We start from the raw sequence: 83202 nt of genomic DNA, 5'->3' as shown, positions 1-83202 counted from the left end.
GGGGGGGNNTTTTTACTTNGGGGCTGGGCCATTGACAGTGGCCCCCCTGCTCGAGCATCAGACCATTTTGTCCTTCAGCACGCCCAACAGACGCTGCGCCGTGGCACTATTGTCACGTTGGCCGCTGGCGTTGAGCACCGTCACCTGCGTCTGACCACCGACTTCGGTCAGATGGATGCGGTATTGCGCCGCCTGGGTTTGTTTGTCACCCGAGAACATCCGGCTGAAGAAACCCGGCTCGCTTTGCTGGGCGCCCGTATCCGTATCCACATAGCGCACGAAATACTCGCCAGCGGAACGATCACGATCATCCACCGCAAAGCCACCCGAATCCAGCGCTACGCCAACACGACGCCATGCGCGGTCAAAGGACTCGTCGACCACCAGCATGGCGCCATCGGCGCGCACGTCCTGCTGGACCTTCGGCGACTGCGGCGAAGCCTCGGCCTGAGCAACCAGCTTGCGAGCGCTGTCGACGTCCGTGCCTAGATACACCATCAGGCGCGCCAGCATGGCGGCGTTCAGACCGGGGTCTTCTTTGCCGTGTTCCCATTGCACTTGAGAGTCATCGGAGCCCACGCGCTTTTCGAACATCTGCTGGTGCGAGATATAGATCTCGGTACGCCCATTGACGCGCTCGACACGCGTACGGAATTTCTCGCGCTCGCCGCTATCCCACACCGAATCCAGAACGGAACCCAACGCCTGGCGCAGCCAGCTCTCGGGGATCTTGGCACGGTTCTCGGCCCAGTTCGTGTCGATCAAACCGGCCTTGGGATTGTTGTTCGCAATCGTAAAGCCAGTATCTGTCCAGAAATCGACCACTTTGGGAAAGACTTGCTCAGGAGGCAAATCGACCACCAGCCAACGCAAATCGCCATCACGCTCGACACGCATGTCGCTACGCTCGGGCAGCACATTACTGGTCTGTGCTGTCGTAGAAGCGACTTGCTGGCCCTGCTCTTGATATTGCGAGAACGTGGTGCTGCCCGATGCAGGAGCACGATAACGTGGATCGTTCGATGCCTGAGTCAGATCCGGAGGGATGCTCAGCGGTTCGCCACGTTTTGTGCTTTTGTAATCGATCGACTCTTCGCCGCCCAGAAATTCATTCACATCGCTGCAACCCGCCAGCAATGCCAGAGCCATCAATGCCGACGCAGCGGCATGACGTTGGTTCATACGCATCCTCACTTAAATTAGAGCAGACCCGTTTCCTGGAGTGTGCGACGGACCGTATCGTGATGCTGCGCGCCGAGCTCAACCAGCGGTAACCGGTAACCCAACGACGTACGGCCCATCTGGGCAAGCGCCCATTTCACAGGAATGGGATTAGCCTCGACAAACAAGGCCTTGTTAAGACGAGCCAGTCGCGAGTTTAGTTCACGCACTTTTGGAACGTCACCGGCCAAGGCCGCAGCACAAAGCTCACGCATGAGCCGTGGTGCGACATTGGCTGTCACCGAAATATTGCCTCGAGCACCCAACAGAATAAGTGCGGCTGCGGTAGGATCATCGCCGCTGAACACCTGAAAATCTGCGGGGGCTTCGCGCAACAACAACGCCCCGCGGCCGATATCGCCGGTCGCGTCCTTGATACCGATGATGCCCGGGACTTGGGCCAGACGCAGCACGGTTTCGTTGCTCATGTCAGCGACCGTACGGCCCGGCACGTTGTACAAGACCGTCGGCAAATCCACCGCCTCAGCAACGGCGCGGAAATGCTGATAGAGGCCTTCCTGGGAAGGTTTATTGTAGTAAGGCACCACGGACAGGCCAGCCTGCGCGCCCACGCGCTTGGCGTGACGCGTCAGATGGATCGCCTCGTCGGTCGAGTTGGCGCCGACGCCCGCGATCACAGGAATACGCCCCGCCGCGTGCTCTACCGCCACGCGGATGAGCTCGGCATGCTCGTCCATGGACACCGTGGGAGACTCGCCCGTTGTACCGACCACCACCAGGGCGTCGGTGCCTTCGGCGACGTGCCAGTCGATCAAAGATCGATAAGCCGGATAATCCAGGCTGCCATCAGGCTGCATGGGCGTTACCAACGCCACCATGCTGCCCTGAAAAGTAATCGTTGCGGAATCGGGGGATGCCATGAAAATGGGCTCCGAACCCGGCGCAACATGCACCGGGCGAGAAACAGGTCAGTCGAACCGTCGAGTTTACCGGAATATTGGCAATTACAAGAACCACGTAACGATGGTTGAGCCCAATTCCATAAAGGGCCGCATCAAGGTCCACAATACATCGGTCGCCAGCAATACCAGCACGATCAGCAAGCCATAGGGCTCGATCCGGGAATATTGCCAGGCCAGCCGATTAGGCAACAGGCTGAATACGACGCGACCACCGTCCAGAGGCAGAATAGGCAGCAAATTGAGCGCCATTAGGACCAAATTGACGTTAATACCCGCCATACCAACCTGGTACCAATAGCCCTCTTCGATACCGGCAGCCAGGAACAGGCGCATCGAGATGACCCACAGAATGGCCATGACGAGATTGGCGGCTGGCCCTGCCAAGGCCACCCACAACATGTCCTGCTTCGGGCGGCGCAGACGTCCGAAGTCCACCGGAACGGGTTTGGCCCAACCGAACAGCATGCCCGGCCCGCCCATCAATTTGGACATCAGCAAGATCGCCACGGGAACCAGTATGGTGCCGACGGGATCGATGTGGCGCACAGGGTTGAGCGTGATGCGCCCCGCCTGCTCGGCAGTGGGGTCCCCGAACATGCGAGCCACATAACCGTGGGCCGCCTCGTGCAGAGTGATCGCGAAAATAACGGGGATCGCGTAGATCGCGATGGCTTGAATAATGTCGGACATGAGGCGCCGGAGTTATCTTTTTAATATCAGACCAAACCCAACGTGGCGGGATCACCCCGGCCACGTCGCAGCACGGCCGGCTCGTCGCCGGTCAAATCAATAACGGTAGTGGGAGATTGCGGGCAAGCACCGGCATCGATGATAGCCGCCAGATCGTGGGCATAGCGATCGCGGATATCCTCGGCGTCGTTGAGCGCCTCGTCTTCATCCTTGGGGATCAGCGTCGTTGACAGCAACGGCGCCCCCACCTGTTCGAGCAGCGCCAATGTCACCGCGTGCTGAGGCACCCGGATCCCGATGGTCTTGCGAGACGGGTGAGATACCCGGCGCGGTACCTCGCGGGTCGCCTCGAGAATAAAGGTCCAGGGCCCCGGCGTCGCGGCCTTCAGCAAACGGTATTGGCGATTATCGACCCGCGCGAATTGGCCGATCTCGGCCAGATCGCGACACAAGAGTGTCAAATGGTGACGTTCGTCCAATCCGCGCAACCGGCGCAACGCATCAGCGGCCGCCTTGTCGTCAAGATGGGCCACCACGGCATAACTGGAGTCGGTAGGCACCGCCACCAAGCCGCCATCGCTCAGCCATTGCGCGGCCTGTTTGAGCAAACGCGGTTGCGGATTGTCAGGATGAATGGAGAAAAAGAGAGCCATGGGTTTATCCTAGCATCCTTAGCGCTTGCTCAGGAGAAACAAGATGCGCATGGATGACTCGCGGGAAAGTCAAAATATCGAAGATCGACGCTCAAGCGGCCCGCGGTTCGGCGGACGCCGGGGGTCGATCGGTATAGGCACCATCGTACTGGCTTTAGTGGCGATCTATTTCGGCGTGGACCCCTCGGTCGTGCTGCAAATGGCCGATGGCACTGCGCCGGTACAACAACAGCAAACCTCGACCCAGCCGCCGGCCGACGATCCGCAGACGCGCTTCGTGTCCAAAGTCCTGGGCGAGACCGAAGACGTCTGGAGCACGATTTTCCAGGAAAACCTCAATCGGCAGTATGTCCCGCCCAAGATGGTCCTGTTCCGCGGCGCTACGCCGACCGCCTGCGGTACCGGGCAATCCGCCATGGGGCCGTTTTATTGCCCCGCGGACAGCAAGGTCTATATCGATCTGAGTTTCTTTGACGAAATGGAGCGCCAACTGAACGCGCCGGGGGATTTTGCCCAGGCCTACGTCATCGCTCACGAAGTCGGCCACCATGTCCAGCACTTGCTCGGCATTTCCGATCAGGTCGATCAGTTGCGCCAGCGTAACCCCGGCCAGGCCAACGCCCTGTCGATCCGCATGGAACTGCAGGCAGACTGCTTCGCCGGTCTGTGGGCGCGCCGTGCCGACCAGGCTCGCAATATCCTGGAAAGCGGCGACATCGAAGAAGGTCTGAACGCGGCCACCGCTATTGGCGACGATACGCTGCAGAAGAAAAGCCAGGGCTACGTCGTCCCTGATGCCTTTACGCATGGATCTTCCGCCCAGCGTGTGCAATGGTTCAAGCGCGGCCTGGACAGCGGTGACCTGCGCCAATGCGACACGTTCTCCGCGAAAAGCCTTTGATCGCCCTGCATTGAATATCCGGGCAAATCCGCACAGCGGATAGATCGCCCAGGCTGTCTACCATGCCGGCTCGCCAAATGGTAGACAGCACCGCATGACGGCCTGTCAAACGGTTGCGGCCTGCCGACAACGCCATGATCTTGTAATATTACGGCCCTTTCGGGTGCCCACTGGCGCACCCGCTGAACGACAACAGCCCCGAACGGCGCATGGCCACTACGCAAGCCCCTCTCATTACCCCGGCAGAAGTCCGCGAAATCCTGGCAGAGCCCAAGGAAACCGCCAAAGCGGTGACCTGGGTTCCCCGCCCTGCGCCCGGACAAGCCCAATGGGTAGAATTCGTCTCGTCCTGCCGTCTGCGCGGCGAGACACGCGACGACATCATTTTTCGTACGCTCTATCGCCCGGCGCGCACTGCCGTGCACGGGCAAGCCATCATTACCTTGGCAGAAGCCTGTTCGGCCAGCCTGTTCATCGGACCGCATCGCGTGCTGGGTATTGATACCAACGATGCGTACCACACAAATCTGGCTGGCACGGACCTGCCGCTCTATAGACACGTGCTCGATCAGCGTACCCACCAGCATCTCTGGCATCACGAGGGAGAAGGCTATGCCGAGCCCGTCATCCCTGCGCTGAACGACATTGCCACCCTGATCCCTTATTTTCTGCAACGCGCCAATCTGACGCTGGCGGGCGGCTTTGCCCACCCGCTCAAAGGCCGTCAGATCGAACTGCTCATCTGAATATGACCGCATTTCTGCCCCCGGCCGGCTGGACGGTCGTGCCCGCCGGAGAACGCGCTGTACGCGCCATCACGCCCGTCGCCATGGGCCTGGACGGCCAGCATGCCACGTTCTACATCGCCCATCCCGACGACGATTCGTTCTTCTTGACCGACGCGGGCGAAGCCGCCATGCATGCCGCCACCTATGGCGTCGAGCTCACACCCAAACGGCTGGACCAGTTGAATCAAACCCCTGGCCTCAGCCTGGCGCATTTCGACCATAGCGGCGCCATCACGGCCGCGGGCCCGCAATCCCAATTGCAGGACGCGCTGTGGGATGCAATCAAATTGACGACCGCCCTGACCTTTCAGTGCAGTCAATGGATGCCCAAATTCAGCCGCTTGCGTTTTCGCGCCGAAGTCGGCCGCACGCTGGCCGAGGCCGTGGGCGCCGAACGGTTGGTCCAAAGCGCAAAAGCGCGCGCCAGCAGCGGCCATACGGCCGAATTCGCCTATGCTGTGCGCAGCAGCGCTGGCGCCTCGCTTACCTACATCGAGCCGATTGCCCTCAAAGCTGGCAAAAAAATCGATTGGACACAGGTCTATCAGACGCACGGCAAAATGTCGGACGTCAAAATGGCCGATGCGGATAACAGCCGCCTGGTCATCCTCGAGGATGGCGCAGCCGCCGAGGAATTCAACAAAGCGGTATCGATTCTGGAACAGTCCGCGATTGTCAGACCACTGGGCAAAGCTCGCAGTTGGTCGGAGATCTTCGCTAATTGACGCGACAGGATGGGCCGGGCGCGCCTATCCCGTCACCCCTGTCAGGGCATCGACAATCGCGCACCCATGGCTGATCGCCTGGTGCACGGCTTCGCGCGGACTAAATACAAAATTCCCTTCGGCAAAGCTGGGGACTTCATATTCGTCACCCGACTCCTGTACGGAGTCAGCCTGAACCACGAATACCGAAGCGGTAAAGACGGGTGACCCCGACGCGTTTGCCTTGCTGTCTTGGACACCCCGGGTGACTTTCGCCGTCAACCGATATCCTTTGTAAACAAAATTATTTGGATGCACTCGTAGGCCCTCTCTAAAGGGCAGCATACCTCGCATATCATGACAAGCCTGATAAGTTTTGTAACGGACTGAGGAATCGTCCACATCCTAGTGATGCGTAGCGCATCCAACAGTCCAACGTGCCGTGCGGGTTCCCCGCCTTATCGACCGCACGACGCCTGAACCACCCGCATTTGCGCTGTCGATTTTTTCTATGCTATAGTTCGGCCTCTTCGCAGTACTCAGCGGTGGCTGTAGCTCAGTTGGTAGAGTCCTGGATTGTGATTCCAGTTGTCGTGGGTTCGAGCCCCATCAGCCACCCCATCGCACTTGCAGAGATATTCAAGCCCTTGATTTCCATTGGAACGAGGGCTTTTTTCATGTTCGAGCTGCCGACAAAAACGAAAAGGCTCATTTGCAAACGCGGCGTCGAAGTCCACTTGTTGCTCCCCCACGACGAAATGCGAGCTAACGGCTACAACTTGGTATCCTGACGCACCTGCCGTATATCAGGCATGACCCTCCCGCGAGAGTTATTCAGAGCTGCATATGGATCGCTTCGACGACCTTTTACATGAATACTGGCCCCATTTAGTATTCGGCATCAGCGTAGTGGCCGGCACGGGTGCGGCCGTCCATGCCGCCATGACCAAACAGGATGTCCGGGCGGCAATTGGGTGGGTCGGGGTGGCCCTGTTTTCTCCTCTGTTTGGTGCTCTGTTTTATTTTGTCGCCGGGGTAAACCGCATCCGTCACACGCGCGTTTCACAGCAGCGTGACGAAACGCCATTGCCCTACGCCAGCTACGAGCAGACCCCCATCGACGATGTGGTGCCCTACTCGGCCAGCCAATTTGCGTCGCTCAGGACACTCGGTGACCAGATCAGCCATTTCCCGGTCGTAGGCAACAATTCCGTCACGCCGCTCTCCGGAGGCGACGAAGCTTACCCTGCCATGATGCAGGCCATCCGCCAGGCGCGTCATTGCATCGCCATGCAGAGCTATATTTTTGACAGCGACGCGATCGGCCGGGAAATGGCGCAAGCGCTGATCGAGGCGCACGAGCGCGGTGTGCAGGTCCGCGTCCTGATCGACGCGATCGGCAGCAAGTATTCCCGTCCGCCCATCGTGCGCATGCTGCACCGCGCGGGCGTGCGCGCCGCGCTGTTCATGACCAACCCGCTGGGCGTGCTGCGCATGCCGTATGCCAATCTGCGCAGCCACCGCAAAATTCTGGTTGTCGACGGCAACCTGGGCTTTACCGGCGGCATGAATGTGCGCGCGGCATTTGTCACCGCCTTATCCGGTGATCAAACCAACAAAGACGTCCACTTTCAATTGGCGGGTCCGGTCGTCACGCAACTCATGTCGGTGTTTGCACACGACTGGACTTTCACTACCCAGGAGATGCTTGAAGGTGAGCCGTGGTTTCCTGCCCCGGCCTCGACGCCGGCCGGCACGGTACCGCTGCGCTGTGTTCCTTCCGGCCCCGATCGCGCCGTCGTCAGCACGCGCAATATGCTGTTGGGCGCCCTCGCCGTCGCACAGCACCACATCCGCATTCAATCGCCTTATTTCCTGCCTGATCAACCGCTGATCCTGGCGCTGGCAACCGCGGCACGGCGCGGCATTACCGTAGATGTCGTGATTCCGGGGCGCAACAACCTGCGCTTGGTCAACTATGCCATGACAGCCCAGCTGGACCAGATCATCCGCACGGGATGCCGTGTATGGCGCTCATCGGGCTCGTTCGATCATTCCAAGCTGATGACAGTCGACGGCGCCTGGTCGTATATCGGTTCGTCGAACATGGACCCGCGCAGCCTGCGGCTGAATTTCGAACTCGACACGGAAGTCTACGATCACAACCTGGCACAGTGGATCGGCAATCGCGTGGACGCGTACATCGCAGGTGCCCGGCAAGTCACTCTCGACGACCTCTATGGACAGCCATTTATCAAGCGGCTGCGCAACAAGATTATCTGGCTGGCTTCGCCGTATTTGTAATACGTACGGTATTTTTTAAAGCGTCTGTATACGCTGCCGCGCCACATACAGTACGACACACAGCGTTTTTCCTGAGTCGATATAACCGACACGTAACCGTTCAGGAGCAACGCGATGAAACGACCGTATCCCGCCAGCCATCCCACCGGCCGCTTACCCCGTCTGAGCATAAAACGATTATTGGCGGTACTACTTTTGCTCATGGGCGGATTGAGTGTCGAGGCCGTCAAACCAGTGCAGTGTTCATTGATCGCCAATAGCCGAAATTATCGTCCTCGCGCCCCCTCATCAAAGTAGCCCCCATCGAAGGGGCACACGAACCATTGAGGCCCGGACGACGGATTTACGGACCATCGCGGCGCGTAACCTGACTTACTCTGCTTGAGGGCCATTATGCCCCTGCGAACTATAGGTCGAAGCCCCCTATTCAGCAGATCCATGATATGAATACGGAAAGCAAGAAACCGTATCCATAAAAAGGGAGGCATTTGATGCAGTCAGACCCCATCTCATCGCCGCAGCGAATCGGCGTACCCCGCGAGATATTTCCTGGCGAAAAGCGCGTCGCCACGGTACCCGAGGTGGTAGAAAAGCTCGTCAAACTGGGTTTCCAGGTGGCAGTCGAGGCGGGCGCCGGCGAAGCGGCCAACTTCAGCGATGAGTCCTATTCGGCTGCCGGTGCAGAAATCGTCCAGGGCGCTGCGGCACTCTGGGCAGAATCCGACATCGTCCTCAAAACACGTCCGCCCAGCACCGAAGAAGTCTCCCTGATGCGCGAAGGCGGGATCCTGATTGGTTTCATCTGGCCCGCCCAAAACCCGGACCTGATGCAGCAACTCGCCGCGAAAAAAGCCACCGTGCTGGCCATCGACTGCCTGCCGCGCACGCTGTCGCGCGCCCAGAAAATGGATGCCCTCACGTCCACGGCCGGCGTCAGTGGCTATCGGGCCGTCATCGAGGCGGCCAATGCATTCGGGCGCTATTTCAACGGACAGATCACCGCGGCAGGCAAAGTACCGCCCGCCAAAGTCTTCATCGCGGGCGCCGGCGTGGCAGGCCTGGCGGCCATCGGGACGGCGGCCAGCCTGGGCGCCATCGTACGCGCCAACGATACCCGCGCCGAAGTCGCCGATCAGGTCAAATCCCTGGGCGGCGAATTCGTCAAGGTCGATTACGAAGAAGAAGGCAGCGGCGGTGGCGGCTATGCCAAGGTCATGAGCGAAGGCTTTCAGGCCGCACAGCGCCAGATGTACGCGCAGCAAGCAAAAGACGCGGACATCATCATCACCACGGCCCTGATCCCCGGCAAGCCGGCACCCAAGCTCATCACCGCCGAAATGGTGCAATCGATGAAGCCGGGCAGCGTCATCGTCGACATGGCTGCAGAGCAAGGCGGCAATTGCGAGCTGACCGTACCCGGCGAAGCCGTCGTGCGCCATGGCGTCACGATCATCGGCTACACCGACCTGGCCTCGCGCCTGGCCAAACAGTCGTCCACGCTGTACGCCACCAACCTGCTGCGCCTGACCGAGGAACTGTGCAAGGCCAAGGACGGGCATGCCGTGATCAATATGGAGGACGATGCGATCCGGGGCCTGACGGTCATCAAGGACGGCGCCATTACCTGGCCCGCTCCGCCGCTCAAGCCTGCGACGCCTCCTGCCGCCGCTGCAAAACCGGCAGCCCCTGTTGCCGAAAAGAAAAGTGCCCATGGCCATGGGAGCAGCGGTCCATTGCCAGCCAAAACACTGGCGATCATTTTTGCCGTCGCCGCAGTGGCCTTCTGGTTCATCGGCGCCTATGCGCCGGCAGCCTTCCTGGGGCACTTTACGGTATTCGTACTGGCGTGCTTCATCGGATACATGGTGGTGTGGAATGTGACCCCGGCACTGCACACACCGCTGATGAGCGTGACCAACGCCATTTCCAGCATCATTGCCATCGGCGCGCTAGTGCAGATTGCGCCGCCGACGGCGGGCCTGAACGATAGGCCCGACGCGCTGATTCACTGGCTGGCCTTTGCTGCGCTCGTGCTCACGGCGGTCAATATGTTTGGCGGCTTTGCCGTCACCCGTCGCATGCTCGCCATGTTCCGTAAATAAGAAAAATAAATAAAGGAAAGACATCATCATGTCCCAAAGTCTCGCCACGGTGGCCTATCTCGGTGCCGCCATTCTCTTTATCTTGAGTTTGAGTGGCCTTTCGAATCCTGAAACTTCACGTCGCGGCAATCTGTTCGGCATGATAGGCATGGCGCTGGCCGTATTGGCGACCGTGTTCGGCCCCAGCGTCAGTTCTTCGGGCATCGCATGGATTGTCATTGCGCTGGTCGTCGGCGGCGGCATCGGTCTTTATGCCGCCAAGGTCGTCAAAATGACCCAGATGCCTGAGCTGGTGGCGCTCATGCATAGTCTGGTGGGTCTGGCGGCCTGCATTGTCGGATTTGCCAGCTATATCGACCCCACCATGAAATACGAAGGTGCGGAGAAAATCATCCACGAGGTGGAAATCTACATCGGTATTCTGATCGGTGCGGTCACGTTCTCGGGCTCGCTGATCGCGTTTGGCAAACTGGCAGGCCGCATCGGTGGCAAGCCACTGCTGCTGCCTGCGCGCCACTGGCTCAACCTGATTGCCCTGCTGGTCGTGATCTGGTTCGGCCGCGAGTTTCTGGCGGCGCCTGACGTCAATGCCGGCATGCTGCCGTTGATCGTGATGACGGTGATTGCCCTGCTGTTCGGCATACATATGGTCATGGCGATCGGTGGCGCGGATATGCCCGTCGTCGTCTCCATGCTCAACAGCTACTCCGGCTGGGCGGCGGCCGCCACCGGATTCATGCTGAGCAACGATCTGCTGATCGTAACGGGCGCATTGGTTGGATCCTCAGGCGCAATTCTGTCGTACATCATGTGCACGGCCATGAACCGCAACTTCATCAGCGTCATTGCGGGCGGTTTTGGCTCGGGCAGCGGTACGCCCGCCAAGAAAAGCGATACAGCAGAACCGCAAGGCGAAGTCGTGCCCGTCAGCGCCGCCGAGACCTCCGAGATGCTGCGCGATGCCAAAAGCGTCATCATTGTGCCGGGTTACGGTATGGCGGTGGCCCAGGCTCAGCACACGGTGTACGAGATCACCAAGACGCTGCGCGAAAAAGGCGTGGACGTCCGCTTTGCGATTCACCCGGTGGCAGGCCGTATGCCAGGCCACATGAATGTGCTGCTGGCCGAGGCGAAGGTGCCCTATGACATCGTGATGGAGATGGATGAAATCAACGAAGATTTCCCCGATACGGACGTCGCCATCGTCATCGGCGCCAACGACATCGTCAACCCCAGCGCCGCCGAAGACCCCACCAGCCCCATTGCCGGCATGCCGGTGCTCGAGGTCTGGAAAGCCAAGACCTCGATCGTGATGAAACGGTCGATGGCATCGGGATATGCGGGTGTGGACAATCCGTTGTTCTACAAAGAAAACAACCGCATGTTGTTTGGCGATGCCAAAAAAATGCTGGATGAAGTGCTGGTCTCGCTGAAGGGCTGATCCCGAACTCGCACTGCAGGCTCCCGAGCCGCTATCATCGAGACTGATGATAGCGGCTCGTTTTTTCATGGCACCATCCGTACGTATTGAACGCCTTCGCGGCCATGCCTCTGCGCTATTCGAGAAGCATTGCCGGGTGATGAAAGCGTTGCAAGAACGGCGAGACCACTTCGAACAGCTTAACTACGAATAAACGCCAGCAGATCCGCATTGAATTTATCTTTGTGCGTATCAGTCAACCCGTGAGGCGCGCCCGGATACTCAATCAATTTGGCATTCTTGATCAGTTTCGCAGATGCCCTGCCCGCGGCGTCGATCGGTACGATTTGATCATCGTCGCCGTGAATGACCAATGTCGGTACGTCGAATTTCTTGAGGTCTTCCCTCATGTCGGTCTCTGAGAACGCCTTGATCGAGTCATAGGTGTTCTTGTGTCCACCCAGCATGCCTTGCATCCACCACAGATCGACCAGCGCTTGCGAGACCTTCGCCCCCGGGCGATTGAATCCATAGAACTGCACCGGAAAGTCACGATACAGTTGTGACCGGTTGGCGAGTTGAGCAGCACGAACGCCGTCAAAGACCTCGATAGGCGTTCCACTCGGATTGCTGGGCGTTTTCAGCATAAAAGGCGTCACAGCCGATACCAGGACGACCTTTGCAACACGCTTGGTGCCATGACGGCCGATATAACGGGCGACCTCGCCGCCACCGGTAGAAAATCCGACCAGGATGGCGTTTTTCAGATCCAGGGTTTCGATGACCGTCGCGAGATCATCGGCATAGGTATTCATGTCGTTGCCATTCCACGGCTGACTGGAACGGCCATGCCCGCGCCGGTCGTGCGCGACGGTGCGGTATCCCAGCTCAGACAGGAACAGCATCTGCGATTCCCAGCTATCGGAATTCAGCGGCCATCCGTGGCTGAAAACGATAGGCTGGCCGTCGCCCCAATCCTTGTAGTAGAGCTGGGTGCCGTCCTTGGTCACGATGGTCGAGCTGGATACGGCCGCGCGGCCCTGCGCCGCCCCAGGTGCGGAACTCGTCTTGGCCACGGCAGACTGGGACATACCCGCCGCCAATAAGGTCCCCATGGCGGTCGCACCGCCGATCAGAATATTGCGGCGGGATGAGGGTTCTTTGCTTTCGGTGTTGTGAGACATGAGATCGATCCTCGTCATTTTCAATGGGATGTGATCGACGAGGAGGCCCTGGCCCAATCCACCGATCACGTACGTTGATACTGCGAGGAGATCGTAGGGCGGGCGCTATTGAGGCGGTAGCCATGCGAAAGGACGCATGGTGTTGCCTGGTGCGCAGCAATGCTGTCGGCGGATATGTCAGGCCAGATGAATCTGGCCCGCCCTACACGATTCGAACGTGTGACCGCTCGCTTAGAAGGCGAGTGCTCTATCCAACTGAGCTAAGGGCGGGTATCGAGGCAGTGCGTATGATAACGCGCGGCAATTGTACCGTCTCGCGGCGACCGGCCTGAGTCCGCAGAATGTAAAACTCATCGGAATCGGTGAAAATATCCCGCGATCTGCGCCTGATACCCTTAGACATACGACACAATCATTAAATTTTACATGCCGTTGCAGTAGCATCCTGGCGCCGAAACGTGACGATGCTACATTGCCTCGTCGTCTTATCTCTGCCTGATTATGCTTTCGGATACGGTTTCCTCGTTTTCTGGCGCGTTGCGCCCCCTGGTTTTAACCGCGATGCTCGCCACGGCGATGCCTGCGGTAGCCGGGATTACATACCAACTGGAGCGGCCATCGGCGGCGCCGGGCGAAACGGTACAGATTCAAGCTGTCCTCTTCAATGACGGTACAGCGGCGACGCACTGGCGTCCCCCCACCCAACTGGTCGTACAGTGGCGGGGAACGGACGGCAATATCGTGCGCAGCATAGCAACACTGGCCAGCCCGCAGGCGGCAATGAACATCCCGGTCAACAATTTTGCACGCATGTCGTGGACGACGGTGGTGCCGCAACAGTCTCGAGGCCTGCAGGCGCTGTCCATCGAGGGCGAACCCGCCATGATGGCGTTGGACGTCTCGGGCCGGGAATCGGGTACGCTGGCCAGCACGCCGGCAAACAGCCCGGTGGTCGATGCAGGCACGGGCCAGCCGGTACCAGCAGCTGCCGTCTCGGCTGCTGGCGCACAACCCGATGCGGGCCCGGCACCTGACCAGGCTGCACTGGCGCGAGTGGAGAACAAACCATCCGCATTCGATGCGTTCCGTGGCGCGCTCTCGGAGTACGAGCCGATTTATTTCGATGTCGGTACCCGTGGCGGGACGACGGCGCGCTTTCAGATCAGTGCCAAATATCGCCTGTTCAATCCGCCCAGCGGCCGCGCGCCGACGTTCGGAGAGAACTTCTACATCGGCTATACGCAACGCTCGCTATGGGATCTGGAAGGCGATTCCATGCCCTTCATCGACACCACGTTCAATCCCAGCGTGTTCTGGCTGAACGACAATATGTGGAACTCCAGCAACCAGAATTGGCGCCTGGGCCTGAATACTGGTGTCGAACACATGTCCAACGGCAAGGACGGCGAAGACTCGCGCTCGTTGAACGATTTCTATGTCCAACCGGCGATCAACTACCGTTTCGACAGCGGCAGCACGCTGACTTTCGCGCCCAGGATCAAGGCCTATTTTGCGGTAGAGGACGAGAACGCCGACTATAGCGACTATGCGGGACACGTAGACTGGAATCTGCGTTGGGCGCAAGACAACGGCGCAGTGATATCCGCGATGTATCGCCAGGGCGCGAGCCGTCACCGCACGACCCAGCTGGATTTTGCCTGGCCGCTGAAACGGACGTGGCTGAATATGAACGGCTATCTGCACCTGCAATACTTCAACGGCTACGGCGAAACCTTGTTGGGCTATAACCAGCGCAACGAATCCCAGTTCCGTATCGGTCTGTCGCTGGTGCCATAATGAGGTGAATACCGTATCGCTGACGAGGCCCGCATCATTTACGGGTCTTGCACGCGGTACGTCCCGCCAACACCTACGAAGCCAGACCATGTATTTCGATATCTCTGCACTGAAAGGAAATAACGCCTACAAACTGATGACGGCGACGATCGTGCCGCGTCCGATCGCATGGATCGTGAGCCAGGATGAGCAAGGGCGCAATAACGCGGCCCCGTTCTCATTTTTTGGCGCCATGTCGGGCGAGCCGCCTGTGGTGTGTATCGGCATAGGCACACGGCCGGAAGGCACGCACAAGGACACCGTCACTAATCTGCACATCGGCGCCGGGTTCGTGATCAATATGGTGTCGTCGGAGCTGATGGCGCAGATGAACGTCACGGCAATCGATTTCGCGCCTGGCGTGGACGAACTGCAAGCAGCCGGCCTGGAAATCGCCGCCTCGAGCAAGGTGGCGCCCCCTCGCATTGCGGCCAGTCCGGTCGCCATGGAATGCCGCGTGCAGCAGCATCTGGACGTCTCTGCCCATCGGCGCATCATTGTGGCTGATATTCTGGCCATGCATATTCGTGATGATGCCGTGCTGGACGCAGAGCGCTGCCATATCGACACGCCCCGCCTGGATCTGGTGGGCAGAATGCACGGCGGCGGCTGGTACAGCATTCAGAACAAACTGGTGGAACTGCCTCGCATGACCGAAGCCCAATGGCGCGATCTCACGCCCCCTGAAGAATAAAGCCTGGGCTTGCCGGACAGCCGGCAGCGCATTCACGCAAAGTTCGATAGCCGTACAGCGCCAAGCGCATTTTCCCAAAATGTCCGACAATTCCCGTCCAGGGCGCCCGATCTAGAGGCAGCCCGCAACAGGATACGGAGAAGGCAGTGGCTGGGACACGGAGTGGCAACTGGTACTTTGGGTGGAACATTGTGGCGGCGGCCACCCTGCTGACCTTGCTGACGGTGGGCATGCGCATGGGCGTAGGCCCTTTTTTTCTGCCTATCGCCCGCGACCTGGGGTTCAGCCGCAGCCTTTTATCGGGCATCGTCGCCATCGGCATGTTGTGCTATGGGTTAGCCATGCCGGTGGCTGGCTTGCTGGTCGCCCGGCATGGCACGCGCTTTGTTCTGTTGCTGGGCACGGCAATTGTGGTCATCTCGAGTATCTGGTCCGTCAACGCCCACAGCGCAGCCAGTTTCTTTTTATCCTTTGGCGTGCTGTTGTCAATCGGATTGGGCTTTACGAGTCCCGTCGCGCTGACGCCTGTACTGACACGCTGGTTTACCCGTCGGCGCGGCATGGCGTTGTTCTTTTTGTCTACCGGATCCATGGCCGGGATCGCGATCATGACGCCCGTGCTGACTTTCGCTATTGAGTCTACCCATTGGCAGACCACGCTGCTGGGCTTTGCAGTGGTGTTCACAGCCATCACCGTTCCGCTGGCCCTGTTCGTCATTCGCGATCAGGCGCCCGAACACACAGATCTGACGCCCGAGCAGATCGCCCGTAAATCAAGCAGCCGCCGCACCAGCATCCCTGAAAGCCTGAGCTTTCGCGAAGCAACGCGCACGCAACCGTTCTGGCAGATCACACTGGGACTCTTTGCCTGTGGCTTCAGCATGAACCTGCTGGGCACCCACGGCATGCCTATGCTGATGGATCATGGTTTTGACGCCATGACGAGCTCGCTGGGGATCGGATTGATTGGACTGGTGGCGATATTCAGCACGCTGGTGCTGGGCCGGATATCGGATAGCTTGCCGCGACGCCATATTCTGGCGACGATTTATTTGATACGCGGCCTGGGTTTCTTTGCCCTCATGGTGGTAGGTACACACTGGGAACTCTATCTGGCAGCAGCCATCGGTGGCATTGTCTGGGCTGGCAGCATTGCGATGTCGTCGGCGATTCTGGCCGATATCTATGGCGTTCGTATTGTGGGGGTCCTGTACGGCTGCGCCTATCTGGGCCATCAGGTCGGTGCGATGATCAGTTCGTGGCTGGGCGGTTGGGGCTACGAGACCTTTGGCACACATTGGGTGGCCTTTGGCAGCGCGGGTGCCATTCTGCTGCTGGCCTCGTTGATCTCGATACGTCTACCCGCACAGGGGTTCACGTTGATGGCCGCGCCCAAAATGGCGCACTGATTGGTATCGACAGGACATCTGGCGATTTCAACGCGTGAGCGTCAATCCTCATTCATCCAGCGCCACAAGGTAGAACGGCTGATGCCCAGGCGGCGTGCGGCTTGTNGGCGCCGGCCGCCGCACGCCTCGAGCGCCTGCACGGCACGCGCTCGCAAAGACCCGTGGCCCGCGTCATTCGCCAAGGTCTGGGTACCCTCAAAGAGTTCTGGGCAATCATGCCGCAAGGCATCGTAATCAATGTCCTCAGGGCCGTCGTATTGCGAGAGGAATACGGCCATACGCTCGCTCATGTTTTCCAGTTCCCGGACGTTGCCAGGCCAGGGATATTGCCTTAACCGCGGCAACCATGGTGCAACGAGTTCAACAATGTCGCCCGTTGGCATTGCGCCCAGTCGGGACAGGCACCGAGCAACCAAGGTGTGCAGCAACGGTCCAATATCATCGGGGCGCTCGCGTAGCGCCGGCACTTCGAGACGCAGAGTATTGATGCGGTAATACAGGTCTTGCCGGAAACGCCTCTGTTCGATCATGTCGCGCAACGGCTGATGCGTGGCGACGATGATGCGTACATCGACGGGAATAGCAGCCGTCGCACCGACGCGGGTAATTTCGCGCTCTTGCAGCACGCGTAATAGGCGACTTTGCAGAGGCAGCGGCATATCGCCGATCTCGTCCAGGAAAATTGTCCCTGTGTGCGCAGCCTCGAACAAACCACGTTTACCGCCACGCCTCGATCCGGTAAAGGCGCCCTCCTCGTATCCGAAGAGTTCGCTTTCCAGCAATGACTCGGCAAACGACGCGCAGTTCACCGCGATGAAAGGCCGATCGGCGCGGCGGCTGTCGTTGTGTATGGCCTGGGCGAATAGCTCTTTGCCGACGCCGCTCTCGCCTGCGATCAAGACGGTCAGGTCGGTTTGCGCATAACGGCGAGCCGCCTGTACCGCACGCAGAAAGCCAGGGCTTTGGCCGATCAGCTCGTCGAATCGGTATTTCGCCGTATTTTGCCGGCGGCGTTGCTGCACGCGCAGGCTCGTGTCTGCCTCGTGGATGCGGCCCGCGTCGTAGAGCGTCAGCGCCGCGCCGACAATCGCGCCACGTTCGCGGATGGCCGTGCGATTGACGATCCAATCACGACCGCCAAAGCGTTGCAGGCCCGCGCTCTCTTGCTGACCTGTGTCCAATGTCGTGCGCAGGGTCAGTTCGGGCCGCAACTGGTCTAGCGGCTGCCCCGTCACGTCCTCGTCGTTGACTGCCAACAAGCGTTGCATCGGCGGGTTGACAGCAATGATGCGATGGTCCCGATCGACCGCCAGCACAGCATCCTGCAGGCTGTGCAGTACGCCGTTGAGCTGTTCGTAACGCCCCGCCTCCAGGCGCGCGACGCGTGCCAACTCGATGGCGTCTTCGAAGCCCTTGCGCACGCTGGCAAGGGAATATGCCAGCAGCCCATGCAGCCCCGCCTGCTCGGCCAGTTCGACGACCAGGCTGGACCCCACGATGACCTGAAAATTATCACGCCTCAGTTGTTCGAAACGTTGGCGGGCATCATCAGGCGTCTGATAAGCGTGCTGCACGATTTCGATGTTCAACAGGTCTTTGACTGCATCCAATTCGGGAATGGTGCGCCCGTACATCACAACACCAACTCTGTTGGCAATGCGCCTGGCCTTGATCAAGGCCTGCAGAATATCGAAGCCTCCTAGTTGGATCGTAGCGACGGGGGCCTGCAAACCGGCACGCAGGATACTGGCATTGGAACCCGCGCTCACGAAGGCATCGACCAGCCCGCGGCTCAGCCGGTCGCGCGCAATGTCCAGCGCACCGCCAAAGGTGCCGTCTACGACTTCGATATGGGCACGGCCGGTGTACTCGGCCACAACCGGCATGGCGAATTCCCGGATTTGCCGGTAGCTCAGAAAACACAGGCGAGGCAGGTCGGCACGTGTCGTCAGGTCTGCGTAGCTCATAGAGGCGCGCTTGTTTCAGCGGGACATTTTGATGTCTCAATTATGTCTCATAGAACACACAAACTGAATCAATAAAAATAATTCACATAAAAATCAATGAGTTATGAAAACAATAAAACTGGCACAGGCTTTGCGTAAAGCATGGTTCTCACGAAACGCCTATGGACAGGAGGCTCGCTTTGGCGCTTGAACACATTACCGTGCTGGATTTGACTCATATGCTGTCGGGGCCCTACGGCACGATGCTGCTCGCCGACCTGGGTGCGCGCACCATCAAGGTCGAACCCCCGGGCAGTGGTGAAGGCACCCGCCGTTTGCTGGAACATGATCCCGATTACTCGCGTGACGGCATGGGCGCGTATTTCCTCACGCTGAACCGCAACAAACAAAGCGTGTGCATCGACCTGAAAAGCGAAACCGGTCTCGCGGTATTCAAAGACCTGGTACGCAGCGCGGACGTGGTGTTCGACAATTTCAGCGTTGGCGTGACGAAACGACTGGGTATCGACTACGCCTCACTATCGGGGGTCAACCCGCGCATCATCACCTGCTCGGTGACGGGTTTTGGCAGTACGGGGCCCGACACGCAGCGCCCGGCTTTTGACCAGGTCGTACAAGCCATGGGTGGAGGCATGTCCATTACCGGCACGCCTGAACAAGGGCCTACGCGCAGCGGCATTCCGATAGGCGACTTGGGAGGAGGCGTGTTCGGTGCCATGGGCGTATTGGCCGCCTTGGCCGAACGCGAACGCACCGGCCGTGGCCAACATGTCGATGTGTCCATGCTCGACGCACAGATTTCGTTGCTGAACTATATGGCGACCATGCATCTGATGTCCGGCATCGTGCCCGCAGGCATAGGCAATAGCCATTTTGTGCATGTGCCCTATAACAGCTATCCCACTGCGGACGGCTACATCATCGTTGCGTGCATCGGTGATGCCTTTTGGAAACGGTTTCTGGAATGCATCGATCTGCCTGCGTTGCGTAAACCGGCATACGATCTGCAGCCAGGCCGGTTTGCTGCCAAAACGCAGATCGACGCTATCGTCGGCGACGAACTGCGTGAACACCCGACCGCGTATTGGTTGGAAAAACTGTCGGCAGCGCGCATTCCATGCGGCCCGGTGAACAATTTCCAGCAGGCATTGAACGACGCGCAGGTGCGGGCACGGGATATGGTTGTCGAGGTGCCACTGAAGTCCGGAGAGATGCTATCCATGCCCGGCAATCCCATCAAACTGTCGGCAGCAAACGATCGTCAATATGGCACCCCGCCTGATGTAGGAGAACACACGGACGCAGTGTTGGGTACGCTGCCCGGCTATGACCGCGCGCGCCTGGCCATACTGCGCGATAACGGCGCCATTGCCTGATCAGGAGCCGGCCATGTCTATGAACACCCTGACCATTACGGATGTTGCGCCGCGCGATGGGCTGCAGAACCAGCAGGTTCCAGTTTCCACCTCAGCCAAATTTCAGCTGGTCCAGCTATTACACGAAGCAGGCGTGACGAGTATCGAGGCGACGAGCTTCGTATCGCCAAAGGCTGTGCCGCAAATGGCAGATGCGGCGGACTTGATGGCGGAAATCAACCGGCATCTGCCGCATCTGCGGGCATCGGCGCTCATTCCCAACCGGAAAGGATTGGAACGCGCTCATGCCGCAGGTGCGCGAGAAGTCGCCGTCGTACTGTCCGCGACGCAGACGATGAACCAGAAAAATATCAACATGGACCTCATCACGGCGACGAACGTCTGCGAAGACACATTGCGCGCCGCGCAGGCACTCGGTTTGCGCACCCGCGCCTATGTCGCGGTGGCCTTCGACTGCCCGTTCGAAGGTCCGACGAATCTGGACACCGTTGTAGCGTTGGCCGAGCGCATGCATCAAGCAGGCGCAGAGGAAATTGTCATCGCTGACACCATAGGCTCGGCTTCGCCAGGTATGGTCAAGAACCATTTTGAAAGGCTGGCCAGTGTGCTGCCGATCGAGAAACTTGCGGCACACTTTCATGACACGCGCGGCATGGCTACGGCTAACGCCTGGGCTGCAATACAGGCCGGTGTGCGGCGTTTCGACGCCAGTGTGGGAGGTATCGGCGGTTGTCCGTTTGCACCGGGTGCAGCCGGCAACGCTGCAACCGAAGACCTGGTGTTGATGGCCGAACGCAGTGGCTATACGACAAACATCTCGCTCCCGGGTTTGCTCAAAGCCATCGACTGCGCCGAAGCGCAACTGGGCCGGACCTTAGGCGGGCGCAGCATTGCCTGGCTAAAGCGGCAATACACAACCGATAGAGCCGCGTCATGATCGGCACATGACACGCGTCATCAACAACGCATAACAACACTCACGCATAACAACACCAAGGAGACATACATGCCCATCCATCATTTCATCCAACGGCGCCGTCAACTATTGAATGGCGCACTCACCTCGATCTGTGTCGCGATTACCGCATTCGGCGGTCCGCTGGTGCATGCCAATGAAACAGCAAAACAGTATCCCTCCCGACCCATACGTCTCATTGTCCCGTTCGCACCAGGCGGAGTATCAGATACGGGCGCGCGACTGGTCGCAGACAAACTCGGCCAACGCTTGGGGCAGCAAATCATTGTCGACAACAAGCCCGGTGCGTCGGGCAACATCGGCACGCACATGGCCGCACAAGCCACACCTGACGGCTACACCCTGCTGTTGGGCTTCGATGGCACGCTGGTCATCAACCCGTACGTGCACAAGGACATCCCGTTCGATACGCTGAAAGACCTGGCCCCCGTGAGCAAGATCGGGGATGCGGCGTTGATCATCGTCGCGAACCCCAAAGTCCCGGCCAATACGCTGCAGGAGCTGATCGCCTATTCCAAGACACAGCCCAAGGGCATTTCCTATGGCAGCGCCGGCGTAGGCAGCACGCCGCATCTAGCGGGTGAACTGTTGCGTCAACGTACGGGGATAAAGCTGGAACACATTCCTTATAAAGGCGGCGGCCAAGCCATGGCGGATGTCGTAGGAGGCACACTGCCGCTGTTATATACCGCAGTCGCGGGCGCCTATCCCTATGTTGAACGCAAGCAACTCAAGGCCATCGCCGTCAGTACAGAAAAGCGCTTGCCGTCGCTGCCCGATGTTCCCACCGTATCAGAGTCCGGTGTGGACGGATTTGTATCGAACTCATGGATAGGTATTCTGGCCCCGGCCAAAACCCCGGCGGATATCGTCTCGAAGCTGCAACAGGCGATTCATGATGTAGTCCATACGCCCGAAACCGAAGAGCGCCTGGCAGGCCTGGGGATCACCGCGTCCGGGAACACCCCGCAGGAGTTTCGACAACAGATAGAGACTGACCTCAAGACCTACAAAGCCGTTGTTAAAAGCGCCAATATCCAGGCTCAGTGAACCGGCATACCTACGCTGAAAAGTCGGTGGACAGCAGACGCAGCCCGTGAGGCGTACGGATATGGGCAACCAGGTACGGCGATGCGCCAGTGGGCAGCGCCCGCACCTGTACCTTGCTATTGAGCAGGTTCAAGGCATCCAATGCATCACGTACGCGCTCAGGCGCGGAATGACACAGCTCCAAGGCCTGCAGTGTGCATCCCCTGTCATCCAGCATGCTTGCAGGATGTGACGGCACATCCCACTGGATCAAGGTGGGAGCCACGCCGCTCTCGGGCAGGCTCCCGTCCTCAGGAATCGTGATGCGCCAGGCCAACGCGCCCCGGGTCATGCTCTCAATCGGGCCCGTCTCCCACGAGCAGGCAGCCTGAGCAGCAACGATATCGTCGGTACGTATCACCCAGGTTCCCAGCCTGGGTGTGGACGCGGGCGTCATCCTGTCCAGTTCAAACCATCGGGCGCGTTGCGGTGCCGGGGCGTCAGGATCGGCTGCGATGACTTCCAGATAAACATCGTCGCCCAGCCTCAGCAATTTATTATGCGTGCCCATGCGCGGATGCTGTCCCCCTGCTTGCAGGGACACACCCAAAGCCTGTTCGACAAAACGTGTGCCACTGGCCAGGTCTGGCGCCACCACGGCAATGTGATCTAGGAAGGACTGCATCAGGGCTCCTGGAGGTCCACGGGGCAAGCGAAGCTGGCTTCGCATCAACCGTCAAAGGACAGATAGTCTACCTCGCCCGCCCGATACTGCCCTGTTGCATGCATCAACATCCACAGCCAAACAACAGGCCGCGTATGATGTGCCGGCCTGCGAGCCTCCTAGCCTACCTTGCGCTCATGGCCTTCCCAATACGCATCACGCAACGGTTTACGTGCCAGTTTCCCGTTCGCGTTCTTTGGCAACTCGGCCACAATATCGATGCTGCGCGGCTTCTTGAAATCGGCCAGATGCGCGCGGCAATGCTCCATGAGTTCGGCCTGCCCTGTCTGCGCGCCGGGTTTCAGTACGAGCACCGCCTTGATCGATTCACCCCACTTATCGTCAGGGATACCGAATACGCATGCTTCGTACACGTCGGGGTGTTGATACAACGCCTGCTCGACCTCGGTGGGATAGACGTTGAATCCGCCAGTGATGATCATGTCCTTCTTGCGGTCGACAATATAGACGAACCCCTCTTCGTCCATGCGCGCCAAATCGCCAGTATGCAAACGCCCGTCGCGCAGCGCCTGCGCCGACAATTCCGGCTCGCCCCAATAACCTGCAAATACGTCGGGGCCGCGTACGGTGATCTCGCCCACCTCGCCTTGCGGCACTGGCTGTCCGTCATCACCGAGCAAGGAGAGTTCGCCTTCGCCAAACAATCGCCCGCAGGATGACAGACGCTCTGGACGCGAAGCCAACGCATGCGCATGGTCGGCCGTGCTCAACAAGGCCAGTCCGCCGGTGGTTTCGCCAGTACCGTACCCTTGGCTCAACTTCGGCCCCAGCGCCTCCCATGCCTCGCGGACACGGGCGGGCGCCATCGGCGCACCGCCATAAGAGATCTGACGCAGCGCGCTCAAATCGTGGCGATGCAAGCTGGGCTCGGCAATCAACATATTGATCATCGTCGGCACCATGAAACTGAATGCCGCACGATGCTTTGCCGCCGAGGCGAGAAAGGCCTCGGGATCGAAACGATCATGCAGCAGGATGGTGCCTCCCTGGAACAAAAAGGGCTGCATGAACATACCGCTGGCATGCGTGATCGGGCCTGCCAGCGCCAGCACCTCGCCTGGATTGGCGCGCATGCGGCCCATGACGACCTTGCGTAGCGACGCCATACGATTACCCACCGTTTGCATCGCCGCCTTCAATTTTCCGGTGGAGCCTGATGTGAAATGCAACACCGCCAGATCGCTTTCCGCCATTTCGATATCGGGATTCCGGTCCGCAGCTGCCGCGATAAAAGACTCGTATGTGCGCCAACCCTCGATCGCGTCGCTGCCCGTCACGATCATATGGCGCACACTGCTCAACTCGCCCAAGATCGACGCCACGCCTTCGCTATGCGCAGGGTCGACGATGAATACCGTCGCCTGGGCGTTATTGACCGTATCGACAACCTCTCGGCTGGACAGGCGCGCGTTCAACGCGACCTTGACCAGGCCGGCTTTGTACAGCGCACATTCGAGTTCGATGATTTCAGGACAATTCCAGGCCTGGACGGCGACGCGGTCGCCTTTGACCAACCCCAATCCCAGCAAGGCATTGGCCAAGCGATTCGAACGCGTTTCCAACTGTCCAAAACTGATTGTCTTTTCACCATAGATGATGGCTGGCCGATCACGCCAATAGGTTGCGTTGCGGGTGGTATATCGTCCTTGATTCATCGGATGCTCCATCGTTTTGTGCATGGCAGGATGGTGCAGCCCGAGTCATGCTCGGCAAATAACAGGGAAGAGTTTTTCAATGCCGCAGGGTTATCAAGCGAATATCATGCCGTAAAGTTATCGAGATACGCGCATCGGGCATCGCTTGAGGGGCCCACCCAGGTTAAATCTGGCCACGACAGGCGCATTCGACAGCCTGCTTGCGATTCCTAGGAGACACTCGTGCAAATACGCGTTCATCGCCCCTGGCAAACTCTGGCCGCATTGGTGCTGGGTTTGGCGGCCCTGATTCCGGCTACCGCCCGAGCCGGCACGTATCCGGATCGGCCCATACGTTTGGTGGTGCCCTTTACCGCCGGCGGCCAATTCGATTACATCGCCCGTCTGGTCGCCGACCCTCTGGGGCGCGAACTAGGCCAGAACATCATTGTGGAAAATGTGGGGGGTGGCGGCGGCAGCATCGGCGGTGCGAAAGTCGTGAACTCCCCTGCGGACGGCTATACGCTGCTGGAATATGGCGGCAACTTTGCCATTGCCAAACATCTGACGCCGAATCTGTCCTTCGACCCTATAGCCGACCTGATACCCGTTTCCGGAATCAGCCTGTCACCTCATGTCATTCTGGTCAACAGCCGTCTGCCCATCCATAATCTGGCCGAGTTGACCGCCTATGCAAAAGCCAATCCCGGCAAGCTGAGCTACGGCAGCCCTGGCGTGGGCTCATCCATGCATTTGACATTCGAGGCAGTCAAGCAACACTTCGGCATCGATGCCGTGCATGTGCCCTATCGCGGCGGCAGCAACATGATCAACGACCTGGCCGGCGGCCAAGTGGGCGTGGGCATCATCGCCGTGGCACCCGCCATGCCATTCATCGAGAGTGGCCGCGTGCGCCCCATTGCCGTGACCGGCCGCGACCGCGCTGGTTCATTGCCTGATGTACCGACGGTAGCAGAGGCCGGCTATAAGGACTTTGAAAGCGGCAGTTGGGGCGGCATCGCAGTGCCCAAAGGCACGCCTGCGGATATCGTCGAGCGCCTGAATCAAGCCATGATCAAGGTCGTGAATCAACCCGACGTCAGGAAAGCACTGCAATCGCAGTCGTTCACGCCCATCGCCGGCACGCAAGCAGAGTTTCAGGCGCTGATCCAGGCCGAATCGGACCGCTATGGGCCTCTGATCAAGCAACTCGGATTGCGCAACGAATAAAGGTTGACTCGCCGCCGCCGACAACCGTATAGGTCTATGCCAGTACCCTGGCCGTCAACGCCCTCGAGCCCGCTCACGCAGAATTTCGATCAGGCGTTCGGCCAGTGGCGACTGATAGCTGCCATGACGCGTCATGATGCCGATCTCGCGATGCCAGGTGACATCGTCGAGCGGCACCGCGGCCAAACCCTGCCCCGCCTCGGATCGCAGCGTGATTTCGCTGATCACGGTCAACAAATCCGTACTCTGCAAAATGCTCACCAGGCTGGATACCGACGAGTTGGACTCCACCATGATATTGGGCGGCGGGGCCCCATGCTGTTCAAATCTGGTCTCCAGCCAGCGGCGTGACGCGACCTGCAAACCAGGCAGCATCCAGCTATAACCCTGCAAATGTTCAAAGCGGATCCGCGCATGGCCAAAAATCGGATGCCCACGGCGAGCGGCGACAAAGAGGCTGTCACGACACAGCGGAATGCGATCAAACTCCGCAGGCGCAGCCGAATCATGTAGCGAGCTGATCGAAAAATCCAGGTCGCCCTGACGCAACGCCGGAATCAACGCATCATTGAGAGCAACCACAACATTGATTTTTGCCGCGGGTCTCTGCGCCATCAACTCGACACAAGCCTGGTTAAACACCGGCTCAACCAACAAGGGTGTCACCCCTACACGCACCAGGCCCACACTGCCTCGATGTAAATCGCCAGCCTCGCGCAATGCCTCGTCCAGCTCGCGGCGGGCTTGCAGGCTGCGTTGGTAAAACGCCTTTCCGGGCATGGTCAGCTCCATCCCCTTTGGTGTGCGCACGAACAATTGCAGCTTCAGCTCGTCCTCGAGACGCCGAATCCCCTTGGTCAGCGCGGGTTGGCTGATACCCATGCCATCAGCCGCGCGGCCGACATGCCCGACACGCGCCACGGCCAGAAAGTAGTCCAGATCTTCGAGTCGCATGATTCCGCCTGGTTATTGAACTCAAAGAAAAGATAATCACCAAGCGTGCAGGCGCTGTCAAGCTAGCACTTATTCCAGGAGACATCATGGCCCAAGACAGCCCCACCCTCGCCGAGTTGCGCGAACGCCTGCACCGTTATCTGCATGACGAACTGATTCCCATGGAGCGCGCACGCGGCTTGGGGTATGAGGACGAGTTTCCACGCGAGCTGGTCAAATCGATTTGGCAACGCTCGCGCGCCCTGGGCTTATACGGCCTGCAACTGCCCAAGGAAATCGGTGGGCAGGCCTTGCTGTACCGCGATCTATGTATTTTGAAAGACGACGCCGCCGCATCGGGCGCCATTCTTTTCCCCCATGTTCTGGGCGATTGGGGCGGACCTTCGCGGATCGGCAATCTCGTCCGTTACGCCACGCCGTATCAGTTGGAACGCTACATCATGCCAGTCGTACACGCCGAGCGTGGCGCCTGCTTTGCCATGACAGAGCCGCAGTCGGGCTCGGACGCCACCAGCCTGCGCACACTCGCAGTCGAAGACGGCGACGACTACATCATCACAGGGGTCAAACACTACATCACGGCATCGATGTTTGCCGACTTTGCGATCACGATGTGCGTCACGGACCCAGAAAAAGGCATGGACGGAATCTCGGCCATCCTGATCGATCTGGATCTGCCTGGGGTGCGGCTGGAGCATGATTGCGTACCGATGACGGGGCAGTATGTCGATGCAGACATCGTACTGGATCATGTACGCGTGCCGAAAAAGAACCTGATCGGCAAACCGGGAGAAGGCTTTCGCATCGCGATGAATCGCGTCAGCGTCAATCGCCTGTTGCACTGTCCGACGATGATAGGGTTGGCGCGGCAGGCTTTTCGCATGGCCGTCGATTATGCAAAAACGCGTCAACAGTTCGGTGGCCCGATCAGCCGCTTTCAAGCGATCCAGCACATGCTGGCCGATATGGCGACCTCGCTCTATGCCTGCGAACAAATGGTGTTGGGCGCCGCACAGCGGGCAGATGCGGGCAACGACGTGCGCGAACTCGCGGCCATGTGCAAGCTCTTCGTATCCGAGCGGTGTTTTGAAATCGCCGACAAAGCCATGCAGATACACGGCAATGTCGGCGTGACCAAGAATCATCCGGTGGAATTCATCTTTCGCCGATTGCGGTTATATCGCATTGTGACTGGCACCAGCGAGATACAGCGCAACACGATCGCGAAAGGGATTTTGACCTAGTCACTCGCGGCATACGTGCGCATCGTGATTTCGACGAGGTATGAGTTCTATTGGACGTCGAAGCGTGGCAGTGACCGTGTCGTAACACCCAGAGATTTGCTATGCATCCGTCACCCGCGCGCCGGGCCGGCTTTGTGAAGCCCTCACGGCCCGATTGCCTCGGCTCGACGTCCAATAAGCCCCCCACCCTCTGCCCAACTAAATATGCAACGCCTGCCCCAACGCACGTAAAGCAGCCTCTTGAACAGCCTCCCCCAACGTAGGATGCGCATGAATGGTTCCAGCCACATCTTCCAACACGGCCCCCATCTCCAGCGATTGCGAAAACGCCGCGGCCAGCTCGGATACCCCGCGCCCAACCGCCTGCCACCCGACGATCAGATGGTTATCGCGGCGCGCGACGACACGCACAAAGCCGTCTGTCGACTCCAGCGTCATGGCGCGCCCATTGGCGGCGAACGGGAATAGGCCTACCAGACAATCCAACCCGGCATCCTGAGCCTGCTGCGGTGCCAGACCCGCCGTGACGATTTCCGGATCGGTAAAACACACCGCCGGAATGGCCGCTGGCGTAAAGCGACGCTTGTGACCAGCCACCAATTCGGCAACCATCTCGCCCTGCGCCATCGCACGATGCGCCAGCATCGGCTCACCCGCGATATCGCCGATCGCCCAGACATTTCGCATCGACGTCCGGCATTGATCATCAATACGCAATGCATTGCCCGATCGGCTCAACTGCAGGTTTTCCAGCCCCCATCCCTGGGTACGTGGCCGCCGCCCGATAGCCAGCAGAACCTGATCCGCCGGCAACACCGTCTCAGCCCCCGATGCATCCTGTATGCGCACTGCATCGCCGGCCGCATTCATACCCATGACCTTGCGCCCGAGGTAGAGTGTGATCCCCATCTTCGCCAGCGCCGCCGCGACCGGCTTGGTCAGATCGGCATCGTAGGTCGGCAAAATACGATCCTGCGCCTCGACCACCGCGACCTCGGCGCCGAGTTTGCGATACACCGTACCCAGCTCCAATCCAATATAGCCACCGCCGACCACCACCAGTCGTTCGGGGATAGATGACGGCGACAGCGCTTCGGTAGACGAAATCACTCGGCCTGCGAAAGGCATGGACGGCAACGGCATCGGCTCGGATCCCGCCGCCAGCAGCAAGTGCTCGCACTGAATCCGTTGGATACCTTGTCCGGTATCGACCTCGACCGTCTTGCCATCCAGCACCTGTGCCCAGCCGCGCATCAGTTGCACACCGTTTTTCTTGAGCAAGGCGGCTACGCCCCCGGTCAACCGGCTCACGATGCCGTCTTTCCAGGCGACAGTCTTGGTGATGTCTATCGACGGCGTCTGCACTGAAATACCCAAGGGTGCAGTCTCGGCGTACTCGCGAGCACGTTCAAACTCGCCCGCCGCATGAATCAGCGCCTTTGACGGAATGCAGCCTATATTCAAGCAGGTGCCACCCGGCTGCTGTCCCTCGACGACGATCGTGGGCACACCCAATTGACCGGCGCGGATCGCGGCGACGTAACCGCCCGGCCCGCCGCCGATCACCAACAATGTTGTGTTCAGCGTCTCGCTCATCACGCCTCCACGAAAAGTAAGGCCGGCTGTTCAAGCAATGCGCGTACTGCCTGGATGAACTGCGCTGCATCCATGCCGTCGACCACACGATGATCAAAGGACGAAGACAAGTTCATCAGCTTGCGGGCAACGACTGCGCCTTGCTGGAACATCGGCCGCTCGACAATGCGATTCACACCCACGATACCGACCTCGGGATGATTGATGACGGGCGTACTGACAATACCGCCCAATGCCCCCAAACTCGTGAGTGTGATCGTGGACCCGCTTAACGCATCACGTTCGGCCTTGCCGCTGCGCACAGCTTGGGCCAACCGTGCGATCTCTTGCGCAATCCCCCAGATATCGAGCGACTCGGCATGGCGCACAACAGGCACGATCAAACCGGCATCGGTCTGCGTCGCCACACCGAGATGCACTGCGCCGAAACGGGTCACCACACCCGCCTCGTCGTCGTAACGCGCATTGATTTGCGGAAAATCCCGCAATGCGATCACCATGGCGCGCGCCAGCAAGGGCAACAGCGTGAGCTTGCCTCGCGATTCGCCATACTTGCGATTCAGTTGCGCGCGCAGCCCCTCGATCTCAGTCACGTCGATTTCCTCGACATAACTGAAATGAGGAATACGCCGCTTGGATTCCTGCATTTTCTGCGCGATCTTACGACGCAGGCCCACGACGGGTACCTGTTCCTCGTCATGGCGCTCGCGATATCCGGATAGTGCTGCCGATGCCGTTGCGCCCTGCCCTTGTACATAGGCATCGAGGTCTTCGTGCATGATACGGCCCGCCGGGCCAGATCCATGCACATAACGCAGCTCGATGCCGAGATCCCAGGCACGCTTGCGCACGGCGGGCGAGGCCAAGGGACGTTCGCCAGGCTGACGAGACGGCGCGGCGTGCTGCACAGCGGATGTTGCTGCGGTGGATTTCCGGGCAGTCCCAGACGAAGACAGTGTCTCGGCTTGACCTGCGGCATCTCGAGGCACGCTCGGCTCACCCGCTGGTTTGTCGGCCACGGCGGTTGGCGTCTGATCTGCTTGCGCAGCCGTCGCATCGCCCTTGAAATTACCCGCGCCCTCGACCTCCAAACGAATCAACTCACCGCCCACGGCCATCGTGTCACCCACGTTGCCGCCCAGTGCGATCACCTTGCCCACTACAGGCGATGGAATTTCCACCGTCGCCTTGTCCGTCATCACGTCGGCCAGAGGTTGATCCTCGGTCACGGTATCGCCAACCTTTACATGCCACGCAACCAGCTCGACCTCGGCAATCCCTTCGCCGATATCCGGCATCTTGATGATGTGAATCCCCATGTCATGCCTCCATCACGCGTTGGAATGCCGCGCCCACGCGAGCCGGCCCGGGAAAATATGCCCATTCCTGAGCATGCGGATAGGGAGTATCCCAACCCGTGACACGCTCAATAGGAGCCTCCAGGTGATGAAAGCAATGCTCTTGAATCAAAGACACCAACTCGGCGCCAAAACCGCAAGTCCGTGTCGCCTCATGCACCACGACGCAACGTCCGGTCTTGCGTACCGAGTTCACGATCGTGTCGAGATCCAGCGGCCATAGCGTACGCAGATCGATCACCTCGGCATCGAGACCTGTTTCCTCGGCTGCAGCCAGAGATACATGCACCGTCGTACCATAAGTCAGTACCGTCAACGCTTCGCCCGGCCGCACAACAGCGGCGCTGCCCAGGGGCACGGTGTAATAGCCCGTGGGGACCTGGCTGGCAGGATGTTTGCTCCACGGCGTCACGGGGCGATCATGATGTCCATCGAACGGGCCGTTGTAGAGACGTTTCGGCTCGAGAAAAATCACCGGATCATTATTCTCGATCGCTGCGATCAACAGGCCTTTCGCATCGTACGGGTTGGAGGGCAGCACGGTACGCAAGCCGCACACCTGCGTGAACATGGCCTCGGGACTCTGGCTATGCGTCTGCCCGCCATAGATACCGCCACCGCAGGGCATGCGAATCGTCATCGGTGCGATGAACTCATTCACCGAGCGATAACGCAGCCGCGCTGCTTCGGACACAATCTGATCCGACGCAGGATAAAAATAATCGGCGAACTGGATTTCGCACACAGGCCGCAGCCCATATGCCCCCATGCCCACCGCGACACCGACGATACCGCCCTCTGAAATAGGCGCATCAAATACACGCGATGAACCGTACTTGGCTTGCAAGCCTTCGGTGCAGCGAAACACGCCCCCGAAATACCCCACGTCCTGACCGAACACCACCACATTGTCATCACGTTCCAGCATGACGTCCATGGCCGAACGCAATGCCTGGATCATGGTCATCGACGTCGTCGCCGGACCCGTATTCTTGTCGTTTGCCATGATCAGACTCCCAGCTCTTGGCGCTGCCGGCGCAGATGGTCCGGCATCTCTTCGTAGACATCCTCGAAAATACTGGCCGCACTGGGCACGTGCCCATCGACCAGCGTGCCAAAACTCTCGGCCTCTTTTTGCGCCGCCAGAATCTCGGCCTCGAGCTCTGCCTTCAAGGCGTCGTGCTGCTCATCCGACCAAATGCCCAGACTGATCAAATGCTTTTTGAATCGGGCGATCGGGTCTCCCAACGGGAAATGGCTCCAGTCGTCGCCCGGCCGATACTTCGTCGGATCATCCGACGTGGAATGCGGCCCCGCCCGATACGTGACCCACTCGATCAAGGTTGGCCCCAGATTGCGGCGCGCGCGCTCGGCGGCCCAGTGCGAGGCGGCATATACCGCCAGGAAATCATTGCCGTCCACGCGCAGCGAGGCAATCCCGCAGCCTACGCCTCGCCCGGCAAACGTCGCACCCTCCCCACCCGCTATCGCCTGAAAGGTCGAAATAGCCCATTGATTGTTGACCACATTCAAGATCACAGGCGCGCGGTAGACGTGAGCGAACGTCAATGCAGTATGAAAATCCGCCTCGGCAGTCGCGCCGTCGCCGATCCAGGCGGAGGCGATACGCGTATCGCCCTTGATCGCCGACGCCATCGCCCAACCGACCGCTTGAATGAACTGCGTAGCAAGGTTGCCCGAAACCGAGAAGAACCCGGCGTCACGCTTGGAGTACATGACAGGCAGTTGGCGTCCCTTTAGCGGATCCCGCTCGTTGGACATCAACTGGCACATCATCTCGACCAGCGACACATTGCGCGTGAGCAGAATGCTCTGTTGGCGATAGGTCGGGAAACACATGTCGCCCTGCTCCAGGGCCAGCGCATGCGCCGAGCCGATGGCTTCCTCGCCCAGGCTCTGCATATAGAACGAGATTTTCTTTTGCCGCTGTGCCGTCAGCATGCGGGAATCGAAAATGCGCGTCTTGAGCATGGCGCGCATCCCGGCGCGCAGCGTATCGTCATCCAACTGTGGTGCCCAGGGGCCCTGGGCATGCCCCTCGTCATCGATCACGCGCACGAGACGATAGGCCAGATCGGCGGTATCGACGGCCGCGACATCAATGGGGGGTTTGGGGACATCGCCCGCGGGCGAAAGATGCAGATAGGAAAAATCGGTCTTGCAACCCGGGCGCCCGGTGGGCTCGGGGACGTGCAATTTTAGTGGGCCATATTGGCTCATGGTGTTGTCTCCACGCTCGATCGTGTCATGCGTTCTTGCTTTGCATTAGCCATATGCGAGGGGGTAACCGCGCACGAGGCCGCCACCGGATCGCGCGCGGGGTAATGCTACGCGTCTGGCTATCAGCAGATTAGCATAAGCGCGAACACATTCGCGCAGAGACAGCGCGCCTCACGGCAGCACAGGCAGGGCAGCTAGCGGGATTTCCGGCGTTGAATCTGGCGACAGGCGCGGACGGTGCTCACGACGGAATCTCCTGCGGATAAGGTGACAGCGCCCTGATACTGAACCGCTCGGCGGTATGGAAGTTGACCTCAGCAGCGCTATCATTTGCGGCGTTCGACTGCAAACCGGGCAACGGCACGAAGTGCGTCGGCTTCGGGACCGAACGCGTCAAGATGCCGGATCGCCCGGTCGGAGAATTCGTGCGCACGTACCTCGGCCTCGCCTTCGCCGAGAAGCGAGACGAAGGTCACCTTGCCGCTGGCTGCATCCTTGCCGGGGGTTTTGCCGATGTCCTTGGCCTCGCCGCGTACATCGAGCAGGTCATCTGCAATCTGGAAGGCAACGCCCATGTCGTACGCGTAGGATATCAGCGCCCTGCGCGCGTCGTCTGCCGCCTTGCCCAGAATGGCCCCGGCCTCGCCGGCAAAGGCGAAGAGCGCCCCAGTCTTCAGTTGCTGTAAACGGATGAGCCCATCGAGATCCATCACGGGGGTCTCATGCACCGCCATGTCCATGGCCTGGCCGCCGATCATTCCCGCGACACCGGCCGCCCGGGCGAGGCCGGTGACGAGCGAGATCCGCACATCGGACTCTGGATGGGTCACAGCATTGCCCAAGATCTCGAGCGCCAGCGTCAACAACGCGTTGCCGGCAAGAATCGCGGTTGCTTCATCGAAGGCCTTGTGAGTGGTCGGCCTGCCGCGGCGAAGATCATCGTTGTCCATGGCCGGCAGATCGTCATGGATCAACGAGTAGCAGTGGACCATCTCCAGTGCCGCGGCAGTCCGCAGGACACCTGGCCCCGTTACGCCAAACACGCGCGCCGAGGAGACAACCAGAAATGGGCGCAGGCGCTTGCCTCCCGCCAAAGTGGCATAGCGCATAGCCGCGACCACGGGAGGCTCTCCTGGCCTGAGCTCCGGCAGCAAGGAGTTGAGAACCTGCTCGATGTTCTCAGCCGTGTCGGCCATAGCGCGGCCCAGATCATACGCGCCATCTAATGGCAATATGGTGGACGTTGCTAGTGCACTCTGTGCAGAATCTTGCATTCGTTGAGCCCCCATAGCGTTCAGAATTGCGGATGAGCCGATGCGAACCTCCGGCGGTCACCCGGACTGCATGCGCATAGGTCCAGCGCAGCCGTCACGATGTGGCGTGCGGTCAAACCGGCATCGTCGTACTGCGCATGCGGGTGATCGTGGTCGAGGAAACGATCGGGCAAAACCATCGGCCGGATTCTGGCGCCGGTGTGGATCTGGTTAGTGACGGCGAGGTGATGCAGCACCAGCGAGGAAAAGCCGCCGACGACCCCCTCCTCGATCACGATCAAAGCCCGGTGCTCCCGAACCAGCCGCTCGACAAGTTCACAGTCGATCGGCTTGGCAAAGCGGGCATCTGCTACGGTGGTGCTCAGGCCAAGGCCGTCCAGTTCGTCCGCTGCCTTGAGGCATTCCTGCAGTCGGGTACCGAGGCTGAGAATCGCGATATCCCCCCCACCTTCGCGCACGATGCGGCCACGGCCGACCTCCAACACCTTGCCGCGGGCCGGCAGAGCGATGCCGGTGCCCGCGCCTCGAGGGTAGCGCACGGCCGAGGGTCGATCGTCGATCGCGACCGCCGTCGCCACCATATGCATCAACTCCGCCTCGTCGGATGGGGCCATGATCACAATGCCCGGCAGCATGCCGAGATAGCCGAGGTCGAAGCTGCCGGCATGCGTGGCGCCATCGGCCCCAACCAGCCCAGCCCGGTCGATGGCGAACCGAACTGGCAGTGATTGCAACGCAACGTCGTGAACCACCTGGTCGTAAGCGCGCTGCAGAAAGGTTGAATAGATGGTACAGAATGGCTTCATCCCTTCCGCCGCCATGCCGGCGGCGAAAGTCACGGCATGTTGCTCGGCAATGCCGACATCGAACGCTCGCTTCGGGAAACGCTTGGCAAAGGCATCGACGCCAGTGCCCGACGGCATCGCGGCTGTTATGGCCACGATCGCTGAATCGATCTCTGCCTCGGCGATCAAGGCCTTGGCATAGACCTCGGTATAGGTCGGCGCCTGCGGCGNCGACTTGGCCTGCACGCCAGTCGTCACATCGAAGCCGGACACGGCGTGCAGCCGATCGGGGCTTCCCATCGCCGGAGCATATCCATGGCCTTTTTCGGTCACGATATGGATCAGGACGGGGCCGGGGGACGGGTCGTCGCGAACGCGGCGTAGCGTCAGCAACAGTTGATCGAGGTCGTGCCCGTCGATCGGCCCGACATACCGAAAACCGAGATCCGAGAAGAGCGTCCGGTCCGGGCGCCCGCACGCCGGCTCAGAGCCTCCACGCCCGGTCAGGTTCGAGAGGTATCGGTTTAGGGCCCCGACGGGCGCGGCGATCGACATGGCGTTGTCGTTGAGCACGACTATCAGGCGTGCGGCCATCGCCCCAGCATTGTTCAATGCTTCATAGGCCATGCCCGCGCTCATCGCGCCGTCACCGATCACGGCAACGATATTCCGCCGTTGCCCGCCGAGATCGCGCGCCACAGCCATGCCGAGGGCCGCCGAGATCGACGTCGAGCTGTGGGCGGCGCCAAACGGGTCGTAACGGCTTTCGGCCCGCCGCGTAAATCCTGAAAGGCCGCCCCCCTTGCGCAGCGTGCGGATGCGATCGCGCCGATCGGTCAGGATTTTGTGGGGGTAGGCTTGGTGGCTTACATCCCAGATGAGACGGTCTTCCGGCGTGTCGAAAATGGCGTGCAGGGCCACGGTCAGCTCGACGACGCCAAGTCCGGCACCTAGGTGGCCGCCTGTTAACGAGACTGCATCGAGAAGTTCGTTCCGCAGCTCCTCAGCGATGCGCTTCAAGAGGTCCGTATCATCGATCTGGCGAAGGCTGTGTGGCCCTTCAAGGTTGTTCAGCAAAGGAGTGATGTGTCGTCGCTCGTCAGCAGCGCTCATTGTGAAATCCTCAATCGTTGCTCCGCTTAATCCGAGGAAACAGGTTGCTTCCCGCGGAGACTGCATCGGGAGTACGGGGCGGCATAGAAAGGAGATGGCGTGTCAATCAGCCAACCTTGCAGGCAAGCGAAATCGGACATTCTCCTCAATCGTCGACAATGTCGTCACTTCGGCATCGTGGCGGCGCTGCAATACCTCGACTAATTGATCGACGAGACTGTCCGGCGCGGATGCGCCGGCGGTAATGCCGACGGTACTCTTGCTGTGCAGCCATGCCGGATTCACTGCCGAGGCGTCGTCGATCAGGTAGCTCGGAACGCCGAGCTCCTCGCCGATCTCGCGCAGCCGATTGGAATTGGAGCTGTTCTGCGAGCCAACGACCAGAATGACCTCGGCGATTCTGGCCAGCTCTCGCACCGCGCGCTGCCGATTCTGCGTGGCGTAGCAGATATCCCTGATGTCCGGACCGACGATGGCCGGAAAGCGCGCCTTCAGTGCGTCGATGATCACCCGCGTATCGTCGATGCTCAGCGTCGTCTGGGTGATATAGGCCAACTTCTCGGGATCGTCGACAACGAGCGACGCCACCTCTTCGGCCGTAGAAATCAGCTTGACGGGGCCAGAAATCCGTCCCAGCGTCCCGATGATCTCGGCATGTCCTGCATGGCCGATCAGGATGACGGTTCGGCCCTCTCCCGCGTAGCGCTGCCCTTCTATGTGAACTTTGGTCACCAGGGGGCAGGTGGCGTCGATCACATCGAGCGTTCGCTGCTGGGCATTGCGTTCGACTGAGTATGCGACGCCATGTGCACTGAAGACAGTGACGCTGCCAGGCGGAACCACGTCGAGTTCATCCACGAACACCGCGCCTTTGGCTTCGAGATCTGCCACGACATGGCGGTTATGGACAATCTCATGACGCACGTAGACCGGCGGGCCAAATCGGCTCAATGCCCGCTCTACGATCTCGATCGCCCGTTCGACGCCGGCACAGAATCCTCTAGGTCGAGCTAATACAATCCGCATGAGCTACCCTTTGCTGAAACCACTAACCTATTGAGGCGGCCGTTTCGATTCACATGATTGGCGTGCCAAGATGGCCGGCTCGTCTATGAGATCGAACAGCTCGTGAGTGAGAGAGACGTCCGTATGAGCACACCGGACAACCGTCGCGCTGGATCTATGTGCACGGTCCGCAATCGAACGACGTGCATCAGCGGGACGCCACAGCTCCCAAGCTAAGAACCCGTCTGAACCGCGACTGCATGCGGTACGAGTAACTCCGGAAGGAAGCTGGGCGGCTGGTCCTTCGTTGTGTATTCAATTTTCACAAGGCGATCAGTCTTCAAAGACCAATCATAGTGGCCGCGGATCATCCGCTGATACTCCTGAACCGTTCGCATGGCCGCCGCCTTGGTCGCCGCATCAACGCCAAGAGCGTCAAGCTCTCCGGGAAGTTCAGATTTCGCCGTAAGGAATGCCGCAACATGGCCGGTAGTGACAGCATTGGCCAAATCGATTGCGTGCTGTAGTGAGCATTCTTGCACTTCGCGCGCAACCACGACCATGTTGAAGGGATAGTCACGCGCTACCTCCTTCTCGAGCCCAATGATGTCATTGTGTAGCCCCGTAATAAGAACGCCAGATGCACGTAGCGCCAGAAACGCTTCACACTCGATCACGTGGTCGGGCAAATCGGCCTGCGCGATGATCTCGAAAATGTCGAAGATCATCCGCATGCCAGTCGAGTTCTTACGGTGTGCCAGATACTCCCCGATCCCGAGACGCTCGTTGCCAGCGCGGTGAATGGCCTCAAAGCGATATGAGTCGATATAGGAACGAGCGTCTCGAGCCAGCCGACGCAGCCAAGCCGACGATCGCGACCCGCGAGTAGTGCGGCCCCACAGATCTGCAAGCGCGAGCGCGAGAGGGTTGGTCGCGGGAGGAGAGACGTCGTTAAGAACGCCCATGAATGGGGCGATCATCTCCGGCACGAGATCGGGACGAACGCCAAGAGGTCCGTCGTCGAATTGATCGTCAAATAGAAAAAACCAGGTGTACCACTGGGCCATCAGATCAAGCAGATCCTTATCTGCAGTCGGATGAGAGAGCTTCGTGAGTTGACCGAATCGCGCCTCCTGAAATCGAGTTCGCGAGGCAGGGGTCGGAAGCAGGCCATGCATCTCAGCCCATCTCGTTGTAGCTTCCTCGGGAGAAGGCAACGGATTCACTTCCTGTGGAAATGGCATAACGAACGCTGGCATCTGAAAATCCAGCAAGCTGGAGTGCGGCTCGGACTCGGTACACAAAGTCATTTACTTCCCTCGATGTAGGAAAAAATTTCTTCGACGCCATGGTCCGCTGCGCAGACATGCCGATTAATGACTAGATACCATATTGCACAGTATTGCACGTCAATGCCAATAAGCGCCTATATTCGCACAAAATATATGAATGTTTTGATACAAATCATGAATGTGAGATTGAGCGCGATGATCCAGAGACCGCGTGCCTTCCATATAGCTCGTTCTTTGCGTTCAAGCGATGCGTCTCGTCGACGATCAGGAAATCGTACGAGCTTGGCTCGTTGTCGACGAAGCGTCCCGAGCCGCAGAACAGGCTGGCAAATTTTGTCTGGTAATGGTTCCAGCCCGTCTGATGAATACCCATCCCCGTTAATGGGGCAGCGCTCTCGTTGCCCGGCAGTGAGGCAAAATTCCCAGAAAGGGAAAAGGCCTACAGATCTAGATCTGTAGGCCTTTGATTTCATTGGTCGGGGCGGCGGGATTCGAACTCGCGACCCTCTGCTCCCAAAGCAGATGCGCTACCAGGCTGCGCTACGCCCCGTGGGTACTGATTTGCCTTGACCGTAAACGAAAAAACGCGTCGTTCTCGTCAGGGAACGGAATGCTACCACAATCAACGAATCAGCGCCGGGAGCCGGCACGGGTTGGCGATTGCCTCGTTACAGCAGTTATCCTTGCAGACTCACTTGCCACGCATCTGATCAATCAGCCGTCGATCACGTTTGGTGGGGCGCCCTGCAGCGATACCTTGGGCGGGTTCGGGAGCCAGTCTGCGCATCTCGGCAGCGCGCTCGCGTGCCGCGATGCTTTCTGCAGTTTCTTCGTAAAGCAGGCGCGCGACCGGCGCAGGACCGCGTACGGCGCTCAGCGCTCGAACGTGTACGTGAATCGGCGGATCTTCCTTACGCACGCTCACCCGATCGCCTACGGCGATTTCACGTGCGGGTTTGGCGGCCTGATCATTGACCAGTACCCGCCCCTTACCGATTTCCTGCGAGGCCAGGCTGCGCGTCTTGTAAAAGCGCGCCGCCCACAACCATTTGTCCAGTCGTAATTTATCCATCATGGAAATATTCTAGCGGGGGCGAGCTCCAATGTGGGCTCGCAACGCCCGACCCACATGCACCGAGCAGCACGGTACAGAACCCGCTGCCCATGCAAGCCACGGTTTACGCTTTCTTGGGGCCAAACGCATACGCTGATACGGCCACGTGACGAGGCGCCGACAATCCTAAAAGCGCCAGCACCGCCTCATCGTGATAGGAACCAATCGCGCAGCCTGCCCAGTCGATCTGCGCAACTTGATAGCTGAGCGCGCCGAGCTGAACGCCTGCCTCGATCAGCAGAAAGCGCCCGCCACGCTCGCCGTATTTGGCGAGCGTATTCTCTGGACGAGCGACCATGAAAACGACGGCCGCAGGCTCATCGATCCAGTCCACTCCCAATGTGTGCGCCAGATCCGGCCAAGAGGGGCAAGCGCATACCGGTGCCAGCCCGTGACGCACATTATCGTACCAGGCAATTTGGCCGGATAATGCCTTTGGACCGTCCAATCGGCACAACGCCACATAAGTCTGAATGGGATACTTGGCGCCGCCCGACGGCAACAGCCGTGTTGTGCCCTGCGAACGCGTTCGCAGCGGATGCAGTACGTGCCCCAGGTCGCGCAACGTTGCGGACTCATCGCCGAATGAGCGTGAACTGGCACGACGATTCCAGACAGAGGTATCACGATCTGGCGCATCGGCATCGTCATTCGACACTTCGGGCAGCGCCAGCGTACCGGCTCGATGTACTGGCATCGGCGTTCCTGCCGGCCTTACAGCGTCACGCGCTATACGCTGCCCCATCGCCATTGCCCGGCTATCGTTGAGCGCTCCGTTTGTCCAGAACAGATGAAACAAAGGCGCATCGGCCCAGGGCGAATCTGAATCGGAATGCATATGGGATGCCATGGCAACGGGCCGGGTTCTCAGCCCAACGGATGAGGAAGAGGATTCGGAAAAGCTGTGTGGCGCACACTACCGGGATAACGCCATTGGATATCCGCACAACGGCCACCCAGAAACGGCGCGCGTTCGTCGGCGTGCAATCCGCTCAATTGCGGCGACAGCACTCGCATCACACGAAGACCGGTGGCCGCCACATCGACCGTCGTGAGCTCTCGATAGTAAAGATCAATGCCGCTACTCGTCAGTGATACCTGCAATGCACGCAACTGCGCCAAGGACTGGCCGCAGCCTGATACATCAGAGCACACGTTATCAGCTGCCATGGTGCGGCTCACAGCGCTCGCCATTGCCGCCTCGACGCTCTCTGCCCGTGTTCTCCTCGTTGCCGTTACTGCGTCAAAAGCCCGCTCGACATGAGGCGTGGCGTGTTCCATCAACGCAGTCTGGCGCCACAAATCAGGCCGCAAGGTATAGAACACGGCATGCTGATCAAAACGGCGCAACGCATCAGGCTGACGCGGCAAATCGTCGCCTCGATCTGCCAGATGAGATGCAAAGGTCAACGCCTGTGCCCATTCCAATAGCGCTTTATGCAATGCCTCGCTCAAGTTCGCACGACACGCAACGCCCAACACAAAACGTGGATGCCCCGCATATGGCAGGCCGCCGGCGACAGCGACGACACGATGAGGATTCCACGCCTGGGTCAGATCAAAGGCCGCGATTTCCCCGCCACTGGCAGCGACATAATCGGTCCACTCGACAGGCAAGCTCAACTGGCGGCCACCCAGGCCATTGAGCCATGTTGTCGCCAACGCGTCGCGCTCTAATAATTCCTGCGCGGCGCGCAAGACAGCAAGCCAAGGCCCATTAGCCTCGTCGCGCCACGCGGCAAGGCCGCTGGATGTCGAAGGCATGCGCGCCTGGCCCGATCGCGGGCCCAACCCAACCAGTTCTTGGGGCACCCAATACATCTGGTTGTCGGCGAGCCGATATACCGGCGCATAGAGATCATCTGGCGAGGGCACCATCGGCCACGGAAAATCGGGCTGTGCTCGCTGCTCAGAGGAAAACAAGGCGAACACGTCGTCATCCAGTCGCTCGTCGTCAACGAGTTGTGAACGCATACGCAAGGTCAATGTGGCCTGCGCCGCCGCCAGACGCTCCAGGGCCTCTGCGATCGCGCCAGCGATGGCACCCCGCGAATCCAGCGCGACGGCCCCGGATACCGTTTGCCATGCGTTCACGGGGTCTTTGGGCACCGCCGCATTCGCCAGCAGCTTGCCGTCAAAGATCGGACCCAGCCTGTCGCAAGGCTGCGGATCGACAGGGCTGACGGGCGGCACCAGCCCGCAACGTGCGCCTGCCGCCTGCTCCAGTAAACGGTGCGATAACAGCTGAGGCATATCCGCAGTCACATGTTCTCAATCCAGAAATACATCTCAAGCGCCGCGCACGCCACAATGCCGATCAACATCAACAGCGCGACGGCAGCCCCCCGCCCAGGAGATCGATTCGAACGTTCGTAAACTACGCAGAATATGCCGATGTAAACCGCGAAAAAGGCAATGGCGCCAAACAGAGGCTGTACGAGAAACCCGAGCACCCCTGCAATGGCAGCCAATACAATCGACAGCGCCCCCATCGTGCGGCGCTCGCCCTTCGACATAGGCTGGCGCAGGCCTGCGGACAAGCGTGCATCGTAATGTCGGCCAGTCTCTGATGTTGCCATGGGCGCTTGTACAGGCGAGGCACTCGCTTGCCCATTCGTATCGATATGATCCGCTGCAGGCACGATGACAGCGGACGATGATGGCTCAGTCGCAGCAACCGTTGAAGACGCGCCGGCCGAAGTCGAGTCAGACGCTCCCGCTCGCCCCAACACCTCGGGTACAAGCCCCGAGAAAATCGACGATGTGGCCACACTCGCGATGCCGACGGTGACCAGACAACTGCTGCACGTCGTCGACGTCGATCCGCCCCCAGCCGCTGACAGATTATCCTGGCGCCCAGAGGGATCGAACTGATCAGGCAGACGATACAAGGCAAACTCCTCAATGACCCGCCGGGCCAGACAAGGGGACAGGCGGAGACACCTGCCAAGGTAGATCCAACGCCCCGGCCAACGGGTCATGCCGGCTCTCACATACCGGGCACCAGGGGAGTTGGAAGACCTTGTCACGCACACTGGACAAGGACTGTAAATTCAAACTGACGCTATGTTCGATGAACGGCAGCAGGCCGCCAGGCGCCGTCAACAAAGGCGCCAACAAGGCAGCGATCGTGTGCGGTCGGGTCGACACGGCGGGTTTGGCAGGGCCTGACAAATCGCCCCAGCGATGAGCAACACGATGCCCCAGGCATGCGACGCACGCCGTATCGCCTGGCACAACGTACGGGCCAATACTCACCGTGTGGTGATACGCCGTATCGATGAACAAGTGCCGCTGCCGCGGCCGCAACGCGGCATAGGACCTCAACGCGGACTCCCATTGAGCATTGGTGCGCACGACGAGCAGGAGATCCTCGATATTGCCATCCGTGGCGGCAACGGCATCAGGCGGCACATCGCCCTGCAATGCGATTCGGTATTCCGCGACCATCGTGGTCAATACCGGCATCAACGCATCACACGGATCCCCTAGCCACGCGACCGAAAAACGGTTGACCTCGCCCAACGCCCGAGGCGGCACCAACGCCCCGACCCGCCGTATCTGACGCACCGCTGCGCCACATTCCGGATCATCCCGCAACGAGGACAAACTCCCGTTTTGCCATGCCTGAAAAACGCGATGTACACAAGCATCGGAGACGGCTTCGTCTACGATATAGGTTTCGTCGGCACCACCAGTCAACACGAGCAGCATACGCCCGTCATGCGCCTGCTCCAGCAACGTCCAGGCTGGACTGTTGACCCAGCGGTCGCCAGGATGAGATAAGGCCGCGCTCGAGTTATCTGTCATCAACCTGCAAAACAATAATGGTGCAAGAATCGGAGTTTACCGGTGATCGAGAGATATCGGATCATCCCTGGCGAGAAGCCATCGGCTGGATGCTGCTTTCGAGTCTGCTGTTTCTCATCGGCTACAGCCTGACCAATCGCTGGGCGGCGGCCCAGCCCGACGCCGTGTCATGGCATACCGCGTGGGACGACAAGATTCCCTTTCTGGCCTGGACGATCTGGCCTTACCTCAGCCTGAACCTCATTTTTCCCTGCACGTTTTTCGCGTTCGAGCGCCTGCACGCATTGCGGCGGCATGCTGCCCGCATTGTGGCGGCGCAACTAACCTGCTTTGCGGCATTTGCGCTCGTTCCCTCGATCAACGTACGCCCGTTGCCCCAGCCGGATGGAGTGACAGGCCTGCTCTTTAGCCAATTGAGGGCATTTGAGCAGCCCTACAACATGTTCCCGTCACTGCATGCGGCGACGCTGCTATTGGTCTGGTCAGCGTGGTTGCCGCAGTTACAGCATCACCGCCTGGCTCGCTGGGCATGGCATGGCTGGTGCCTGCTGGTGCTGGTTTCCACGGTCACGACATGGCAGCACGATCTCTGGGACATTGCGGCCGGACTGGCGGTCGGATTCGCCACTCTGGTGATCTGGCCCATGCGATCCGTTTCGCATTGACGTCCCCTGCCAGGCCAACTCCCTACTCCCGTGCGGGGGCAAAAGGAAAGGTGGATGGCCGGCATTTTCCCCTGGGGGCTCCATTAGCACCACCAGAGGAACAATTTGTCCTACGCCAAAACGTGCTTTTTCCGGCGAAAACCGGTGACGTTGATGCAACGCAGCAGTTAGAATTTGCCCGTACTTTCACTGTCTATCTATTAGTCGGGAGACTTCTTTCATGAGCAACGCCTTTCTTGAAGCGCTGAAGCAACGCCGCACCCAATATGCATTGGGTCGCAACCTGTCGGCCTCGAAAGCGGAACTGACCGCCCTGATCCAGGACGCCATCAAGCACAGCCCCTCGTCATTCAACTCGCAAAGCTCGCGAGCCGTCATCCTGTTTGGCGCCGAAAGCGACAAAGTCTGGCAAATCGCGATTGACGAGGTCCGCAAAGTCGCCCCGGCCGAAGGCTTTGACAAAACCGAAGCCAAACTCAAGAGCTTTGCCGCCGGCGTAGGCACTGTCCTGTTCTACGAAGACCAAGACGTCGTGCGCAGCCTGCAAGAACAGTTCGCCCTGTACGCTGACAACTTCCCCGTCTGGTCGGAACAATCGGGCGGCATGGCCCAGCTGTCCACCTGGGCAGCCCTGGCCAACGCCGGCGTAGGCGCCAGCCTGCAGCACTACAACCCGCTCATCGACGCCGCCGTCGCTGCCGAATGGAACATCCCCGCCAGCTGGAAATTGCGCGCCCAGATGCCCTTTGGCTCGAACGAAGCCTCCTTCGGCGACAAAGCCTTCATGGACGACGCCGAACGCTTCCGCGTAGTCGGCTAACCAGCAAAAAAGCCCCGACGTACCCGCAAAGCCAGCGGCTCCGACCCACCGTAGCCGCAGCTTTGCCATCCCACGTCCGCCGCATTCCCTCATCGTCCGCCGCACTTTCTCGTCGTCCGTCGCATTTCCTCAATGCGAGTCCCGGCCGCGTGCCTGAGCGAGGTGCCGGGCCGTAGAGCACGGATTTAGCCTCGCGCAGCGAGGCCGAGGCCCCTGGTCATGGGCCGAGTCCGTGCGATAGGCCCGGCACCTCGCTCAGGCACGCGGCCGGGACGTCTCCATAGAGACACCTCCGAACAGCAACGAACACTCCACCGCTACGCCTCGCAACATCTGTTCTAGGCGCGCCCTCCTTTACCGCCAAACCGCCCCGCCCGAAAGCCGAGCAAACGCCTCCCCGAGAAAATCAACAAACACCCGCACCCGCCGCGCCATTTGATGCCGCTGCGGATAAACCGCGTAGATATTCGCCTCAGGCGTCCGATAGTTCCTCAGCACCACCTGCAATCGCCCGCTCTCCAGATACCGGGCTACGTCCCACTCCGCCCGCATGATGATGCCCAGCCCATCCAGTGCCCACTGCACCGCGATGTCGCCGTCATTCGTCACCAGCGGCCCGTTGATCTTGGCCAACTCCGACCCTTGCGCCGAGGACAATCGCCACAGGCCATGCGCCTCATCCCCGTGCCGGATCGCAATGCAATGATGACGCGCCAGATCGCGCGGCGTCTTCGGCACCCCATACTTTTGCAGGTAATCCGGCGAGGCACACAATAGCCGCCGATTATTCGCGAGTTTCCGCGCGACCATACGCGAGTCGGGAGGCTCGCCAAAACGGATACACACATCAAAAGAGTTATCCGATGCCGGCGGCGGATTGACGGTCAATTGCAGCTCGACATGTACCTTGGGATAACGCTGATAGAACCTCGATATCAGGGGCGCAATATGGTTGCGCCCAAAACCCAGCGTGGCATTGACTCTCAGCAATCCCTGAGGCTCGACACGCGATTTTGATAGATAGTGCTCAAAATCCTGAATATCCGAAAGAATGCGCCGGGCGTGACTGAGATATTCCTCTCCCTCTGCCGTCAGGCTCATTCGCCGCGTCGTCCGCGCCAACAGCGCCACGCCGAGCCGTTCCTCCAATAATTTCAGGCGGCGTGTCGCCGCCGGCGGAGAAATTCCCAACTCCCTGGCCGCCGCGGTCAGGCTGCCCGCATTCACCAACAGACTGAAAAAAGCCATCTCGGCAGAAGCACCCGTCAACTCGTTCATTATTAACCTGGGGCTGAAAAGTAGAGTCAGTTTTGGGCCATTTTAAACACCCATAACCCGTGTCTAATTTCTGCATGCAGGACTTCCATTCATAAAACAAACCGGAGACAACATGCATAAATTACAGAAACTCTTGCTGATAGGCGCGTGCGTAGCTACGTTTGCCTCGCACGCCACCACGACCTATCCCACACGCCCCGTCACCGTCGTCGTTCCTTATTCCCCAGGGGGAACAACGGACATCATGGCGCGCATTGCCTCACAAGCGCTCATGGAGTCCACGGGCCAATCCTTTGTGGTCGAAAACAAGGGTGGCGCCAGCGGCACGATCGCCATGGGCTTTGTCGCCAACGCGCAGCCCGATGGCTATACCCTGCTATCCAACGAGATGACGCAGACCATCGTGCCCAGTCTGTTTCCATCCCTCACGTTCGATCCCATCAAAGATCTGGACGGCGTTTCCATCTATGCAGAAGCCCCCTATGTACTGACCGTCAGCTCAAAACTGCCCGTCAATACACTGCAGGAGCTGGTCGACTATGCCAAAGCCAATCCCGGCAAGGTCAATTTCGCATCGGGGGGTGTCGGCAGCGGCCCCCACATGGCAGGTGAACTCCTGAAATCTGTCGCAGGCATCGATATGACTCATGTGCCCTACAAGGGCTCAGGGCCGGCACTGAATGATCTGCTCAGCGGCCAAGTCGATGTATTGATTACTGCAGCTCCCACTGCCGCGCCCTATGTCGATTCCGGCCGCCTCAAGGTATTGGCCGTCGCTCACGACAAACGCGTCAGCACGTTGCCCAAGGTACCCACAGCGGCAGAGGCCGGTTTCCCCGAGTTTCGCGTTGCCAATTGGTTCGGATTTGCCGTACCCAAAGGAACACCCAGCGCGGTCAGCCAGACCTTATTTGCAGACCTCAAGCAAGCATTGGATAAGCAGAGCTTTCGCGACAAGCTCATCGCAGCGGGTGCGGAGCCCGTCACGATGACACCGGAGCAGACCAAGCAATTCATCGAGAACGAAGCCCAGAGATGGGGTGCGCTCATCAAGAAAGCCAACATCGTCAATAACTGACAACCCACGCATCAACGACAGGGAACCCAGCAGCATGAAGATCAAGAAAGTAGAACCTTTGCACGTAGGCCAATTCATGTTCGCGCGTATCACGACTGATGCGGGCATCATTGGTTTCGGTGAAGCCGGAACCTGGGGTCACATCCAGGCGGCCGGGGCCTGCATTGCCCGCTTTGCAGAGTATCTGGAGGGCAAAGACCCGTTCCCCATCGAACATCACTGGAACGTCATGCATCGTTTCAGCTATTTTCAGGGGCTCGCCGAAAACGCCGCCATCTCTGCGATCGATATGGCATTGTGGGACATCAAAGGCAAGGCCCTCGGCGTGCCGATCTATGAACTGCTCGGCGGCGCAGCGCGCACCAAGGCTCGTATCTACGGCCATATCTACGAAAACACCATAGAAAAAATGCTGGTCGAATGCGAAGCAAAAATGAATGCCGGCTTCACCGCGTTTGGCCATTTGAATCCATTCCTGGACGAAGGACACGATCAGGTCTACTTCAAGACGCATATCAAAAAGATGCGTGATGCAATCGACAACACGGAACGTATGCGCGAAGTCGTTGGAGACCGCGTGGATCTGCTGATCGAAATCCATCGGCGGCTGACGCCGGCAGAGGCCATCACCTTTTCCCACGGTATTGAGCACACCCATCCGATGTTCATAGAAGACCCCATTCGCCCTGAAAGCAATGATGCGATGGCGCGTGTGGCGGAGAAAATCAATATTCCGATCGCGACGGGTGAACGCTTCTCTACGCTGTACGAATTCGAAGCACTGCTGGCGAGAAACGGTGCGGAGTACGCACGCGTAGACCTGTGTCTATGCGGCGGCATTACGGGCGCCAAGAAGGTCGCGGCCATCGCCGAAGCCCATCAGGTGCAGGTCGTACCGCACAATCCCCTATCGCCCATCGGCCTGGCTGCCTGCTTGCAAGTCGCTGCCGCCATTCCCAACTTTGCCATTCAGGAATACGCAACGGGCTTCGAAGCGGGGATTTTCGAATCACGTGCGGAACACCTGGGCAGCGATGTCGTCGATGTGGTTCCTCTGCCAACAGACGGCTTTGTCGACATCCCGACAGGCCCTGGCCTGGGCATGAATCTGCTGCCAGATGCCCAAAAAATTCGCCCACCGCTGACCAAACCGATTTCCATGCGACGCCATTTTGACGGATTTGTCGTCGATCAATAAGCGATACAGCAGAACCCGTGCGCCGGCTCGTGTCACGCGCCGGCCATCTGCTATGGCCCTCTCGCGTGAATTGGTTTTGATGGGGCCGCTGACAAGCGCGGTATTGAAACCCGTACTCGCACGGGGTGGTCTTTTTTCTTGCATGCTTAAAATCGAGGATTGCCGCCCACAACAGACTGGGCTCTCCCTTTTGACAGCATGCAGGAACACTCGTGACCGCACCGACTCAAGCCGCCTCCGAAATCCCAGCTACCGCATCGCACGAGGTGCAATTCCTGCCCGCAAATGCCTGCGATTCGCACATTCACATTTACAACCCCGACTTGATCGCAGCACCAGCCGCGCCCAATCCCCTGGCATCCTGCACCGCGCAGGCCTATCGGCAAGTGCGAGACGAACTAGGCCTGCAGCGCGCCGTGGTCGTCACCCCTGCGCCTCATGTCACGGACAATCGCGTCACGCTGGACGCCATCGAGCAATTGGGCGCCAGTCAGACGCGCGGTGTCGGTGTGGTGTTCCCTGACGTGTCTGACGGCGAATTGCAAACTCTGCATCAAGGCGGCATTCGCGGCATCCGCTTTACTGTCGCCATCGCCCATACCTCGATTGTGCGTATCGATATGATCGAGCCGCTGGCCAGGCGCATTGCCTCGCTGGGGTGGCATGTACAACTGCACATGACGCCCGCGCAGATCGCGGAAAACGCTGACATGATTTTGCGCCTGCCCTGCACGGTGGTGTTTGACCACCTGGGGCGCATGGCGCCGACGACAGATGCCTATGAAGCAGCGCGGCGAGTCGTCCATACACGGCTGCAAGGAGGCACGGGCTGGGTCAAGCTATCGGGCCATTATCTGGCAGGCGGCGTCGACTCGGCGGCGCCTGTCGCCAATGAACTATTGCAGGCTGCACCCGAGCGATTGGTATGGGGATCCGACTGGCCCCATCCGACGGAGATGCCGACACCACCCGCTACCGCGTCGACATTGGCAGCGCTGCACACCTGGGTGCCAGACAGCGAATTACGCGCTCGCATCCTCGTGGATAACCCGGCAGAGCTATACGGATTCTGACACGCTGAAGAAACGCCTGAACGTCATCATTCAGGCACTCGCCGCCCGGCTNGCCCGGGCGGTATGCCATATCGCTGACGAAATGCCGTGGCGAAGTTCGCCGGGCTGGAATAGCCTGCAATCAATGCCGCCTGGGTCACGCTGATCGCGTCGCGTTCCAGCGCCATACGCGCACGGTCCAGGCGCGCGTCGCGCAGATAAGCAAACACCGTTTTGCCCCAGACCGCACGAAAATGACGCTGCAGGGTATTCACGCTCAGGCAGGCATGCTTGGCAATCTGCACCAGGCTCATCTCGTCGGCCTCCCCACTGTCGAGCAACTCGCGCACCTGCTCCATCCGGGATCGCTCTCGCTGCCGCAACCCGTCGGCCACCGGTGACAGCACCGCGCCGCTCAGGCTGCTCAACGCCTCCACCGCCAGACCGAGCGACCGGGATTCTTGATACATGCGCAGCAATGCGCCGTCCAGCTCAGACGGCGCCAACAGTTGCTCGACCAATGCGATGGCATGCGCAGAGGCATTCCAGGGATGTACCGACAGATGCTGCCGGGCGAACGCCAGACATGAAGGCAAAGCCTCCCCTAAACGCTGCTGTAGCCACGTGTCGCTCACGGTCAGACTGACACTGCGCTCGAGATCGCCTCGACGGGACTGCCGCTTGAACGCGGCGGGCTGCGTCAAAGCCACCACGGCCCCGCACGCGCCGCCATCCGGCCGAGGCCCTAACAGCAAGCGGTATCCGTCGTAGCTGACGTCGGCCTTGCCACCCACCGTCAGGGCAATACGCAGCCCAGGTTGCAAGTGGGCATGTACCGCAACGCCCTGCAAGTCGCGCGCATCCACTCGATGCAGACTCAGGCCATCGGCTAGCTGCACCGTATCCACCACCCCCTCAAACATGGGGCGGTTCGTGCCAGGCGCCACCACGGCGTAGTGCACCGCGCTATGGCGCGCCTGCCGGTGCAAGGCGGGTTCGTCGAGCAAGGGAGCGTTGCGCCGCAGTGCCGCGCTATGACTGAGCGATACCGAACTCATACAGATACGAACAGAGAGAAATGGGGATTTAGCAAAACAATCTAGTGTGCAAGCAAAGCCCAGACCTGAGCTTTGCTGACATAATCCTGACGTAAAAATGATAGTGTAAATCATTCCCAATAACACATATCAGGCGCGCCACGAATGTAACTGATGGCGCGCTATCTATTGCGCACCCCGGAGAAATCGGCATGTCCACGCCACCCTTCAAGCGCCAGTATCTAGGCGCCCTGATTACTCTCGCCCTCTCAGGTACCGCTCTGGCCCAAAGCCAGGCTGACGCTCCCCTGCCAAACGACTCTGCCGTCGTACAGGAAATGTCCGCCGTTGAGGTCCTCGGTACGGCAGAGGAAGAAGTGAAAGAATCATTGGGGGTGTCCGTGATCACTGCTGAAGAGATTCAGCGCCGTCCTCCCACCAACGATTTGTCCGACATCATCCGTCGCGAACCCGGCGTGAACCTGACCGGCAATAGCTCCAGCGGCGCACGCGGCAACAGCCGTCAAATCGATATCCGCGGCATGGGCCCGGAAAACACGTTGATCCTGATCGATGGCAAACCGGTGGAGTCGCGCAACTCGGTACGCTACGGTTGGAATGGCGATCGCGATACCCGCGGCGACACCAACTGGGTCCCCGCAGAAGAAGTCGAGCGCATCGAAGTCATCCGCGGCCCTGCCGCTGCGCGCTACGGTTCAGGCGCCATGGGCGGTGTGGTGAACATCATCACCAAACAGCCCAGCGACAAGCCCACGGCCTCCGCCACCTACTACATCAACCAGCCGGAAGACAGCGACGAGGGCAATACCAATCGCGTCAATGCGCGTTTGTCCACACCGATCTCGGACACGCTCAGCATGCGGGTCTATGCCAACTACAGCAAGACCAATGCCGATGACCGCAACATCAACGCGGATCATGCGACGGTCGATGAAAACGGCATCGCCAATACGTCCGGCCGCGAAGGGGTGATCAATCAGGACATCAATGCCCTGTTTGCATGGCGTCCGGACACTCGCAACACGCTCGAATTCGAAATGGGCTTCAGCCGCCAGGGCAACATCTATGCCGGCGACACGATGAACAACGCCAACAGCGAGTTCTCCGACAGCCTGTATGGCAAAGAAACCAACGCCATGTATCGCGAGAATTTCGGCTTGACGCATCGAGGCAACTACGACTGGGGGACCTCTCGTTCGGAACTGTCATACGATTACACGCGCAACGCCCGTCAAGCCGAGGGTTTGGCTGGCGGTCCCGAAGGCGCGCCGACCGATCTAGGCAAAAGCACGGCACGCCTGCGCAGTTTGCGCGCGGCCAGCGAGGCCAGTGTGCCTTTCACGCTCGGCCTGCAGCAAGTAGCGACTGTCGGGGTGGAATACCTGCATGAATCGCTGGACGACCCCTCGTCCCTGCGCCAGAGCTACGATACGGGCACTACAGGCAACGGTATCAACGGCACGCCCAGCGGCGATCGCCCGACCAGGACGAGCCAGGACAGCTACGCCCTTTTCTTCGAAGACAACATCCAGGCCGGCAAGCGCACCATCGTGACCCCGGGCTTGCGCTATGACCACAATAGCGAATTCGGCGGCAATTTCAGTCCGAGCTTGAACCTGTCGTTCAAAGCAACCGACTCGCTGCGCCTGAAGGGCGGTATTGCCCGCGCCTACAAAGCCCCCAACCTGTATCAGTCCAATCCCAACTACCTGCTCTACAGCCGCGGACAAGGCTGCTGGGCCGCCGAAAGCAACTCGGGTGGCTGCTACCTGGCGGGCAACGACAATCTGAAGCCGGAAATCAGCGTCAACAAGGAAATCGGTTTCGAATACGATCCAGGTACGTGGCGCGCCAGCGCCGCGTATTTCCGCAACGATTACAAAAACAAGATCGTTGCAGACACAGAGTATCTGTACCGCTTGAACAACGGCGCGCCCGTGCTGCAATGGACCAATAGCGGTAAAGCAGTTGTAGAGGGTTTTGAGGGTAACCTGTTCATCCCCCTGACCCCGACGTTGGACTGGAACACCAACTTCACCTACATGATGCAAACCAAGAACAAGGACACGGGCGAGCCGCTGAGCATCATTCCGAAGTACACCGTCAACAGCACGCTGGACTGGTTTTACACCCCCGAATGGTCGTTCCAGGCAAACGTGACGTACTACGGCAAGCAAAAAGGCCCGTCGATGAACCTGCGTACAGGTGAAACGCTGGAAGGCGAAGGCCGCCAGACTGTCAGCCCCTATGCCCTGGTGGGTCTGAGCGTAGGCTACGAGCCGAACAGCCACCTGCGTTTCCGCGTCGGGGTAAGCAACCTGTTCGACAAGAAGCTCTATCGCGAAGGCAACGCCAGCTCCGCCGGCGCTGCGACGTACAACGAGCCGGGCCGCGCTTATTACGCAACCATGACTGTGACGTACTGATCGCGAGCTCAGCGCGAATCGCTGACTGGAGCTTCGCCCTGTCGACGGTTTCCGCGATAAAGGTGCATAAAAAAAACGCCAGACAAGTCTGGCGTTTTTTTTTATGCTGCTGGCTATTAACCAAAACGACCCGTAATGTAGTCTTCGGTTTCTTTGCGAGCCGGCTTCACAAAGATCTGGTCGGTGTCGCCGAATTCCATCAGCTCGCCCAGATACATATAAGCAGTGTAGTCGGAACAACGAGCGGCCTGTTGCATGTTGTGGGTCACGATCACGACGGTGTAATCGCTCTTGAGCTCGGCGATCAGTTCTTCGATCTTTGCGGTCGAGATCGGATCCAGCGCCGAACAAGGCTCGTCCAGCAACAGCACTTCAGGTTTGATGGCCACGCCACGCGCAATACACAGACGTTGTTGCTGACCGCCCGACAAGCTATTGCCGCTTTGATGCAGCTTGTCTTTCACTTCGTTCCACAGCGCAGCCTTGCTCAAGGCCCATTCCACGCGCTCGTCCATTTCACCCTTGGACAGGCGCTCGAACAGTTTGACGCCGAAAGCGATGTTGTCGTAGATGCTCATGGGAAACGGCGTGGGTTTCTGGAACACCATGCCGACTTTGGCGCGGATCAACGAAATATCGGTCTTGGACGTGAGCAGGTTTTCGCCGTCGAGCAGAATTTCGCCCTCGGCGCGTTGGCCGGGGTACAACTCGAACATACGGTTGAACGTACGCAGCAGGGTCGATTTGCCGCAGCCCGACGGGCCGATGAACGCGGTGACCTTGTTCTCACGAATCGACATGTTCACATTGCGAATCGCGTGGAACTTGCCGTAGTAAAAATTCAGGTTCTTGACTTCGAGCTTGGACTTGGCTGCGGGAGCAGCGGCCGCGTTGGCAGCTTTGTCGGCGAGAACGGTATTTTCCATTTGTCTTCCTATCACCGGCGCCCCACGGCGCCGGCATGGCAATTACGATTTGCGGAACAGGCTGCGAGCCAGGATGTTGATGCTCAGCACCAGCAGCGTAATCAACGTGGCACCGGCCCAGGCCAGATCGTTCCAGTCTTTGAATGGGCTGGCCGCGTATTGGTAAATCACGACCGGCAGGTTGGACATGGGCGCATTCATGTTCCAAGACATAAACTGGTTCGACAACGCGGTGAACAGCAGCGGCGCGGTTTCACCCGAAATGCGGGCGATGGCCAACAAGATACCGGTAATGATCCCGGTCTTGGCAGCGCGATAGCAGACCAGGGTGATCATGCGCCATTTAGGGCAACCCAGGGCGGCCGTTGCCTCACGCAGGCTGTTGGGGACCAACAGCAGCATATTGTCGGTCGTGCGCACCACCACGGGAATCACCAGGATGGACAGTGCCAGCGCACCGGCCCAGCCGGAATAGTGTCCGACTTGGGACACGTATACGGCATAGATGAACAAGCCGATGATGATCGAGGGCGCGGACAACAGCACGTCGTTCAAGAAACGCGTCGCCGGCGCCAGCCAGCCGCGCTGGCCGTATTCAGCCAGATAGGTGCCCGCCAACACGCCGATCGGCGTGCCGATCAGCGTACCGACACCTGCCATCAGCACGCTGCCGACCACCGCGTTGATCAAACCGCCTTGTTGACCCGGAGGCGGCGTGATCTCGGTGAACAGCGTGAACGACAAGGCGGGTGCGCCTTTGAACAGCAGCGTCAGAATGATCCAGAACAACCAGAACAATCCGAACACCAGTGTGGTCAGCGAGATGGTCAGCATGACCTTGTTGACCAGATTGCGACGGCGATAAATGCCGTTGCTCATGTTGATTGCAGATTCAGCCATGTTTCTTCCCATTAACGTCCGGCAGACCGATCAGCTCTTTTTGCCTTCGGAGGCCGTCGCACGCAACAGCAGCACTTTCGACAGGGCCAGAACGATGGTGGTGATCAGGAACAGAATCAGACCCAGTTCCAGCAACGCGGATTTCTGGAGGCCCCCGGCTTCGTTGAACTCGTTGGCCAGTGCGGACGCAATCGAATTGCCCGGCGCAAACAACGAGCCCGGAAACTGAAAGGCGTTACCGATCACAAAGGTCACCGCCATGGTTTCACCCAAGGCACGTCCCAGCCCCAACATGATGCCGCCGATCACGCCCGTCTTGGTAAAGGGCAGAACCACGCGCCACATGACTTCCCAGGTCGTGCTGCCCAGGCCGTAGGCTGACTCTTTCAGCATGGTGGGCACCAGTTCGAACACGTCGCGCATCACGGCGGTAATGAACGGAATGACCATGATGGACAGGATCAGGCCGGCCGTGAAGATACCGATACCGAACGGCGGGCCGGCAAAGATGCCGCCAATCACGGGGATGCCCCCCAGCACGGAAATCAAGGTCGGCTGCACATACTGCTGGAAAATGGGCACAAAAACGAACAAGCCCCACATCCCGTAGATGATGGACGGAATGGCAGCCAGCATTTCAATTGCCGTACCCAAGGGGCGGCGCAGCCACGCGGGCGACAACTCGGTCAAAAATATCGCGATACCGAATGACACGGGTACCGCGATGATCAAGGCAATGGCCGAGGTCAGCAGCGTGCCGACAATCGGGACAATCGCGCCGTAGTTCTGCTGGACAGGATCCCAATCGTTGGTCCACAGAAACGACAAGCCATACTTGGCCAGTGTCTCGCGGCTGCCATAAATAAGGGACAGCATGATTGCTGCCAACAGAATGAACACCAGAAAGGCAAAAAGCCGCGTGGCGTTCTTGAACAGCGCATCCATTAGCGCGTTATTGTTTTGCTTCATAGGCGAAGGCGTACCGGTAGTGACGGAATCCGTCTGATGAGACTGGCGTGGCACACCATTATCCATTACCGCGCTCATGGATGGGCTTTCCTTGAAATACGCTTAGAGATACTCGGGCCTGGCGGCGCAGACGATGCGCGGACCTTGATGGGCCCGCGCATCGTTACATCTTAGTGGCTACTAAGATGCTTATTTCCAGACGGGTTTGCCGTCAGCGGACTTGATTTCGCTCCAGGTGGCGCGAATTTCAGCCGTCACGTTGTCAGGCAGCGGCACATAGTCCAGCGCTTCTGCGGACTTGGCGCCATTCTTGAAGGCCCAGTCAAAGAACTCGAGCACGGCGCGGCCTTGCTCGGGCTTGTCTTGAACCTTGTGCACCAGGATGAAGGTAGCAGCCGTCACGGGCCACGAAGCGGCGCCCGGCTCGTTGGTCAGGACCACGCCCATGCCAGGCGCGCTCTTCCAGTCGGCGTTGGCAGCAGCGGCAGCGAAAGCGGTTTGTTCGGGTTGCACGAACTTGCCGTCTTTGTTCTGCAGTTGCGTCCAGGCCAGCTTGTTCTGCTTGGCGTAGGCGTATTCGACGTAACCGATGGAGTTCTTCAGCTGGCCAACGTAGGCAGCGACGCCTTCGTTACCCTTGCCGCCCTGCCCGGTGGGCCACTTGACGGCTTTGCCTTCGCCAACCTTTTCTTTCCACTCAGGCGAGACTTTCGACAGGTAGTTCGTCCAGCCGAAGGTCGTGCCCGAACCGTCCGAACGGTGCACCACGATGATGTCCGACGAGGGCAGCTTCAGATCGGGGTTCAGCGCTTTGATCGCGGCGTCGTCCCATTTCTTGATCTTGCCCAGGAAGATATCGCCCAATACGGGGCCGGACAACTTCAGTTCGCCCGGCTTCACGCCGTCGACGTTGACCACAGCCACGGTACCGCCGATCACGGCCGGGAATTGCAGCAGACCGTTCTTTTCCAGGTCGTCGGCCTTCAGGGGATCGTCCGAGGCGCCGAAATCAACGGTCTTGGCTTTGATCTGTTGCTGACCGCCGCCCGAACCGATCGATTGGTAGTTCACTGCGGTATTGGTCGCAGCCTTGTATTCCGACGCCCACTTGGCGTAGACCGGGTACGGGAACGAAGCACCAGCGCCGGTGATATCAGCAGCCTGTACAGCAAAAACGGCGCCGCTCAGCGCAACACCGATGGTAATTTGTTTGAATACGCGGTTGAACATTCGAATTCCTTCTGTGTTCGTTTAGGAGGTCGCGGCGGGCTGTTTCCGCCCGTCCGATCATCGACGTAACGAATGTTAGAAGCCCAACATGACAAGACCATGACAGTCACATACACGAAACGTGTCAGTGTGGGCTGGCGGCCTTATTTCAGCCGTTCCATCAGGAATTCGTGCATATTGAACGCCGCGCGACGGTTGCGCACACGGCTAGAGGTACCGTCGGGCTGCTGATCCCAGGCCAATTGATTGTCGCGCCAGGCATAGGTAAAGGCCTCGTCTATGACCCTCTTTTTCAGATCCTTGTCCCGCACCGGAAACGCAATCTCGACGCGGCGGAAGAAATTCCGGTCCATCCAATCGGCCGAGGACAGATACACGGGCTCGTCGCCATCGGCATAGAAATAAAACACCCGGGAATGCTCGAGGAATCGCCCGACAATGGAGCGCACCCGGATGTTTTCCGAGAGGCCTGGCACCCCTGCTCGCAGCGCGCATACGCCTCGCACCACCAGATCGATCTTGACTCCGGCCTGGCTGGCCTTGTAGAGCTCGGCGATGATCTGTTCCTCGAGCAGGGAATTCATTTTGGCCATGATTTTGGCCTTGCGTCCCTGTTTCGCGGCACGGATTTCCGCCTGGATCAGAGACATCATGGTCTCGTGCATGGTAAACGGCGATTGCAGCAGCGACTTCAGCGTCCGGCGCGCGCCCAAGCCCGTCAGCTGGGCAAAGACCTTGTCCATGTCCTCGCACAAATCTGGATCCGCGGTCAGCAGACCAAAATCGGTGTATAGCCGTGCGGTGCGCGGATGGTAGTTGCCGGTGCCCAGGTGAGCGTACCGGCGCAGCCGCCCTTTTTCGCGGCGCAGCACCAATGCCATTTTGGCGTGCGTCTTGTGCGCCACCACGCCATACACCACATGCGCCCCTACCTCCTCCAGGCGAGCGGCCCAATTGATATTGGTCTGCTCGTCGAAACGGGCCATCAACTCGACCACGACGGTCACTTCCTTGCCGGCGCGCGCCGCCGCCAGCAGGATTTTCATCAATTCGGAGTCTTCGCCGGTGCGATAGATGGTCTGTTTGATCGCCATCACGTCCGGATCCACTGCCGCGGCCGTCAGGAAATCGATCACGGGTTGGAATGACTGGTAGGGGTGATGCAACAACTGATCGGCACGGGCGACGGCCGCGAACAACTCCGCAGGTTTGTCGGCAACCCTGTCCAGCGGCGGCGGAACGGAGCCGTGGTGAGGCGTAAACAACAGATCCGGACGGTTGTCGACGTTGCACAACTGCATCAGCCTGGACAGGTTGACCGGGCCGTTCACGCGATACGTATCATCGGCTGTCAGCGAGAATTCCCGCTGCAGATAAGTTTCCAGATCGTCGGGCGTCAACCGGTCGATCTCCAGACGTACGGCGGCGCCGAAGTTGCGCTGCGACAGTTCGCCCTGCAGGGCGTGGCGCAGGTTGGTAACTTCTTCTTCGTCGACAAACAGGTCGCTGTTGCGCGTCACCCGCCATTGATAGCAACCGAGCATTTCCAGCCCCGGGAACAACTCGCCGACAAAAGCGCGCAGCAACGAGGTCAGCAGGATGTAGCCGTCGGGCTTGCCGGAGAGCTCGGGCGGCATTTTGATCAATCGCGGCAGCGCTCGCGGCGCCTGCACGATGGCAATCGAGGCCTGGCGGCCGAACGCGTCTGCACCCGACAAGGCCACAATAAAATTGAGGCTCTTGTTATAGACCCGCGGAAAAGGGTGAGCCGGGTCCAAGCCGATCGGCGTGAGCAAAGGCATCACGTCGCGATTGAAGACCTTGTGCGCCCATTGCTGTTGCTCGGCATTCCATTCCGAAGCGTGCAACAACGCAATTCCCTCGGCATCCAGGCAGGGAAAAATCTCGTCATTGAGCAGGGTGTATTGGCGATCCACCAGAACGTGGACCTTTTCCTGTACGCGCGCAAAAGCCTCTGAAGGGGTCAAGCCATCAGCCCCGACCAAGGCGGGATTCTGACGCAGTTGTTCCTTGAGGCTGGAAATACGGATCTCGAAGAATTCGTCCAGGTTCGAGCTGACGATACATACGTAGCGCAGGCGCTCCAGCAGCGGCACCTGGGGATTCTCCGCCATCGCCAGCACCCGTTCATTGAACTTCAGCAGGGAAAGTTCACGGTTCAAAAACGGGGGCTCGACCAGCGACGTAGACATACCGGGTTCCAATTCTAGAGACAAAGGCTGCGGTTTTACTGCAATTGTGTGACTATTCCATGACAGTCTGAAATATATGCCTAGCCTACGCCAAAACGATGACATCCGTTGGCGATTATGGGGCGCTGTCACATCGGTTCCTTATAATTGGCGCTCTTACAGCCTTATCGACATCCCGCATGGACCACCTCCTGGCCGCCGTAGACCTCGGTTCCAACAGTTTTCGCCTGTCTATCGGACGGGTCGTCCAACAAGAAGGCGGTCCCCAGATCTATCAGATCGACCGCCTCAAAGAAACCGTACGGCTGGCCGCGGGACTGGATCAGGACAAGCGGCTCAGCGACGAGGCGGTGGATCGCGCCGTGTCAGTCCTGGAGCGTTTTGGCGAACGCCTGCGCAGCTTTCATCCCAGCCGGGTGCGCGCCGTCGCGACCAATACGTTTCGCGTCGCCCGGAATACCCAGGAGTTTCTGCCCCGCGCCGAGGCGGCGCTGGGCTTTCCGATCGAGGTGATTGCCGGGCGCGAAGAAGCCCGGTTGATTTATCTGGGCGTAGTGCATTCCCTGCCGCCATCGGCCAACAAGCGGCTGGTGATCGACATCGGCGGCGGCTCGACAGAGGTCATCATCGGCAAGGGCTTTGAGCCGGGCTTGATGTCATCGCTCTATATGGGCTGTGTCAGCTACAGCCGGCAGTTTTTTCCCGATGGCGTCGTCGATGCCCATCAGATGAAGCAAGCCGAGCTCATGGCACGCCGGGAAATCGAAGTCATCGCCAAGCAATACCGCAAGACCGGCTGGAAAGAGGCGTATGGGTCCTCGGGTACGGCCAAGGCGTTGTACGCGATCCTGACGGAATGCGGTTTTTCCGAAGACGCCATCACGCGCGCGGGCTTGAACAAACTGAAAGAACGCATCATCCGCTCGGGCCAGGTCATTCCCGAGGAACTCCCCGGTATCAAGCTGGAACGGGCAGACGTGCTGCCCGGCGGCTTGGCCATCATGAGCGCCCTCTTTGACGAATTGGGCATCGACCGGATGCACACTGGCGAAGGCGCACTGCGTGTCGGGGTTCTGTATGACCTGCTGGGCCGCGACGCTGCCCACGACAAGCGCGACGAGTCCGTTCACCAGTTCATGAAGCGTTATCACATAGATAACAATCAGGCCCAACGTGTACGCCAGGCCGCGGTGACATTTTTCGACTCGATTTATGCTCCTGACGAAGGTCACAGCGAGCTGCGCAACGCATTGGGCTGGGCCGCCAATCTGCATGAAGTGGGGCTGTCAATCGCCCATAATGCCTACTACAAGCACACCGCCTACGTGCTGGACAATGCCGACATGCCCGGCTTTTCCCGGGCAGACCAGCAACTGCTGGCGCTGTTGGCGCTGGGGCATCAGGGCAAGCTGGTCAAACTCGAACCCCTCGTCCGAGACCGCAGCCAATGGATTGCCATCCTGTGCCTGCGCTTGGCAGTGTTGCTGATGCGCCGCCGTACCGACATTCCTCAACTGCCGTTGAGCGTGTCGGTTCGAGGCGAATCGATCGTGGTTCGAGTCAAGCAGGACTGGCTGACCAAGCACCCGCTCAGCGACTTTACCTTGCGCGCCGAAGAATCAGAATGGCGAAAAGTCGGTTTCTCGTTCGAGCTGCTTGAGTTCTAGCCGGAACGGGCGCGTGGCCCGCCGAATGAGCCGGATGCGCAGTCTTCTGAGGGCCCTCTGAACGGGGCTGCGCCCACTCCGCCCTGCACGGGCAGAAAGGGATTTGGGGGCAACTCCGCGTTTCCTTGAGAGCAGCCCTCGCATGATCAAATCACCTCGGCAGCAACGGGATCCAGCCCGAAATGGCGCCGGTAACGGCTGTCCATCTGGGTCATGTCCAACAGAACCGGAAAATCCGCGGCGTTGAAATCCGGGTCCCAGGCAGGCTCGCCGCAGATACGCGCACCCAGCTTCATATAACCCTTGATGAGCGGCGGGACGCGCGCGGGCAAGGTGCTGTTCAAGAGCTCGACGGGATAACGATGCAGCGGCTCGACGCGCGGGGCATCTGGATCTTTCAAGTGACTGGCGATATTGCGCCATACCTCGGCAGCCGTCACGCCGTCATCACGCAGACTGACACTGGCACAACCCAGCATATAGCGATAGCCGCCGCGGCGCATGAACTCGGCCAGACCGGACCACAGCAACATGATGGCAGCGCCGCTACGGTGTGCAGCATGCGTGCAAGAACGGCCGACTTCGACCAACTCGCCACGCAGCGCCCCGAGGCCGGACAGATCAAATTCGGACTCGGAATAATAGCCGCCCGCTGCGAGCGCCTTTTCCGGAGTCAAGATGCGATAAGTACCCACGACCCTGCCGGTGTCGAGCTCTCGCACCATCAAGTGCTCGCACCACGGATCAAAGCGGTCTTGCTCGATGCCATCCTGCGCATCGGGGAACACTGCCCCCATGTCCTCGGTAAAAACGGTATACCGCAGGCGCTGAATCTGCTCGACCTCATCGGCCGTGCTCGCCAAGCCCACGACCAAGACGTGCGAGGCAGAACCCGTCCAGGGTTCGGCGTTGTCACGCCGGGCATCGATACGTGCTAATTCGAGCATTGCGCAGGACTCCTTGAGGTATGCACAGTGTGGAGGCCGGATATGTCAGGCTTCTGACAAAAATATGACATGACCATGAAGTTTACGCCCATCCGAACAATCTCGAATTAAATCAATATAAATCAAAATAAATCAAACAAACTCGTTTGACGAATAAAGGGCCGGCTCCATCAGGACCCGGCCCCCCTTTTTATGATCGCGACACAGAATCAGTTGAGACTGGCCGCCAATTTTTCAGCGCTGGCCTCAGCCAAAGCAGCGTCTTCTGCTTCGACCATCAATCGCAATTTAGGTTCGGTACCGGACGCTCGAATGAGCACACGGCCACGCCCTGCCAATTCGGCTTCGACGGCTTGCGCTGCCACCACCAGGCCCGAATGCGATTTCCAGTCGGTTCCCGGCGTCCAGGCGACGTTGATCATCTTTTGTGGATACATGCGCAAATCGCCCAACCATTGCGACAAACTCTCGCCACTGCGGCGCAAAGCCGTCAGCACTTGCAAGGCGGCAATGATGCCGTCGCCAGTGGTATGGCAATCCAGGCACAACAGGTGTCCGGAGCTCTCGCCCCCGAACAGCCAGCCGCGCGCCTGCATTTGCTCCAGCACATAGCGGTCGCCGACTTTGGCGCGTTCGAAACCAACGCCCAGGCGCTGCATTTCCCGCTCGAAACCATAGTTGGTCATCAAGGTACCGACCACACCAGCCACTGGACCCTGCATCATGCGTTCGCGCACGATGGCGTACAGCAGCTCGTCGCCGTTATAGATGCGGCCCTCGCCGTCGACCATCTGGAGCCGATCGGCATCGCCATCCAGGGCAATGCCCAGGTCCGCGCCACGCGCCTGGACGACTTTCACCAACGATTCGGGATGCAATGCCCCCACGCCTTTGTTGATGTTGAAACCGTCGGGCGAAACACCGATGGCGTGCACATCGGCACCCAACTCGCGGAATACGTGAGGTGCGACGTTATACGCGGCACCATGCGCGGCATCGACAACGATCTTCAGGCCATTCAAGTCCAGCTCGTTGGGGAACGTGCTTTTGCAAAACTCGATATAGCGGCCCTGCGCGTCTTGCATTCGACGGGCGCGGCCTAGTGCTTCGGACCCCAGGCAACCCAAGGGCTCATCCAGCTCGGCTTCGATTTCGGCCTCGACTTCGTCGGGTAATTTCATACCTTGAGTCGAAAAAAACTTGATGCCGTTGTCTTGATAAGGATTGTGCGACGCGCTGATCACGATACCGGCTGCCAGACGGAAGGTACGGGTCAAGTATGCAACGGCTGGCGTTGGCAACGGCCCGGCCAGCAACACGTCGATACCCGCCGCGGACAAGCCCGCCTCCAGCGCCGATTCAAGCATGTAACCGGAAATACGCGTGTCCTTGCCGATCACCACTTGCGGGCGGCCGTGGCCGCGCTCGCTGTACTGGCGTGCCAGAACGCGTCCTGCCGCGTACCCTAGACGCAAAGCGAAAGCCGCATTGATCACCTCGCCGCCCACCTCGCCGCGCACTCCGTCAGTCCCGAAATACTTGCGTTGTGTCATGCTCGAATAGCTCCTTGTTCAGATGCGTACCAGACTTTCAGGGCATCTACCGTCTCCGCCACATCGTGCACACGCACGATCGAGGATCCGTGCGCCACGCAGGCCAGCGCACCGGCAATACTGCCGGCCAGGCGATCGGCCACGGGCTTGCCGGTGGCGTCACCGATCATGGTTTTGCGTGACAACCCTGTCAGTAATGGATAACTGGATACGCGCAGACTGGAGAGCCTGCGTAATAGTTGATAGTTGTGATCCGCCGTTTTGCCAAAGCCAAAGCCCGGGTCCAGGACGATACGCCGCGGATCGACCCAGGCGGCCCGCAGACGTTGCGCGCGAGCCCCCAGAAATACGCCGATCTCGCCAAGCAGATCGGTATATTCCGGCGCCCGTTGCATCGTGCCGGGTTCGCCTTTCATGTGCATGATGCACAGCCCGCAGCGCGACTGCGCCACGGCGTCAATAGCCCCAGGCTGGCGAAAACCGTAGATGTCATTAATCATGTCGGCGCCCGCGTCCAGCACAGCGCGCATGACCTCTGGCTTGAAGGTATCGATGGAAAGCGGGACACCACAGTCGCGCAGCGCCTCGATGACGGGCAGCAAACGCGCCAGCTCGTCCTGGGCCGAGACAGGTTCGGCCCCTGGCCGCGTGGACTCGCCGCCTAGATCCAGAATCTGCGCGCCCTCGTCAATCAAGCGTCGCGCATGGCTGACCGCCGCGTCGGTATCTGCGTGCTGGCCACCGTCGGAAAACGAATCGGGCGTGATATTGACAATGCCCATGACGAGCGGGCGCTCGAGATCAAACTCGAAGCGCCCGCACAGAAAGGTGTTGGCCATATAAAACGATAGAAACTCGAAAGCAGCTTAGACCGCGGCCGGCGTACTGCTGCCACCCGGCGCCAACCCGGAGGGCGGCGTATCGGTGCTATCTGCCGGACCTTGCGGCGTCTTGGGCGGACGCGGCGGACGGCCCGAGGTAATGTCCTCGATTTGATCCGCGTCAATGGTTTCCCATTCGAGCAGCGCGCGGGTCATTGCCTCGACCATATCGCGGTGATCTTCCAGGATCTTGCGCGCCACGCCGTATTGCTCGTCGATGATGCGACGGATTTCGAAATCCACCTTTTGCATGGTGGCTTCGGACATGTGGGTGGTCTTGGTCACGCTGCGGCCCAGGAACACCTCGCCTTCGTTTTCGGCATAAACCATGGGGCCCAATTCGTCCGTCATCCCATAACGGGTGACGATGTCGCGGGCGATGGCGGTGGCGCGCTCAAAGTCATTCGAAGCGCCTGTCGTCATCTGATTCATGAAGATTTCTTCGGCAATACGGCCACCGAACAGGACAGCAATCGTGTTCAGCAGGCGGTCCTTGTCCATGCTGTAGCGGTCGCCTTCGGGCAACTGCATCGTCACGCCCAGCGCACGGCCACGCGGGATGATGGTGACCTTGTGCACGGGATCAGTCTTGGGCAGCATGCGCGCCACGATGGCATGACCGGACTCGTGGTACGCGGTGTTCTTGCGTTCTTCTTCGGGCATGACGATCGAGCGGCGCTCGGCACCCATGATGATCTTGTCTTTGGCCTTTTCGAAGTCGGTCATGTCGACGGTGCGGCCATTACGGCGCGCTGCAAACAAGGCGGCCTCGTTGACCAGGTTGGCCAGGTCGGCACCCGAAAAGCCCGGGGTACCGCGCGCCAGGATGCTGGCATCGACGTTGGTCGACAGCGGGACCTTGCGCATATGCACGCGCAGAATCTGTTCGCGGCCACGGATGTCGGGCAGCGGCACCACGACCTGGCGGTCGAAACGGCCCGGACGCAGCAAAGCAGGATCCAGCACATCGGGACGGTTGGTCGCGGCAATCACGATCACGCCCTGGCCCGACTCAAAGCCGTCCATTTCCACCAGCATCTGGTTCAGCGTCTGCTCGCGTTCGTCGTTACCGCCGCCCAGGCCTGCGCCACGCTGGCGGCCCACGGCGTCGATTTCGTCGATAAAGATGATGCAAGGCGCCTGCTTTTTCGCGTTTTCGAACATGTCGCGCACGCGGGCAGCACCCACACCGACGAACATTTCGACGAAGTCAGAACCTGAAATGCTGAAGAACGGGACCTTGGCTTCGCCAGCGATGGCCTTGGCCAGCAGGGTTTTACCGGTACCGGGCGAACCGACCATCAGCACGCCGCGCGGAATACGGCCGCCGAGTTTCTGGAATTTGGTGGGATCGCGCAGGAAATCGACCAGTTCCTGGACGTCTTCTTTGGCCTCGTCGCAGCCAGCCACGTCAGCAAACGTGATCTGGTTGGTGTTCTCGTCCAGCATACGGGCACGCGATTTGCCGAAGCTGAACGCCCCGCCCTTGCCACCGCCCTGCATCTGTCGCATGAAAAATACCCAGACGCCGATCAACAGCAGCATTGGGAACCACGATACGAAGATGCTCATCAGCAGGGACGGCTCCTCGCGGGCTTTGCCCGAGACGTCCACGCCGTACTTCAGCAGATCGGACACCATCCAGATGTCGCCCGGCGACGTCAGGGTGTACGAACGGCCCGTATCAGGGGTGACATACAGAACATCCGCCTGCACGTCTACCTTGCGAATACGGCCTGCCTTGGCATCCTCCATGAACTGGGTGTAACTCACGCCGTCTTGCGATTGCGCACGCCCATCGAACTGTTTGAATACCGTGAACAGGACCAGTGCGATCACCATCCAGACCGCGACTTTAGAAAATGAGTTGTTCAAGGTCGATCTCCTGCTTTTGATTCCGACCGGTGACCGCACCCCCGCGCATATGGCACAGTCACAAGTATGTCAATAGTTCATTCTACCCTGTCGGGAGGGGTTCCGTCTGAAAGCCCGATAGGCGCCTGATACATCATTGTCAAAAAACCTAAAGTTTCAGGTCACGCGCCACTAGAAAAGTCTCCGAGGACTTGTCCCGGGAGGCTTTGGGCTTGCGTTCCACCACACGCTTGAAGCGCTGTTTGAAGCTTTGCACGATCTGCGAAAAACCGCTGCCGTGAAAAGCCTTGACGATCAGCGCGCCGTCGGGCTTGAGGTGGTTGCAGGCAAATTCCAGCGCCAGATCGCAAACATGCTGAATGCGAGCCGAATCGGCAACACCAACTCCCGACAAGTTGGGGGCCATGTCCGAAATAACAAGGTCTATCGGCTGGCCGCCCACTAATTCTTGCAACTGTTGCAAAACGTCGTCATCGCGAAAATCACCCTGGATGAATTCGACGCCAGCGACAGGTTCCATAGGCAGGAGATCCAGCGCGATAATGCGGCCGTCGACCGTGCCCCCAGGGCCGGCCAGACGCTCGCGCGCCACCTGTGACCAGCTGCCTGGCGCCGAGCCGAGGTCGACCACGATGTTGCCCCGACGCATCAGTTTTTCGGCATCGAGGATCTCGATCAATTTGAACGCAGCACGTGCCCGATAGCCCTTTTGTTGCGCCATCTTCACATAAGGGTCGTTAATGTGCTGGTGTATCCAGTCTTTAGAGAATTTCTTTTTGGCCATTACCGTACAATTCCACGCATGCCTATATTAGAACTCACCTCACGCGAGCGCAGCGATTTGCGCTCGGCCGCCCACCCCCTCAATCCGGTCGTCCTGATCGGAGACAACGGGCTGACCGACGCGGTCTTGAAAGAAATCGACCGCGCCTTGACATCCCATGGGCTGATCAAGGTACGCGCAGGCGGCGCCGACCGCGACGAACGCGAGGCCATGCTGGCGACCATTTGCGACACGCTGTCGTGCGCATCGGTGCATCATCTGGGCAAGATATTGATCTTGTTCCGCCCGCTGCCCGGTAATGTAGCCTCTGCGCCGGCCGAAGGCACCCCCGCACGTCGCAAGGCATCCGAGCCTCATACCCCCAAGAAAATGGCGGCCGAGGGCAAAACCCTGTCCAAATCCGCGCCCGCTCGCAAACGAGCCGCGCCTGAAGTGTCGGCCAAAAAATCCTTTTTGGGGCGGGATGACCTCAATAGCGCTGGCCGTCCGATGCGTCCGACGACCAAGAAAAAATCCAGCACCACATCGCATGGCATTCCGCGCCGCTCTGGTAGCGCGCTCAGCCTGCGAGCCGGCGCCCGCAGCGGGCTGCGCGCCTCGGCAGGACGCAAGACCACCAAAAAGTAAGACAGTGAAGCAAGCTGGCCTGGCAACAGGCCGGCCCCAACTCAACGCCCACACCCACCGGCCTGGCATCGCTTGGGGCGGATATCCATCACACTACAGGTAGCGCACGCTCAGGACTTCGTATTCGCGAATGCCCGAAGGAGCCTTCACCTCGACCACGTCGCCTTCGGATTTGCCGATCAACGCACGAGCGACCGGGCTGGACACCGAAATCAGGTTGGATTTGATGTCGGCCTCGAGATCCCCCACGATCTGATAGGACAGGCGATCGCCCGAATCCAGGTCCTCGATATCCACCGTCGCGCCAAACACGGCGCGGCCTTCTGCATTCAATGCCGCCGGATCAATCACATGCGCATTGGAAAGCGTGCCCTCGAGTTCTGAGATGCGGCCTTCGATGAAGCCTTGGCGCTCGCGCGCGGCATCGTACTCGGCATTTTCCGACAGATCGCCCTGGGCACGGGCCTCGGCAATAGCATTGATCACGGAGGGGCGCTCAACAGTTTTCAGCCTGTGCAATTCGGCTTGCAAACGCTCGGCTCCGCGCGCGGTCAGAGGAATGGCAGACATGTCGTTTCCCAACAAAAAGTAGAAAACGCCCCGAATGGGAGCGTTTCGGTAAAAAAAAATGCAATCAGACTCAGGTCCATCGCCACGATGGCGGGACAAGCCAATGATACAAACTAAAGATCAAACAGGCAGGAACGGTATCGGGCCCGATTTATTAGTAGGGTATCTGGCCGTGCGTCCCGGTCAGCCATTAGGCACATCTACGCGTGCCGGCGACCAAAACAAAACCCCGGCTCGGATTTGGAACCGGGGCAAGCAAGACCTCATTGTGGTCAAAATCCGCCAGAATTGCAAGCCATGCGAGCCCCCTCATTCCAGGCAAGCCAGCACGCAAAATCTATGTAGATTTACACCACCTGACGGCCGCTGCGTTGCAACAAAGCGTACAAAATGATCGCGCCGAACGTAGCGGTACCGATGCCCCCCAGAGTGAAATCCCCGAGTTTGATCGTGAAATCGCCGGCCCCCAATACCAAGGTCACGGCAGCCACGATCAGATTACGGTTATCGCTGAAATCGACCTGACTCACCACCCAGATCCGTGCGCCCGCGACGGCAATCAGCCCGAATACGACCACTGACATACCGCCCAGCACCGGGCCCGGAATCGTTTGAATCAGTGCGCCGAATTTCGGCGAGAACCCCAGCAGGATCGCGATCACTGCCGCCACCACAAATACCAGCGTCGAATAGATGCGCGTCACGGCCATCACGCCGATGTTTTCCGCGTAGGTAGTCACCCCTGTTCCGCCGACGGCGCCGGACACCATCGTGGCCACCCCATCGCCAATGAAGGCGCGCCCCATGTAGCGGTCCAGATTCTGTCCCGTCATGGCGCTGACGGCCTTGATATGCCCCAGGTTCTCGGCCACCAGGATGATGGCGACCGGTACGATCAAGCCCATGGCGTCGGCCTTGAATACGGGTGCGGCGAAATGAGGCAGGCCGAACCATGCCGCCGCAGCAACGCCCGAAAAATCGATGGGCTTGCCCAGCCCCAGGCCATTGGCGCACACCGCATAGATCAGGCACGCCAAGAGCAGCCCCACCAGGATCAGCAAACGCTGAATCGTGCCGCGCGTGTAGACGGCAATCCCGCCCACGCACAGCACGGTCACGACCGCCATCCCCGTTTCAAACCCCGAACTGCCCATCGCACCCTTGGCTGCGATAGGCGCCAGGTTCAGTCCGATCACCGCCACCACCGCGCCCGTTACGACCGGCGGCATCAGACGCTCGATCCAGGCGGCGCCGCCATCGCCCCGCGCATTGGCCGCGGCCACGATGATTCCGATCACGGTATAGGCCAGGCCGCACGCAATGATCGCACCTAGCGCTACACCTATATTGGCGTTCGGGCCCGATCCGGCATAGCCTGTGACGGCCACCACGCCACCGATAAAAGCAAAGCTGGATCCCAGGTAGCTCGGCACCCTGCCGCCCACAAACAGGAAAAAGATCAGCGTGCCGATCCCCGACATCAGAATGGCAACATTGGGGTCAAAGCCCATGATCAGCGGCGCCAATACGGTCGAGCCAAACATGGCCACCACGTGTTGAGCGCCCATGGCAATGTTTTTGGGCCCGGACAAGCGCTCATCCGGCGCGATGACAGCGCCAGGCACGGAATCGTCGGCCAGCTTCCAACGCGGAAAATAAGAATTCGGCATGAAATCCCCTGTATCAAGACAGGAATAATTAATCGGCGGGCGAAGTGTAGGGGGCCGCGCGTTTGCCGGCAATCCGGTTAAGCCCGCGAACGGGAAGACGCTGATCATAGTGAACAAACAAGCCCGCCATCGACAGACCGGCACACACTCAAATGCGTTGCAGCAAACCACGCAGACTAATGGGCCGCATCAAAATTTGTGATTGGACGCTGGGCACCTCCGTCGCTACCTTGTTCCAACAATTTCAAAACACTACGGAGACAAATCATGCCCCTCATGCGCACTGTCCTCGCGTCAGCCCTGCTGGCTGCCTGCGCGCCCGTGCTGGCCGGCACCGTCACGGTCATCACGTCTTTTCCCAAGGACCTGACTCAGGCGTATAAATCAGCATTCGAGAAAGCCAACCCCGGCATCACGCTGGAAATCCTGAATAAAAACACGGTCTCAGGCATTGCCTACGTACGCGAGACGCCAGCAGGCCAGCGGCCCGAGGTCTTCTGGGCCAGCGCTCCCGATGCCTTTGAAGTACTGGGCCGCGAAAAACTGCTGAGCCCTGCGCCCGACGCCGCCAATGCCGAAGTCCCGGACAAAATCGGCAGCTATCCCATCAACGATCCGGGCGGCTTGTACATGGGCCAGGCCCTGGCCGGCTACGGCATCATGTACAACACCCGGTACATCAAAGCCCACAAACTCACGCCGCCAGTCGAATGGAAAGACCTGCTGGCGCCGCAGTGGTTTGGCCACCTGGGCATGACCGCGCCCTCGCGCTCGGGCACCATGCACTTGACCGTCGAGACCATACTGCAAGGCGAAGGCTGGGCCGATGGGTGGCAAACGCTGCTGCGCATGTCGGGTAACGCCAGCCAGATGACGGAGCGATCGTTCGGTGTTCCCGATGGGGTGAACAATGGCCAATTCGGCGCAGGCCCGGTCATCGATTTTTTTGGCCTGTCCAGCAAATACTCCAAGTTCCCGGTCGAGTTCGTCTATCCGTCTGAAACTTCGGTCGTTCCCGCAAATATTGCGCTGATCGCGGGCGCCAAGAATACCGAGGAAGGCAAGAAATTCATCGCCTTCACGCTCAGCAAAGCGGGGCAGGAGCTGCTGCTAGAGCCCAAGATTTCGCGACTGCCGGTATTGCCGTACAAGGATTTGGCCGGAAAAATCCCGCAGGGTTATCCAGACCCGGCTGAAATCGCCCAGCGCAGCAAAGTGCATTTCGATGCCGACTTGTCCCAGACACGTTATTACGTCGTCCAAGCCTTATTCGACCAGACCATCACGTTCCGCTTGAGCGATCTGCAGGCCGCTACCAAAGCCATTTACGAAGCCGAGCAAAAACTCGGCGACAAGGCAAAAACAGGCCAGGCCGCCGAACTGCTGGACCAGGCCCGCAAGCTGGCATGGTCGCCATTGATCGATCCCAAGACGGCGGCAGATCCGGAGTTCCTGAAAGTCTTTACCCGCGACAAGAAAGACGCCTCGACCAACAAGCAGATCACCCAACTCGAAGGCGAATGGAGCGGCAAGGCCAAGGCGAACTACGAGCAAGCGGTCAAACTGGCACGGCAAGCCGCCGCGCTGTAATGGCAGCACAAGCTGTTGCGATGATGTTTTGACATCCTGCCCCGCGTAGACCTCGCGGGGCTTTCTCGGAGCAATTGATGACGTTCGCGAGCCGCTCGCGCCTGCCCGCCGGTCCGCTGTTGACGGCGCTACTGGTACTGGCCTTTCTGTGCCTGTTCTTAGTGGTACCAGTGGGCACCGTGTTCTACACCGCTTTTATCAACGCCGATGGCAGCTTCACGCTCGGGCATTTTGGTGCTTTTTTCGCCCAGCCGCTGATGCAAGAGGCCTTTTTCAACAGCCTGTATGTCGCGGGCTGGTCAGCACTGTTGGCCTCGCTCATTGCCGTGCCGTTGGCGTATTTCACCGTGCGCTTTGAGTTTCGCGGCGCCTTGCTGATTCAGACGCTCGGCGTACTGCCGCTGATCATGCCGCCCTTTGTCGGCGCAGTGGCGATGCAGCTGATCTTTGGCCGGTCAGGCACCGTGAATCTATTACTGGATGATTGGTTCGGGTTCACCATCCCGTTCATGGACGGCCTGAACGGGGTCATCTTTGTCGAGTCATTGCACTACTTTCCGTTCATCCTGATGAACCTGGTCGTCGCATTGCGCAACATCGACGGGTCCATGGAAGAAGCCGCTTTCAACTTGGGCTCCCGTGGCTTTCGGCTGTTTCGCCGCGTGATTTTTCCGCTGGCCCTGCCGGGCTATGTCGCGGGCACGTCGCTCGTGTTTGTGAAAGTTTTTGATGATCTGGGCACGCCGCTGGTGTTGGGCACCACCAATATGCTGGCGCCGCAAGCCTATTTGCGCATCACTCAAGTCGGCCTGGAAGACCCGTTGGGTTATGTGATCAGCGTCATCATGATCGCCTTTTCCATTCTGGCGCTATGGCTATCGGCGCGCGTCCTCAAAGGCAAGGACTACTCCACTTTGCAAAAAGGCGGCAGCTCGATCCAGAAACGCAAACTCAACACCGGAGAAAGCATCCTCGCCTATGGCTGGATCGCGCTGGTCTTGCTGTTGGTGCTGTCACCTCATTTCGGGGTGCTGCTGCTATCGCTCGCTACGGTATGGAGCTATGCCCCGCTGCCTGATGGCTATACCCTGGAACACTATGCCGCGATCTTTACCGAATCGCACGGCATGATCACCAACACGCTGCTCTATTGCGGCCTGGCGGCAGGCGTGGACGTGATCCTGGGGACCGCAATTGCGTATCTCATGCTGCGTACGCGCCTGCCAGCCCGCCAATGGCTGGATTTTCTCGCGTCTGCCGCGCTGGCCATCCCGGGCATCGTGTTGGCGATCGGCATGCTGCGTACCTTCCGCGGGCTCGAGTTTCCGTTGACGGGCACCTTGATCACATCGTCGTGGCTGCTCATCATGATCGCGTATTCGGTGCGGCGGCTGCCGTACGCATTGCGATCGTGCGTGGCGGCGCTGCAGCAAATCAATGTCTCGCTGGAGGAAGCCGCCGAATCGCTGGGGGCAAACCGGATGCGCACCATCCGGCGAGTGGTCGTGCCGCTGATGGCCGGCGGCATGCTGGCCGGTTTTGTGACCAGTTTCGTCACGGCAGCGGTGGAATTGTCGGCGACCATCATGCTGGTGACCCGTGACAGCCAGGCCCCCATGAGCTATGGCATTTATCTCTACATGCAAAGCGCTGCCGGACGCGGTCCCGGCGCTGCGCTAGGCGTACTGGCCGTCATCGCAGTCGGCATCGGCACATACGTATCGCATTTGTTGGTCGAGCGCGCGTCGGCGCGCCAACGCCCCGCGCGCAATGAGGAATAACGATGAAAAAAGTCAGCGTCGAATGCCGTAATATCCGGCTCTCCTACGGCAAAACCGAAGTCCTGAAAGACGTCAATATTCACATCGAGCCGGGCGAGTTTTTCGCCTTGCTCGGTCCTTCAGGTTCGGGAAAGTCCACCCTGCTGCGCTTGATTGCCGGCTTTAATCAACAAAGCCATGGCCAACTGCTGATCGACGGCAAGGACATTGGCAACACGCCGCCGTGGGGCCGCAATATCGGCATGGTGTTCCAGAACTATGCCTTGTGGCCGCACATGACCGTATGGGACAACGTCGCGTTTGGACTGGTCGAGCGCCGCCTGCCGCGTGCCGAGATACGCAACAAAGTCGAGGCCGCGCTGGATCTGGTGGGCCTGTCGCAGTACGGCAACCGCAGGCCGAATCAATTATCCGGCGGACAACAACAACGCGTCGCGCTGGCACGCACGATAGTCATTGAGCCCCAGGTGCTGTTGCTGGACGAGCCGCTATCCAATCTGGATAAGAAGCTCCGCGTACAGATGCGCCAGGACTTGCTCAACCTGCAACGCCGCCTGGGCATCACGACCATTTTCGTGACCCACGACCAAGAGGAAGCCATGACCACGGCCGACCGTATGGCGGTGCTGGATCACGGCGTCGTGCAGCAAATCGGTGCGCCAACCACGCTGTTCGATTTCCCGGTCAATCGCTTCGTCGCCAACTTCGTCGGCACGATGAACGTCCTGGAGGGCACCGTGCGCGAACGTAGCCGCAGCAATCTGATATTGGCCGTACCGGGCGTGGGCGACCTGCATCTGCCCCTGACAAACGAAGCTCCGGATTCCGACAAGCTCGCCGCGAGTTTCCGCCCGCACACGGTCCAGATCGACATGGCCGATGGCCTGGGAGATGCACGCTACGTCTGGCTGCCTGGTGTGGTGGAAACCAGCGAATTCCTGGGCGAATTCACCCGCTATCAGGTACAGGTGGGCGATCATCGCGTTACTGCCGATCAGTCCCATCTGGCGGGCCTGTCGCCCTTTCCGGTCGGGTCGCCTGTCTCGATCGGACTGGAGCCCTCTCAGATTCGTCTGCTGGCGGCATAATCGCCGTCATGGAGATCTATCAAATCCGCGCCTTTGTCACGGTTGCCCGCCTGGGCAACCTGACCAAGGCTGCGGATGCCCTCTCGCTCACGCAGCCCGCCGTCACAGCCCAGATAAAAGCCCTGGAGCAAAGCCTTGGCGTCGCGCTGTTCGAGCGCGCCGCAGGCCGCCTGACCTTGGCCAAAGCCGGCGAGGTGCTGTTGCCGACTGCAGAGTCCCTACTTGTCCTGGGCGCTCAATTCAAAGCCGAGGCGCAACAACTACAGGGCAGCCTGCACGGCGCCGTCGATCTAGGCGTTCCCAGCGAACAGCCGGATTTTCTGCGGCTGGGTGAGCTCGCCTCAGCGGTGCGGGAACAACTGCCACTCATCGAACTCAAGACCCTGACACTGCCTACCTCGGTCCTGCACGAGCACATCAGCACCGGCCGGCTGCATGCTGCGCTCACCATCGCCGCCAACCCGCCTCGCGCCGTGCATTGGATGCCGTTACGCAGCGTCCGCTACCGGATCGCACTGCCGGTGTCGCTGGCCAATTCGCTCAAGCGCGGCGGTTGGCGCGAAGTCGCGCAGCTTCCCTGGCTGGATGGTCCGGCCGGCAGTCACACCCATTTATTGCTGCGCGACATGTTCGAACGGCATGGCCTGGCCCCGCGCATCGTCATGCAGCACGACGACCAGGCGAACCTGGATGCACTGGTCCGAGCCGGCGCCGGCTGCGCCCTGCTCCGGGAGGAAACCGCTCTGGCGGGCGCTGCCGGCGGAGAGTTCATCGTCTGGGGGCAGGCTCGCGCCGATGCCACATTAGGATTCATGATGCCCCACGAACGCGCCAGCGAACCTGTGCTGGTCGCGTTGATTTCGCTCATGCAGAAAATCTGGAAATCGCGACGACTGCCTGCGGAACCCGAGGCCACGGCCGAGCAAACCACCAACCGGGTTACCCTATAGCCTACCGCCCATTGCGGGCCTACCCTTCACCACCACTCGCATGACTGAAATCTGGTTTATTCGCCACGGAGAAACCTCCTGGAACCGCGAAGGCCGCCTGCAAGGCTGGCAAGACATCGAACTCAACGCTAGCGGGCGCGAACAAGCCGCTCAGTTGGCCGCACGCATGGCCACTGTCGAACAGACTTTCGACGCGCTTTACAGCAGCGATTTGCAACGTGCCTACACCACCGCTGAGCCTATTTCCGCCGAACTGGGCCTGCGCATACGCACTGAACCCGGCATACGCGAACGCGGCTTCGGCGTGCTGGAAGGACTGGACCTGGCACGCATCGACGAACTCGCCCCCGAGGCTGCAGCCGCCCGCAAAAGCCGCGACCCGCACCGCCCCATCGAAGGCGGTGAATCTCTGGGCCAATTCCAAGCCCGCGTCATCGCCACCGTCAACGATCTCGCGCAACGCCACACCAACGAACGCATCCTCGCCGTCACGCACGGCGGCGTGCTGGACATTATCTGGCGTCAAGCTTCCAGCGTGGCCCTCGACGGCCCGCGTCCTGTGCCATTACTCAACGCCAGCATCAACCGCATCGGCATCGAGGGGCGCCAATGGCAGGTCCTCGAATGGGGCGACATTGCGCACCTGGATATGGAATCCGCCAGCGACGTCGTGCCGTAAGGCGCGACCGATTCACAGCCATTACTTGCGCGGTTTGCGCGGCGCATTGCGTGCCGCGCGATCGTAGACCCAATTCGGCAGCAGGCGCATGAGCTTTGACACAACGCCCATTTGCCAAGGGATGACGGTATACGACACGCCGCGTTCGATAGCCACCTGAGCGCGGGCAGCGAATGCATCGGCTTCCATCAGAAACGGCATACCGTAGGGATTTTTCTCGGTCATCGCGGTTTTTACGTAGCCTGGGGCAATCGTGACCACGCTGACTCCCGCGCTCGCGAGTTCCAGCCGCAGGCTTTCACAATAGGTGATCACCGCGGCCTTAGAAGAACTGTAGGCGCCCGCGCCGGGCAAGCCTCGGATGCCCGCAACGCTGGCAATGCCGACGAGCCGGCCGTTTTGCGCCCGCTTCATCGATTCGATAAAAGGCTCGAACGTGGCGACGGTAGCCAGCAGATTCGTGTCAACAATGGCCTTGAAAACGTCGAAGTCTTCCGTGTATTCGGTCAGCGTGCCTGCGCTGATTCCCGCACTGGCAATGACCACATCGACTCGCCCGTCATTCGCTGCCAAAAAATCCTGGGCAGCCGCATGCAACGCGTCGCGATCGCGCACATCCAACGCGTAGCAAAGATGTTGTCCCGGCAACTCGTCTGCCAACTCACGCAGCGCCTGACCCCGTCGCGCGACCAAGCCGAGCGTGGCACCTGAACGGGCATAACGCCACGCCAAAGCCCGGCCTAGACCACTGGACGCACCCGTAATAAAAACCGCTGTCATAGCAACTCGCAAGATCGACCCGTACATGGGCCAGGAGAATATTCGTCAATGATAGTAGAGCCAGAAATAAAAACAGGCCCTTTATGGGCCTGTTTTTACCGCAACGCGATGAGCGTACTTATTGCTGAGGCAAACTGGCGTGCAGTTCTTGCAGCGGATACACCTGCAGGCCGAGGCCCTGGCGCAGGTATTGCATACCCTCGACCGCGGCGCGAGCACCGGCGATCGTCGTAAAGAACGTCACGCGAGCGGCCAGCGCCTGCGTACGGATCGTACGCGAGTCGGCAATCGCATTGCGGCGTTCTTCGACGGTATTGATCACCAGCGAGATCTCGCCGTTCTTGACCATGTCCACGATATGCGGACGGCCTTCGGTGACCTTGTTGACCATTTGCACCGGAATGCCGGCAGCGGAAATCTGCGCGGCCGTCCCACGGGTCGCCACGAGCTTGAAGCCCAGGTTGTGCAAGCCACGCGCGACTTCGACGGCGCGGGTTTTGTCCTGGTCTTTCACGCTGATAAAGACGGTGCCGTTTTCGGGCAAGCGCACACCAGCTGCAAGCTGCGACTTGACGAAAGCCTCGCCAAAGCTCATGCCCACGCCCATGACCTCGCCGGTCGATTTCATCTCCGGTCCCAGAATGGTATCCACGCCCGGGAATTTCACGAACGGGAACACAGCCTCTTTGACGGAGTAATACGGCGGCACGACTTCGCGCGTGATGCCTTGATCGGCCAGCGTACGCCCAGCCATCGCGCGAGCCGCGATCTTGGCGAGTTGCAGGCCGGTGGCCTTGGACACGTAAGGCACCGTACGCGATGCGCGCGGATTGACTTCCAGCACATAGACGTCGCCGCCCTGGATCGCAAACTGCACGTTCATCAGGCCGCTGACGTTCAGCGCACGCGCCATCATCGAGGTCTGGCGCTTGATCTCGGCGATGATCTCAGGCGACAGCGAGTACGGCGGCAGGCTGCAGGCGGAGTCGCCCGAGTGCACGCCGGCTTGCTCGATGTGTTCCATGACGCCACCGATGAACACGGTTTCGCCGTCGGCCAGGCAGTCCACGTCGACTTCGGTCGCATCATTCAAGAAACGATCCAGCAGCACGGGGGAATCGTTGCTGACCTTGACCGCCTCGCGCATATAGCGTTCGAGGTCCTGCTGCTCGTGCACGATTTCCATCGCGCGGCCGCCCAGCACGTAGCTGGGACGCACCACCAAGGGATAACCGATCTCGGCGGCATGGGCCAGAGCCTCGCCTTCGGTACGCGCGGTACGGTTGGGCGGCTGGCGCAGGCCGAGCTTGTTCAGCAGTTTCTGGAAACGCTCACGGTCCTCGGCAACGTCGATGGACTCGGGGCTGGTGCCGATGATGGGCACGCCATTGGCCTCGAGCGCACGTGCGAGTTTCAACGGCGTCTGGCCGCCGTACTGCACGATCATGCCAACGGGGTTTTCCTTGTGCACGATTTCCAATACGTCTTCGAGCGTCAACGGCTCGAAATACAGACGGTCGGACGTGTCGTAGTCGGTGGACACGGTTTCGGGGTTGCAGTTGACCATGATGGTTTCGTAACCATCTTCGCGCAACGCCAATGCCGCATGCACGCAGCAATAGTCGAATTCGATACCTTGGCCGATACGGTTCGGGCCGCCCCCCAGCACGATGATCTTTTTGCGATCGGTCGGCTGCGCCTCGCATTCGTCTTCGTACGTGGAGTACATGTAGGCGGTGCGCGTGGCGAATTCCGCAGCGCAGGTGTCTACGCGCTTGTAGACCGGGCGCACATTCAACTGATGACGCAGTTTGCGGATCTCGGACTCAACGGAATCCAGCAGGAACGCCAGGCGGCGATCCGAGAAGCCCATGCGCTTGAGGTGCCACAGTGTGTCGTAGTCCAGATCGGCCATCGTCTTTTGCTCGAGCGCGAGTTCGATGTCGACGATTTCCTTGATCTGCGACAGGAACCACGGATCGATGTGCGTGATCTGGTGGACTTCTTCCAGGGTGAAGCCTTGTGCGAACGCATCACCCACGTACCAGATACGCTCTGGACCCGGCTCGCCCAACTCGATCTGCAGTTTTTCGCGATCGGTGGTTTTCTGGTTCAGGCCGTCGACACCGACTTCCAGACCGCGCAGGGCCTTTTGGAAGGACTCTTTGAACGTACGGCCGATCGCCATGACTTCGCCCACAGATTTCATCTGGGTGGTCAAGCGGGAATCGGCTTGCGGGAATTTTTCGAACGCGAAACGCGGCACCTTGGTGACCACGTAGTCGATGGACGGCTCGAACGAGGCCGGCGTAGCGCCGCCGGTGATCTCGTTACGCAGCTCATCCAGGGTGTAACCCACGGCCAGGCGCGCAGCGACCTTGGCGATGGGGAAACCGGTGGCCTTCGAGGCCAGTGCCGACGAACGCGACACGCGCGGGTTCATCTCGATGACGATCATCCGGCCATTGTCCGGGTTGACCGCGAACTGCACATTCGAACCGCCGGTATCGACACCGATCTCGCGCAGCACCGCGATGGATGCGTTACGCATGATCTGGTATTCCTTGTCGGTCAGCGTCTGAGCAGGCGCCACCGTGATGGAATCACCGGTGTGTACCCCCATGGGGTCCAGGTTTTCGATCGAGCAGACGATGATGCAGTTGTCGGCCTTGTCGCGCACGACTTCCATCTCGAACTCTTTCCATCCCAACAGGGATTCTTCAATCAAGAGTTCGCTGGTCGGCGAGGCCTCGAGGCCGCGACGGCAGATGGTTTCGAATTCTTCGGCGTTGTAGGCGATACCGCCACCCGAGCCACCCATCGTGAAGCTGGGGCGGATCACGGTCGGGAAACCCGACGTGCCGGTTTCGCTGGCGATGCGGCGCTGGACTTCCCAGGCCTCGTCCATGCTGTGCGCCACGCCCGACTTGGCTGACTCCAGACCGATGTCGGTCATGGCCTGCTTGAATTTCTGGCGGTCTTCGGCCTTTTCGATGGCGTGTTCGTTGGCGCCGATCAGCTCGACGTTGTGCTTTTGCAGCACGCCATGGCGGGCGAGATCCAACGCGCAGTTCAATGCGGTCTGACCGCCCATCGTGGGCAGCAGCGCATCGGGTTTTTCGCGCTCGATGATCTTTTCCACCGCCTGCCAGGTGATGGGCTCGATGTAGGTCACATCGGCCGTTTCCGGGTCCGTCATGATGGTGGCGGGGTTGCTGTTCACCAAAATGGTGCGGTAACCCTCGGCCTTGAGCGCCTTGCACGCCTGAGCGCCGGAATAGTCGAATTCGCATGCCTGCCCGATGATGATGGGGCCGGCACCGATGATGAGAATGCTTTTTAGGTCTGTACGCTTGGGCATAATGCGGTATTTATTTCTTCTGGCCGGCCATCAGGCTGATGAATTTGTCGAACAGCACGATAATGTCGTGCGGGCCCGGGCTGGCCTCGGGGTGGCCCTGGAAGCAGAAAGCAGGACGATCGGTCAGCTCAAAACCCTGCAAGGTGCCGTCGAACAACGACACGTGGGTCGCGCGCGAGTTGGCAGGCAGCGTCGCTGCATCCACACCGAAGCCGTGGTTTTGGCTGGTGATGAATACGCGCTTGGACTGCAGGTCCTGCACCGGGTGGTTCGCGCCATGGTGGCCGGTCTTCATCTTGACCGTCTTGCCGCCAACAGCCAGGCCCATGATCTGGTGCCCCAGGCAGATACCGAACGTCGGGATCTTGCGTTCGAGGAACACACGGGTCGCCTCAATCGCGTAGTCGCAAGGCTCTGGGTCGCCAGGGCCGTTTGCCAGGAACACGCCATCCGGGTTGAGCTTGAGCACGTCTTCGGCAGACGTCTGGGCCGGCACCAGCGTGATACGGCAGCCACGGTCGGCCATCAGGCGCAAGATGTTGTATTTCACGCCGAAGTCGTACGCGACCACGTGAAAACGGTCTTGGGCAGGCGACGTAAAGCTCTCGCCCAATTGCCAGGTACCTTGTTTCCAGTCGAGCGAGTCTTTGATGGACACGACCTTGGCGAGGTCTTGGCCGGCCATGCCGGGAAAGCCTCCAGCCAATTCGACGGCGCGATCGGCGTCGTCGCCGACCAGGATACAAGCGCCCTGAGCGCCGCCGTCACGCAAAATACGCGTGAGTTTGCGCGTGTCCACGCCCGAAATCGCGACCACGCCCTGGGCAGCCAGGTAGTCGGGCAACGATTGCGTCGCACGGAAATTCGAGACGCGCGACGGGCAGTCACGCACCACCAGGCCCGACGCCAGGACGCGAGAGGTTTCGACGTCCTCGGCGTTGACGCCGGTATTGCCTATATGCGGATATGTCAGTGTGACGATCTGGCCGTTGTAGCTAGGATCGGTCAAAATTTCCTGGTAGCCTGTCATGGCCGTGTTGAACACGACCTCGGCGACTGTGTGACCCGGCGCGCCGATGGACACGCCTCGGAAAATGGTACCGTCCGCCAAAGCTAGAATTGCAGGAGGGAAGCGATCAGCGCCCTCGGGAAAAAGTTGCGGCAGCACAGTAAACCCCGGTTTCAGAATCGATAATCAAACCTTGTAATTATACCCTGTCGGGCCGTTTTCCCCCGAAAACCGCGCCAATCAAGGCCCGGAGCCGCTTTTTTGGCTGCTGGATCCCCAAAAAATGTAATAAATACTCCGTCAGGGCAAAGCGCCGAAAACGCCGTATGGCGGTACTTTTTGTCAAAAAAAGGGACTGCGCGTAGTGATACCCTAGCTCTTTATTGTCAACCTTTGCCTACGCCGACCCGTCCCATGTCTAGCCAGCTTGAAGCTTTACGCAGTCACACCACGGTTGTTGCCGATACCGGCGATTTCGAAGCCATGCGGGCATTACGCCCGACTGACGCTACGACCAACCCGTCGCTGATCCTGAAGGCCGTCCAGAAAGACGCCTATCGGCCGTTGTTGCAACAGGTTGTCCAAGATCACCGAGGCGCGTCAGCGGCCGAACAGACGGATCGATTGCTCGTTGCCTTTGGCCGCGAAATTCTGAAAATCGTACCGGGCCGCGTGTCGACCGAAGTCGACGCGCGCCTGTCGTTCGACACCCGCGCCACCATTGAGCGGGGCCGTGGCCTGATCGCGCTCTATGAGGCAGCCGGCATTGCGCGCGAACGCGTGCTGATCAAGATCGCGTCCACCTGGGAAGGTATCCAGGCTGCCCGCGCCCTGCAAGCCGACGGCATTCGCTGCAACCTGACGCTGCTGTTCTCTCTGCCACAAGCCATGGCATGCGCCGACGCAGGCGTGCAATTGATCTCGCCGTTTGTGGGACGTATCTACGACTGGTACAAAAAAGCCGCAGGCGCCGACTGGGTCGAGGCCGAACGTGCGGGGGAAAACGATCCCGGCGTGCAGTCCGTCACCGAGATTTACCGCTACTACAAGCGTCACGGCATCGCGACCGAGATCATGGGAGCGAGCTTTCGCAATGCCGGCCAGATCCGGGCCTTGTCCGGTTGCGATCTGCTAACCATCAGCCCGGAATTGCTCACCGAATTGGATCAGACCGAAGGCGATGTACCCGCGCGCCTGAGTGTCGACAACATCGGCTCGGATGTCCCGGCGCACCGCACGGCTGACGAGATCTGGTTCCGCACCGAGTTGAACGCCAACGCGATGGCGACGGAAAAATTGGCCGAGGGGATTCGTTTGTTCTCAGCCGATGCGGTCAAACTCGACGCCTTGCTCGCTGCTGCCAATTAGGCGGGCTTGAATCACCCTGTTCTTAGCGGTTTAGGTTTTCAATTGTGGCCAGTTTAGATGGCTTGCTGATTGGGGAGTGCTATTGAACGTTGCAGAGCGGGGGATTGAGTGCTATTGGACGTCGAGGCGTCTCTGATTCCCTCCGTCGCTGGCACGGCTGGTCTTCGTAGGCTTCGTAGGAACTGGCTTCTGCAAGGATGAAGATCTTGCAGGGCTGCTATGCACGGGCGCCTACGGGCGCGCCCNTGCATAGCGTTCGTGATTGGCATGCGAAGGCTGTGGCATCGGGAATGAACAGAAGATCTCTCGAGCTACGATTTTGTTATACCTAGAGCTGAGCTACGCATCATCTTCGCATGCATCNACNCTANCCAAGCAGATCTTCCAACCTGGCACCACGCCACCCCGCCGCATGCCCGGACCGATCGCTTGAGGTGAGCGCGCTGGGCGCTCGCCGAAAGCAGCCCTGCAAGATCTTCCTCTTNGCCAACACGGCAGCATAAAAATGCCAAGCAAAACAACCGTGCCAGCGATGTGATGAGCTTGAGTNACTGCGAGTCGAGCCGAGGCAATCGGGCCGTGAGGGCGCCTCAAAGCCGAGTGGAGCGGATGTCGAAGGGAGCGCGAAGGCGCGGAC

68 protein-coding genes, 3 tRNA genes and 2 pseudogenes are annotated in these 83202 nt (G+C 59.6%); 29 read left to right on the top strand and 44 right to left on the bottom strand.

Features of this window, described 5'->3' with window-relative positions; all coding sequences use genetic code 11:
* Positions 1-57 precede the first annotated feature (57 nt).
* The 4 genes from bamC to ACNA0I_RS20625 all read right to left on the bottom strand — a co-directional run bounded on the left by bamC (position 58) and on the right by ACNA0I_RS20625 (position 3487).
* Positions 58-1188, bottom strand: a complete 1131-nt coding sequence (bamC, locus tag ACNA0I_RS20640) for an outer membrane protein assembly factor BamC (RefSeq protein WP_415807901.1) — start codon at positions 1186-1188, stop codon at positions 58-60.
* Between the two features lie 11 nt (positions 1189-1199).
* Positions 1200-2102 carry a 4-hydroxy-tetrahydrodipicolinate synthase gene (gene dapA / locus ACNA0I_RS20635; protein ID WP_415807900.1) on the bottom strand — a complete coding sequence of 301 codons (903 nt, stop codon included), beginning with the start codon at positions 2100-2102 and terminating at the stop codon, positions 1200-1202.
* Positions 2103-2186: 84 nt separating this feature from the next.
* Positions 2187-2834 carry a site-2 protease family protein gene (locus tag ACNA0I_RS20630; protein ID WP_415807899.1) on the bottom strand — a complete coding sequence of 216 codons (648 nt, stop codon included), beginning with the start codon at positions 2832-2834 and terminating at the stop codon, positions 2187-2189.
* Between the two features lie 26 nt (positions 2835-2860).
* The gene (locus ACNA0I_RS20625) at positions 2861-3487 is read right to left on the bottom strand and encodes an L-threonylcarbamoyladenylate synthase (RefSeq protein ID WP_415807898.1); all 627 of its coding nucleotides are present in this window, start codon (positions 3485-3487) and stop codon (positions 2861-2863) included.
* 43 nt (positions 3488-3530) lie between these two features.
* Between ACNA0I_RS20625 and ypfJ the strand changes: the two genes are divergently transcribed.
* The 3 genes from ypfJ to ACNA0I_RS20610 all read left to right on the top strand — a co-directional run bounded on the left by ypfJ (position 3531) and on the right by ACNA0I_RS20610 (position 5901).
* Positions 3531-4388: a KPN_02809 family neutral zinc metallopeptidase gene (ypfJ, locus tag ACNA0I_RS20620; protein ID WP_415807897.1), complete on the top strand. Its 858-nt coding sequence runs from the start codon at positions 3531-3533 to the stop codon at positions 4386-4388.
* Positions 4389-4597: 209 nt separating this feature from the next.
* Entirely contained in the window at positions 4598-5134 is a 537-nt protein-coding gene (locus ACNA0I_RS20615) for a hypothetical protein (RefSeq protein WP_415807896.1), read from the top strand.
* Between the two features lie 2 nt (positions 5135-5136).
* Entirely contained in the window at positions 5137-5901 is a 765-nt protein-coding gene (locus ACNA0I_RS20610) for a DUF1828 domain-containing protein (protein WP_415807895.1), read from the top strand.
* Between the two features lie 24 nt (positions 5902-5925).
* Here ACNA0I_RS20610 and ACNA0I_RS20605 read toward each other — a convergent pair whose 3' ends face one another.
* On the bottom strand, positions 5926-6198 hold the full coding sequence (locus ACNA0I_RS20605) for a hypothetical protein (protein ID WP_415807927.1): 273 nt from the start codon (positions 6196-6198) through the stop codon (positions 5926-5928).
* Between the two features lie 227 nt (positions 6199-6425).
* Between ACNA0I_RS20605 and ACNA0I_RS20600 the strand changes: the two genes are divergently transcribed.
* The 4 genes from ACNA0I_RS20600 to pntB all read left to right on the top strand — a co-directional run bounded on the left by ACNA0I_RS20600 (position 6426) and on the right by pntB (position 11727).
* A tRNA-His gene (locus tag ACNA0I_RS20600) sits at positions 6426-6501 on the top strand.
* A gap of 225 nt (positions 6502-6726) precedes the next feature.
* Positions 6727-8184, top strand: a complete 1458-nt coding sequence (locus ACNA0I_RS20595) for a phospholipase D-like domain-containing protein (RefSeq protein ID WP_415807894.1) — start codon at positions 6727-6729, stop codon at positions 8182-8184.
* Positions 8185-8675: 491 nt separating this feature from the next.
* On the top strand, positions 8676-10286 hold the full coding sequence (locus tag ACNA0I_RS20590) for a Re/Si-specific NAD(P)(+) transhydrogenase subunit alpha (protein ID WP_415807893.1): 1611 nt from the start codon (positions 8676-8678) through the stop codon (positions 10284-10286).
* 28 nt (positions 10287-10314) lie between these two features.
* A complete protein-coding gene (gene pntB / locus ACNA0I_RS20585) occupies positions 10315-11727 on the top strand; it encodes a Re/Si-specific NAD(P)(+) transhydrogenase subunit beta (protein ID WP_415807892.1) in 1413 nt (470 codons plus the stop codon).
* 179 nt (positions 11728-11906) lie between these two features.
* On the opposite strand, the gene ACNA0I_RS20580 is transcribed toward pntB, so the two are convergent.
* Both ACNA0I_RS20580 and ACNA0I_RS20575 read right to left on the bottom strand, forming a co-directional pair.
* The gene (locus ACNA0I_RS20580; protein WP_415807891.1) at positions 11907-12890 is read right to left on the bottom strand and encodes an alpha/beta fold hydrolase; all 984 of its coding nucleotides are present in this window, start codon (positions 12888-12890) and stop codon (positions 11907-11909) included.
* 193 nt (positions 12891-13083) lie between these two features.
* A tRNA-Arg gene (locus ACNA0I_RS20575) sits at positions 13084-13160 on the bottom strand.
* A gap of 291 nt (positions 13161-13451) precedes the next feature.
* Between ACNA0I_RS20575 and ACNA0I_RS20570 the strand changes: the two genes are divergently transcribed.
* The 3 genes from ACNA0I_RS20570 to ACNA0I_RS20560 all read left to right on the top strand — a co-directional run bounded on the left by ACNA0I_RS20570 (position 13452) and on the right by ACNA0I_RS20560 (position 16829).
* Positions 13452-14687, top strand: a complete 1236-nt coding sequence (locus tag ACNA0I_RS20570) for a phospholipase A (RefSeq protein WP_415807890.1) — start codon at positions 13452-13454, stop codon at positions 14685-14687.
* A gap of 88 nt (positions 14688-14775) precedes the next feature.
* On the top strand, positions 14776-15420 hold the full coding sequence (locus ACNA0I_RS20565; RefSeq protein ID WP_415807889.1) for a flavin reductase family protein: 645 nt from the start codon (positions 14776-14778) through the stop codon (positions 15418-15420).
* Positions 15421-15566: 146 nt separating this feature from the next.
* Positions 15567-16829, top strand: coding sequence for an MFS transporter (locus tag ACNA0I_RS20560; RefSeq protein WP_415807888.1), 1263 nt, complete (start codon positions 15567-15569; stop codon positions 16827-16829).
* A gap of 41 nt (positions 16830-16870) precedes the next feature.
* Here the strand turns inward: ACNA0I_RS20560 and ACNA0I_RS20555 are convergent.
* Together ACNA0I_RS20555 and prpR are read right to left on the bottom strand one after the other, a co-directional pair.
* A pseudogene (locus tag ACNA0I_RS20555) lies at positions 16871-16934 on the bottom strand (helix-turn-helix domain-containing protein); the annotation flags it as partial.
* A 1-nt stretch (position 16935) separates the two neighbouring features.
* Positions 16936-18796, bottom strand: a 1861-nt coding sequence (gene prpR / locus ACNA0I_RS20550; protein WP_415807887.1) for a propionate catabolism operon regulatory protein PrpR, incomplete at its 3' end; no start/stop codon positions are given.
* A 179-nt stretch (positions 18797-18975) separates the two neighbouring features.
* Between prpR and ACNA0I_RS20545 the strand changes: the two genes are divergently transcribed.
* The 3 genes from ACNA0I_RS20545 (at position 18976) to ACNA0I_RS20535 (ending at position 22198) form a co-directional block, all read left to right on the top strand.
* On the top strand, positions 18976-20172 hold the full coding sequence (locus ACNA0I_RS20545) for a CaiB/BaiF CoA transferase family protein (protein ID WP_415807926.1): 1197 nt from the start codon (positions 18976-18978) through the stop codon (positions 20170-20172).
* A 13-nt stretch (positions 20173-20185) separates the two neighbouring features.
* Entirely contained in the window at positions 20186-21109 is a 924-nt protein-coding gene (locus tag ACNA0I_RS20540) for a hydroxymethylglutaryl-CoA lyase (RefSeq protein WP_415807886.1), read from the top strand.
* A 69-nt stretch (positions 21110-21178) separates the two neighbouring features.
* Entirely contained in the window at positions 21179-22198 is a 1020-nt protein-coding gene (locus ACNA0I_RS20535; RefSeq protein WP_415807885.1) for a Bug family tripartite tricarboxylate transporter substrate binding protein, read from the top strand.
* 10 nt (positions 22199-22208) lie between these two features.
* On the opposite strand, the gene ACNA0I_RS20530 is transcribed toward ACNA0I_RS20535, so the two are convergent.
* Both ACNA0I_RS20530 and ACNA0I_RS20525 read right to left on the bottom strand, forming a co-directional pair.
* Entirely contained in the window at positions 22209-22862 is a 654-nt protein-coding gene (locus tag ACNA0I_RS20530; protein WP_415807884.1) for a VOC family protein, read from the bottom strand.
* A 158-nt stretch (positions 22863-23020) separates the two neighbouring features.
* Entirely contained in the window at positions 23021-24577 is a 1557-nt protein-coding gene (locus tag ACNA0I_RS20525; protein ID WP_415807883.1) for an AMP-binding protein, read from the bottom strand.
* Between the two features lie 222 nt (positions 24578-24799).
* Here ACNA0I_RS20525 and ACNA0I_RS20520 point away from each other — a divergent pair, with 222 nt between their 5' ends.
* Positions 24800-25786, top strand: a complete 987-nt coding sequence (locus ACNA0I_RS20520) for a Bug family tripartite tricarboxylate transporter substrate binding protein (protein WP_415807882.1) — start codon at positions 24800-24802, stop codon at positions 25784-25786.
* A 54-nt stretch (positions 25787-25840) separates the two neighbouring features.
* Here ACNA0I_RS20520 and ACNA0I_RS20515 read toward each other — a convergent pair whose 3' ends face one another.
* A complete protein-coding gene (locus ACNA0I_RS20515) occupies positions 25841-26740 on the bottom strand; it encodes a LysR family transcriptional regulator (RefSeq protein ID WP_415807881.1) in 900 nt (299 codons plus the stop codon).
* Positions 26741-26826: 86 nt separating this feature from the next.
* Here ACNA0I_RS20515 and ACNA0I_RS20510 point away from each other — a divergent pair, with 86 nt between their 5' ends.
* On the top strand, positions 26827-27984 hold the full coding sequence (locus ACNA0I_RS20510; protein ID WP_415807880.1) for an acyl-CoA dehydrogenase family protein: 1158 nt from the start codon (positions 26827-26829) through the stop codon (positions 27982-27984).
* Between the two features lie 198 nt (positions 27985-28182).
* Here the strand turns inward: ACNA0I_RS20510 and lpdA are convergent, their stop codons facing one another.
* The 15 genes and pseudogenes from lpdA to ACNA0I_RS20435 form a co-directional block, all read right to left on the bottom strand.
* Entirely contained in the window at positions 28183-29580 is a 1398-nt protein-coding gene (lpdA, locus tag ACNA0I_RS20505; RefSeq protein WP_415807879.1) for a dihydrolipoyl dehydrogenase, read from the bottom strand.
* The gene (locus ACNA0I_RS20500; protein ID WP_415807878.1) at positions 29580-30899 is read right to left on the bottom strand and encodes a dihydrolipoamide acetyltransferase family protein; all 1320 of its coding nucleotides are present in this window, start codon (positions 30897-30899) and stop codon (positions 29580-29582) included. Before ACNA0I_RS20500 ends, lpdA begins: the two co-directional genes overlap by 1 nt.
* A 1-nt stretch (position 30900) precedes the next feature.
* Positions 30901-31944, bottom strand: coding sequence for an alpha-ketoacid dehydrogenase subunit beta (locus ACNA0I_RS20495; RefSeq protein ID WP_415807877.1), 1044 nt, complete (start codon positions 31942-31944; stop codon positions 30901-30903).
* Between the two features lie 2 nt (positions 31945-31946).
* Positions 31947-33179 carry a 3-methyl-2-oxobutanoate dehydrogenase (2-methylpropanoyl-transferring) subunit alpha gene (locus ACNA0I_RS20490; RefSeq protein ID WP_415807876.1) on the bottom strand — a complete coding sequence of 411 codons (1233 nt, stop codon included), beginning with the start codon at positions 33177-33179 and terminating at the stop codon, positions 31947-31949.
* A 326-nt stretch (positions 33180-33505) separates the two neighbouring features.
* Positions 33506-34375, bottom strand: coding sequence for a polyprenyl synthetase family protein (locus ACNA0I_RS20485; RefSeq protein ID WP_415807875.1), 870 nt, complete (start codon positions 34373-34375; stop codon positions 33506-33508).
* Positions 34376-34473: 98 nt separating this feature from the next.
* Positions 34474-35468, bottom strand: a pseudogene (locus tag ACNA0I_RS20480) (transketolase C-terminal domain-containing protein); the annotation flags it as partial.
* 1 nt (position 35469) lies between these two features.
* Positions 35470-36351 (bottom strand): 1-deoxy-D-xylulose-5-phosphate synthase N-terminal domain-containing protein (locus ACNA0I_RS20475; protein ID WP_415807874.1); only part of this gene is annotated, 882 nt, incomplete at its 3' end.
* Between the two features lie 102 nt (positions 36352-36453).
* On the bottom strand, positions 36454-37377 hold the full coding sequence (ispH, locus tag ACNA0I_RS20470) for a 4-hydroxy-3-methylbut-2-enyl diphosphate reductase (protein ID WP_415807873.1): 924 nt from the start codon (positions 37375-37377) through the stop codon (positions 36454-36456).
* 212 nt (positions 37378-37589) lie between these two features.
* Entirely contained in the window at positions 37590-38666 is a 1077-nt protein-coding gene (locus tag ACNA0I_RS20465; protein ID WP_415807872.1) for a terpene synthase family protein, read from the bottom strand.
* A gap of 455 nt (positions 38667-39121) precedes the next feature.
* Positions 39122-39198: transfer RNA gene (locus ACNA0I_RS20460), tRNA-Pro, on the bottom strand.
* A 141-nt stretch (positions 39199-39339) separates the two neighbouring features.
* Complete coding sequence (locus ACNA0I_RS20455) at positions 39340-39720, bottom strand: RNA-binding S4 domain-containing protein (protein WP_415807925.1); 381 nt, start codon at positions 39718-39720, stop codon at positions 39340-39342.
* A gap of 106 nt (positions 39721-39826) precedes the next feature.
* Entirely contained in the window at positions 39827-40459 is a 633-nt protein-coding gene (locus ACNA0I_RS20450; protein WP_415807871.1) for a SagB/ThcOx family dehydrogenase, read from the bottom strand.
* 170 nt (positions 40460-40629) lie between these two features.
* Positions 40630-42015, bottom strand: a complete 1386-nt coding sequence (locus ACNA0I_RS20445) for a YcaO-like family protein (RefSeq protein WP_415807870.1) — start codon at positions 42013-42015, stop codon at positions 40630-40632.
* 8 nt (positions 42016-42023) lie between these two features.
* Positions 42024-42653 carry a hypothetical protein gene (locus ACNA0I_RS20440; RefSeq protein WP_415807869.1) on the bottom strand — a complete coding sequence of 210 codons (630 nt, stop codon included), beginning with the start codon at positions 42651-42653 and terminating at the stop codon, positions 42024-42026.
* A gap of 10 nt (positions 42654-42663) precedes the next feature.
* Entirely contained in the window at positions 42664-43572 is a 909-nt protein-coding gene (locus ACNA0I_RS20435; protein WP_415807868.1) for a hypothetical protein, read from the bottom strand.
* Positions 43573-43589: 17 nt separating this feature from the next.
* On the opposite strand from ACNA0I_RS20435, the gene ACNA0I_RS20430 reads away from it, so the two are divergent.
* Positions 43590-44237, top strand: a complete 648-nt coding sequence (locus tag ACNA0I_RS20430) for a phosphatase PAP2 family protein (protein ID WP_415807867.1) — start codon at positions 43590-43592, stop codon at positions 44235-44237.
* 220 nt (positions 44238-44457) lie between these two features.
* A complete protein-coding gene (locus tag ACNA0I_RS20425; protein WP_415807866.1) occupies positions 44458-45057 on the top strand; it encodes a nitroreductase family protein in 600 nt (199 codons plus the stop codon).
* A gap of 354 nt (positions 45058-45411) precedes the next feature.
* On the opposite strand, the gene ACNA0I_RS20420 is transcribed toward ACNA0I_RS20425, so the two are convergent.
* Entirely contained in the window at positions 45412-46335 is a 924-nt protein-coding gene (locus ACNA0I_RS20420) for a LysR family transcriptional regulator (protein ID WP_415807865.1), read from the bottom strand.
* Between the two features lie 112 nt (positions 46336-46447).
* Between ACNA0I_RS20420 and ACNA0I_RS20415 the strand changes: the two genes are divergently transcribed.
* From ACNA0I_RS20415 to ACNA0I_RS20405, 3 genes are all read left to right on the top strand, one after another.
* On the top strand, positions 46448-47413 hold the full coding sequence (locus ACNA0I_RS20415; protein ID WP_415807864.1) for a Bug family tripartite tricarboxylate transporter substrate binding protein: 966 nt from the start codon (positions 46448-46450) through the stop codon (positions 47411-47413).
* A 34-nt stretch (positions 47414-47447) separates the two neighbouring features.
* Entirely contained in the window at positions 47448-48611 is a 1164-nt protein-coding gene (locus ACNA0I_RS20410; protein ID WP_415807863.1) for a mandelate racemase/muconate lactonizing enzyme family protein, read from the top strand.
* 212 nt (positions 48612-48823) lie between these two features.
* A complete protein-coding gene (locus ACNA0I_RS20405; RefSeq protein ID WP_415807862.1) occupies positions 48824-49684 on the top strand; it encodes an amidohydrolase family protein in 861 nt (286 codons plus the stop codon).
* 52 nt (positions 49685-49736) lie between these two features.
* Here the strand turns inward: ACNA0I_RS20405 and ACNA0I_RS20400 are convergent.
* On the bottom strand, positions 49737-49977 hold a 241-nt coding region (locus ACNA0I_RS20400), incomplete at its 3' end, for a helix-turn-helix transcriptional regulator (protein WP_415807924.1).
* 935 nt (positions 49978-50912) lie between these two features.
* Between ACNA0I_RS20400 and ACNA0I_RS20395 the strand changes: the two genes are divergently transcribed.
* Positions 50913-53147: a TonB-dependent siderophore receptor gene (locus tag ACNA0I_RS20395; RefSeq protein ID WP_415807861.1), complete on the top strand. Its 2235-nt coding sequence runs from the start codon at positions 50913-50915 to the stop codon at positions 53145-53147.
* A gap of 116 nt (positions 53148-53263) precedes the next feature.
* Here the strand turns inward: ACNA0I_RS20395 and pstB are convergent, their stop codons facing one another.
* The 5 genes from pstB to ppk1 form a co-directional block, all read right to left on the bottom strand.
* Positions 53264-54073: a phosphate ABC transporter ATP-binding protein PstB gene (gene pstB / locus ACNA0I_RS20390; protein ID WP_415807860.1), complete on the bottom strand. Its 810-nt coding sequence runs from the start codon at positions 54071-54073 to the stop codon at positions 53264-53266.
* A gap of 42 nt (positions 54074-54115) precedes the next feature.
* Positions 54116-54973 (bottom strand): phosphate ABC transporter permease PstA, encoded by an 858-nt coding sequence (gene pstA / locus ACNA0I_RS20385; RefSeq protein WP_415807859.1) that lies wholly within the window; start codon positions 54971-54973, stop codon positions 54116-54118.
* A 30-nt stretch (positions 54974-55003) separates the two neighbouring features.
* On the bottom strand, positions 55004-56020 hold the full coding sequence (pstC, locus tag ACNA0I_RS20380; RefSeq protein ID WP_415807858.1) for a phosphate ABC transporter permease subunit PstC: 1017 nt from the start codon (positions 56018-56020) through the stop codon (positions 55004-55006).
* A gap of 111 nt (positions 56021-56131) precedes the next feature.
* Positions 56132-57172: a phosphate ABC transporter substrate-binding protein PstS gene (pstS, locus tag ACNA0I_RS20375; protein ID WP_415807857.1), complete on the bottom strand. Its 1041-nt coding sequence runs from the start codon at positions 57170-57172 to the stop codon at positions 56132-56134.
* Positions 57173-57315: 143 nt separating this feature from the next.
* Positions 57316-59385, bottom strand: a complete 2070-nt coding sequence (ppk1, locus tag ACNA0I_RS20370) for a polyphosphate kinase 1 (RefSeq protein ID WP_415807856.1) — start codon at positions 59383-59385, stop codon at positions 57316-57318.
* A 179-nt stretch (positions 59386-59564) separates the two neighbouring features.
* Between ppk1 and ppx the strand changes: the two genes are divergently transcribed.
* The gene (ppx, locus tag ACNA0I_RS20365) at positions 59565-61052 is read left to right on the top strand and encodes an exopolyphosphatase (protein ID WP_415807855.1); all 1488 of its coding nucleotides are present in this window, start codon (positions 59565-59567) and stop codon (positions 61050-61052) included.
* Between the two features lie 146 nt (positions 61053-61198).
* On the opposite strand, the gene ACNA0I_RS20360 is transcribed toward ppx, so the two are convergent.
* The 5 genes from ACNA0I_RS20360 to ACNA0I_RS20340 form a co-directional block, all read right to left on the bottom strand.
* Positions 61199-61999, bottom strand: coding sequence for a GNAT family N-acetyltransferase (locus ACNA0I_RS20360; RefSeq protein ID WP_415807854.1), 801 nt, complete (start codon positions 61997-61999; stop codon positions 61199-61201).
* A gap of 209 nt (positions 62000-62208) precedes the next feature.
* Positions 62209-63552, bottom strand: coding sequence for a phosphoglucosamine mutase (gene glmM, locus ACNA0I_RS20355; protein WP_415807853.1), 1344 nt, complete (start codon positions 63550-63552; stop codon positions 62209-62211).
* Positions 63549-64391, bottom strand: a complete 843-nt coding sequence (gene folP, locus ACNA0I_RS20350; RefSeq protein WP_415807852.1) for a dihydropteroate synthase — start codon at positions 64389-64391, stop codon at positions 63549-63551. The genes glmM and folP overlap by 4 nt, the downstream gene beginning before the upstream one ends.
* A gap of 27 nt (positions 64392-64418) precedes the next feature.
* Positions 64419-66308: an ATP-dependent zinc metalloprotease FtsH gene (gene ftsH / locus ACNA0I_RS20345; protein WP_415807851.1), complete on the bottom strand. Its 1890-nt coding sequence runs from the start codon at positions 66306-66308 to the stop codon at positions 64419-64421.
* A gap of 148 nt (positions 66309-66456) precedes the next feature.
* Positions 66457-67092 carry an RlmE family RNA methyltransferase gene (locus ACNA0I_RS20340; RefSeq protein WP_415807850.1) on the bottom strand — a complete coding sequence of 212 codons (636 nt, stop codon included), beginning with the start codon at positions 67090-67092 and terminating at the stop codon, positions 66457-66459.
* Positions 67093-67110: 18 nt separating this feature from the next.
* On the opposite strand from ACNA0I_RS20340, the gene ACNA0I_RS20335 reads away from it, so the two are divergent.
* Entirely contained in the window at positions 67111-67719 is a 609-nt protein-coding gene (locus tag ACNA0I_RS20335) for a YhbY family RNA-binding protein (protein ID WP_415807849.1), read from the top strand.
* Positions 67720-67812: 93 nt separating this feature from the next.
* Here ACNA0I_RS20335 and greA read toward each other — a convergent pair whose 3' ends face one another.
* A complete protein-coding gene (gene greA, locus ACNA0I_RS20330) occupies positions 67813-68289 on the bottom strand; it encodes a transcription elongation factor GreA (RefSeq protein WP_415807848.1) in 477 nt (158 codons plus the stop codon).
* Positions 68290-68636: 347 nt separating this feature from the next.
* Positions 68637-69959 carry a solute carrier family 23 protein gene (locus ACNA0I_RS20325; protein ID WP_415807847.1) on the bottom strand — a complete coding sequence of 441 codons (1323 nt, stop codon included), beginning with the start codon at positions 69957-69959 and terminating at the stop codon, positions 68637-68639.
* A 267-nt stretch (positions 69960-70226) separates the two neighbouring features.
* Between ACNA0I_RS20325 and ACNA0I_RS20320 the strand changes: the two genes are divergently transcribed.
* The 5 genes from ACNA0I_RS20320 (at position 70227) to ACNA0I_RS20300 (ending at position 76047) form a co-directional block, all read left to right on the top strand.
* Positions 70227-71549, top strand: a complete 1323-nt coding sequence (locus ACNA0I_RS20320) for an ABC transporter substrate-binding protein (RefSeq protein ID WP_415807846.1) — start codon at positions 70227-70229, stop codon at positions 71547-71549.
* A 77-nt stretch (positions 71550-71626) separates the two neighbouring features.
* Complete coding sequence (locus ACNA0I_RS20315; RefSeq protein WP_415807845.1) at positions 71627-73330, top strand: ABC transporter permease; 1704 nt, start codon at positions 71627-71629, stop codon at positions 73328-73330.
* A gap of 2 nt (positions 73331-73332) precedes the next feature.
* Complete coding sequence (locus ACNA0I_RS20310) at positions 73333-74418, top strand: ABC transporter ATP-binding protein (protein WP_415807844.1); 1086 nt, start codon at positions 73333-73335, stop codon at positions 74416-74418.
* A gap of 8 nt (positions 74419-74426) precedes the next feature.
* Complete coding sequence (locus ACNA0I_RS20305; protein WP_415807843.1) at positions 74427-75368, top strand: LysR family transcriptional regulator; 942 nt, start codon at positions 74427-74429, stop codon at positions 75366-75368.
* 40 nt (positions 75369-75408) lie between these two features.
* Positions 75409-76047, top strand: a complete 639-nt coding sequence (locus ACNA0I_RS20300; protein ID WP_415807842.1) for a histidine phosphatase family protein — start codon at positions 75409-75411, stop codon at positions 76045-76047.
* Between the two features lie 21 nt (positions 76048-76068).
* On the opposite strand, the gene ACNA0I_RS20295 is transcribed toward ACNA0I_RS20300, so the two are convergent.
* From ACNA0I_RS20295 to carA, 3 genes are all read right to left on the bottom strand, one after another.
* Complete coding sequence (locus tag ACNA0I_RS20295; RefSeq protein WP_415807841.1) at positions 76069-76827, bottom strand: SDR family oxidoreductase; 759 nt, start codon at positions 76825-76827, stop codon at positions 76069-76071.
* A gap of 118 nt (positions 76828-76945) precedes the next feature.
* Positions 76946-80188 (bottom strand): carbamoyl-phosphate synthase large subunit, encoded by a 3243-nt coding sequence (gene carB, locus ACNA0I_RS20290; protein WP_415807840.1) that lies wholly within the window; start codon positions 80186-80188, stop codon positions 76946-76948.
* Positions 80189-80198: 10 nt separating this feature from the next.
* Positions 80199-81356 (bottom strand): glutamine-hydrolyzing carbamoyl-phosphate synthase small subunit, encoded by a 1158-nt coding sequence (carA, locus tag ACNA0I_RS20285; RefSeq protein ID WP_415807839.1) that lies wholly within the window; start codon positions 81354-81356, stop codon positions 80199-80201.
* 255 nt (positions 81357-81611) lie between these two features.
* Here carA and tal point away from each other — a divergent pair, with 255 nt between their 5' ends.
* On the top strand, positions 81612-82565 hold the full coding sequence (gene tal / locus ACNA0I_RS20280) for a transaldolase (protein WP_415807838.1): 954 nt from the start codon (positions 81612-81614) through the stop codon (positions 82563-82565).
* Positions 82566-83202: the final 637 nt, after the last annotated feature.

This window comes from Bordetella muralis (genome assembly GCF_965139205.1).
Classification (GTDB): Bacteria; Pseudomonadota; Gammaproteobacteria; order Burkholderiales; family Burkholderiaceae_B; genus Bordetella_A; species Bordetella_A muralis.
Note: the sequence above shows the minus strand (reverse complement) of the source record. Positions and strands in the feature narration are given on the sequence as shown.

Coding starts and splice junctions, on each gene's coding strand:
- pstS (WP_415807857.1), bottom strand. CDS start 57,172: ATGTTCAACCGCGTATTCAAACAAATTACCATCGGTGTTGCGCTGAGC.
- ACNA0I_RS20490 (WP_415807876.1), bottom strand. CDS start 33,179: ATGAGCCAATATGGCCCACTAAAATTGCACGTCCCCGAGCCCACCGGG.
- ACNA0I_RS20425 (WP_415807866.1), top strand. CDS start 44,458: ATGAGCAACGCCTTTCTTGAAGCGCTGAAGCAACGCCGCACCCAATAT.
- glmM (WP_415807853.1), bottom strand. CDS start 63,552: ATGACACAACGCAAGTATTTCGGGACTGACGGAGTGCGCGGCGAGGTG.
- ACNA0I_RS20535 (WP_415807885.1), top strand. CDS start 21,179: ATGCCCATCCATCATTTCATCCAACGGCGCCGTCAACTATTGAATGGC.
- ACNA0I_RS20510 (WP_415807880.1), top strand. CDS start 26,827: ATGGCCCAAGACAGCCCCACCCTCGCCGAGTTGCGCGAACGCCTGCAC.
- ACNA0I_RS20305 (WP_415807843.1), top strand. CDS start 74,427: ATGGAGATCTATCAAATCCGCGCCTTTGTCACGGTTGCCCGCCTGGGC.
- tal (WP_415807838.1), top strand. CDS start 81,612: ATGTCTAGCCAGCTTGAAGCTTTACGCAGTCACACCACGGTTGTTGCC.
- ACNA0I_RS20615 (WP_415807896.1), top strand. CDS start 4,598: ATGGCCACTACGCAAGCCCCTCTCATTACCCCGGCAGAAGTCCGCGAA.
- ACNA0I_RS20580 (WP_415807891.1), bottom strand. CDS start 12,890: ATGTCTCACAACACCGAAAGCAAAGAACCCTCATCCCGCCGCAATATT.
- ACNA0I_RS20530 (WP_415807884.1), bottom strand. CDS start 22,862: ATGCAGTCCTTCCTAGATCACATTGCCGTGGTGGCGCCAGACCTGGCC.
- pstA (WP_415807859.1), bottom strand. CDS start 54,973: ATGGCTGAATCTGCAATCAACATGAGCAACGGCATTTATCGCCGTCGC.
- ACNA0I_RS20300 (WP_415807842.1), top strand. CDS start 75,409: ATGACTGAAATCTGGTTTATTCGCCACGGAGAAACCTCCTGGAACCGC.
- ACNA0I_RS20445 (WP_415807870.1), bottom strand. CDS start 42,015: ATGCCTCAGCTGTTATCGCACCGTTTACTGGAGCAGGCGGCAGGCGCA.
- ACNA0I_RS20455 (WP_415807925.1), bottom strand. CDS start 39,720: ATGGATAAATTACGACTGGACAAATGGTTGTGGGCGGCGCGCTTTTAC.
- ACNA0I_RS20485 (WP_415807875.1), bottom strand. CDS start 34,375: ATGGCCGACACGGCTGAGAACATCGAGCAGGTTCTCAACTCCTTGCTG.
- ypfJ (WP_415807897.1), top strand. CDS start 3,531: ATGCGCATGGATGACTCGCGGGAAAGTCAAAATATCGAAGATCGACGC.
- ACNA0I_RS20420 (WP_415807865.1), bottom strand. CDS start 46,335: ATGAACGAGTTGACGGGTGCTTCTGCCGAGATGGCTTTTTTCAGTCTG.
- ACNA0I_RS20315 (WP_415807845.1), top strand. CDS start 71,627: ATGACGTTCGCGAGCCGCTCGCGCCTGCCCGCCGGTCCGCTGTTGACG.
- ACNA0I_RS20320 (WP_415807846.1), top strand. CDS start 70,227: ATGCCCCTCATGCGCACTGTCCTCGCGTCAGCCCTGCTGGCTGCCTGC.
- pstB (WP_415807860.1), bottom strand. CDS start 54,073: ATGGAAAATACCGTTCTCGCCGACAAAGCTGCCAACGCGGCCGCTGCT.
- lpdA (WP_415807879.1), bottom strand. CDS start 29,580: ATGAGCGAGACGCTGAACACAACATTGTTGGTGATCGGCGGCGGGCCG.
- bamC (WP_415807901.1), bottom strand. CDS start 1,188: ATGCGTATGAACCAACGTCATGCCGCTGCGTCGGCATTGATGGCTCTG.
- pntB (WP_415807892.1), top strand. CDS start 10,315: ATGTCCCAAAGTCTCGCCACGGTGGCCTATCTCGGTGCCGCCATTCTC.
- ACNA0I_RS20325 (WP_415807847.1), bottom strand. CDS start 69,959: ATGCCGAATTCTTATTTTCCGCGTTGGAAGCTGGCCGACGATTCCGTG.
- ACNA0I_RS20590 (WP_415807893.1), top strand. CDS start 8,676: ATGCAGTCAGACCCCATCTCATCGCCGCAGCGAATCGGCGTACCCCGC.
- ACNA0I_RS20415 (WP_415807864.1), top strand. CDS start 46,448: ATGCATAAATTACAGAAACTCTTGCTGATAGGCGCGTGCGTAGCTACG.
- ACNA0I_RS20360 (WP_415807854.1), bottom strand. CDS start 61,999: ATGCTCGAATTAGCACGTATCGATGCCCGGCGTGACAACGCCGAACCC.
- ACNA0I_RS20435 (WP_415807868.1), bottom strand. CDS start 43,572: ATGACAGATAACTCGAGCGCGGCCTTATCTCATCCTGGCGACCGCTGG.
- ACNA0I_RS20565 (WP_415807889.1), top strand. CDS start 14,776: ATGTATTTCGATATCTCTGCACTGAAAGGAAATAACGCCTACAAACTG.
- ACNA0I_RS20595 (WP_415807894.1), top strand. CDS start 6,727: ATGGATCGCTTCGACGACCTTTTACATGAATACTGGCCCCATTTAGTA.
- greA (WP_415807848.1), bottom strand. CDS start 68,289: ATGTCTGCCATTCCTCTGACCGCGCGCGGAGCCGAGCGTTTGCAAGCC.
- dapA (WP_415807900.1), bottom strand. CDS start 2,102: ATGGCATCCCCCGATTCCGCAACGATTACTTTTCAGGGCAGCATGGTG.
- ppk1 (WP_415807856.1), bottom strand. CDS start 59,385: ATGTCTACGTCGCTGGTCGAGCCCCCGTTTTTGAACCGTGAACTTTCC.
- ACNA0I_RS20625 (WP_415807898.1), bottom strand. CDS start 3,487: ATGGCTCTCTTTTTCTCCATTCATCCTGACAATCCGCAACCGCGTTTG.
- ACNA0I_RS20570 (WP_415807890.1), top strand. CDS start 13,452: ATGCTCGCCACGGCGATGCCTGCGGTAGCCGGGATTACATACCAACTG.
- carB (WP_415807840.1), bottom strand. CDS start 80,188: ATGCCCAAGCGTACAGACCTAAAAAGCATTCTCATCATCGGTGCCGGC.
- ACNA0I_RS20500 (WP_415807878.1), bottom strand. CDS start 30,899: ATGGGGATTCACATCATCAAGATGCCGGATATCGGCGAAGGGATTGCC.
- ACNA0I_RS20430 (WP_415807867.1), top strand. CDS start 43,590: ATGGTGCAAGAATCGGAGTTTACCGGTGATCGAGAGATATCGGATCAT.
- ACNA0I_RS20525 (WP_415807883.1), bottom strand. CDS start 24,577: ATGAATCAAGGACGATATACCACCCGCAACGCAACCTATTGGCGTGAT.
- ACNA0I_RS20630 (WP_415807899.1), bottom strand. CDS start 2,834: ATGTCCGACATTATTCAAGCCATCGCGATCTACGCGATCCCCGTTATT.
- ppx (WP_415807855.1), top strand. CDS start 59,565: ATGGACCACCTCCTGGCCGCCGTAGACCTCGGTTCCAACAGTTTTCGC.
- ACNA0I_RS20395 (WP_415807861.1), top strand. CDS start 50,913: ATGTCCACGCCACCCTTCAAGCGCCAGTATCTAGGCGCCCTGATTACT.
- ACNA0I_RS20310 (WP_415807844.1), top strand. CDS start 73,333: ATGAAAAAAGTCAGCGTCGAATGCCGTAATATCCGGCTCTCCTACGGC.
- ACNA0I_RS20410 (WP_415807863.1), top strand. CDS start 47,448: ATGAAGATCAAGAAAGTAGAACCTTTGCACGTAGGCCAATTCATGTTC.
- ACNA0I_RS20450 (WP_415807871.1), bottom strand. CDS start 40,459: ATGCCAGTACATCGAGCCGGTACGCTGGCGCTGCCCGAAGTGTCGAAT.
- ACNA0I_RS20515 (WP_415807881.1), bottom strand. CDS start 26,740: ATGCGACTCGAAGATCTGGACTACTTTCTGGCCGTGGCGCGTGTCGGG.
- folP (WP_415807852.1), bottom strand. CDS start 64,391: ATGGCCAACACCTTTCTGTGCGGGCGCTTCGAGTTTGATCTCGAGCGC.
- pstC (WP_415807858.1), bottom strand. CDS start 56,020: ATGAGCGCGGTAATGGATAATGGTGTGCCACGCCAGTCTCATCAGACG.
- ispH (WP_415807873.1), bottom strand. CDS start 37,377: ATGCGGATTGTATTAGCTCGACCTAGAGGATTCTGTGCCGGCGTCGAA.
- ACNA0I_RS20295 (WP_415807841.1), bottom strand. CDS start 76,827: ATGACAGCGGTTTTTATTACGGGTGCGTCCAGTGGTCTAGGCCGGGCT.
- ACNA0I_RS20610 (WP_415807895.1), top strand. CDS start 5,137: ATGACCGCATTTCTGCCCCCGGCCGGCTGGACGGTCGTGCCCGCCGGA.
- ACNA0I_RS20540 (WP_415807886.1), top strand. CDS start 20,186: ATGTCTATGAACACCCTGACCATTACGGATGTTGCGCCGCGCGATGGG.
- ACNA0I_RS20495 (WP_415807877.1), bottom strand. CDS start 31,944: ATGGCAAACGACAAGAATACGGGTCCGGCGACGACGTCGATGACCATG.
- ACNA0I_RS20340 (WP_415807850.1), bottom strand. CDS start 67,092: ATGGCCAAAAAGAAATTCTCTAAAGACTGGATACACCAGCACATTAAC.
- ACNA0I_RS20335 (WP_415807849.1), top strand. CDS start 67,111: ATGCCTATATTAGAACTCACCTCACGCGAGCGCAGCGATTTGCGCTCG.
- ACNA0I_RS20465 (WP_415807872.1), bottom strand. CDS start 38,666: ATGACTTTGTGTACCGAGTCCGAGCCGCACTCCAGCTTGCTGGATTTT.